Genomic DNA, 113894 nt, shown 5'->3' with positions numbered 1-113894 from the left:
GTCGGTGAACTAGGAGTTCAGTGAGGTCACATGAGTAAACGCGCGATCCGCAAACTGGCCGTTGGCGTAGCGGCAATGCTCGCCGTTGTCGTCCTCGGTCTAGCGCCGACGCCGTCGGCGCGTGCGGAAGACTTCTTCTCGGCCCTGTTCGGCGGCTTCCGGATGCGGTCGCCGCCGGAGATCCGGATGCCTTTCCCCAACGATGACATGCCGCGTTACGACGCGCCGCGGCAGCGAGCCGCCTATGGTGGCGGCGCGGCCTATTGCGTGCGCAGCTGCGATGGCCGCTACTTCCCGGCGCAAGGCAATGATGCCGAGAGCAAGGCGCAATCTTGCAAGAGCTTCTGTCCGGCGTCCGAGACGTCGCTGGTCTATGGCAGCAATATCGATGATTCCACGACAGAGAATGGAAAGTCCTATTCCGACCTGCCGAATGCGTTCCGCTATCGCAACGAGATCGTCGCGGGCTGCACCTGCAACGGCAAGGACCCGGTCGGGCTGGCGCAGGTCAAGGTCGAGGACGATCCTACCTTACGGAAGGGTGACATCGTCGCCGGCGCCGACGGGCTCGTGGTCGCCAGCCGCAACGCCAGCGATCGCCGCGGCGTCGCGATGAACTTTTCGCCGTTGCCGGAGTCGGTGCGCGCCAAATTCCGCCAGGTGCCCGTGGTGGCGAAGGAGTAGGGGTGGCGCCGGCTCCGCGAAAGCCGAGGCGACATCTTGTGTGGTGCGATGCTTGCGCCTCACTCTCACTGTCGTCCCGGACAAGAGAGCGGAGCGAGCGCTGATCCGGGACCCATAGCCACAGGGAGATATTTGGCGAAGATTCGGATTGACCAACTCGCGCCAAACCACTCCCTGGGGTTATGGATCTCCTGAGTTCGCGGGAATGAGACGGGAGATTGTGGCACGCGCCGAAACCTGACTCCCGGTCTTACGCCGCGCGGATCTTGCCCAGGAAGTCGCTGACCTCTTGGCCGAGCTGCCGGCTCTGGGTTTCCAGCGTCTCGGAGGCCTGCTTGACGTTGTCCGCGGCGCCGGCGGCGGTATCGGCGTCGGCCTTCACGCCGGCGATGTTGTCCGAGACGTTCTTGGTGCCCTGCGCCGCATATTGCGTGCTGCGGGTGATCTCCTGGGTTGCCGCGCCCTGCTCCTGCACGGCGGCGGCAATCGCGGTGGCGACTTCGTTGACCTCGCCGATGATGCCACCGATCGCCTGGATCGCATTGATGGCGTCGCCTGCGACCTTCTGGATGTCGGCGATCTGCCCGGAGATCTCCTCGGTTGCCTTGGCGGTCTGGCTCGCCAACGACTTCACCTCGGAGGCGACGACCGCAAACCCGCGTCCGGCTTCACCGGCGCGTGCAGCCTCGATCGTGGCATTCAGGGCCAGCAAATTGGTCTGTGCCGCGATGGTGTTGATCAGACCGACGACCTCGCCGATGCGTCCCGCCGACTGCGCCAGCCCTTGCACGGTGCTGTCGGTTTCGCGCGCCTGATTGACGGCCCGGCTGGCGATGCCTGCCGCATGGGCGGCCTGCTGGCTGATGTCGTTGATCGAGGCCGAGAGCTCCTCGGCGGCCGCCGCAACGCTCTCGACGCTGCTCGAGGCCTCGTGCGAGGCCTTGCCTGCGATCTCGACGCGTTCATTGGTCTGGCGTGATACCGCGGACAGGTCGCCCGAGGTCTTGCGCATTTCGCCGGAAGCCTCGCTCAACTCGCCTAGCGACTTGCGCACCACGCCCTCGAACTCGCCGACATAGGCCTCCATCGCGCGCTGGCGCGCGGCGGCACCGGCGTTGCGCTCGCGCTCCTGTTCTTCGATCTTGAGCTTGTCGATGGCCTGCTGCTTGAAGGTCTCCAGCGCCCCGGCGAGCGAGCCGATCTCGTCACGGCGTTCGAGATAGCCGCTGTCGACGGCAAGATTGCCGCCGGCGACTTCGAGCATGGCGTCGCGGATCCGGTGCAGCGGCGTGATCACGCGGCGGCTGACCGCCAGCATGGCAGCGCCGGTCAGGACGATCGCGGCGACGAGGAGGGCGGTATTGACGATCAGCGACTGCACCGCGGTCGCCCGCTGCGACGCGGAGTGGTCTTTGGCGGCCTGCAGGGCCGCGTCGGCGAGCCTCACCGCGGTCATCATGCGGGGCACCGAATAGGGGCTCCACTGGTTGGCGGTCATCGACGGCTTCTCGCCCTTGGCGACCGTCGTGATGACGCCGTCGCGCGTGGCGGCGTATTGCGGATCGAAATAGGTCGACTTGGTTTCGGTCATCGCAGCCGCCAGCGCCGGCGGCAATGGCATGCCGGAGGCGGCCAGCTCGATCGCGGTCCAGGCGGTGTCGGTCCCGCCGACCAGCTTGGTGTAGGTGAGCTGCACCTCGGGAGCGATCTTGCCGGCGTTGAGGGCATTGCCGACGATCTGCGAGGATTCGCCGGCGGTGTTACGCAGCAGCCAAGCCATCTGCTTGATGGTCAGGAGCTGATCGATGGTCGCGTCCTGGTGATTGACGCTGGCGGCGAGCGCGCCCGACAGCTTTTCGAGCTGCGTCATCAGCGCATCTTCCGTCGCGACATATTCCTTGGCGAGGCCTGCGCGGCGCTCCGCCTTGGGCTTGACGACCTCGGTCCAGAACTCGGCCTGTGCCGCCAGCAGCGTCTTGTTCAGCGTGCCCAAGTCGGCGAGGAACGCCTCGCGCTGCGCGAGGTCGGTCGTGGGCAGGATCTCGAGCGTGCGGGCCAGCGCCGGCATCAGGGCGCCACGAAGCTCGCGGATGTACTTCTCGATGTCCTTGTCCAACGCGACATCGGAGGTGAGCTGGCGGTTGCTGGTCGAGCGGTCGGCCCGAATGTTGGCCATCGCTTTGAACACTTCGGTCGAGGCGGCAGAAACCGCGACGATCCGGTTGGCCTGCGCAAGCCGGCCCCATGAGCTCCAGGCGCTGATCGAGAAGCCGATGACGACGATCAGTGCGGTGGAGAGGATCACCGCCTTCAGCAGCGTGGATACGGTCAAGCGATTGAGCATCGGATACCTTGGGGTGAGCATTTCGAGTTCGTGGTCCTGAACGGCAGTCCCACGAAGTTCGAAAGACCAAGGGATGCACGCAGCAGACGCGCCCGCCGGTGGCGAGCGCGTGAAGCGCATTTGGCCCGAAAAGAGTAAAAACTTAGGCAGTGTTCCTGCCGTAAAATTACCGGCCGGCTGCGCACGGTATCCTCGGTCGCGCGCGCCTGACTGGCGGCGCGGCCGGCGATGCCTGCGCCGCATGGGAGGCCTGCTGGCTGATGTCCTTGATCGAGGCCGAAAGTCATTTCGGCGCCCGCGGGCAGGTCGGCCGATCGCATTATATTAGTAGTTGCAATGGGTTGCCAGAATGGAACCGGCGCGAGAGACAGGCGTTAGGACAATAATCGCAATTTGCCTGAAGGGGGTCTCGCGATGTTGGTGGGCGTGCTCGTCACTTTTCTCGTCGTCATTCTCGTACTTTATCTCATCAACATGCTGCCGATGGACGGTCGCGCCAAGCAGATCGCACGCGTGATCGTCATCATCATCGGCATCGTGTCGTTGTTGAAATATCTCGCGGTGTTCTAGCGAAGGTATCGTAGCCCGGATAAGCGAAGCGATATCCGGGATGCCGCAAAGAGGTCCCGGATGTCGCTGCGCTCATCCGGGGGGCTGCAACAAAAAGCCCCGGCCTTCGCCGGGGCTTCGTTCGCGCGCTTCAGTGCAGCGATTTCAGCCAGTCGTCGACGTCCTGACGAACCTGGTCCTTGGCCTTGCCGTAGCGTTCCTGGAGCCGGCCCTCGAGCTGCTCGCGGCGCCCCTCGATCAATTTGAGGTCGTCGTCAGTGAGCTTGCCCCATTTTTCCTTGGCCGAGCCCTTGAACTGTTTCCAGTTTCCTTCGATCCGATTCCAGTCCATGACCATCTCCCGTGGGTTGATGGCCCGACAACGCGAGCGCCGCGCAGCCTGTTCCGCGGCGCGCCGCGGCGTTTCGCCCAACGAAAAAGCCCCGGCGTGGCCGGGGCTTTTGACGTTTCTGTGCCTTGGCTCAGCCGAGCGCCTTTTTATCCCAGAGCCCTTTTATCCCAGAGTCTTGGCTTCGCGGCGGCGCGCGGTGAGGATGTATTCGGTGTAGCCGTTTGGCTGCTCGCGCCCCCTAAAGATGAGGTCGCATGCGGCCTTGAAAGCGACGCCGTCGAAGGCGGGTGCCATGGGCCTGTAGATCGGATCGCCCGCATTTTGCTTGTCGACGACAACCGCCATGCGCTTCAGCGATTCCATCACCTGCGCCTCGGTGATGACGCCCTGGTGCAGCCAGTTGGCGAGGTGCTGGCTGGAGATGCGCAAGGTCGCGCGATCCTCCATCAGGCCGACATCGTGGATGTCGGGGACCTTGGAGCAGCCGACGCCCTGATCGATCCAGCGCACGACATAGCCGAGGATGCCTTGGCAGTTGTTGTCGATCTCCTGCTTGACGTCGTCAGGTGCCCAGTTCGACTTCGACACCGGAATGGTGAGGATGTCCGAGAGCTTTGCGCGCGGCCCGCCCTTGGTGAGCTCCTCTTGCCGCGCGATCACGTTGACCTGGTGGTAGTGCAGCGCATGCAGCGTCGCGGCGGTCGGCGAGGGCACCCAGGCGGTGGTGGCACCGGCCTGCGGATGACCAAGCTTCTGCGCCAGCATGTCCGCCATCTTGTCGGGCGCGGCCCACATGCCCTTGCCGATCTGGGCATGGCCGGGCAGGCCACAGGTCAGGCCCATGTCGACGTTCCAGTCCTCGTAGGCCTTGATCCAGGCCTGCGCCTTCATCTCGTTCTTGCGGATCATCGGGCCCGCTTCCATCGAGGTGTGGATCTCGTCGCCGGTGCGGTCGAGGAAGCCGGTGTTGATGAACATGATGCGCTTGGAGGCGCGCTGGATGCAGGCCTTGAGGTTGACGGTGGTGCGCCGCTCCTCATCCATGATGCCGACCTTGAGCGTGTTCTCCGGCAGGCCCAGCATCTTCTCGACGCGGTCGAAGATCTCGCAAGTGAGCGACACCTCGTCCGGGCCGTGCATCTTCGGCTTGACGATATAGGCCGAGCCGGTGCGGCTGTTCTTGACCTTGGAATTGCCCTTGAGGTCGTGGATGGCGAGCAGTCCGGAGACGGCGGCATCCAGCAGGCCTTCCGGAATCTCCTCGCCCTTCTCGTCCAGCACCGCGTCGGTGAACATGTGGTGACCGCAATTGCGCATCAACAGCAGGCTGCGGCCGTGCAGCTTGAGCTCGCCCTTGCCGTCGGGCGTCTTGTAGCTGCGGTCAGCGTTGAGCGAGCGCGTCAGCGTCTTGCCGCCCTTCTCGAAATCGGCGGACAGCGTGCCGTTCATCAGGCCCAGCGTGTTGCGGTAGACCAGCACCTTGTCCTCGGCATCGACTGCGGCGACCGAGTCCTCCATGTCGAGGATGGTGGAGACCGCGGACTCCATGATCATGTCGGCGACACCGGCCGGATCGTCCTTGCCGATCGCACTGCTGCGGTCGATCTTGACCTCGACATGCAGGCCGTTGTTGACGAGCAACACCGCGCTCGGAGAAGCCGCATCGCCCTGGAAACCGGCGAACTGCGCCGCGTTCTTCAGTGCGGTGGCGTTGCCGCTCTTGAGCTTCACTGCAAGCTGCCCCGCGACGACGCTGTAGGCGGTGACGTCGGTGTGGCTGCCGGTGGCGAGCGGCACGGCGGTATCGAGGAACGCCTTGGCCTTGGCGATCACCTTGTCGCCGCGCGCCTTGTTGTAGCCCTTGCCGCTCTCGGCAGCGTCGTGCGGGATTGCGTCGGTGCCGTAGAAGGCATCATAGAGCGAGCCCCAGCGCGCGTTCGCGGCGTTGAGCGCATAGCGCGCATTGGTAAGGGGGACCACGAGCTGCGGGCCGCAGATCTTGCCGATCTCCTCGTCCACATTGGCGGTCTCGACCTTCTGCGTCGCCGGCTCCGGGACGAGGTAGCCGATCTCCTTCAGGAAGGCGGTATAGGCATTGAGGTCGAACGCCTTGCCCTTGTTGGCACGGTGCCAGTCGTCGATCTTGGCCTGCAGGGTGTCGCGCACCGCCAGCAATGCGCGGTTCTTCGGCCCCAGATCCTGGATGATGGCGGCAAGCCCGGCCCAGAACGCATCCGGCGCAATCCCTGTTTTCGGGGTCGCTTCCTTGGCGATGAAATCAAACAGGACAGGGGCGATCTTCAATCCGTGGGCGTCGACGCGTTTCATGATGGGCTTTCTTGTTGGAAATGGCTGTTTTTGGCTGCTTTTGACCCGACAGCAGCAAAATGCGCCCACAGGGGGCAGCTTTCGGGCCCTATTAGCCCCAAAACCGGGGCGGTGAGAAGACCCCCGGGGGCTTGTCAAAATGTCAAGATTGGGTGGGGCGGGCGGTATTCGGAACGCGCCCTTGGCGTCCTCTGCCAATGCAATAAGCGCGATCTCAATCCCGGGTCGTCCTGGCGAAAGCCAGGACCCATTACCCCAGGGAGGAGTTTGGCGGAGGACCGACGTCCGGTACTTCGACCGCTCGTAGTCGATAGATCACGCGGTATGGTCCCGGCTTTCGCCAGGACGACACCATTGATGTGGCGCGAAGTGTGCTCCCAAAGCGGAGCGCGCCCCTCAAATATTCGCGGCGAGGTCCACGGCCTCGTCGAACAGCACGCCCGTTGTCTTCAGCATCTGCTCGATCTCATCGGCGGCCTCGGTAACAGTTCGTGTCGAGGTGTCGATCACGAGCTCGGCCGCTTGCGGCGCCTCGTAGTCGTTGCCGATCCCCGTGAACGAGGCCAGCGCGCCGGCGCGCGCTTTCTTGTAATGGCCCTTGGGATCGCGCTCCTCGCACACTTCGGCAGGCGTCGCGACGTGGATCTCGCGGAAGACGGTGTCGGCGATGCGGCGCGCGGTCGCGCGATCCTCGCGGGCCGGGGAGACGGCGGCGACGATGGCGATGTGGCCGTTACGCGCCAGATGCGTCGCGACTTCCGCGAGGCGGCGGATGTTCTCGCTGCGGTCCGCGGCAGAGAACCCGAGATCGCTGTTGAGACCTGCGCGCAGCGTGTCGCCGTCGAGCAGGATCGGCGAGCCGCCATTGCTGAACAGCCGCCGTTCCAATGCCTTGGCGAGCGTCGATTTGCCGGACGCCGGCAGGCCGGTGAGCCAGACCACGGCACCATTGTGCTGATAGCGCGCGGAGCGTTCGTCGGGACGCAGGGCCGATTCCACCGGTACGATATCGACGGGCACGGCGCGCTGGCCGGCATCGACCGACAGCACCAGGCCGCCGCCGGCAATGCGTCCGGAGATCTCGATCACGAGACGGCCGGTCCGCGGGTTCTCGGTGTAGGGATCGGTAGCAATCGAATTTGAAAGAGAAATATCGATCTCGCCGACATGGTTGCGGCCGATCGCCTTGTTCTCGCTGCTCGAGAGCTCGCCCGGATCGACCGCCTTCTCGATGGCGACCACGGTGGCGCGGCTTTCCTTCGGCCCGCAACGCACCAGCAGCTGGTCGCCCCTGGCGAGCGGCTTGTCGTGCAGCCAGAAAATCCGCGCGCGCAGCCGGCGCGTTTCGCGTGGAGCTGTGCTCGCATGCGCGACGATGTCGCCGCGCTCGATGAACAATTCGCGGTCGAGCGTGATGCCGACCGAACGGCCGGCGCCTTGCCGGCCGGTGACCGGCGTCACCGGCCAGCTCTCGACCGTCTTGATCCTGGCGATCTTGCCGGCCGGCATGATCACGATCTCGTCGCCGGCCTTGAGGCTGCCGGATTCGATGCGGCCCGCCACGATGCGGCGGTCGTCGAACTTGTAGATCGCCTGCACCGGCAGGCGCAGCGCCAGCGCCTCCAGCGGCCGCGCCGGCTCGAGCCTGTCCAGCGCTTCGACCACGGTCGGTCCCTTGTACCAGCCGATCCGATCGGTGTGCTCGGCGACGCCGTCGCCGTCGCGGGCGGAAATCGGGATCACGGCCGTGGGCTTCACGCCGAGGCCATTCAGATGCGCGGAAATCTCGTCGCTGATCGCCTTGAAACGATCGGCGGAAAAGTCGACGCGGTCCATCTTGTTGACGACGACCGCGACCTGCTTCACGCCGAGCAGATGCAAGAGATAGCCGTGCCGCCGGGTCTGGTCGCGCACGCCTTCGAGCGCGTCGATGATCAGCACCGCGCCGTCGGCCTGCGAGGCGCCAGTGATCATGTTGCGCAGGAATTCGGCGTGGCCGGGCGCGTCGATCAGGACGATATCGCGCGAATTGGTGCGGAAGCGGATCTGCGTGGTGTCGATGGTGATGCCCTGGTCGCGCTCGGTCTGCAGCGCGTCGAGCAGGAACGACCATTCGAACGGCATGCCGCGCCGTGCGCTGACGGCTTTCAGCATGTCGAGCTTGCCGTCGGGCAGGCTGCCGGTCTCGTGCAAGAGGCGGCCGACCAGCGTCGACTTGCCGTGGTCGACGTGGCCGACGATGACGATGCGCACTTGCGGACGGGTGGTGCCGTTCGGCGTGGCGGGCGAGGTTGGGGTGACGATCATGTTCATATCGCGCTCGCGTCCTTGAGATCAGAGATAGCCGGCGACGCGCAGGCGCTCGAAGGCGTCCTCGGTCTCGTGGTCGAGCGCGCGCCCCGCGCGCTCCGGTATCTTGGTTTGCTCGAGCTCGATCAGGATCTCGTCGATATTGGACGCCGCCGAATTCACGGGATTGGTAATGTCCTGATCGCCCAGCGAGCGGTAGCGCTTGCCGTTTTGCGACAGATAGAGCGGGATGATCGGGATGTTCTCGCGCTTGGTGTAGGCCCAGATATCGGCCTCGGTCCAGTGCAGGATCGGGTGGATGCGCAAATGCGCGCCTTGCGGCGGCGAGGCGTTGAAATGGTCCCAGAACTCCGGCGGCTGGTCGCGCACGTCCCAATTGCCCTCGAGGCCACGCGGCGAGAACACGCGCTCCTTGGCGCGGGTCGCTTCCTCGTCGCGGCGGATGCCGGCGATCAGGCCGTCGAAGCCATATTTGCCGAGCGCCATCTTGAGGCCTTCGGTCTTGCGCGCTGCGGAGCGAGCGGCCGGCGGCAGCGTCGGATCGACGGCATCGATGGGCGGGCAGGGCTCGACGCGCAGATCGAGATCCCACTCTTTTCCGTAGTGATCGCGGAAGCGGTACATCTCGGGAAACTTCTTGCCGGTGTCGACATGAAGGGCCGGGAACGGCATCTTGCCGAAGAAGGCTTTTCGCGCCAGCCAGATCATGACGTTGGAGTCCTTGCCGAGCGACCACAGCAGCGCGATCTTCTTCAGCCGCGCGAAGGCCTCACGGAAGATGTAGATGCTCTGCGCCTCGAGCTGGTCGAGATGGTCCATGCTCGGCGCAACATCGACAGAAAATTCTTGCGAGCCCGCGCGTGCGACGGGGGCTTTGCTGCTCATTCCGACAGAAGCGGAATCGTCCTTGAGAAGATGCATCTCTGCCACTTTGCGTTTGGAGGCGAAAATTCTATAGTCGCGATGCCAAGGAGAAGAAAAAATTTTCTCTTTGCGCGCTTGAAACGACACATATATAGAAAATAATTCCAGTCAACCCCGATGTGGGGGAAGCGAGTATCGTATGCGGTTCTTGCCGATGTTCCTCGATCTCAAGGCCGGGCCGGTGGTTCTCATCGGCATGGGCGAGTTCTTGCGCGCTAAGCTGCGCGTGCTCGCCTCCGCCGGCGCGCGCATCCGCGTGCATGCGATCGACGGCAATCATCATCTCGGCCTTAGCGCGGAAGACGCGGCGCGCATCGAAATCCTAACGGGCGATCCGCTCGCCGCCGATCTCTCGGGCGTCATCGCCGTCGTCTGCGCAGGCGCAGGCGATATCGGCGTGGCGATGTCGGTTCGCGCCAAGGCGCTCGGCCTGCCCGTCAACGTCATGGACGATCTCGATCATTCGAGCTTCATCTTTCCGGCGATCGTCGACCGCGGCGATGTCGTGGTCGCGATCGGCACTGGCGGGACATCGCCGGTGGTGGCGCGCCGCGTGCGTGAGAAGATCGAGGCGCTGCTTCCGGCGCGCATCGGCGAACTCGCCGAGTTCATCGGCGGCTTCCGCAAATCCATCAACGAGCGCATCGCCGAGTTTCCGCTGCGCCGCCGCTTCTGGGAGCGGGTGATCGACGGTCCGATCGGTGCCGCCGTGCTCGCCGGTCGCAAGAGCGAGGCGGACGTCGCGCTGAAGGCGATTGCCGATCCCTCCGAATTTGCGCGTGCCGACAAGCCAGAAGGTTCGGTGGCGCTGGTTGGCGCCGGCCCCGGCGATCCAGACTTGCTCACCATCAAGGCACTGCGCGCATTGCAGGACGCCGACATCGTCTTCCATGACGAGCTGGTCTCGGGCGAAATTCTCGACCGCATCCGCCGCGACACCACGCGCGTTGCCGTCGGCCGCCGCGTCGGCAGGCCCGGCATCGGCCAGGACGCCATCAACCAGCGCATGATCGAGGCCGCGCAAGCCGGCCAGCGGGTGGTGCGGCTGAAGGGCGGCGATCCCTTCGTGTTCGGGCGTGGCGGCGAAGAGATTGAAGCGCTGCGCGCCGCCGGTGTCGCCTATTCGATCATTCCCGGCATCACCGCAGGCCTCGGCGGTGCCGCCGATTTCGAGGTGCCGCTCACCTACCGTCACGAGGCGACCCGCATCACCTTCCTCACCGCACACAAGGCGCGCGACGCGGAAGCCGCGGACTGGTCGACGTTGACCGACACCAAGATGACCATCGTCGTCTACATGGGCGTGTCCGCTGCACCTGCCGTGCGCACGGGCCTGCTCGCCGCCGGCCGTTCGCCGGAGACGCCGGTCGGTGTGTTCGCCCGCGTCACGCGTCCCGATGCACAGGGCGCGATCGGCACGCTTCGAGACCTCCCCGAGCTCGCACGGCGGGCTGATGGCGGTCCCGCCATTCTCATCATCGGCGACGTGGTCCGTCATACCGGTTCGCTTCGCCGCCAGACACCCAACCAAATCATCTCTGACCTATTGGATGCAGCCGAATGACCTCCCCGCTCGAACAGAAGAAGATCAAGATCGCCGGCCCCTCGGTCGTGACCGCCAACCGCACCTGGGACGGCATCGTGGTTTACCGCACCGCCGCCAAGAGCTGGTCCGCGGACCTCTCGGAAGCCGCGATCGTGCGCAACTCCGACGAGGCCAAGGCGTTGCTTGCGGAGTCCGTCGCCGATGACGTCGGCGCGATCGGACCCTATATCGCCCCGGTGCAGGTCGGATCGGACGGCGGGATCGAACCCGGCAATCTGCGCGAACAGATCCGCCGCACCGGTGTGACCATCGGACAGTCGGCTCAGGCTTAAGGCATCTTCTTATGTATGCTTACGACGAAATCGACCGCACGCTCGTCAACGAGCGCGTCTCGGAGTTCCGCGACCAGGTGAAGCGGCGCCTCTCCGGCGAACTCACCGAGGACGAGTTCAAGATGCTGCGCCTGCAGAACGGCGTCTATCTGCAATTGCACGCCTACATGTTCCGCGTCGCGATCCCCTACGGCACGCTGGCGACGAACCAGCTGCGGGCGCTCGCCCATGTCGCGCGCAAATACGACCGCGGCTACGGCCACTTCACCACGCGGCAGAACATCCAGTTCAACTGGATCAAGCTCGCCGAACTGCCGGACGCGCTGGAAGATCTTGCCAAGGTCGGCATCCATGCGATGCAGACCTCCGGCAACAACATGCGTAACGTCACCTCGGACCAGTGGGCCGGCGTCGCGCCCGGCGAGATCGAGGATCCGCGAATCTGGTCGGAGCTGATCCGCCAGCACACCACGCTGCATCCGGAATTCTCGTTCCTGCCACGTAAGTTCAAGATCGCGATCACCGCGTCGGACCATGACCGCGCCGCGATCAAGATCCACGACATCGGCCTCCGCCTGATCCAGAACGAGAAGGGCGAGACCGGCTTCGAGGTGCTGGTTGGCGGCGGTCTCGGCCGCACGCCGTTCATCGCCAAGACCATCAAGCACTTCGTGCATGGCCGCGACATCCTCAGCTACATCGAGGCGATCCTGCGCGTCTACAACCAGTACGGCCGCCGCGACAACATCTACAAGGCGCGCATCAAGATCCTGGTGCACGAGCTCGGCATCGAGAAATTCTCGCGCGAGGTCGAGGACGAGTGGCAGCATATCCGCAATTCCTCGCTTCAGATCGACGACGAGGTGATCGAGGACATCCGCTCGCGTTTCACCTATCCTCCTTACGAGAAGCTGCCGCACATGCCGGACGAGTTGCGCCAGGCCGCGGCCGATCCGGATTTCGAGGCGTGGCGCAAGAACTCGGTGGCCCCGCACAAGGTGCAGGGCTATTCGATCGTCACGATCTCGCTGAAGCCCACCGGCGGGCCTCCGGGCGATGCCACCGCAGAGCAGATGGATGCGCTGGCCGATCTCGCCGACAAATATTCCTTCGGCGAGATTCGCGTCGGCCACGAGCAGAACCTGGCGCTGCCGCATGTCGCCAAGCGCGACCTGCCGGCGCTTTGGAAGGCGCTCGACAAGCTCGGCCTCGCAACCCCGAACGTCAATCTGATCAGCGACATCATCGCCTGCCCCGGGCTCGATTATTGCTCGCTGGCGAATGCGCGCTCGATCCCGATCGCGCAGGAATTGACGCGGCGCTTCGCCAATCACGAGCTCGCCAATTTGATCGGCCGGCTCCACATCAACATCTCCGGCTGCATCAACGCCTGCGGCCATCACCATGTCGGCCATATCGGCATTCTCGGCGTCGAGAAGAACGGCGAGGAGGTCTACCAGATCACCATCGGCGGCCGAGCCGACGAGAACGCCGCGCTCGGCACCCTGATCGGGCCGGGCGTGAAGTTCGACGAGGTTGCCGACGTCATCGAGGACATCGTGGAAGCCTATCTGGCGCTGCGCGAGCGGCCCGAAGAGCTGTTCATGGACACCGTGAAGCGCCTCGGCGTCGAACCCTTCAAGGAGCGCGTCTATGCCACTCGTTAACGGCGGAAAGATCACGGGCGACAGCTTCGTCAAGCTCGCCGTCGACACGCCGCTGCCCGAGGGCGGCGACGTCCTGGTGCCGGCCGAACGCTTCCTGGGCGAGGCGGACACGCTGCTCAACCGTTCGGGCAAGGTCGGCGTGATCTGGCCCAACAACCGCGACATCGCCGAGCTCGTGCCGTATCTCGGCAAGATTGCGACGGTCGCGCTGGTATTCCCGACCTTCCGCGACGGCCGTGCCTACAGCCAGGCTCGCCTGCTGCGCGAGCGCTACAATTATCGCGGCGAATTGCGCGCCACCGGCCAGGTGTTGCGTGACCAGTTCGTGTTCATGCTGCGCGCCGGCTTCGATTCGTTCGACGTCAAGAAGCAGGCCGACGCGGAAGCCTTCATGCAGACTGCAAAGCGCTATTCGGTGTTCTACCAGCCGACCGGCGACGGCCGCATCACGGCTTTGCACCGGCGCATGCAGTTGCGTCACTCCGAGGGTGTCGGCACGTGAACGTCGTTCCGTCTCAGCTCGCTCCGGTCTCCGTCTCTGCGCCGCCTTCCGCGGAGGAGCTCGATCGCGCCTTGCGCGATGCCTCGCCTGCGGAGATCATCACTGCGGCGCTGAAGACGGTCGGGCGCGAGAAGCTGGCGCTGGTGTCGTCCTTCGGTACGGAATCGGCGACGCTGCTGAAGGTGATGGCGGATGTCGATCCGGCCATCCCCGTGATCTTCCTCGATACCGGCTGGCTGTTCGAGGAGACGCTCGCCTATCGCGACACGCTGATCGCGACGCTGGGTCTGAAGGATGTCCGCTCGATCAAGCCGGCCGAGGAGAGCCTGTCGCGCGAGGATCCCGAGCGCGAGCTCTGGTTCTCCGATCCCGACGCCTGTTGCCGCATCCGTAAGGTGGAGCCGCTGGCGCGCGCGCTGAAGCCCTTTGATGCCTGGCTCAACGGCCGCAAGCGCTTCCAGGGCAATGCGCGCACCGATATTCCGGTCGTCGAGGACGATGGTGCGCGGTTGAAGTTCAATCCCTTCGCCAACGTCTCGCGCGAGGAACTCGAGGCAATTTTCGTCCGCGCCAAATTGCCGCGTCACCCCTTGGTCGCCTCCGGTTTCCGGTCAGTTGGGTGTATGCCTTGCACGAGCAGGACGGCCGAAGGCGAGGATGAACGCGCCGGTCGCTGGCGCGGCCGAGCCAAGACAGAATGCGGCATCCATACGATGAAGACCTCGTAGCACAGCTACGTTGCCACGCTGCGAACAAGAAAATCCGGTTTCGTTGACTTAAGCGCGTTTCGCCGCGAGTTTCGCCTGCCTTCGCTGACACCGGCGTCAGTGAAGTGAATGGAGATGGACATGATGCGCCGTATCGTTCCGCTCGCTGCAGGCCTCGTCTTGACGGTTTTCTTGGCAAGCTCGGCTCTCGCCGCTGACATCAACCTCTTGAACGTGTCGTACGACCCGACGCGCGAGCTCTATGCCGAGTTCAATAAGGCATTTGCGAATGCCTATCAGAAGGAGACCGGCAGGAGCGTCGAGATCAAGCAGTCGCATGGCGGCAGCGGCTCGCAGGCGCGTAGCGTGATCGACGGATTGCAGGCCGACGTGGTGACGCTCGCGCTCGCCTACGACATCGACGCGATCGCGGCCAAGGGCCTCACGGCGGCGGACTGGCAGAAGCGATTGCCGCAGAACTCGTCACCCTATACCTCCACCATCGTGTTCCTGGTGCGCAAGGGCAATCCCAAGGCCGTCAAGGACTGGGACGACCTGCTCAAGCCCGGCGTTGCCGTGATCACGCCCAACCCGAAGACGTCGGGCGGCGCGCGCTGGAATTATCTTGCGGCCTGGGGTTTCGCACAGAAGAAATACGGCTCAGCCGACAAGGCCAAGGATTTCATCGGAAAGCTCTACCAGCAGGTGCCGGTTCTGGATACCGGCGCGCGCGGCGCTACCGTGACCTTCGTCGAGCGCGGCGTCGGCGACGTCCTGCTCGCCTGGGAGAACGAGGCGTTCCTCGCGCTGAAGGAGTTCGGCGCCAGCAAGTTCGAGATCGTGGCGCCGCCGCAATCGATCCTCGCCGAGCCGCCGGTCGCGATCGTCGACAAGGTGGCCGACAGGAAGGGCACGCGCAACGCGGCCGACGCCTACCTGCAATATTGGTACACGAAGGAAGGTCAGGAGATCGCCGCGCGTAATTTCTACCGTCCGCGCGATGCCGAGATCGCCAAGAAGTACGAAAACGCCTTCGCCAAGGTCGAACTATTTACGATCGACGACGTTTTCGGTGGTTGGACCAAGGCGCAGAAGGAGCACTTCGCCGACGGCGGTATCTTTGACCTGATCTACAAGAACTGATCGGGAGCTGTCTTAGGACGCTTTAGCAGGGGGCCTGGTGAGCGCAATCGCAGCACGACGCCGGACGTTGCCGGGCTTCGGTCTCACGATGGGGCTGACGCTGTCCTGGCTGTCCGTCATGATCCTCATTCCACTCGCCGGGCTGTTCCTGAAGTCGCTCGAGCTCAGTCCCGAACAGTTCTGGAATATCCTCTCCAGCCGCCGCACCTTGAATGCCCTGCGCGTCTCCTTCGGCCTCGCCTTCGCGGCGGCCTGCGTCAATCTCGTCATGGGCAGCATCATCGTCTGGGCCTTGGTGCGCTACCGCTTTCCCGGTCGCCGGCTGTTCGACGCCATCGTCGACGTGCCCTTCGCGCTGCCGACGGCGGTCGCGGGCGTCGCGTTGACCGCGCTGTTCGCCGAAAAGGGCTGGCTGGGCGCGCCGCTCGCGGCGCTCGGCATCAAGGTGGCGTTCACGCCGGTCGGCATCTTCGTCGCCATGATCTTCATCGGCATTCCTTTCGTGGTGCGCACGGTGCAGCCGGTGTTGCAGGATCTCGATCCCGAGATCGAGGAGGCCGCGGGCAGCCTGGGCGCCAACCGCTGGCAGACCATCACCCGTGTGATCCTGCCCTCGCTGGCGCCGGCTCTGCTCACCGGGCTCGCGCTCGCTTTCGCCCGCGCGGTCGGCGAATACGGCTCGGTGATCTTCATCGCCGGCAATCTGCCCAACGTGTCCGAGATCGCGCCGCTGCTCATCGTGATCCGCCTGTCGGAGTTCCGCTATGCCGACGCGACCGCCATCGCGGTGGTCATGCTCGTCGTGTCCTTTGTCGTCATCTTAGCCGTCAACCGACTCCAGCGCTGGGCGCAGAGCCGGGTACCGGCGCGTTGAGGGCGGACCATGGCGATGCAGATTGCCGACTCCATTTCGCTCTCGGTCTCCGACGCCAAGGCGCGTGCGGCGGCAGCGCGCGACAATCTCCGCACCGAGCCGCGCGCGGTGCGCACCGTTATCATTGCGCTGGCGGTGAGCTTTCTCACCGTCTTCGTCGTGCTGCCACTGGTGGTCGTGTTCGCGCACGCCTTCTCCAAGGGCATCCTCGCCTATTTGGCCGCACTCGCCGAGCCGGAAGCGCTGGCTGCGATCAGGCTGACGCTGCTGGTCGCGGCGATCTCGGTCGGCCTCAACCTCGTCTTCGGCCTCGTCGCGGCCTGGGCGATCGCAAAATTCGATTTCCCCGGCAAGACTTTCCTGATCACGCTGATCGACCTGCCGTTCTCTGTGAGCCCGGTGATCTCCGGCCTCGTCTTCGTGCTGCTGTTCGGCGCGCAGGGCTATTTCGGCGGCTGGCTTCGGGATCACGACATCCAGATCCTGTTCGCGGTGCCCGGCATCGCGCTCGCCACTACCTTCGTGACCTTCCCGTTCGTGGCGCGTGCGCTGATCCCTCTGATGCAGGAGCAGGGCACCCAGGAGGAGGAAGCCGCGATCTCGCTGGGCGCCTCAGGTCTTCAAACCTTCTTCCGCGTCACGCTGCCCAACATCAAATGGGGCGTGCTCTACGGCGTCCTGCTCTGCAACGCGCGCGCGATGGGCGAATTCGGCGCAGTCTCCGTCGTCTCCGGCCATATCCGCGGCGAGACCAACACCATGCCGCTGCTGGTCGAGATCCTCTACAACGAATACCATTTCGTCGCCGCCTTCGCGATTGCCTCGCTGCTGGCGATGCTGGCGCTGATCACGCTGATCGCCAAGACGGTTCTGGAACGCCATCTGGACGAGGGATACGCAGGTGACCATTGAAGTCAGAAATCTCGTCAAGACGTTCGGCAGCTTCAAAGCCCTCGACGGCGTCGACCTCAAGGTCGACAGCGGCGAGCTGGTGGCGCTGCTCGGGCCATCCGGATCGGGAAAGACCACGTTGCTCAGGATCGTCGCTGGCCTCGATTGGCCCGACGCCGGTGAAGTCCTCATCAACGGCGAGGACGCGCTGGCGCAGGGCGCGCGCGAGCGGCATGTCGGCTTCGTGTTCCAGCATTACGCGCTGTTCCGCCACATGACCGTGTTCGAGAACGTCGCCTTCGGCCTGCGGGTGCAGCCGCGCGTGGTCCGGAAAGACGAGGCTGCGATCCGGGCGCGGGTCAAGGAGCTGCTCGACCTCGTGCAGCTCGACTGGCTTTCCGACCGCTATCCGAGCCAGCTCTCTGGCGGCCAGCGCCAGCGCATCGCGCTCGCCCGCGCGCTCGCGATCGAGCCGCGCATCCTGCTGCTCGACGAGCCGTTCGGTGCGCTCGATGCCAAGGTGCGCAAGGAGCTGCGAAAGTGGCTGCGCTCGCTGCACCACGAGATCAACGTCACCTCCATCTTCGTCACCCACGACCAGGAGGAGGCGCTGGAAGTCGCCAACCGCGTGGTGGTGATGGACAAGGGCAGGATCGAGCAGATCGGCTCGCCGGACGACGTCTATGAAAGCCCGGCAAGCGCGTTCGTCCACGGTTTCATCGGCGAATCCATCGAGCTGCCGGTTCGGGTCGAAGGCGGCGTCATCAGGCTCGGCGGCCGGCCGCTCGCCCTTGCGGCGGATGGGCTTGCGCCTGGCGCGTCAAGACTGTTCGTGCGGCGACATGACATGTTGGTCGGCCCGCCCGGCAGCGGCGCCTTCGAGGGCATCGTGCATCACGTCCGCAATTTCGGTCCCGTGCAGAGGGCCGAGGTTGCACTGTCAGACGGCAAGACCATCGAGATCGACGCACCCCGCGACAAGGAACTGCGCGCCGGTGATACGATCGGCCTCGAACCGCGCCGTTACCGGATCTTTGCGGGGTAAGGCCCCGTCATTCCGGGGCGATGCGGAGCATCGAACCCGGAATCCCAAGATTGTAGCGCGAGATTCCGGGGTCAGTGCTGCGCACTGCCCGGAATGACACGAGCAGATTTTCTTCAAAATTCACCTTTCAGCCATTGTTGGTATGCAACAACGGCCCCCTCATTCGGGGGCCCCTACATGCGCGCTGCGGCCGCAATTCTCATCACTTTGCTGCTCGCCGGCTGTGCCGGCAACGAGGCACCGGTCCAGCAGCCGTCGATGTATACCGACATGGCGGCCCCTGGCGCCCAGCTCGACGCGCAGGCCGCCGCCGTGATGATCTCGCAATACCGCCAGAACAACATCCTCGGCACGGTCGTGGTCGACCCCGATCTGATGCGGCTCGCCGAATCCCAGTCCAACGCCATGGCCGCGGCCAACAAGATGGACCATGACGTCCGTGCGCCCTTGGCCAAGCGCCTCGCCGCGGGCGGCTATCCTGCGACCGTGGCGGTCGAGAACATCTCGGCCGGTTATCATACGCTGGCGGAAGCGTTTTCCGGCTGGCGCGACTCGCCTCCGCACCGCGCCAACATGCTCAAGAGCGGTGTCACAAAATTGGGCATCGCGGCGAGCTATGCTCCCGGCACCAAATACAAGGTGTTCTGGACCATGATCTTGGCCTCGACCGAGCGATAAGCCAGACTTGATCCCGGCATGCATTGACGCCGCGGTGGAGTGTCGCCACGGTGGCGCGCCATTGCTATTGTTCTCCCATGATTGATCGTAGCCCGGAATCCGCCAGCATCCCCGCCAATGCGCAACGCGTCCTGGTCCTGCAGGGCGGCGGCGCGCTCGGCTCCTACCAGGCCGGCGCCTTTCAGGCGCTGTGCGGCTTCGGCTTCGAGCCGGAATGGGTCGCCGGCATCTCGATCGGCGCGGTCAACGCCGCCATCATCGCCGGCAACGAGGGGCAGACCCGCGTCAAACGGCTCAAGGAATTCTGGGAGATGGTCTCCGCGCCGGTGCCGTGGAAGCCGATCGGCAAGAGCGACCACAGCCGCGAGTTGTTCAACTCGACCAGTGCCGCGCTGATCGCCACCTTCGGCGTGCCCGGCTTCTTCGTCCCACGCGTCCCGCCGGCGCCGCTCTGGCCGCTCGGCAGCCCGCAGGCCGAAAGCTATTACGACACCGCACCGCTGAAGAAGACGCTGGAGCGTCTGGTCGATTTCGATCGCATCAACGACCTGAAGACCCGCCTATCGGTCGGCGCGGTCGGCGTCACCTCCGGCAACTTCAAATATTTCGACAATTACGAGTTCAAGAAGCTCGGCAAGAAGATCGGCCCCGAGCACATCATGGCCTCCGGCGCGCTGCCGCCCGGCTTTCCTTCCGTCGTGATCGAGGGCGAGCATTATTGGGACGGCGGCATCGCCTCCAACACCCCGCTCGACTATGTGCTCGATGCCGAGGTCGACCGCGACATGCTGATCTTCCAGGTCGACCTGTTTTCCGCGCGCGGCGATCTGCCGACCTCGCTGCTGGAGGCCACCGAGCGCGAGAAGGACATCCGCTATTCCAGCCGCACGCGGATGAACACCGACAAGAACAAGCAGCTGCACAACGCCCGCAGGGCCGTGCGCGATCTGATCGGCAAATTGCCGGACTATCTGAAGAACGATCCTTCCGTTGAATTCCTGGCGAAGGTGTCGCGCGAAAGCACCGTCACCGTCGTGCATCTGATCTACCGCAGCAAGAACTACGAATCCTCGTCCAAGGACTATGATTTCTCGCACGTCGCCATGGTCGAGCATTGGGAGGCCGGCGTGAACGACGTGCATCTGTCGATGCGCCACAAGGATTGGCTCGAGAGACCACAGTCCGGCGAGACCATGGTGACTTACGATCTCACGGGGGACGTGTCCGCGCCCCCGGCAAAAAGGAGCGAATAGAATGGGTAGTCTGTCAGGCAAGAACGCCGTCGTGACCGGGTCCACCAGCGGCATCGGGCTTGCCTATGCGCGTGCGTTCGCCGGCGCCGGTGCCAACGTCGTCATCAACGGTTTCGGCACGCCGGAGGATATCGAGAAGGAGCGCGCCAAGATCGAACAGGACTTCAAGGTGAAGGCGATCTACTCGTCCGCCGACATGACCAAGCCCGCCGAGATCGCCGCGATGATCGCGCTCGGCGAGCAGACGTTCGGCTCGGTCGACATCCTCGTCAACAATGCCGGCATCCAGTTCGTTTCGCCGGTCGAGGAGTTTCCGATCGAGAAGTGGGATCAGATCATCGCAATCAACCTGTCCTCCGCCTTCCACGGCATCCGCGCCGCGGTGCCCGGCATGAAAAAGAGGGGCTGGGGCCGCATCATCAACACGGCGTCCGCGCACTCGCTGGTGGCCTCGCCCTTCAAGTCGGCTTACGTGTCGGCCAAGCACGGCATTGCCGGCCTCACCAAGACCGTGGCGCTGGAGGTCGCGACCCACAAGATCACCTGCAACTGCATCAGCCCCGGCTATGTCTGGACGCCGCTGGTCGAGAAGCAGATCCCCGACACGATGAAGGCGCGCAATCTGACGCGCGAGCAGGTCATCAACGACGTGCTGCTCGCCGCGCAGCCGACCAAGGAGTTCGTCACCTCCGAGCAGGTCGCCGCGCTGGCGCTGTTCCTGTGCAGCGACGACGCCGCCCAGATCACCGGCACCAATCTTTCCATCGACGGCGGCTGGACCGCGGCGTAAAGCGCTCAGTGTCGTAGGGTGGGCAAAGGCGCGTCAGCGCCGTGCCCACCACCTTTCTGTGATTGAGACGAGTGGTGGGCACGCTTACGCTTTGCCCACCCTACGATTCTGTCGCCCGGGCGGGCCTAATGCGTCCACGCCAACGCCGTCACGAAGGCCGACGACAGGTTCAATTCCACAAACATGATCTTGCCGGCGACGAGGAACAGCACGCTGGCAAGCGTCAGGCGCAGCACTGTCTCGGGCACACGCGTGGCGCTGTAGCTGCCGACGATGATGCCGGGCACCGAGCCCATCAGCAATATGCTCATTAGCGCCCAATCCACGTCGCCGAGCGCCCAGTGCCCGATGCCGGCGACCAGCGTCAGCGGCACCGCATGGGCGATATCGGAGCCGACGATGGCCACCATCGGCAGGCGCGGATAGAGCAGCAGCAGCACGGTGACGCCGACCGCGCCGGCGCCGACCGACGAGATCGACACCAGCACGCCGAGCACGATCCCGGTGACCACGGTCGCGATTGCGGTGGTGCGATCGTCGACACGCTCCAGCCTGCCGCGGTAGCGCTCCATGATCGACTTGCGGAAGATCAGCGACGTCGCAGTCAGCAGAAGCGCAAAACACAGCACCAGGTTGATCAGGCTACGCTCGGAATCGCTTTTGAGGTCGAGTTTCCACAGCACCAGCAGCGTCAGCGCACTGGCTGGAATGCTGCCGCAGGCGAGCCGCAGCACCGCCGGCCAGTGCACGCTGCGCGACCAGCCATGCATGAGGCTGCCGCCGGTCTTGGTAGCGGCGGCATAGAGCAGGTCGGTTCCGACCGCTGTGGAGGGATGAACACCGAACAGCAGGATCAAGAGCGGCGTCATCAACGAGCCGCCGCCCACGCCGGTCATCCCGACAAGCAGGCCGACGCCGAATCCAGAGGCGACATAGAGCGGATCGAACATGTCAGGTGAATCTTAGGTTGATCTCGTCGGTTGAGCAATACGAAGTAGAATAAAGTTCCAACGAGAGGCAACCTCCTGGATAAAATAAGAAAAATTGTGCTACCAGGCAAGGATAAGGGGGCGTTTCGCCTCTTTCGCGAGCTTGCCGCGAAACAGCCGTCCCTCGGAGCCGCGATCAAGCATACTGCTTTCCGGGCTCGTTCAGCCCCCCGAGCGGCCGTCGTGACGTATGGCGGACGTGGACAATATGGATGACGTCACCATTGACACGACGAAATATCCCGAATGGATAGCGCACGACTGTTGCTACGCGGACCTGGGAACGGTGCGCGACGCGTGGCGCGGAGAAAGGTGCGCGTCGAATGCGCCCGATGACGTCGATGAATTTTTGTCCGACAGCTCCGGCGATCACAGGGCTGGCGTTGGTGGCATAATACGTCGCGATGCCTGCGAGATCAGCAAGCGCTTCTCGCGTTCAGACGACCTTCATCCGCGCTGAAACTTCGCGAAGGCCTCCGCAACCTCGGCATCCGTAGCGACCTCGCCACGATCGATCGAGGCCAAAGCCGCGTCGATGCTCCGCAATTCCTCTTGCGTTGCCAAGTACTCGCCGCCGAGCAGCTCGTTCTCAATTTCGCTAGCAATTGCAACCAGCTCGTTCTGGGCCTCTTCAGACCAGGTCTGAGCACGTTCCAGAAGGTTTCGCAGATCGCTTGCAGCCATAACCCGACGATATCAGGTGCCACACTGCTTTCCAATTGCCTCAGGCCCTTCGATAACGCCCGAACGCCAGCACGTGCAGGCCAAGGCGTTGCCGCACGATCCAGAACAACAGCACCGTCTCGAAGGTGAGGGAGATCGAGGTCGCGGCTGCGGCGCCGTGGCCGCCGTAGTGCGGTACCAGCGCGATGCAGAGCACGACGTTCATCATGAACGCCAGCGCATAAGCGAGCGCGCAGATCTTCTGCTGACCGAGCATGTTGAGCAGCCGCTCGACCGGCCCGATCGCGGCGCGCACCACGAGCCCGATCGCGGCGACGAACATGATGTCGTAGCCGACCACAAATTGCGGTCCGAACAGCCAGAGCAGCGGCTTGCCGAGCGCGAGCAGCACGATGGTCGCCGCCAGCGACGGCCAGAACGTCCAGTTGATCGCATGCGCCACATAGGCCGACAGCCGTGCCTTGTCGCCGCTTGCATTGTATGCGGCGAAGCGATGCGCCGTCGTCGCCGACATCGCGTAGTGGATGAACGAAACCAGCGCCAGCGTCTTCACCACCGCAAAGTAGACGCCGACCTCGTCGGAGGGGCGGAACTGCTGCAGCACCAGCACGTCGGTGTAGGACAGCAGCAGGTAGAAGCTCTCGACCAAGAGGATCGGCAGCGAGACGGCGAGCCAGCCGCGGATGTCATACGTCCTGGGGCCGGACGGAATATGATCGGCGAGCTTGCGGTTCAGCACCACCATCTGCCCCGTCATCGCGATCCACACGGCACCCAGGCTCGCGACCATCGCGGCGACCGCACCGAGATGATAGCCGAGCAGGAAGGCCGCGCCCGTGATGCCGATGATCAGCGCCTGGCGAATGATGAATTGCGGCATCAAGCCGAGCTGCATCCAGTCATGCGAGCGCGCGATGCCGTCCTGGGTGTTGGCGACGACGAAGGCGGGTAGCGTCATGCAGCCGATATAGAGCGGCAGCACCTCGGCGGGATCGAGCCAGGGCGACAGCAGCCTGACGATGCCGGCAAGGACCAGCGACACCAGCGTGGACACCGCGAAGGTGAGCCAGCGGCTGCCTCCGAGGAAGCCGCGCAAGAGCGCGTGGTCGCCACTGGCCCGATATTCGGGAATGATCTTTTGCGCGGAGGCCGAGATGCCGAAGTCCATCATGCTGCCGAGCAGCAGCACCCAGGTCCAGACATAGACATAGATGCCGTAGTCGGACGTGCCCATCCAGCGCGCCAGCAGCACCTGCGAGAGATAAGCGAGCCCGGCGCTGATGACGCGGATGACGAAGATGGTGCCGGCCAGCCGCCGCGTCAGCGAGGCCTCACTCGATCCGCCCGAGAGCTTGGCCCGCAGTCGCGCGATCAGCCCGGCCGGTCCGGTCGTTGCGGGTTCTGCATCCATCACGGCCAATTCGAAGATCCCTCAGGTCGCCCGGCATGCTGGCAGGTGAGGAATTAGCAACCATTCGTTAAGATTGGGTTGGGTGGGGCGCGGCGTCGCGCCACCGCACCTGTCGGCCCTGCGGACGCGGGGACCCATAACCACAGGCAGAAGTCGCTACGCAACCTGGCAACGACGAGCCTTCGCCAAACCACTCCCTGGGCTATGGGTGGCGGATCTGCGCTTCGCTTGTCCGGGACGACAGCTGAATGCGGAGCGTCGGCAGCGCAACTCACTCCAAATTCGTATTGAACTCGTACGACTTCTCCGGCCCGACCAACGTGAATTTCAGCGCTGCGCCGTCGGGCTTGGCGCCCGGCGGCAGGCCGTCGAGTTCGAAGGAAAACCGCATCACCCCAGGCGGGCTGGGCTGCACCGGAGCCGGAATCGGCAGGGCCCAATCGGGCGTCGGCCCTTCCACGTACAGATTGACGCTGCCGCTTTCGGGCGCGACCACGTCGACCACCACATTCTTGGGACCGTCGCGCTTGACGTCGCGGATGGTGAGCGGATTGGGATCGCCGATATTGGCCGGCTTCGGCACGGTGTCGAGCGCGGCACGCAAATTGGCATCCTCGGTCGAGGCGACGCTGTTGAAGCCGAGCTCGGCGTGGACCTCGACCGGAATGCAGAGCTTCTCGCACACCGCGTAATTGATCTCCGCACGCAAGGTCACGGGTTTGTCCGCAGCCTTCGCGACGATGCGCAACGGCAGCACGATCTGGTCATGATAGCCGATCGAATGGCCGCCGGCGCCATCATCGAATTTCAGCGGCGCCGGCCACATCACCGTCACCGCCTCGACATTGTCCGACTTCGAGAAGTCGAACCGCGGCGGAACGCCGGAATCGCCGGGGGTGCGCCAGTAGGTTTTCCACCCGTGCTGAAGCTGGAACGCGATACCGCCGAGCAGGACGGCGCCGCTGCGCGATCCCGCCAATAGCCGCACCGCGGAATGTCCGTCGCGCTGCCACGGCGAAGCGTCATCGGCGCGGGCTGCGACGGCCAACGACGACGCAAGCAGGGTTGTCGCGACGCCAATCGCCGCACGCAGGGGAACTCTTGTGAGCATAGCACGTCTTTACAGGGTCAGCCCCGGGCAAACCATTGAATTGCTTGTGATGGATGCACTTGTATCGACTCTCTGCAAGCCTTGATTTGACAGCCGCCCGGCCCAACATCAGGATAGGAATTGAAACCGGAGTGCTTTACCGATGGCTCCCACAGGTAAGAGGACGGGCGAAAGCACCCGCCGCGCGGGTCCGGCGCTTCCCAATTCGGCCGGTTATCTCGACGGCCGGCTGCTGATCGCGATGCCCGTCATGGGCGATTCCCGCTTCGAGCGCTCGGTGATCTATCTCTGCGCCCATTCGGCGGAGGGCGCGATGGGCATTATCGTGAACCATCCGGCCGGCAGCATCGACTTCCCCGAGCTGTTGGAGCAGCTCGGCATCATCAAGAAGGGCGAGCACATCAAGCTGCCGGAGAATGCCGAAAGCATGAAGGTGCTGCGCGGCGGCCCGGTCGATACCGGCCGCGGCTTCGTGCTGCATTCGAGCGACTTCTACATCGAAAACGCGACGCTGCGGATCGACGACGGCGTCTGCCTCACGGCGACCGTCGACATCCTGCGCGCCATCGCCAGCGGCTCCGGCCCCAAGCACGCCATTCTCGCGCTCGGCTACGCCGGCTGGGCGCCGGGCCAGCTCGAGACAGAGATCCAGAGCAACGGCTGGTTGCATTGCGACGCCGATGCGGATCTGATCTTCGGCGACGACGTCGACGACAAATACAACCGCGCCCTGCAGAAGATCGGCATCGATCCCGGGATGTTGTCGAACGAGGCGGGGCACGCGTAGCTGCTCGGGGACGCTTTGCCATAGTCAACCGCGACATCCTCGGCTGTCGTGCGTCACCCTCCGCTGTCGTCCCGGACAAGCGCGCCTCAAGCGCGCGCAGATCCGGGCCCCATACTTCGAGGGAGGAGTGTGGCGCGAGCTCTCAACCACTAGCCTTTGTCAAACTCCGCCCTGTGGTCATGGGTCCCCGATTTTCGCTGCGCTCGTCCGGGACGACAGCGGAATATGTCGCTACTCCGCCGCCTGCTGCTGCACCGTGGGCTCCGTTCCCGCCACCGTGGCACGGCGCATGTCGCGGGGCTGCGACTGGTCGTAGCGGCGGACGCGGTGCATGGTCTGGCGGTTGTCCCACATCACGAGGTCATGCAGCTTCCATTTGTGGACGTAGACGAACTCGGGCTGCGTCGCGTGCTCGTTGAGATCGCGCAGCAACAGCCGTCCCTCCGGCACGCTCATGCCGACGATCTTGCCGGCGTGCGATGACAGATACAGCGATTTGCGGCGATGCACGGAATGTGTCCGCACCAGCCGCTGCAGCACCGGCTTGAACATCACCTTCTCCGCGTCGGTGTATTCGGTGAAGCCGAGCGATCCGCGCGAATACATCAGCGAGTGTTCACAGACGAGATCCTCGATCTCCGCCTTGGTCTCGTCGTCGAGCGCGTCATAGGCGGCGCGCATGTCGGCGAACTCGGTGTTGCCGCCCTTCGGGTTCACCACGCGCGCCGACAGCAGCGAGAACTTCGCAGGGATCGGCCGGAACGAGCTGTCGGAGTGCCACAGGCAATTGCCGAGGTTGAACAGATTGGCGCGGCTGTCCTTCGGGAGCGGCTTGCCGTCCTTGCCGAGGTTGGAGACGTCGTTCAGGCCCGAGGTGAGGCGGTATTCGTCGGCCTTGGTGATGTTGCCGCCCCGCGCATCCTCGCGCTGGCCGAAGTTGAGCGCAAAGGCCATCTGCTGCTCGTCGGTGATGTCCTGATCGTGGAAGACCAGCACCGCGTATTTGTCCATGGCGGCCTCGACCTCGCGCGCCTCATCCGGTGTGAGCGGCTTGCGCAGATCGAGGCCGGATACCTCGCCGACAAAATGCTTCTGAAGCTGCCGGATGGCGATCGTCATGGCGTTTCTCCCGCGGGTCGCGAGCGGTTGGTCCCGCTCTGTCGGTCTAAAAAGCTACTCCCGCGCTCGCGGTTGTCAACGCGCGGCGCGCATGGCTGCCCGTAGCCGGGGTGAGCGCAGCGATACCCGGGAACGGTGAGGCAAAGTCCCCGATGTCGCCTTGCTCATCCGGGCCACGCACCTTTGTAACCTCCTACGCGTTCCGCGCCATCAGCCCGCCGTCGACCGGAATCACCGCGCCGGTGAGGAAGGACGCCGCCGGGAGGCACAGGCTCAGCGTCATATGCGCGACCTCCTCGGGATCGCCGTAACGCAGAAGCGCGGTGCGGCGCTTGGCGTAGATCGTCTTGTGCTCTTCCGAGATGCGATCGGTGATCGCCGTGCGGATCGGGCCCGGGCAGATGCAGTTGACGGTGATGCCCTCGCGGCCAAGCTCGACCGCCAGTGAGCGGGTGAGGCTCGCAACGCCGCCCTTTGCCGCCGAATAGGGGCTGTGCAATGCGGTGGCGCCGAGCGCCTCGGTCGAGGCGATGTTGACGATGCGCGGGCACTTCGACTTGCGCAAATGCGGCAGCGCGGCGCGGATGATGCGCGGATGCGCCGTCAGCATCACCGCGATGCCCCTGGCCCAGGCGTCCTCGTAGGTCTCGTCGTCGATCGCGACCCGCACGGAGATGCCGGCATTGTTGACGACGATGTCGATTGCGCCGAAATGCGCGGCGACCTCGCCAACCACGCGCTTGATCTCGCCGCCGTCGGCAACGTCGAGCTTCCATGCCTTCGCCGATCCGCCGTTCGCGGCAATCTCCTCGGTCACCGCGTGCGCGCCTTGCGCGTCGAAATCGGTGACGGCGACATTCGCGCCTTCAGCGGCGAACACGCGCGCGGTCGCGCGCCCCATGCCGCTCGCCGCACCGGTGACGAGAACGGTCAGGCCCTTGACGGACCGGCTGAGCTCTTTGAACTCGGACATGTTGTTTCCTTGGGAAGCTGCTTGTTCTTGTTATGATTGACAAGGCTGGCATCGATCCGCAGACAGGTCAAACAAGCAAGATAAAAGGGAGGCCGCGATGGCGAACGAGCTCGATTTCTCAGGCAAGCAGGTGCTGGTCGTCGGCGGTTCGAGCGGGATCGGCAATGGCATCGCGCAGGCTTTTCGCACCAGAGGCGCGGAGGTCGCGGTGTGTGGCACGCGTGCTCACGCAACGGAATATTCAGCCGAACAAGGTTCCGATCTCACCGGTCTTTCCTACGTGCAGCTCGACGTCAGTAACCCCGGTGCGATCGAGGCTTTCAAACCGGCCTTTGACAGGCTCGACATCCTCGTGCTGGCGCAAGGCGCGGTGCTCTATCGCCGCGGCGAGTTCGAGATGGCCGGCTTCCGCAAGGTGGTCGAGGTCAATCTGATGAGCCTGATGGCCTGCGCGACGCGGTTTCATTCCATGTTGCGGGATGCGAAGGGCGCGCTGATCATGGTGTCCTCGACCGCGGCCTATCATTCCACCATGGGCAATCCCGCCTACAACGCCTCGAAGACCGGTGCGGTCGGATTGACGCGGACCCTGGGCGAGGCTTGGGCCGAGGACGGCATCCGCGTCAACGGCATCGCGCCGGGGCTCGTCGACACCAAGATGACGAAGGTGACGACCGACAATCCCAAGCGGCTCGAAGGCGCGCTCGCGCGCATCCCGCTGCGGCGATTGGGCACGCCGGCCGACATGGCGGGCGCGGCGCTGTTCCTGGCCTCGCCGCTGTCGTCCTACATCATCGGCCAGACGCTGGTCGTGGATGGCGGCCTTATCTTGTAGCCGGGGTGAGCGCAGCGATACCCGGGAACGGTGCACGCAAAGTCCCGGATGTCGCTTCGCTCATCCGGGCTACGCCCTGTAATGATCCGCCTACACTTTCATCGTGGCTTGGAACTGCGCTGCTCTTGATCGGTTACTTGGGCTGACCCCCGAGGAGGAGCATCATGGACACGGATCGGATTGTTGGATCGGCCAAGGAATATGCCGGACGCGCGGAAGGCGCGATCGGAGACATGGCAGGCGATGCCAAGACGCAGGCGTCGGGCAAGGTGCGGGAGGCTGCAGGCACGGTGCAGAATCTCTATGGCCAGGCCAAGGATGCCGTGCGTGATGCCGCGGACACCGCGACCAGCTACGCCAAGGACGCCTATGAGAACAGCGGCGATACCTTCCGCGATGGGACACAGGCGCTGTCGAAGAAGGTGCAGGACAACCCGCTCGGCGCGCTGATGGTTGCCGGCGGCATCGGCTTTGCGCTCGCGCTGCTGATGTCGCGCCCCGCACGCCGTCCGCCGCCGCGCTGGCGTTATTACAGCTGAGGGACAAGCAGGGACTTGTGCCCCGGACGCGCAGCGGCGCCAGAGCGCTGCTGCGCAGAGCCGGGGCGCATTCTTTTGTAAGAGGGTTGGGGTGAGAGAGCTGGGTCCCCGCTCTGCGTCGCATCACCATGAGGTGCTGCGCCGCGTCCGGGACACGTCAGCAATTACCGGAACATCTCCGCCGAGCGTCCGACGTTGCCCGGCGGACGCGGGATCGCGGGATTCTGTGCCGGATTGCGCGGCCCGGGCGCCGGCGCCAGTTGACGCGGCGGCGCTGGCTGCGGAGAGCCGAAGCCGAAGAAATCGCGGAATGAGGGCGTCGCTTGTGCCGGCTGTTGCGGCGGGACCGGCGGCTTCTTCGGCGTAAGTTTCGGCGGCGCGATCGCGGCGGCAGCTCCCGGCGCGGCGGGATTGGTGACGTTGCCCTCAGGCGTCGTCGCGGCCATCGGCGTATCGCCCTTGGCCTGCTCGCGGCCGACTTCGCGGCGCGGCCAGGCGTAATCGTCGGCGCGGCCGGCCGGAGCGGCTAGCGGCTCGCCCTTCACCATCGTCTTTGCGGCGAGCGCATCGACGGCGGCGGGACGCGAGCCCGGGCCGCCCAGCAATTGATCGGTCGAGATCGAGGCCGCAACCAGCGGCACGATCGGCCCCGCCAGCGGCCGCGGTGCGGGCTTGCCCGGCTCGGCGCTGGTGTCGGGCGTCGCAGGCTCGCTCGGCAGCGCGATCGGGCCGGAGCGTCCGGCCAGGAGACGCGTGATCTCGCGCTCGACATAATGCGCGAGCTTGCGCGCGCCGGCCTTGGTGAAATAGACGCCGTCAGAGCTGCGCAGCTGGCGGATCTGGCCTTCGAAGTCCGGGCCCTTTTGCAGGAAGCGGCCGGCCTCGTCGACAAAACCGTCCCAGACATCGACATAGGTGATGCCGGCCTTGGCCGCGCCCTCGCGATAGAGCGAATCCAGGAACAGCGTGTCCGCGGTGCCCTTGGGTCCGCGAACCGCGGGCAGGCCGACCCAGAGCACCGGCACGCCCTTGGATTTGAGGATATTTGCGAGCTCCTCGATCTTCTTGCCGTAGAGCTCCACCCAGCGCTCGTCGCGGAATTCGTAGAGGCCGTTCGGATTACGGGCCGCCTTTTCCGGCGCGGCCGCAGGCGTATCGGCATTGTCGGCGTCGTCCTGCGGCAGGTCGGCATCGGCATGCTTGTCGTCGGGCTTGGCGACGCTGTCAGTGCTGGGCTTCGTCTCGCCAGGCTTTGCCGGCGGCTTGCCGCGCGCGCCTTTGTCGTTCTTCTTGTCCTTGTCCTTATCCGTCGCCTTCTCCGCCGCAGGCTCGCGGATCGCGGCGCGGTCGTTGAGGCCGAGCATGACGACGATCACGTCGGGCTTTTCGGCCTCGATGATGCCTTTTGCCGCCGCCGCCCAGTCCGACGGCTCACCCTTCGGCTGGTACTTAATCAGACCTGAAAAGGTCTTGTGCTTGCGGATCACGCCCATGTCGGGCTGCTCGGCGTAAGCGTCTTCCAGGCCATAAGCCAGCCAGTCGGCCATGGCATCGCCGAGCACCAGCACGTTCTTCTCAGGAATGGTGTCGCGCTTGGCTGGCGCCGGGGCGCGCGAAAAATCCTGGCGCGGCGCCTGCGGCTGTTGCTGCTGGAACGGTGCAAAGAAGTCACCGCCGAACCATCCACCACCCCGTTGCGGCGGCGGTGCCGAGCGCTGCGGCGGGCCGCCGAAGCCGGGGAAGTTGAAGAACTGCGCCGAAGCAGGCCCCGCAACCGACACCAGGATCGCAAGCGCCGTCCCTAGCGCGATCAACGGGCCGGTCTCGGTCAGCGCCTTGAACAGGGACTTCTGCTTCGACATGCGATCTCTGGGCGCGAGGGGCCTGGAACAAGCCCGATATAATACCGGAATCAGGCCGCAAACAGGCAAATTGTAGCGTCATAAACTGCGCGATTTGGCCGGCGGTCAAGGCGATCGGCACGGACTCGGCGGAAAAGGTTACTGGCGACCGGCAATGCCGGGGCAGCGCCACGATCCGTCGTCAATTGTGATCCATCCGACAACCCGAATGATAATGAGGGTATAAAATCTCCTTGTAATTGCAATCTGTCCATACGCAGCAAAGTCAATTTCAGGAGCCCAGCCATGCAGGACATGACCAATTCGCGTGCGCAAGCGATTCAGTTGCTCGACCAGCAGGCCGAGAAGGCCAAGGCGAAACGGCCGCAAGGCCACGGACGTGCCGAACGCGGTCTTGATGCCGTGGCCTACCATCCGGAAGGTTTTGGCCGGTTCGGCCGCATGTTCCCTGAGCTCGCCCGCGCCCGCTTCGGCGATACGCTGCCCCAGGAGCAGGAGGTCATGAAGGCGATCGCTGCGACCATGATCAAGACCGGCGACCTCGGCGCTCCGATCGACCAGAACGAGCCGGTCGACGAGAATCCGGCTATCAAAGCCGGCTATACCTATTTCGGCCAGTTCATCGATCACGACATTACGTTCGATCCCGCCTCCGATCTCGACCGCGACAATGATCCCAATGCGACCGAGGATTTCCGCACGGCGCGGCTCGACCTTGATTGCATTTACGGTCGTGGTCCGGCGGATCAGCCCTATCTCTACAATCCCGATCTCACCATCAAGCTCGGCTTCGATAAGACTCCGTCTTACCTGAAAGGAAAGAAGCGCTTTGACGTGCAGCGCGCGCCGCGCGACGAGAGTGGGGAGATCGACGATTCGAGCCAGGATTGTCCGCGCGCCATCATCGGCGACAAGCGCAACGACGAGAACAACATCGTTGTGCAGATCCATGCTCTGTGGCAGCGATTCCACAACAAGGTCATGCTCGATCTGGCCAGGCCATCGACTGCGAAGGGAAACGAGCGCCCGGGGATCACGGGCCTGGCTGCCTTCAACACCGCGCAGCGCATCGTGCGCTGGCACTATCAATGGGTAGCGCTGCATGACTTCGTGCGGCGCGTTGTCGGCGACAAGATGTTCAACGCCGTCTACAACGGCGGCAAGCCGGATTTGAAGTTCTACAAGCCGGAAGCCGCGCGCTATCCCTTCATGCCCGTGGAATTCTCGGTCGCTGCTTACCGGTTCGGCCACTCGATGGTCCGGCCGAGCTATTCGCTGAGCGCGGCGATCCCGCACCAGACGACGAATTCGCTGGATCGTCTGCCGATCTTCAAAGCGAGCTTCAGCTGCGACGACGTCCAGAGCCTGAATGGCTTCCGTCCGTTGCCGCCGGAATGGGGCATCGACTGGAGCTTCTTCCTGCCCGACGTGAAGAGCGATCTGCCGAAGCCGACGAAGGAGCTTCCGTTCGGGAGTTTTGTTCGACCCCAGCCGGCCTATCGGATCGACACCATGCTGGTCGACCCGCTATCCAGCCTGCCCGATCTGCGCAACGAGAGGCTCGATCGCAGGTCCCTGCCAAGCCTGAACCTGCAGCGCGGCATAGCGCTGGGCTTACCCAGCGGGCAGGCGGTGGCGCGGCGGATGGGGTTGACGCCGTTGACCGACGAGCAACTCTGGATCGAGGACGGGAACCTGACGGATGCGAACGCCGCGAAGGCGCGCCGCGAGATGTTCAAGGCAAACGCCGCGCAGCTCCACGAGAATGCGCCGCTCTGGTACTATATTCTGCGCGAGGCGGAGCTGACCGACCAGGTCAAGACCTCGTTCGAGGACGACGACAAGAAGAAGCGCACGGCCAAGCTCGGTGGCGCCCGCCTGGGTGACGTCGGCGGGCGCATCGTCGCCGAGGTCCTGATCGGCCTCGTCGCCGCAGACAGCCAGTCCTATCTCGTCCAGGTCCCGCATTGGCGGCCTACGGTGAAGGACATGACGACCCCGGGAACCAGGTTCGAACTGTCTGACGTTGTGAACTATGTCGACGCCTGAGCAGGCAAGGCGGCAGCAGAGGAGGCGTCGCGCTTTTTACCGCCCGCGCAGGCGATCCAGCACGTCGGAGGAGGCAAAGCCGTCGGCAGGCACCCCGATGGAGGCCTGGAAATTGCGCAGCGCCTCCCTTGTCTGGCCGCCGAACTGGCCGTCCGGGGTGCCCTTGTAGAAGCCGCGCTGGGCCAGGAGCTGCTGCAGTTCCAGCCGCTCGCTGCGCGACAGCTCGCGCTCCTGGCGCGGCCAGGGCTGCACGAAGGGCTGGCCGCCGCGCAGGCGGTCGGCGAAATGGCCGATCGCCAGCGCATAGGCCTCGGCCGGGTTGTACTTCATGATGACGCGGTAGTTCTGCAGCATCAGGAAGCCGGGGCCTTGCGCGCCCGCCGGGGCCAGCAGATAGGCCTTCTCGCCCGGATGCGGGAACGGCTGGCCCGTCGCCCGCTTGAGCCCGAGCTTCTCCCATTGCGCGATCGTCATGGCCTTGGCGCGGTCGGCCAGCATGTAGTTGAATCCCTGCGGCACGACCACCTCGAAGCCCCAGGTCTGGCCGGCCTGCCAGCCGTCCTTCTTCAGGTTGTTGGCGGTGGAGGCGATCAGATCGGTGGGATTGTCGACGACGTCGCGCCGTCCGTCACCGTCGCCATCGACGGCAAAGCGCTTGAACGCAGTCGGCATGAACTGGGTCGGGCCGAAGGCGCCGGCCCAGGAGCCGCGCATCTGCTCCGGCCTGAGATCGCCGCGGTTGAGGATCTCCAGCGCCGACAGAAACTCGTCCTTGAAATAGGCCTGGCGGCGGCCGATGCAGGCGAGCGTCGCGGTCGATTGCAGCACGCTGCGGTCGCCCATCTGCGTCGAGTAATTGGACTCGATGCCCCAGATCGAGGCGATGATGTAACGGTCGACGCCGGTGGCTTTCTCGGTGGCGTCGAACTGCGCCTTGTATTTGGCGAGGATCTCGCGGCCCTTGGCGAGGCGGTTGTCGTTCACGAGGATGTCGAGATAGTCCCAGATCGATTTGGTGAACTCCGGCTGCGAATCCATGAGGTCCATGATGCGCAGGTCGGGTGTGAGCCCGGCCGTGAAGCGTTGAAAATTCTCCTGCGTGACGCCGCGCCGCGCGGCATCGGGCCACATCCCGGCGACGCAATTGTCGAAATTGCCGGCAGCCTCGCGGATCGCTGCAGCCGTCATCAGTGGATGGCCGGAGGCGCCGTCCTCACCGCTCCAGGGCAATGCTCCCGTTTGAGCGCCGCCGGGGCCCGGCGGGGCCTGCGACGATGCGGCGTTGGGGCCGGAGAAGATGCCGCCGAACAGGTTGGACAGGCCGTTCTGCGCCTGGGCATGCGCGCCGGCAGGCATCAGCAAGGCGGCCGCAACCATCATCGCGCCGGTCACGGATACCGCCCGTCTTGCCTGCCCTGCCACTGATCGCATCATGTCTCACCCGTCGGGCTGTTCAAAAATCCGCCATCAGGAGGCCTGGTTACGGTTGCCAATAGCTTAACAAAGGTGAAATTTTGGTGGCGGCCTTTTTCTTAACTCTGCGCGGGTGAGGCCCCACATCCGCCTTTGTTGGCGGCTGCAAACAGGCTAGCAAGATGCCATTGCTCCGTTCCCATCTGCCCCCAGGTATTCGATCAATCACATGAAAATTCGCAAAGCCGTATTCCCCGTCGCCGGCCTCGGCACCCGTGTCCTGCCCGCCACCAAGGCGATGCCGAAGGAAATGCTGACCATCGTCGACAAGCCGCTGATCCAGTACGTCTATGACGAGGCGAGGGAGGCCGGCATCGAGCACTTCGTCTTCGTCACCGGCCGCAACAAGAACGTCATCGAAGATCATTTCGACCGGATGTTCGAGCTCGACGCGACGCTTGCGGCGCGCGGCAAGAAGGCCGAGCAGGACATCCTGGCGCAGAACCAGCCCGAAGCGGGCGCCGTCAGCTTCACCCGCCAGCAGGCACCGCTCGGCCTGGGTCACGCGGTCTGGTGCGCGCGGGACATCGTCGGCAACGAGCCGTTCGCTGTCGTGCTGCCCGACGAGCTCGTGCTCAACACGCCGGGCTGCCTCAAGCAGATGATCGAGATGGCATCATCGCTCGGCGAGAAATCCAATCTGATCGCCGTCGAGGCGGTGCCCGACCATCTCACCCATCAATACGGCATCTGCGGCGTCGGCAAGCGCAGCGGCAAGATGTTCGAGGTCGACGGCATGGTCGAGAAGCCGGCCAAGGGCACCGCGCCCTCCAACCTCTCGATCACCGGCCGCTACATCCTGCAGCCGGAGATCTTCAAGATTCTTGAGACGCAGGAGCGCGGCGCCGGCGGCGAGATCCAGCTCACCGACGCCATGATCGGCCTTTCCAAATCGCAGAAGTTCTACGGCGTCGAGTTCGAGGGCGAGCGCCACGATTGCGGCTCCAAGCCCGGCTTCCTGCGCGCCAACATCGCCTACGGCCTGAAGCGCCCGGAGCTGCGCGACGGCCTGATCGCGGAGATGAAGAAGTATCTGGGGCACTAGCGCGCCAATATTCGGTGTCGTCCCTGCGCACGCAGGGACCCATACCGCGTGATCTGTCGATTGCGTTCGGTAGCAGTACCGAACGATGAGTCTTCGCCAAACTCTTCCCTGTGGTTATGGGTCCCTGCGTGCGCAGGGACGACACCTGTGGTGTAGCGCGCGTCACCGCCTATTTATGACGATCACCCTGGCTCACGCCACCAGCGACAGCTGCGGCAGGCTCGCAACCACCGACTGGTTGCGGCCGCCGGCCTTGGCGGCATAGAGCGCCTTGTCGGCGGCGGCGACCAGGATCGGCCAGTCCATGCCGGCGGTGGGAACGAGGCTGGCGACGCCGCAGGACACCGTCAAAATCACCTGCTCATCGGACCAGCCCTGCACCTTGTTGCGGATCGCCTCGGCGACCTTGAAGGCGTCGACGGCCGAAGTGTTCGGCAGCAGCACGGCGAATTCCTCGCCGCCATAGCGCGCGGCACAGTCGCCGGCCCGGCTCACCGAATCGGAAATGCAGATGGCGATGCCGACCAGCACCTGGTCGCCCGCCTGATGGCCGAACGTATCGTTGTAGGCCTTGAAGTGATCGGCATCGATCATCACCAGCGCGATCGGCGCCTTCTGCCGCATCGCGCGCCGCCATTCGACGTCGATGACGGTATCGAACTTGCGGCGGTTCTTCAGGCCGGTGAGCGCGTCGGTCGTCGCCATCTCCTCCAGCTTGCGCTCGGCCTCGGCGCGCCGGCCGATTTCGCGCGCCAGCACCAGCGTCGATCCCAGCACGAACAGCGCGAGCGCCAGCACCACGGCGCCGATGCGGAACGCCTCCTTCCGCCAAAGCGCGAATACGGCGGCCAGGGGTTTGCCCGCCACCACGAACAGCGGTCCGCTGTCGCCGCTGCGGACGTAGAGCCGCGGCGTCTGGTCGACCGGGCCCTGTCCCGAATAGGCGGCGCCGATCGGGAGATTGTCGGCCTTCCAGGCCCGGCGGTCGTTCAGGTTGGTGCCGATGATGTCGAGATCGAAGGGCCGCCGCATCATGATGGTGCGGTCGCGTCTGAGGACGGTGATGGTGTCTTCGGGGTCGAGGTTGAGCTGCTCGAACAATTCGTGGAAATAACTGAAGCGGATCGAGCCGGCGACGACGCCCATGAAGCCGCCGTCGGTGTCGCTGATGCGCCGGCTCAGCACGATCGCGTAGGCGCCGCGGAACAGCATCGGGCGGCTGATGAACAGCCCGATGTCGGGATTGTCGCGGTGGACCTTGAAGTAATCCTCCTCGCTGCGGTTCTCGGGGAGCGGATCGAGCGTGGAGGCGTCGATGGTCAGCTGGCCCTCGGCATCGAATACCTGGATGGCGCCGAAATGCCTTGCCGTCGTCGCATGGTCGAACAGGATCAGGTGGCGGATCGGCTTCGACACCGTCGTCAGCTCTGGCAGCAGCATGTTGCTGGCGACCGCCTTCAGCGACAAATCGTAGATTTCGACATTGCGGCTGACGTCGGACTGGATGGTCGTCGCGAGGTTCTCCAGCGTCTGGCGGGCGAGCGCCTCCTCGCCCCGGCGCATGTCGAGCATGACGTTGACGCAAATGGCGGAAAAGCCGATCACCGTCACCACGGACGAGATGATCAGCAGTCTCGCCGAAATCCGCCACGGCCGGGCGGCCGTGAGGTCGCGCCATCCAGATAACATCGCTTGCTCCCGACATAGTGGATGCGCCCGAAAGCTTGAGCGATGTTTAAAGCAGGACGGCGCTGCCGCAGTGAGTTAAGAATCGGTTTACGCAGCTCACGGTTTTGGGCAGACCTCGTGGGAGCAGAGCCGGTTTTGGACAAGAGGACGATTGTGAACGACTACGACGCATTGCGCGACTATCTGCTGCGGCAGAAGCAGGATGAGTTGGTGCTGAGCTTCGAGCAGATCGAGGAGATCATCGGCGCGGCCCTGCCGCGCGCGGCCAATCGTGCCTCGTGGTGGGACAGCCTGCGCAGCCCCGACATCCAGATGCCGCAGCGCGAAGCCTGCCTCGCCGCGGGCTTCGTCGCGACACGAATGCCGGACGGAGCAAGCGTGCGGTTCAGGAAGCAGAAGAGCGAGCGGCGGCGGTAGCGCGTGCGGCACGCGATCAGGCGGGTGCAGGTCGCTCCACATCCAACAGTATCGTAGGGTGGGCAAAGCGAAGCGTGCCCACGACTAGCTGGAGCGGCATGCGAGGAAAAACGGTGGGCACGGCGCAAGCGCGCCTTTGCCCACCCTACGGGTCCGAGCTCGTGATCAGCTCGCCGCTTCGAGCCGCACTTCGGTGAGCAGCCGCATCGCGGCATCGGCGTCCATCGGCTCGCCGAAGGCGAAGCCTTGCGCGTATTCGCAGCCCATCTGGTAGAGCTCGACCGCGTCGGAATCGGTCTCGGCGCCTTCGGCCACCACATCCATGCCGAGATCGTGCGCGAGCGCGATGATCGACTTCAGGATCACCGGCCGGGTGCCGCGGTTGGTGGTGCGCACGAAGGACTGGTCGATCTTGATGGTGTCGAACGGGAAGCGCTGCAGATAGGCCAGCGAGGAATGGCCGGTGCCGAAATCGTCGAGCGAGAGCCCGGTGCCGAGCTCGCGGATCCGCGTCAGCATCTGCGCCGCATGCTCCGGATTCTCCATCACCAGCGATTCCGTCAGTTCGAGCTTGAGCGTGCCGCGCGCCACCGAGGAGCGCGACAGCACGGTGCGGATGTCGTGGATCAGATCGTGGCGCAGCAATTGCCGGGACGAGACGTTGACGGAAGCAAAGATCGGCTCGCGCGAGCGCATCGCGCGCTGCCACACCGAAAGCTGTTTTGCGGTCTGGTCGAGCACGAACATGCCGAGGTCGACGATCAGGCCGGTCTCTTCCGCGATGCTGATGAATTCCGACGGCGCCATGCGTCCGAGCTTCGGATGATCCCAGCGCACCAGCGCTTCGAAGCCGGCGACCGAACGATCCTCCAGCCGCACGATCGGCTGGTACAGGATCGTCAGCTCCTGGCGCTCGATGGCGCGGCGCAGCTCGCTCTCCAGCGTCAGGCGATCGGTCTTCCGTGCCCGCATCGCCGGCTTGTAGACGTCGATGCGGTCGCCGCCGATGCGCTTGGAGTGATACATCGCAAGCTCTGCGTCCTTGATGATCTCGTCCGTCAATTGGGTTTGCGGATCGGAGAGCGCGAGGCCGATCGACGCCGTGAGGAAGATCTCGCGGTCGTTGAAGGCGATCGGCGCGCGGATGGTCTTGCGGATGGTTTCGGCGAAGGCAGTGATGCGGGCGGGGTCCTGCTCCGACAGCAGGATCAGGCCGAACTGATCGCCGGCCATGCGGGCCAGCGTGTCCTGCGGCTTCAGGATGCGGGTGAGGCGGCGGGCCAGCGTCAGCAGGATGGAATCGCCGACCGCAATGCCGACGGAATCGTTGACCTGCTTGAAGCGGTCGAGATCGATCACCATCAGCGTCGGCCGCAGCGTCGGCATGGTCTTGGCGAAATGCGCGACCGCACCGAGCCGGTCCATGAACAGTTTGCGGTTGGGCAGGCCGGTGAGATTGTCGTGCACGGAATCGTGCAGCAGCCGTTCCTCGGCATTGCGCAGCTCGGTGACGTCGGTGAGCGTACCGACGACGCGCGAGACCTCGCCGTCCGAGCCGACCACCGGGCGCGCCTTCAGCGCGAACCACATGAAATGGCCGTCGGGGGTGCGCAGGCGGAAATCCTGCACCAGGCGGCCGCGGCGTTGGTCGAGCACGCTGTCGAGCGCGGCGCGGAATCGGTCCTGGTCGAGCGGATGCAGCACTTCGAGCCAGGAAGCGGCCGGGCCTTCCAGCGTGCCGCGCTTGAGGCCGAGCAGGGCCTCGGTCTCGGGGCTGGTGAAAACCTTGTCGGCGGAGACGTCCCAGTCCCAGATCAGATCGCCCGAACCGGCCAGCGCCAGCGCGCGCCGCTCGATGTCGGAGACGACGCCCGTGCTGGCGCCGCCGCCGGCAAAGGCGTGCTGCATCACCGTGAAGCCGATCAGCATCACGATCAGCACGAGGCCGCCGAGCAGGGCAGGGCCGACGATGTCGTTGGTGACGGAGCCGGCGACCGTCATGCCGGCCGCGACCACCCAGACCACAAGGAGGAACCAGGTCGGGATCAGCAGCACGGCGCGGTCGAAGCCATGGGTGGAGAGATAGACGATCAGCCCAAAGCCGGCGAAGGCGATCAGCACCAGCGAGATGCGCGCGATGCCGGAGGCCACCGCCGGATCGAACAGCGCGAGCGCGACCAAGGACCCCAGGAACGCGAGCCAGCCCACCGTGATGTGCGAATAGCGCACATGCCATCGACTGAGGTTGAGATAGGCGAACAGGAACACCAGCAGCGTGGCCGCCAGGATCGCCTCACCCGCCGCGCGCCAGATGCGCTCGGCGTTGTTCGACATGTCGAGCACCTTGGCCCAGAAGCCGAAATCGACGCCGATATAGACCAGCACCGCCCAGGCCAGCGCCGCGGCGGCCGGGAACATGATGCTGCCCTTGACCACGAACAGAATGGTCAGCACCAACGCGAGCAGGCCTGAGATGCCGATCACGATGCCCTGGTACAGCGTGAACGAGTTGACCTTGTCCTTGTAGGCTTCCGGCTCCCACAGATAGAGCTGCGGCAGCTTGTCGGTGCGCAGCTCCGCCACGAAGGTGATCACGGCGCCGGGGTCGAGCGTGACGCGGAAGACGTCGGCAGTCGGGCTTTCCTGCCGCTCCGGCCGGTCGCCGGTCGAGGGCGTGATGGTCGCGATGCGCGACAGGCCGAGGTCGGGCCACAACAGCCCTGAGGAGACGATGCGGTAATGCGGGGCGACGATCAGGCGGTCGAGCTGGTCGTCGGTGTTGTTGGCGAGCGCGAACACCACCCAGTTCTGGCCGCCCTCGCGGGCGCGCACCTCGATGCGGCGGACGATGCCGTCGGTACCGGGCGCGGTGGAGACCTGGATGCGATCGGCGTCGCTGCGCTGGTGCTCGAGCACGCCGGTGAGGTCGATCGCGGGCGCGTCACTGCGGACGCTGACGGCGTCGAGCGCGCGCGCGGGATACGCGGCGACGAGAATCATGAGGCCCAGCGCGATGGGCGCGAGGCACCTGATCAGACGCAAGGTCAGTTCTCCGCGTTCGACGCAAACTCTGAGTAAAAGACGATTTCAGACCGAACCGATGTGGTTCGGTGCGCCGCGATAGATGCCACGAAAGCGAGGAAAATCAAAGGGTTTCCGCCTTGCCCTGTGGGCCGGCGGCCTACACCTCCAACACAATTTTGCCAATATGTGCGCTCGTCTCCATGCGCCGGTGCGCATCGGCTGCCTTTTCCAGCGGGAAAGTGCTGTCCATCAGCGGTTTGACGCGGCCTTCGCGCAAAAGTGGCATCACTTTCTGCTCGATTGCGGCCACCATCGCCGCCTTGTCCGCATTAGTACGGGGGCGCAGGGTCGAGCCGGTATGGGTGAGGCGCTTGACCATCACCTTGGCGATGTTGACGCTGACCTTGGGCCCGTTGAGCGTTGCGATCTGCACGATCCGGCCGTCGACGGCGGCGGCATCGTAGTTGCGATCGACATACTCGCCGGCGACCATGTCGAGGATCAAATTGACGCCTTCCTTGTTGGTCTCTTCCTTGACCACGGCGACGAAGTCCTCGTTCCGGTAGTTGATGGCGCGGTCGGCGCCTAACTTGAGGCAGGCGTCGATCTTGTCCTGCGATCCCACGGTGACGAACACTTTTGCGCCGACCGCCTTCGCGAGCTGGATCGCCATGGTGCCGATGCCGGAGGAGCCGCCATGGATCAGCAGCGTCTCGCCGGCCTTGAGGCCACCGCGCTCGAACACATTGTGCCACACCGTCATCAGGGTTTCCGGCAACGCGCCGGCTTCCTTGATCGACAGCGCCGGCGGCACGCTCATCGCCTGGGCGTCCTGGGCGATGCAGTACTGCGCATAGCCGCCGCCGGCGACAAGCGACATCACCTTGTCTCCGACCTTGTGCCGCTTGGCGTTGCTGCCGACCGCGACCACCTCACCGGCGATCTCGAGGCCAGGCAGGTCGCTGGCGCCGGGCGGCGGCGGATAGGCGCCGGAGCGCTGCGCGACGTCGGGCCGGTTGACGCCGGCAGCCATCACCTTGACCAGGATCTCGTCGGGGCCGGGCTGCGGAATGCTGCGCTGTTCCGGGACCAGCACCTCCGGTCCGCCGGGCTTGGAGATGGCGACCACGGTCATTTGTGCGGGCAGCTTGTCCATGATGTGTCCTTGGGTGAAGGTGCGGAATGAACGAGCCCCTTGCTTAGCCAGCGCGATCCAGGCTGGCAACCGCCTCGGCATTGTGCCCGCGCGAACTTTGGGAGGAACGAGAATGGCGACGGAAGACGACGACCGCCCGCGCAAGAAGATCAGTCATGAAATCGGACAGGATCTCTCACTGTTGTCGGTGGAGGAACTGACCGAGCGCGTCTTGCTGCTCAAGACCGAGATCGCAAGACTGGAAGAAGCCGCCGCCAAGAAGCGCGCCTCGCGCGACGCGGCGGATCATTTCTTCAAGAAGTAGTAGCCGCCACACAACAGCCGTGGTCCCGGACAAGCGCGCCCCACGCGCGCAGAGCCGGGACCCATACTCTCAGGACGAGGTCGTTGCGCGAGGCCGGCAACTCCGAGTCCCCGTTACCACATCCGCCGGTGGCTATGGGTCCCGGATCTGCGCTTCGCTTGTCCGGGACGACGGCGGAGCGTGTCGCTGCGTTGGGTGACCGCCAACTCTTGTTCCGCACCGCACTCGGCCACTGGCCGATATGGCTAACGAACCCTCAAAAAATTAGCTCGTTTACTCCAGATTAAGCTTTCGGGATTATGACTGGAACCGTCCTCGTTTGGACACCGAGTGGCTCCTGTCCACTCTGTTTGACGCCTCCCTGTTATCAACTTTCAAAGCCGCCGGTCTTCCGGCGGCTCTTTTTTGCGTGTTTGCATCTCGTTGCGGTTGAATTCCTGGGAATGACCCGCGGAAACCATATCCGCGCTTGTCACTGGACTCCGCGTCCCGCCCGCGCAATGATTTGTTCATCATAAGCCGGCGCCAAAGCCGGGCAGTCAAACAGTTGCGTAAGAGGCGTTAACCATGGAACGTTTGCAGGCCGACGGCGCTCTCGTTCAACTCAGCGAGCGGTTCACCAATTCTGCGGCGTTCGGCGTCCTGTTCCGCGAGGGCATGGACCTCGTCGAAGAGACCGCCGCCTATCTCGACGGCGCCGGCCGCACCGAGGCCAAGGCGCTCGACCGTGCCGTCAGCCTCACCTACGCGACCGAGAGCATGCGTCTCACCACCCGCCTGATGCAGCTCGCCTCGTGGCTGCTGCTTCACCGCGCGGTGAAGGAAGGCGAGATGACGCTGAGCCAGGCCAATCGCGAGAAGACCAAGGTCAAGCTCAGCGCCGCCGATCCTGGCCCCACCGACACCATCGAGAAGCTGCCCTCGCAGCTCCAGGACCTGATCCATCGCTCGATGAGCCTGCAGACCCGCGTGCGCCGCCTCGACACCACCATCCACACTCCGCCGGCCGAGCACGTCGCGATCGGCAATCCGCTGGTGCCGCACCTCAACGCGCTGAAGGCCGCGTTCGAACGGTAATTTCCATCGTCTTGCTATTGAACCGTCACCCTGAGGCGGCCGCTTCTTCAGCGGCCCTCGAAGGGCGACGGCCCGGCTGCATCTCGGCCGTTCATCCTTCGAGGCTCCCGGCGCGATGTTTTGCATCGCGCCGCTCGCGCTCCAGGATGACGGATATGGTCGACGACAGCTCCCCAAAACAAAAACGCCCCCGGCTCTCCCGGGGGCGTTTTTCGTGTCCAGCCTCGCGGGCCGGATCAATCCTTTTTGAGGAAGCCCGAAAACTTCTTCTGGAAGCGCGAGACGCGGCCGCCGCGGTCCATCAGCTGCTGGGAGCCGCCGGTCCAGGCCGGGTGCGATTTCGGGTCGATGTCGAGGTTCAGCGTGTCGCCTTCCTTGCCCCAGGTCGAGCGGGTCAGGTACTCGGTTCCGTCGGTCATCACGACCTTAATCGTATGATAATCCGGATGAATTTCGGCTTTCATGGCAAATTCCTCGGCGCCCGGCGCCTGTTCTGGTGGCTCGCGAATGACGGATTTGGCCGGCTCTATACCGCACGATATCAGGCAAAACAAGCGGGCTTGCGGGCCTGAACCGGGTTTGCCCCTAAGGGACATCCCGGATTTGCCACTACTCTTGCACCGGCCTATTGGGAGCAAACGAATGCAATGGGCCAGATCTCATGAGCGCAGTGGAACGGCTTGATGACCAATATGTCGATCAGCCCGGAATGAACGTCGTGGACACCCCCTCGATCGAAGCGGAGCTAATGGAAGAGCCGGCCAAGGGTCGCGCCAAGCTGCGGCCGCTGCTCGCGCTGGCGCCCTATGTCAGCCGCTACCGGGGCCGGGCGGCGCTGGCCTTCGTCGCACTCACGGTCGCGGCACTGACCACGCTATTGGTGCCCGTCGCGGTGCGCCGGATGATCGATTTCGGCCTGACGCCCGAAGGCATCGAGCTGATCAACAGCTACTTCTCGGTCATGCTCGCGGTGGTCGGCGTGCTCGCGCTCGCCAGCGCAGCGCGCTACTACCTCGTGATGACGATCGGCGAGCGCATCGTTGCCGACCTCAGGCGCGACGTCTTCGCTCATCTGCTCTCGCTGTCCCCCGCCTTCTTCGATTCCGCACGCAGCGGCGAACTGATCTCGCGGCTCACCGCCGACACCACCCAGCTCAAATCGGCCGTCGGCGCCTCCGTGTCGATCGCGCTGCGCAATCTGATGATGTTCCTGGGCGCCACGGCGATGATGGTGATCACGAGCCCGAAGCTGTCGGGCTTCGTGCTGCTGGCGATCCCCTTGATCGTGCTGCCGCTGGTCGCCTTCGGGCGCTGGGTACGGCGTCTGTCGCGCAATGCGCAGGACACGCTCGCCGAGGCCTCGGCCTATGCGGGCGAGCTGGTCGGCGCGATTCGTACCGTGCAGGCCTATACCAGCGAAGGGTTCGCCGAGAAGCGTTTCGGCGGCGAGGTCGAGCAGGCCTACGAGGCCGCACGCACTTCGACCCAGGCGCGCGCCGTGCTCACGGCCATCATCATCTTCATCGTGTTCGCCAGCGTGGTCGCGATCCTCTGGATCGGCTCGCATGACGTGCTCACCGGCGCGATTTCGCCGGGCCGGCTCGGTCAGTTCGTGCTGTATGCGGTGTTCGCCGCAGCGGGCCTCGGCCAGCTCAGCGAGGTCTGGGGCGAGGTCTCGGCGGCATCAGGCGCGGCCGAGCGCCTGTTCGAGATCCTGCATGTGAAGCCCGACATCCAGGCGCCTGTGTCGGCGCGCGCGCTGCCGGTGCCGGCACGCGGCGAGGTCGGCTTCGATCAGGTCAGCTTTGCCTATCCGGCGCGGCGCGACGTCAACGTGCTCGATGCCGTGTCGTTCACCGTGCGCCCCGGCGAGAAGGTCGCGATCGTCGGTCCGTCCGGCGCCGGCAAGAGCACGATCTTTCACCTGTTGCTGCGCTTCTACGACCCGCGCAGCGGCGCGATCTCGCTCGACGGCGTGCCGGTCAAATCCGCCGATCCCAGGGACTTCCGCGCCCGCATCGCGCTGGTGCCGCAGGAATCCAACGTGTTCGCCGCGAGTGCCCGCGAGAATATCCGCTTCGGCCGGCCCGACGCGACCGACGCCGAGGTCGAACGTGCCGCCGAGCTCGCGCATGCCGCCGAATTCATCCGCCGCCTGCCCGAAGGTTTCGACACCCCGCTCGGCGAGCGCGGCGTGACGCTATCAGGCGGCCAGCGCCAGCGTATCGCGATCGCGCGCGCCATCCTGCGCGATGCGCCGCTCCTGCTGCTCGATGAAGCCACCTCCGCGCTCGATGCGGAGAGCGAGACCCTGGTGCAGACCGCGCTGGAAGAGCTGATGCGCCACCGCACCACGCTCGTGATCGCGCATCGCCTCGCCACCGTGCTGTCCTGCGACCGCATCCTGGTGATGGACCAGGGCAAGATCGTCGAGCAGGGCACGCATGCCGAGCTCGTCGCCGCGAACGGACTTTATGCGCGGCTGGCGAGGCTGCAGTTCGAGGGGGCGTGAGACGTTCGGAACGTTGCCAAAGTCGCGACAATGAGAGTGTCGCGAGCACGTCCCACTGTCTCGTCATTGCGAGCGTAGCGAAGCAATCCAGAGTCTTTCCGCTGAGGCAGTCTGGATTGCTTCGTCGCAAGAGCTCCTCGCAATGACGTGTGGAGGGAGCTTCGCACCTTACCGGCACTTCGGCGAGAGCGCCGGCACGTTCGGCCACGGCCAGTTCTTCCAGCTGCCGTCCTCGCCGACGCAGGCCGACGGGGCAGGGCCACTCGTATCGAGCTGCGAGGCAAAGCGCTGGTCGACATAGCTCGTTGACACATAGCCGGCGACGATGACGCCCAGGAAGACCGAGGAGCCCTTCGCGAAATCGCGCAGATTCATCGACCGTCTCCGTCCCATTTGTCTTCGCTGCTGTCGCTGCAACGATTAACGCACGTCCCTGGATCCCGGCGTGATGGGCCTCACGCCCGCCAGAATTACGGCCGCCAAGATCAGACCTTCCATGCCATCTTCAGCACCGGCCGGCCCGAGGTCGGGTTCACGTCGTCGCCGGCATGGGCAAAGCCGTTGCGCTCGTAGAATCGGATGGCGCGGGCATTGTCCTTGTTGACCAGCAGCGTCACGCCTGAGGGTGACAAGCGCTTGGCTTCATCGACGAGCAACCGCGCGGCCTCCGAGCCCCAATGCGCGGGATCGACCACGAGCTGGTCGAGATAGCCTTCGCCGTCGATGGTGACGAAGCCGGTCAGCGCGCCGTCCTGTTCCGCCACCACGATCGAGGCTTTGGGCACCAGGTCCTTGCGCCAGCGCTCGCGCCACCATTCCAGACGGGCCGCGAAGTCGATCTGCGGATAGGCCTGCTGCCAGCTGCGATGCCAGAGGTCGATCGCGGCGGCGTCGTCCTCGGGCCGATAGGGGCGGAGGTGGATCGCGCTCACTACCGCTCCGTCAGCTTCAGCTCGATGCGGCGGTTGCGTTTGAAGGCCTCTTCCGTGTTGCCGGGATCGAGCGGCTGGAATTCGCCGAAGCCGGCCGCGACGAGGCGCTGCGCGGGCACGCCGAGCGAGATCAGATATTGCACCACCGAGATCGAGCGTGCCGCGGACAAGTCCCAGTTCGACTTGAAGTTCGGGCCGTTGACCGGGCGTATGTCGGTATGGCCGTCGACACGCAGCACCCAGGGAATCTCGCTCGGGATCTTCTTGTCGAGCTCGATCAGCGCGGTCGCGAGCGTGTCGAGCTCGGCACGGCCCTCGGGCAGCAGCGTCGCCTGTCCGGTGTCGAAGAACACTTCGGACTGGAACACGAAGCGGTCGCCGACGATGCGAATGTCCGGCCGGTTGCCGAGGATGGCGCGCAGGCGGCCGAAGAATTCGGAGCGATAGCGCGACAATTCCTGCACGCGCTGCGCCAAGGCGACATTCAAGCGAGACCCCAGATCCGCAATGCGGTTCTGCGATTCCTTGTCGCGCTTCTCGGAGGCGTCGAGCGCCTCTTCCAGCGCGGCCAACTGCCGGCGCAAAGCGCTGATCTGCTGGTTCAGAACCTCGATCTGCGCAAGTGCCCGCGCCGAGACCGCCTTCTCCGAATCCAGCGCCTTGCCGAGCTCGGAGGTCTTGCCTTGCGCGTCATTGCCGGCGGCAGCTAAGCCCTCATAGAGGCCCTTGATGCGGTCGCGCTCGCTCTCGGCCGAGGCGAGGCCGGCCCTCAGCTGCGAGACCTGGTCGTCGAGCGTGAGCTTGCCGAGCTTCTCCAGCGACAACAGCTCGTTGAGCTGGGCGATCTTGGCGTTGAGCTGCTCCAGCGCCTTGTCCTTGCCGGTGACCTCCTGCGACAGGAAGAACTGCACCACCAGGAACACCGACAGCAGGAACACGATCGAGAGCACCAGCGTCGACAACGCGTCGACGAAGCCGGGCCAGTAGTTGAAGGCGCCTTCGCTGCGGCGGCCGCGCGCTAAAGCCATGTTGTCCGTCTCCACTTTCGTGTCCCGGACGCGCTGCAGCGTGCAACGCTGCTGCGCAGAGCCGGGACCCATATCGTCCCTGACACTGGGCCCCGGCTCGGCGACGCATCACTTCGTGCTGCATCGCGTCCGGGGCACAAGACCTCCGTTTCTATCTTCAGCTCTTCTCCGGCTGGCGGGCGAGGCGCTCCAAGAGGCGCCGGATCTCCCGGTTCTGTTCGCCCTGGCCGTCGGCCCATTCGCGGATCATCTGCTGCTCGGTGCGCATGTGCGAGACCAGCGCCTGGATCGCTTCGGCAAGGCTCGCCATCGCCGCCGTGGTGCCGCGGCTGGTGCCGCCTTCCTCGAGCACCGAGCGCAGCCGTTCGACCGCGGCCTGGAGCTCGCCGCTGGCGACCCCGCCGCCCGCCGCAACGGCCACGTCGCCGCTGCCATATTCGCGCACCGTGGTGGCCAGCCAGTCTTCAAGGTCGGTGTAGAAGCGGTTCTGCGCCTGGCTCGATTGCAGGTCGAGGAAGCCGAGGATCAGCGAGCCGGCGAGGCCGAACAGCGAGCTCGAGAACGAGATGCCCATGCCGCCGAGCGGGGCGGCGAGGCCCTCCTTCAGGGTGTCGAACAGGGAGCCGGCATCGCCGCCGACCTTGAGCCCGTCGATCACCTTGCCGACCGAGCCGACCGTCTCGATCAGGCCCCAGAAGGTGCCGAGCAGGCCGAGGAAGACCAACAGGCCGGTCATGTAGCGCGAGATGTCGCGGGCTTCATCCAGGCGGGTCGCGATCGAATCGAGCAGATGCCGCATGGTGGTCTGGGTGATGGTCATCCGCCCGGACCGCTCGCCGCCGAGGATCGCCGCCATCGGTGCCAGCAGTTTCGGGTGCCGGGCCGGCGCCAGGCCGGGATCGGCGATGCGGAAATTGTTGACCCAGGAGACCTCGGGGTAGAGCCGGATGACCTGGCGGAAGGCCAGCACGATGCCGATGAACAGCACCCCTCCGATCAGGGCATTGAGCCCGGGATTGGCGAAGAAGGCCTGGATGATCTGTTTGTAGAGCACCACGCCCACCAGTGTGCACAACACCAGGAAGACCAGCATCCGCACCAGGAAGACGCTGGGCGAGGACAGTTTGGTGTACTCGATATCCATGGTGGAGCGGGGCGATTTGCCTGACGGCATGGCCGGTATCATCCATTACGAAGCTTGATTGCGGTGCGCACTATGGCACAGCGCCAGCCCAAAAAAAGCGCCGGATGCGCCGATTTCGGGGATGGCTCGGGGAACCCCGGCCCGAAGCGGCGCTTTGATAAGCCGGTATCTGCAGAAGTTCGCCATTCGGGGGGCGCATGAGCGTCGTTTCCGCGATCATCGGGACTGCCGAACGCGTGCCGCTGCCGGACGTCGTGATCCGCGCCGCGATCCAGCGCCTGTGCTCCCGCACCGCAACGCGTCTCGCCAGCCATGACGCGGCCACTGACGCCGCCTTCGCCGGCCGGATGATGCTGCGGCCGATCGCCGAGGACGCCGAGGCCGGGCGTGACGAGGTGCCCGCAGCGTTCTTCGCCGAAGTGCTCGGCCCCTGCCGCAAATACTCCTGCTGTTTCTACAAGACCGATGCGACCACCTTGCAGGAGGCGGAGGAGGAGGCGCTGCGCCAGACCGTCGAGCATGCCGGTCTCGCCGATGGCCAGACCATCCTCGAACTCGGCTGCGGCTGGGGCTCGCTGTCACTGTGGATGGCGCGGCAGTTTCCGCACGCCAAGGTGACGGCGGTGTCGACCGCGCAGGCGCAGCGCGCTTATGTCGAGGACGAGGCGCAGCGGCGCGGCTTGCCGAACCTGCGCGTGGTCACCGCGGACATGAATGTGTTCGCGCCCGACGGCCGGTTCGACCGCATCGTCTCGGTCGAGATGTTCGAGCAGATGATGAACTGGCGCAAGCTGATGACGCGTCTGCGGTCATGGCTCGCGCCCGACGGGCGGTTCTTCATGCAAATCGTCACCCATCGCTCCGGCTCGCAGCTGTTCGACCGGCTCGATCGTGACGACTGGATTGCGCAGCACATCTTCGCGGGCGGGCTGATGCCGAGCCATCACCTCGTCAGGCAATTCGACGACATCTTCACGGTCGAGAAGGAATGGTGCTGGAGCGGCACGCATTATCAGCGCACCGCGAACGACTGGCTCGCCAATTTCGATAAGCATCGCGACGCGATCGAGACGTCGTTGCGCCAGGTCTATGGCGAGGAGACCGCACTTTGGCTGCGGCGCTGGCGCTGGTTCTTGCTCGCGACATCGGGCCTGTTCGGCTATGCCGGTGGAACCGAATGGGGCGTCAGCCACTATCGGATGAAAGCCGCCGAGTGATTGCGCTGTTCGGTCGCAGCACGCGGCCATGGAACCCCGACTCACAATCAAGTGACGCGGCAAAAGCCGCCTGAACTCAGTGCCCTACGCTGTGTGACAATGAGCCGCCTGTGCCATGCGTTGCATCGCAGCAGGTGCATTCTATTTTGTCGGCATCAGCCGCGTGCGAACGGGCTCAGAACGGGCCTCGCGCGGAGCGTGATCGGTTTCAACAATATCGGGGCATCCCATTTCATGTCAGGACTTCGTGCGCGATCGGCATGCGTTGCAATGATGCTCGCGGCCTTAGCGCCGCTGTTGGGCGCTTGCGAGGAATCCAGCTCCGCGGTGTCTGCCGCTCCGCCGGCCCACCCTGACGTCAGCATCGTCATCGTCAAGCCGCAGCCGCGCGCCGTGGTGCGCGAGCTGCCGGGCCGCATCGCGCCGACGCGTGTCTCCGACGTGCGGCCGCGCGTGTCCGGCATCGTGGTCGAGCGCCTGTTCCGCCAGGGCAGCGAGGTCAAAGCCGGCGATCCGCTCTACCGTATCGATCCGCGCCCGTTCGAGGTCGAGGTGATGGCCAACGAAGCTGCGCTCGCCAAGGCCGCGGCCGCGCTGATGCAGGCCAGGCAGCAGGCGCACCGTGTCGCCACCCTCACCAAGGATCGCGCCGCCCCGGAAGCCGAGAACGAGAAGGCGATTGCGGCCGAACGCCAGGCCCATGCCGAGGTCGAAGGCCGTAAAGCCGACCTCGCGCGGGCCAAACTCAATCTCGACTACGCCACCGTGCGCGCGCCGATCGACGGCGTGGTCGGTGCCGCCCTCGTCAGCGAAGGCGCCCTCGCGGTGCAGAACGAGACCAACCTCGCCACCATCCAGCAGCTCGATCCGATCTATGCCGACTTCACCCAGTCGGTGACCGAGCTCAACCAGCTCCGCCGCGCTTTCGAGACCGGCGACCTCGAGCGCATCGCCTCCGATGCCGCCAAGGTCCGCCTGGTGCTCGACGACAACACCATCTATTCGCTCGACGGCAAGCTGCTGTTCTCCGATGCCAAGGTCGACGCCCACACCGGGCAGGTGACGCTGCGCGGCGAGTTCCCCAATCCCAAGCGCGAATTGCTGCCGGGCATGTATGTTCGCGTCCGCATCGACCAGGGTCTCGATTCCGACGCGATCGCGGTGCCGCAGCAGGCGATCCAGCGCAATGGCGGCGGCGGCAGCGAGGTGTTCGTCGTCAAGGACGACAACCACATCGCGGTGCAGGCGGTGCGCACAGGATCGGTGCAGGACGGACTCTGGTTCGTCACCGAAGGCCTGAAGGCCGGCGACAAGGTCGTGGTCGAAGGGTTCCAGAAGTTCGCGGCCGGCGACAAGGTCGAGCCGCAAACCTGGTCGGAAGCTGACGCGACCGCCGACAACCGGCACGCCCAGCAAGTCGCGCGGTAACGCGCCATGGCAAGTTTCTTCATCGACAGGCCAATCTTCGCCTGGGTGGTCGCGCTGTTCATCTGCTTGATCGGCGCGATCGCCGTGCCGCTGTTGCCGATCGCGCAATATCCGATCATCGCGCCGCCCTCGATCTCGATCTCGACCAGCTATCCCGGTGCCTCGCCGGAAAACCTCTACAACAGCGTCACGCGGCTGATCGAGGAGGAGCTCAACGGCGCCGCCAACATCCTCAACTTCGAATCGACCAGCGACTCGCTCGGCCAGGTCGAGATCATCGCCAACTTTCAGCCGGGCACCGATACCAGCGCCGCCTCGGTCGAGGTGCAGAATCGCATCAAGCGCGTCGAGGCGCGCCTGCCGCGCGCGGTGATGCAGCAGGGCATCCTGATCGAGGAAGCCTCCAGCGCGGTGCTGCAGATCATCACGCTGAACTCGACGGACGGCAGCCTGGATGAGGTCGGGCTTGGCGATTTCATGATCCGCAACGTGCTGGGCGAGATTCGGCGCATTCCCGGCGTCGGCCGCGCCACGCTGTACTCGACCGAGCGCAGTCTGCGCGTCTGGGTCGATCCGGCCAAGCTGGTCGGCTATGGGCTCACCGCCGACGACGTCAACAAGGCCATTGCCGCGCAGAACGCGCAGGTCGCCTCGGGCAGCATCGGTGCCGAGCCCTCGACGTCGAACCAGCGCACCTCCGCGCTGGTGCTGGTCAAGGGCCAGCTCTCCTCGCCGGACGAGTTCGGCGCCATCATCCTGCGCGCCAATGCCGACGGCTCGACCGTGCGCCTGCGCGACGTCGCGCGCATCGAGATCGGCGGTCTCAGCTACCAGTTCAACACGCGGCTCGACGGCAAGCCGACCGCGGGTCTCTCCGTCCTGATGTCGCCGACCGGCAACGCGCTGGCGACCGCGAGCGCGGTCGAAGAGAAGATGAAGGAGCTGTCGCGCTTCTTCCCGGCCAACATCACCTACGAGATTCCCTACAACATCACGCCCGTGGTCGAGGCTTCGATCAAGAAGGTGCTGACGACGCTGGTCGAAGCCGTGGTGCTGGTGTTCGTGGTGATGTTCCTGTTTCTCCAGAACATCCGCTATACCATCATCCCGACCATCGTGGTGCCCGTGGCGCTTCTGGGCGCCTGCACCACGCTGCTGCTCGCCGGCTATTCCATCAACATGCTCTCGATGTTCGGCATGGTGCTCGCGGTCGGCATCCTCGTCGACGATGCCATCGTCGTGGTCGAGAACGTCGAGCGCATCATGAGCGAGGAAGGCTTGCCGCCGAAGGAAGCGACGCGCAAGGCGATGTCGCAGATTTCGGGTGCCATCATCGGCATCACGCTGGTGCTGATGGCGGTGTTCGTGCCGATGGCGTTCTTCCCGGGCTCGGTCGGCATCATCTATCGGCAGTTCTCGGTGACCATGGTGGCCGCGATCGGCTTCTCCGCCTTCCTGGCGCTGTCGCTGACGCCGGCGCTGTGCGCGACCTTGCTCAAGCCCGTGGCCGCCGGCCACGGTCATGCCAGACGCGGCGTGTTCGGCTGGTTCAACCGCGTGCTCGACGGCGGCAAGGAAGGCTATTCCTGCACCGTCGGCTTCTCGCTGAAGCGCACCGGTCGCCTGATGCTGGTCTATGCCGCGCTGCTGGTTGGTCTGTCCTGGGCCTTCGTCAGTCTGCCCGGCGGCTTCCTGCCCGTCGACGACCAGGGCTTCGTCACCACCGACGCGCAGACGCCGTCGGACTCGTCCTATGCCCGTACCGAGGCCGTGATCGAGAAGGTCGAAAAATATCTTGCGCAACGTCCCGGCGTTGACAACGTCACCTTCCTCACCGGCTTCAGCTTCTCCGGCCAGGGCATGAACACCGCGCAGGCCTTTATCACCTTGAAGGACTGGTCGGAGCGCGGGCCGAAGGATTCCGCCGCGGCGATCGTCAACGACATCAACCGCGATCTGTCATCGATCCGCGACGCCAAGATCTCCGCGCTGCAGCCGCCGCCGATCGACAATCTCGGCAACTCCTCGGGCTTCTCGTTCCGCCTCCAGGACCGCGGCCAGAAGGGGTATCAGCAATTGATGCGCGCCGCCGACCAACTGATCGCGGAGGCCAATGCGAGCCCGGTGCTGCAGAAGGTCTATATCGAGGGCCTGCCCGAGGCGGGCGTGGTCAATCTCGTGATCGACCGCGAGAAGGCCGGCGCCTTCGGCGTCACCTTCGAGGACATCAACAACACGATCTCGACCAATCTCGGCTCGAACTACATCAACGACTTCCCGAACCGCGGCCGCATGCAGCGCGTCGTGGTGCAGGCGGGCGCCCGCGATCGCATGCGGACCGAGGACATCCTCAACTACAACGTCAAGAACAGCCGCGGCCAGCTGGTGCCGTTCTCGTCCTTCGCCACGGTCGAATGGGCCCGCGGGCCGACGCAGATCGCCGGCTTCAACTATTACCCGGCGGTGCGCATCTCCGGCGAAGCCAGGCCCGGCTTCACCTCCGGGGATGCCATCGCCGAGATGGAGCGGCTTGCCGGCCGCTTGCCGCGCGGCTTCGGCTATGAATGGACCGGGCAGTCGCTGCAGGAAAAGCTGTCCGGCTCGCAGGCGCCGTTCCTGCTCGCGCTGTCGGTGTTCGTGGTGTTCCTGTGTTTGGCCGCACTCTACGAGAGCTGGACCATTCCGCTCGCGGTGCTGCTCACCGTGCCGCTTGGTATCGTCGGCGCCGTGACCGCGGCGATGCTGCGCGGCCTGCCCAACGACGTCTATTTCACCGTCGGCCTGATCACCATCATCGGCCTCGCTGCCAAGGACGCGATCCTCATCATCGAGTTCGCCAAGGACCTGCGCAAAGAGGGCAAGCCGCTGGTGGAAGCCACCATCGAGGCCTGCCGCCTGCGCTTCCGTCCGATCCTGATGACCGGCCTCGCCTTCATCTGCGGCGTGCTGCCGATGGCCATCGCCCACGGCGCCGGCGGCGCCAGCCAGCAGGCGCTCGGCAGCGTCGTGATGGGCGGCATGATCGCCGTGGTGATCCTGGCGCTGTTGATGGTGCCGGTGTTCTTCGTCTCGGTGCAGCGCGTGCTGGGCGGGGATCGGGAGAAGGCGGCGGCGAAGGACGGTGAGGCGTACGGGCCGCCGGCGCGGGTGAAGTCTTAGGCCGACATCGACGAGCCTATCCACACGTCATTGCGAGCGAAGCGAAGCAATCCAGACTGCCTCTGCGGAAACATTCTGGATTGTTTCGCTACGCTCGCAATGACGAGGAGGAGATGTCGCGGCTCAGACTCTCAACCAGTCTTACGCCGCCTTCCGCAAAATCTTCACCAGCTCCCCGTGCACGAACTCGTTGCCGCACACGACGTCGCCTGTGACGAGCGCATCGCCGGGGGTGTTGATGTCGCTCACTGTTCCGCCGGCCTCGCGCACCATCAGCATGCCGGCGGCGATGTCCCAGGATTGCAGATTGCGCTCCCAATAGCCGTCGAGGCGGCCGGCGGCGACGAAGGCGAGGTCGAGCGAGGCGGCGCCGAAGCGGCGCAGGCCCGCGACGCGATCCTGGATCGCGGTCATCTCGCGGCGGAATTCCTCGTGGTCGCCGCGGCCGATGTGGGGCAGGCCGCAGGCCACCACGCATTCGTTGAGCTGGCGGCGTCCGGCGACGCGCAGGCGCTGGTCGTTGAGGAAGGCGCCCTTGCCGCGCTCGGCGATGTAGAGCTCGTCATTGGCGGGGTTGTAGATCACGCCGGCGATGATCGTGCCCTCGCGCGACAAGCCGATCGAGATCGCAAATTGCGGGATGCCGTGCAGGAAGTTGGTGGTGCCGTCGAGCGGATCGACGATCCAGGTATGGCTCTTGTCGGTGCCTTCGCGCGTGCCGCCTTCCTCGCCGATGAAGCCGTAGCCGGGGCGGGCCTTGGCGAGGTCCTGATAGAGGATCTCCTCGGCGCGCTTGTCGGCGAGCGAGACGAAATTCGCCGGCCCCTTCAGCGAGACCTGGAGATGCTCGATCTCGCCGAGATCGCGCTTGAGGCTGCGGCCGGCGCGGCGCGCGGCCTTGACCATGACGTTGATAGTGGCGGAATACAGCATGAGCTTTCGGTCTTGATCGGGAGAAAAGAGCGGGACATCGCGCCTGTTTGACGCCTTGGGTGCCCTGCAGGGGCGCTGGCGTCAAGTCATTGGGTCAGTCATTTGGGGTCAAGTCATTTGCTGCCGAGCCATTTCTTGGCGGCGGCCTCCGCCTTGGCCCGGTCCTCGGCCGGCAGGTCGGACAATTGCTTGTCGAGTTCCGGATCGCCCTTGCCGGCGGTCTTGGCCACCAGGTGCCATTTGAAGCCTTCGACCTTGTCCATGGGCGTGCCGACGCCGTTGATCAGCACCCAGGCCAGCCGGTTCTGCGCGATCGCGCTGCCCTGGCGGGATGCCTTGCGGAGCAGGGCGACGGCAGCCGGCTGGTTCTTCGGCGTGCCGGTGCCGTTGAACATGGCAATGGCATATTCGACCTCGGCGTCGACATTGTCGGCGAGCGAGGCGGCCTGCAGCAGCCGCACCGCGCGTTCCGGGTCCTTCGCGACGCCAGTGCCTTCCTTGTAGAAAGTCGCGAGCGCGTATTGCGCCTCGGGCAGGCCGGCATCGGCGGCCAAGCGCAGCAGCTCGGCTGAGCGCTTGAGGTCCTGCGGCAGGGTTTGGCCGTCCAGATAGAGCAGAGCCAGGTTATAGGCCGCCTTGGGCTCGCCGAGTTTGGCGGCGGACGCCATCAGCTTGACCGCCTCGCCCTTGTCGACCGAGCCGCCGCGGCCCGAAATGCGCAGCATGGCGAGCGCGAACATCGCCTCGCGGTCGCCGGCGTCCGCAGCGCGCTTGTACCATTCGGCCGCCTTGGCGTAGTCGCGGCGAATGCCCATGGCGTTGGAATAGAGTTCGCCGAGCATGGTCATCGCCTTGGGATCGCCGGCTTGCGCGCGGGCGTTGGCGAGGTCGAGCGCCGTCTTGTACTGGCCGCGCTGATAGGCCCCGTACACCAGATCGGCGCTGGAATTGTCGGTCGGCGGCGCAGGGATCACGGTCGGTGTTGGCGTCGGCTTGGAGGAGGGGGCCGGCTTGGGCGATGGCGAAGGTTTTGGTGGCGGCGCAGCCTCCTTCTTCTTGGCGGGCGCGGGCGGCTTGGGCTTCTGCTTCTCAGGCGTCGCGCTCGGTATGGTGGCCGGCGGGGTGATCTGGAGCTGCGCGGCCGCGGGCACCGTGAGCAGCAGCGTGGCCAGCATGGTGATGCAGGAAAGCTTCATGTCGGGCGCTAGCCGTGCTCGCTGCCGGCAGGATTCTGGCTGGCCGTCGCCGTCGCGTGCGCCTTTTTGATCGCGGCGTCCGCCTCGATCAGCGCGGCCTTGGGCCCGCGCGGATCGGACCAGATGAAGTCGCCGACCAGCACGAAATCGGCGCCGCTGAGGGCGAAGTCGTGGGCCTCTTCCAGGGACGTCGCAAAGCCGACGCAGGGCGGCTCGAACAGCTCGGCCCACCAGTCCAGCCGCTCGGCGATCGCTTGCGCCGAGGGACGCTGGCTTTTCGCATCAGGCTCGCCGAACAACACGTAATCCGCGCCCATCTCGCCCGCATCCATGGAATGGTGCCGCGTCGTCAGCCCGCCAACACCGGCGATGCGATCGGGCTTGAGCGATGGCAGCGCCTCTTTCAGTGCGGCGATGCCGGGCAGGTGCGCGCCGTCCGCGCCGCCGCGCGCCACCAGCTCGGCATGGCCGTCGACCAGCAGCGCGGCGCCGGCCTTCTGCACCAGTGGCGCCAAGGCCTTGATGCGCGAGATCATGGTGCGGTGGTCGGTCTCCTTCAGCCGCAGCAGCACGGCCGCGACGTCGGCAGAGGCCAGCAGGGCCGGCAGCTCGGCGAGAAGCGCCGCGGGATCATCGACGACAGGCGTCGCAAGATAAAGGCGCGGCGCCGGGCGCGGCGGAGGCGGTTTGTTCGACAAGATCTAGGCTGCCTTCTGTTCCAGGCTACTTTGCCACTCGCCCTTGGAGGCGAGGCCGTTCATCCGTGCACGATGGCTGAAGGCGCGCTGGCCGGCCGCGACATTCTCGGCCTTGCCGGACCAGGCCTTCTGCGGCGCGGCCTGCAGCGCGCGGCCGTAGGAGAAGGTCAGGCCCCAGGGCAGCGGGCCGAGCTTGTGCATGGCGTTGAGATGCGCGGTCGCCTCTTCGTCCGACTGGCCGCCGGAGAGGAAGGCGATGCCGGGGACTGCCGCGGGCACGCAGGCCCTCAGCAACCGGATCGTCTTCTCCGCGACTTCCTCGACGGAGGCCTGCTTTGCGCATTTCTTGCCTGATATCGCCATGTTGGGCTTCAGCACCATGCCTTCGAGCGCGACGCGCTGGACGCGCAATTCCTGGAACGTCTTGTTGAGCACGCGGCTCGTGACCTCATAGCAGCGGTCGATGTCGTGGTCGCCGTCCATCAGCACCTCCGGCTCCACGATCGGCACGATCTGTGCGGCCTGGCACAGCGCGGCATAGCGCGCCAGCGCATGGGCGTTGACGCTGATCGCGGTCATCGAGGGCATGCCGCTGCCGATGTCGATCACCCCTCGCCATTTGGCGAAGCGCGCGCCGCGCTCATAGTATTTCTTCAGCCGTTCGGCGAGCTTGTCGAGCCCGACGGTGACGAGCTCTCCCGGGCACATCGGCAAGGCTTGCGTGCCCTCGTCGACCTTGATGCCGGGAATGGCGCCGCTCTGTTCGATCAGCTTGATCAGCGGCGTGCCGTCCGCAGCATTCTGCCAGATCGTCTCGTCATAGAGGATCACGCCGGAGATGTACTGGCTCATGGCGTCCTTGCAGCGGAATAGCATCTCGCGATAGTCGCGGCGGTTCGTTTCCGTGGACTCCACGCCGATTGCGTCAAAGCGTTTCTTGATGGTGCCGGAGGATTCGTCGGCGGCGAGGATACCCTTGCCTGATACGACCATGGCGGTCGCGATCCCATTGAGCTCAGTCAGATTCATCGAGAGGCCCTCCCAAAACGATTCTGCCCTTGCCTATGAAAATAGACCGTTCTCGGGCAATTGCCGAGTTAACGTTCGTCGCAGGGTAAAGGGGCTTTCTGTCATTCCGGGATGCGCCGAAAGGCGCAGGCCCGGAATCCATAACCCCAGGCTGTGGTTATGGATTCCGGGCCCACGCTTCGCATGTCCCGGAATGACGGGAGGATGTGACGGAGGCCCCAGGCCCTTTCGCGATCGCTTACGCGACGCGGGGGTCGAGCTCGCCCTTGGCGTAGCGCTTGGCCATCTCGGCGGTGGTCAGGACGCGCTTGACCTTGGAGGCCTGGCCCGCGGTGTTGAACTCCTGCAGGCGCTGCTTGCACAGCTTGGTCATGGCTTCCATCGCCGGCTTCAGGTACTTGCGCGGATCGAACTCTTCCGGGCTGTCCTTCAGCACCTTGCGAATCTGGCCGGTCATCGCCATGCGGTTGTCGGTGTCGATGTTGATCTTGCGCACGCCGTTCTTGATGCCGCGCTGGATCTCGGCCACCGGCACGCCCCAGGTCGGCTTCATCTTGCCGCCATAGGCGTTGATGATGTCCTGCAGGTCCTGCGGCACCGAGGACGATCCATGCATCACGAGATGCGTGTTCGGCAGCTTGCGATGGATTTCCTCGATCACGTTCATGGCGAGGATGTCGCCATCGGGCTTGCGGGTAAATTTGTAAGCACCGTGAGAAGTCCCCATCGCGATCGCGAGCGCGTCGACCTTGGTCTCCTGGACGAACTTCACGGCCTCGTCCGGATTGGTCAGCAGCTGGTCGTGGCTGAGCTTGCCTTCGGCGCCGTGGCCGTCTTCCTTGTCGCCCATGCCGGTTTCGAGCGAGCCGAGCACGCCGAGCTCACCTTCCACCGAGATGCCGCCGAGATGGGCCATGTCGGTCACGGTCTTGGTGACGCCGACATTGTAGGCCCAGTCGCCGGGCGTCTTGCCGTCGGCCTTGAGCGAGCCGTCCATCATCACCGAGGTGAAGCCGGCCTGGATCGCGGTCATGCAGGTCGCGGCCTCGTTGCCGTGGTCGAGATGCACGCAGACCGGGATGTGCGGGTAGATTTCGGTGACCGCGTCCATCATGTGCTTGAGCATGATGTCGTTGGCGTAGGAGCGCGCGCCGCGCGAGGCCTGGATGATGACGGGCGCGTCGACCTGGTTGGCCGCGTCCATGATCGCCAGCGCCTGCTCCATATTGTTGATGTTGAAGGCCGGTACGCCGTAATCGTTCTCCGCCGCGTGGTCGAGCAGTTGACGTAACGTGATCCGAGCCATCTGTGTCTTTCTCCCGTTGGGGCCTGCAAGGCCGCTTGATTACCTGATACGCAGAACTTCAACGCCGGGCAGTGGCTTGCCTTCCATCCATTCGAGGAATGCGCCACCGGCGGTCGAGACATAGGTGAAGTCACCGGCCACATGGGCCTGGTTGAGCGCCGCCACGGTGTCGCCGCCGCCCGCGATCGAGATCAGCTTCTTGGCCTTGGTGCGCTCGGCAGCGTGCTTGGCCGCCGCGACCGTGCCGCGGTCGAAGGGCTGCATCTCGAACGCGCCGAGCGGCCCGTTCCAGACCAGCGTCGCCGCGTCGTCGATCGCGGCGTGGACGCGCGCGACCGATTGCGGGCCGACGTCGAGGATCATGCCGTCGGCCGGGATCGCGTCGAGCCCATAGGCATGCGACGGCGCGTTGGCGGCGAAGTGATAGGCAACGGTGGCGTCGACGGGGAGGATGATGGCGCAGTTGGCGGCTTCCGCCTTCTCCATGATGCGCACCGCGGTGGCGCTAAGATCCTTCTCGGCCAGCGACTTGCCGACTGCGACGCCCTGGGCGTGCAGGAAGGTGTTGGCCATGCCGCCACCGATCACCAGCGCATCGACCTTGCTCACGAGATTTTCGAGCAGGTCGATCTTGGTCGAGACCTTGGCGCCGCCGATGATGGCGATGACCGGCTTGGTCGGGGAGCCCAGCGCCTTCTCCAGCGCATCGAGTTCGGCCTGCATGGTGCGGCCGGCATAGGCCGGCAGCTTGTGGCCGAGGCCTTCGGTCGAAGCGTGGGCCCGGTGCGCCGCCGAGAACGCGTCGTTGACCCAGATGTCGCCGAGCTTTGCCAATTCCGCGACGAAGGCGGGATCGTTCTTTTCTTCCTCTTTGTGGAAGCGGGTGTTTTCGAGACAGAGAATATCGCCGTCGTTCAGAGCCGCGACCGCCTTGGCCGCGGGCTCGCCGATGCAATCCTCGGCGAAGGCGACGGGCTTCTTCACCACCTTCGCCAGCGCCTCTGCGACGGGCTTGAGCGAGTCCTTGGCGTCGCGCCCCTTCGGCCGGCCGAAATGCGCGAGCAGGATGACCTTGCCGCCCTTGTCCGAGATTTCGGTGATGGTCGGCGCGACGCGATCCAGCCGGGTCGTGTCGCTGACGCGGCCATTGTCCATGGGCACGTTGAGATCGACGCGCAGCAGCACGCGCTTGCCCTTCACGTCGACGTCGTCGAGGGTGCGGAATTTGGTCATCTCTGGATCTCTTGTCCCGGGCGCTGCGCAGCGCGGAGCGGTGCGCTGCAGAACCGGGACCCACATGACAGCGAGTCCCGCGGTTGAATGGGTCCCGGTTCTGCGAAGCAGCGCTTAGGCGCCGCTCCGCGCCCGGGACACAAGACCTTGGCTCAGATCACCTTCGCCATCGCGGCGGCGGTGTCCGCCATGCGGTTCGAGAAGCCCCACTCGTTGTCGTACCAGGACATCACGCGCACCAGCGTGCCGTTCTGCACCTTGGTCTGGTCCTCGTGGAAGGTCGAGGAGTGCGGGTCGTGGTTGAAGTCGATCGAGACGTTCGGCGCATTGGTGTAGCCGAGGATGCCCTTGAGCTGCTGCTCGCTGGCGCGCTTCATCGCCGCGTTGATCTCCTTGGCGTCGGTGGCGCGCTTGGCAACGATCTTGAGGTCGACCACCGAGACGTTCGGGGTCGGCACGCGGATCGCGACGCCGTCGAGCTTGCCCTTCAGCTCGGGCAGCACGAGGCCGATCGCCTTCGCCGCACCGGTCGAGGTCGGGATCATCGACATCGCAGCCGCGCGGCCACGATAGAGATCCTTGTGCATCGTATCGAGCGTCGGCTGGTCGCCGGTATAGGCGTGGATCGTGGTCATGAAGCCGGTCTCGATGCCGACGAGATCGTTCAGCACCTTGGCAACCGGCGCCAGGCAGTTGGTGGTGCAGCTTCCGTTGGAGACGACGAGATGGTCCCTGGTCAGCGTCTCGTGGTTGACGCCGTAGACGATGGTGGCGTCGGCGCCGTCGGCGGGCGCGGAGACCAGCACGCGCTTGGCGCCGGCGGTCAGATGCGCGGATGCTTTATCCTTCGAGGTGAAGATGCCGGTGCATTCCATCGCGATGTCGACGCCGAGATCCTTCCAGGGCAGCTTGGAGGGATCGCGCTCGGCGGTCACCTTGATCTTGCCATTGCCGAGATTGATCGAGTCGCCGTCGATGGTGACGGTGCCGGGGAAGCGGCCATGGACCGAGTCGAAACGGAGCAGATGGGCGTTGGTCTCGACCGGACCGAGGTCGTTGATGCCGACGACCTCGATGTCCTTGCGGCCGGACTCGGCGATAGCCCGCAGGATGTTGCGGCCGATGCGGCCAAAACCGTTAATTCCGACGCGGACTGCCATGTTTCGTCTCCTTCAATGACCGTTGTCATCCCGCACAACGCGCTTTGCGCGCCTGCGAGGGTTTTTTAGGGGCGGGCGCCCGGTTCGGCCGGGCGGTGCTTGATCATATGGGAGATTAGGTAGTCCTTTTTTGCGGCAAGCTCAACTCTCAGGAAACGCGCTTCAGCACAGCGTTAACCGCAGCCTCGGCGGTAATACCGAAGTGCTTGTAAAGCTCCTTGGCAGGGCCGCTCTCGCCGAAGGAATGCATGCCGATGAAGTCGCCATCCTGGCCGATCACGGCATCCCAGCCCCAGCGCACGGCGGCCTCGATCGCAATCTTGACCGGCGCGTTGCCGATGATCGCGGCGCGCTTGGCCTCTGGTTGCGCTAACAACAGCTCGAGCGAGGGAACAGAGACCACCCGTGACGCGATGCCGCGTTCGGCGAGCTGCTTCTGGGCGGCGACCGCGATCTCGACCTCGGAGCCGGAGGCGAACAGCGTCGCCTTGGCTTCGCCCTGAGCTGCGACCAGCTCGTAGGCGCCGGCCGCGCAGGGATTGTCGTTCGGTGCGGTGGTCCGCAACTGCGGCAGATTCTGGCGGGTCAGCGCCAGCACGGTCGGTCCGTCGACGCGATTGAGCGCGAGCTCCCAGCACTCGGCGACCTCGATGGAATCGCAGGGACGGAACACGCGCATGTTGGGAATGGCGCGAAGTGCGGCGAGATGCTCGACCGGCTGATGGGTCGGACCGTCTTCGCCGAGCCCGATCGAGTCGTGGGTCATGACGTAAACGACGCCGGCGCCCATCAGCGCGGCAAGGCGCATCGCGGGACGTGCGTAGTCGGTGAACACCAGGAAGGTTGCGCCGTTCGGCGCGAAGCCGCCGTGCAGGAAAATGCCGTTCATCGCGGCGGCCATGCCGTGCTCGCGGATGCCGTAATGGATGAAGCGGCCCTTCGGCGTCTTGGCCGAGAAGGCGGTCGCCGACTTCGCCTTGTTGTTGTTGGAGCCGGTGAGGTCGGCCGAGCCGGCCAGGAATTCCATCGGCATCGCGGCGGCAATGACTTCGATCGCCGCCTCCGACGATTTGCGCGTCGCCGCCGCCAGCGGCTTCTCGAGCAGCTCCTTCTTGTGTGCGCGCAGCGCCTTTGCCAGCGAGGCCGGACGCTCATGGCGCAGGCGGCGCTCGAACTCGGCGCGCTTGCGGCTGCCGAGTTCGCCGAGCCGTGCTTCCCATTCCTGGCGCGCTGCGGCGCCGCGGCTGCCGGCCGCACGCCAGGCGTTCAGCACGTCGTCGGCGACAGCGAACGGCTCGAGCGATATGCCGAGATTTTCCTTGGCGGCCTTGAGCTCGTCGGCCCCCAGCGCCTCGCCATGCACCTTCGAGGTGCCGGCCTTGTGCGGCGCGCCGAAGCCGATGGTGGTGCGGCAGGCGATCAGCGTCGGCTTGTTGGATTTTTTCGCGCGCGTAATCGCAGCGGCGATCGCGGCCTGATCCTGGCCGTCGATCTTCTCGGCGGCCCAGCCGGCGGACTTGAAGCGCTTCACCTGGTCGACGGAATCGGCGAGCGAGGTCGGGCCGTCGATCGAGATGCCGTTGTCGTCGTAAAGCACGATCAGCTTGTTGAGCTTCCAGTGCCCGGCCATCGCAATCGCTTCCTGCGAGACGCCTTCCATCAGGTCGCCGTCGGAGGCGAGCACATAGGTGTGGTGATCGACGATCTTCTTGCCGAACTCGGCAGCGAGCATCTTCTCGGCGAGCGCCATGCCGACCGCGGTCGAGATGCCTTGGCCGAGCGGACCGGTCGTGGTCTCGATGCCCTTGGTGCGGAAATTTTCCGGGTGCCCCGGGGTGAGCGAATCGACCTGGCGGAATTGCTTGATCTGGTCCAGCGTCATCTCGGAATTGCCGGTCAAATACAGCAGCGAGTAGAGCAGCATCGAGCCGTGGCCGGCCGAGAGCACGAAGCGGTCGCGGTCCGGCCAGGCGGGCGCGGCGGCGTCGAATTTCAGGAACTGGGTGAACAGCACCGTGGCGATGTCGGCGGCACCCATCGGCAGGCCGGGATGACCCGACTTCGCCTTCTCGACAGCGTCCATCGAAAGGCCGCGGATCGCGTTGGCCATACGGGTGTGATCGATCTGCGTATGGGCCATACGGGTGGCATCGAGCTGCATCATGATGAAAATCCGTCTGGAATGAGGTGCTTGATGGCCGTGTGCGCCGCGCTGGATCGAGCCTGGCGGTCACCGGAGGTTGGGGGCTGGATAGCATCTCGGTTCCGGGAGTCCAAGGCAATCAAACGCCGGTTTGGCCGCAAAAGTTGCTTACGGCATGATCCGGAAAAAGCCGCAGCCGCGGATCATGCAGATCCGGAACCAGCCGGCCGGCATGCCGAGGGCCGATCTATCGGTGCATAGTTTCGCGGCGGCGTTGCGCTTGGCTAGCTTGCCACGTAAATTTCTGCTTCTAACCGCTTGCCGAACCGAGTCTTTTGCCGGGCGGCAAGCCCCAGGAAAAGGCCACTGGGCAAAGGCCGCCAGGTTCCACCGCTGACTACATGAACGATCGCGTGTCCAACAGTGCTGCCATGACGGAGTCCTCCGCGGTCGAGATCGAGATCGCGACCCGCAGGCTGATGGCGGCGCTCGACGCGCTCGAAAGCGCGGTGGAGCGGCGGCGCGATGCCGATCGCGACGAGAACGAGCTCGCGGCGCGGATTCAGGCGCTGGGTGCGGACCGTTCGCGGCTTGCCGACGAGCTCGATGGCGCGCTGGTGAAGGCGCGCAAGCTCGAGCGCACCAATCGTGAGATTTCCGACCGGCTGGATTCCGCGATCGTCACGATACGCTCTGTGCTCGATACCGGAGAGGATGGATGAGCCACATCAACGTCACCATCAATGGCCGGCAATACCGCATGGCCTGCGAGGAGGGCCAGGAGGTGCGGCTGCTCAAGCTCGCCGAGAGCCTGGAGACGCGGATCCAGTCTCTGCGCGGAAAATTCGGCGAGATCGGCGACGCGCGCCTCACCGTCATGGCGGCGCTGACCGTCTGCGACGAACTGGTCGACACCACCAACCGCGTCCGAAGTCTGGAGCAGGAGCTGACCGAGCTCAGGGATTTCCGCAACGCCGCCGTCGAGCGCGCGCGGCTGACGCAGACCGCAGTGGTGAACGCGCTGAACGCCGCGGCCGAACGCATCGAGAAGTCGACCCAGGTGCTGAACCGCACCGTCGGCAACGGGATTGCGATCGGGTAGAGGTTGCGGAAGACGCGATCGATTGATGTGCTCGATGGTGCGGCGGACTTCACCTCTCCCGCTTGCTTTGCGGGAGAGGTCGGCGCGGAGCGCCGGGTGAGGGCTCTTTCCTCTGGGGGATTGTCCCGTTGCGGAGACACCCTCTCCCCAACCCTCCCCCGCAAGCGGGGGAGGGAGCGGATCTCCGCCCCGGCTCGCAGCTCGCTTCATTACGCCGAAGCTCGGCGCTCTCGCCGGGCTGGCGATTCGTCAGTATCGTTGTTAGATTGGCTGCGCGAGGCTGCGACGCACGTCAGGAGCCATATATCCCCGGGGCCTTATCGATCCTTTAGGGAACTGTCCCTGGCCGGGCCCGTGGGCCCGGACATATGGTGCCCACCTACTTTCGTAGGGAACTCCGGGATCGAGTGCTTCAACGGCGTACGCGGCTTCGCACTGTTTCTTCTGGTTCGTGCCTGTCGAATTGCGTCCCCGACACGCTTGCGGTTCAGCCTAAGGCTCGGTGTCATGCCCGCGAAAGCGGGGCATCCAGTACGCCGCGGCGTTGAGGTTCTTGCACTGGCGTCTCTGGAATACTGGATCGTCCGCATTCGCGGACGATGGCAGGGAGCAAGGCTCTGCCTTCGGGGGAAAACGCACATGCCCAATTCGAAAGCCGAACTCCGCGCCAAAGCCCTGGCGGCGCGCGACGCGCTGAGCGAGAAGAAGCGCGCTGCTGCCGCCGCCAAGCTCGCCAAGCGCGGGCTGCCGTTCAAGCTTTTGCCCGGCAGCATCGTCTCCGGCTATTCGCCGATCCGCAGCGAGATCGATCCGATACCGCTGATGAGGAAGCTCGCGGAGGAGGGGGCAAAGCTGGCGCTGCCCTGCGTCACCGCGCGCGGCCAATCGCTGATCTTCCGCATATTCCATCCGAACGATCGTCTGATGCTCGGTCCGCTCGGCATTCCCGAGCCGTCGCCGGCGGCCGCTGAAGTCATTCCGGACATCATGCTGACGCCGCTCGCGGCATTCGACCGTCTCGGCCATCGCATCGGCTATGGCGCCGGGCATTACGATTTCACCTTCGCGCATTTGCGCAAAGCCAAGCAGATCGTCGGTATCGGGCTTGCTTTCGCAGCGCAGGAGATCAAGGCGGTTCCGGCACTATCGCACGACGTCGCGCTGGATTATGTGCTAACGGAATCGGACGTGTTCGATTTCCGGAGTTCTGAAGTTGCGCATTCTCTTCGTGGGTGATGTCGTCGGCCGTAGTGGGCGCAGCGCCATCGCCGAATACCTGCCCGGCATGGTCAGGGACTGGTCGCTCGATTTCGTCGTCGTCAACGGCGAGAATTCCGCCGGCGGCTTCGGCATCACCGAAGCGATCTATCAGGAGTTTCTCGATGCCGGCGCCGATGCGGTGACGCTCGGCAACCATTCCTGGGACCAGCGCGAAGCTTTGGTGTTCATCGAGCGCGCCGAGCGCCTGGTGCGTCCCGCAAACTATCCGCGCGGCACGCCCGGCCGCGGCGCCGCACTGGTCGAGACCAAGAACGGCAAGCATGCGCTCGTCGTCAACGCGTTGGGGCGCGTCTTCATGACCCCGTTCGACGATCCCTTCGCAGCGCTGGAGCGCGAGCTCGGCGTCTGCCCGCTCGGCGTTGCCGCCGATGCGATCGTCGTCGATTTCCACTGCGAGGCGTCGAGCGAGAAGCAAGGCATCGGCTTCTTCTGCGACGGCCGCGCCAGCCTCGTCGTCGGCACGCACACGCACGTTCCGACCGCCGACCACCAGATCCTGTCAGGCGGCACCGCCTACATGACCGATGCCGGCATGACCGGCGACTACGATTCCATCATCGGCATGCAGAAGGAAGAGCCGCTGCGCCGGTTCACCTCGGGGATTCCGTCCGGCCGCTTCGAGCCGGCGGCGGGCGCTGCAACGCTGAGCGGCGTCGCGGTGGAGACGGATGATGCGACGGGACTCGCGCTGAAGATTGCGCCGGTGCGCGTGGGCGGAAGGCTGGAGCCGGCGACGCCGAAGTTCTGGCTGAGCTAGCGTTCATCTGGCACTAAAGTCGGCGTTGCGCCAGCTTCGAGCCGCGCCGCACCGATGTTCGATCTCAACGACTCTGACGCAGCGCCGGCAGCCCACTCTCACCAGGCCTCAGCGCGTGGATCGTCGAGGAGCGTCTGCCAATATTCCGGCGGCAGATCGGCGTCGGTGAAATGGCGGCTGCGCTTCGCTGTCCCGCCTTACGATTTCGCTCACGGAGCCTGACAGGCGTGCTTCCCTAATGCAAATTTGTCCGCTCCTATTGACTCGCCTCGCGAATGGGCAAATCCTTCCAACAACGCAATTGCCGTCGCCAATTTCAGCACTACGAACTTCTGCGCCTCGGACTTTATCGGCGCTATCCGACTCAATTTTCTGAATAGAAACGGAGGGGCCGATGCGCGCGCTCGCCTTGAGAACCGTCTCTCTTCTTACCCTCATTATCCAGGGCTCGATCTCTGCCACGCCTGCCGCACGCGCGGAGGATGGGACCGACGAGCAGTTTGGCAAGGTTCACTTCCAGACCTCCTGCAATGAATTGGCGCAGCGCCGCTTTGACCGCGGGATGCGCTATCAGCACTCGTTCTGGTACCGGCCCGCGAAAGAGATTTTCGAGGAGACGTTGCAGGCAGATCCGGAATGCGCGATCGCCTATTGGGGCATTGCCCTGAGCCTGCTGTATAATCCGCATTTTCCCGCGCCGAAGGAAAACCTCACCGAGGGCCTCGCCGCGCTGCAGAAGGCCAAGGCACTCGGCGCCAAGAGCGAACGTGAACGCGACTATATCGATGCGCTGCTGGCCTTCTATTCGGGCGACGAAAAGACGACGTTTGGCCAACGCGCGCAGGCCTATCTCAAGGCAACCGAAGCCGTCGCCGCGCGCTATCCTGATGATGACGAGGCGCAGATCGCCTACGCCATTACGCTGAATGTCACGGCCTCACCAAACGACAAGACCTATGCTAACCAGCTCAAGGGCGCTGCCATCCTGGAGCCGATCTTCAAGCGGCAGCCGCGCCACCCCGGCGTCGCGCATTACCTGATCCACCTCTACGACTATCCGGCGATCGCCGAGCGAGGTCTCGACGCTGCCAAGCGCTATTCCGAGATCGCGCCGGCGGCGCCGCACGCTTTGCATATGCCGTCGCACATCTTCACGCGCGTCGGCTACTGGAACGAATCCATCGAGGCCAATAGCCGTTCCGCCAAGGCTGCCAAGGAGGGCAAGGACCCCAGCGAGCAGCTGCATGCCGACGACTATATGGTCTACGCCCTGCTCCAGCTTGCGCAGGACAGCCGAGCTCGCGACGTCATCGCGGACATGGTTGCGACCACGGGTTATGCGCCGGCCGTCCGCGCTGGTCCCTACGCGATAGCGGCCAGCCAGGCGCGCTATATGGTTGAGCGCGGCGATTGGGAGGGCGCCGCCGCGCTGAAGGTTGAGCCGAGCCGGTTTGCCTATGTCGATGCGATCACCTATTTCGCCCGCGCCCTTGGCGCCGCGCGCTCCGGCAATGCAGACGCAGCAACGGCGGACATCGCCAAGCTGGCGGAGCTGCGGGACAAGCTGCAGCAGGACAAGGATGCGTATTGGGCCGAGATCGTCGACATTCAGCGGCAGGTCGCCACAGCCTGGCAGCTCAATGCCCAGGGAAAACAGGCGGACGCGTTGGAAGCGATGCGCCTTGCCGCCGATGCCGAAGACAAGACCGAAAAATCCATCGTGACGCCGGGACCGCTTGCCCCGGCACGCGAGCTTTACGGGACGATGCTGCTCGAACGCGGCATGGCGACGGAGGCATTGGCCGCGTTCGAAAGCACCATGCGCAAGGAGCCGAACCGCTTTGGCGCGACGATCGGCGCCGCTCACGCCGCCGAGAAAGCGGGTGATGCCGTGAAGGCGCGTCAGTACTATGCGAAAGTCGTCGACATGGCGCGCAATGGCGACTCCTCGCGGGAGGACCTCGCGGCCGCACGAAAGTTCATGGCCCAGAATTAGCAAAAGTGCCGTGGCAGCTTCCATGCGCCTGACAAGCAAATTCGTTGCGATCGGCGCAGCCACCGCACTGCTCTGCGCAGTTGCTGCGGTCTGGACATTGCGATCCGGCGAACCAGCACGCGCTACAGCGGCACTCGGCGAGGTCCGCCCGGTGTGGTCAGAAACCGACTGGCCTTTCGGCGCAGATCCTTGGGGGAAAGGAAAGGCATTCCGCTGCAAAGCCGAGGATTGCGGCGGCGAGGTCCAGCTCTACGTTCGCGCCAAGCTCGGGTTTTGCAATTGCGTCACCGGCGTCGCCGACGATGACGACCTCGAGAAAATGGGCGACCTGGCGCTGATTGGCAAGGCAACGCCGATCGGTGCCGGTCGAGAGATCATCGTCGGTCCGATGCGCGGCCGCAGCCGGCCCTATCGCGTCGAGGGAAATCGCAACGCGCTCTCACTCGCCTTCAATCAGCGCTGCGACATGGTGGCCGCCACGGCTTTGGTTGGATCGGGCGCGCCCGCGTCACTGGAACCGGCGGTGCTGGCATTCCTCAATAGCGACCGCATGTTGAAATGGGCCGAGATCGCGCTTGGCTTGTAACTCAGGGCGGTTCGGCTTCCGTCTGACTGCAGGACCTTCTCCGCTTGGCCTGAGCAACGTTAGCATTAAGGTCATGTGCGAGCGTGTGAGGGCTCTCCGCGCGAGATGAATCGAGTCGCAGCCGGCTACGCGGCCTTCTCCCACGAGGCAGCAAAAGGCCCAAATGCGCGATTTCGGAATATTCGTATTGTGTCCTGTTTTGCCCGGACGCGTCAACCGCGTCGCCGCTTCTTCGGGCCTGCTCGCGTAAGCCTTTGATTTCGCTGGTCCCGGCTACTGTGCATGGGGTTGTTTTTCAGCTTTTGATTTGAGGGCGCCGTCGCGCAAGGCGCCTCGCGGGCCGTCAGCCCTGCCGAAAACCCATCCGGAATGCGCCCCAGTGCTTGCCGCGGACTATGATCGGTGAGGACAGATCCTTCATCAGCACGAACTGCCCGCCGCCCATGTCGCGGCGGTAGGTCTGGAGCAGGAACGGCTTGGTGTTGCCTGCGACCTTCTTCACGGTGCGATCGTTGAACAGGCGGCGGTTGCGGCAATTGGCGTTATTCCAGACCGGGTCCTTGCCCTGCGGCAGGCGGTAGTTCGGATTGTGGGTCGGCAGGTAGCCGCTCCGCGCCCAGGCCACGCAGTAGACGATGCGCGGATCCGATTTCTGGATCGGGTCCTGGATCGCGGGCAGCACGCGGTCGGTGAACTCGACGTAGTTGGTGAGGTATTGCTTCGGATCGGTGCCGGGAATTTCGCGATAGGTCTCGTCGAGCAGCTGCTCGAGCGTGATGTCGCCGCGATCGATGGCGGCGTCGAACTCGGCCGAGATCCGCTTCGCGGTCTCGACCACGATTCGGATCAGCGGCGTGTCCGACGTTTCCACGCCGCTGTCGGCGATCAGTGCGATCAGGCCTTCGGATGTGTCGAGCAGTTTCGCCACCCGCTCGTCGGCATTCTTGAGGTCACGCGAGGAGAGGTCGACGCCCTTGGCGAGCTCGTTGAGCTCGCTGATGACGGTGTCGCAATGGCCGAGATTGGAGGTCGCCGCGCGCGTGACGCTGCCGATCTCCGCTTCCACCGATGCAAATCCCTGCTGGACGCGCGAGATGATGCCGGAAATCTGCTGGGCGCCTTCGCCCGCGGTCTTGGCGCGCTGCGAGGCGTCGCTGCTCTCGCCGATCAGGCCTTCGATCTGGCCGTCGAGATCGCGCACGGTGTCGGAGATCTGGTGCGTGGCCTGGCGGGTGGCTTCCGCGAGGTTCTTCACTTCGCTTGCGACCACCGCGAAGCCGCGGCCGGCATTGCCGGCGCGGGCGGCTTCGATGGTCGCGTTCAGGGCGAGCAGATTGGTCTGCTTGGCGATCGCCTCGATCGAGCCGGACACTTTCGCGACCTGCGCCAGCGCCGAGCCGACCGCGCTGAGGCGCGCCTCGATCCGCTCCACGGCTGCGACCAGCTCGGAGATATGGCTGACTGCGGTGTCGACGGCGCTGCGTGACTGCGCGATCTCGCCGACCGCCGCTGACGTGGTGGTTTGCACGGCCTGCGATGCATTGGCGATGTCGTGGTTGGCCGAGACCATCGTCTCGGCCGTCTTCTGCAGGTGATGGAAGCGTTCCGACTGGTTTGCGACGCGGGTTGCGACTTCCTGGACGTTGCCGGCAATATCGGCGAGTTCCACGCCGAGGCCGCCGATGCGGTCGGCGAGCTGATCAATCAGCCGTTCGGCCAGCGTCCGGTTGGATGCGGTGTCCAATACTGCAAGTTGTGCGGCGGACATGTCTTGGGCTTCCTCCAGTCAGAGCCGTTCGCCGGCCCTCCGCGGCATTCCCATTCCAGCTGCGACTTAGAGGATGATTCGGGGACGGCGTCTTGCCTGAGCGTGCACTACAGTTTGTAGGCGGTGCGGAATCCGCCCCAGTGCCGGCCCTGCACGCGGATCGGGACGTCGATCTCGCGCATCATGACCGTGTTGCCGTTGCCCATGTCGCGCGCATAGCTCTGGACCATGTACGATCGCAGGTTGCGCGCGGCAGCTAACCCCGCCGGATCGTTGAATATCCGCCGGTTGCGGCTGTTGGCCGTATTCCAGGCGACGTCGCCCGGCCGCTGCGGATGCGAATAGATCTTGTTGTGCACCGGCAGGAAGCCGTTGCGGTCGACCATGGCGCAGAACGCCATGCGCGGGTCCTTTGCCAGAAAGGCTTCCTGGAACGGCGGCAGGGCGCGGTCGGCCCAGTCGAGATATTTCGTGCGGTATTGCTGCGGATTGGTGCCGGCGATCTCGGCATAGTCGGTGTCGAAAAGGTCGTCGATCCTGACCTCGCCGCGGGCAACGGCCTGCTCGAAGATCTTCGTCAACGCGTTGCCCGCCTCCATGGCGCGGGTGACGAACTCCGTGTTCTCTTCGTGGATCGACCAGAGCTTGTCCTCGATCTTTTCGCGGAGCTCGGCATTGGGGCCGGCGAACTGCGCGCGGGCGCCGGCCTTGGACTGCTCGATCACGCGCAGGCGACAGGCGCCGACGTCTTCGAGAGTGCCTTCGATCGTCGCTTGCGGTGCAAGCCGGCTTGCGTCCGCGCCGCCGATCAGCACGCTGTCCATCGAGATTTCATAGACCGGCATCACGCCGCGCGTCGTCTCGAATTTGAGATGGCAGGGCAGCTGCTCGGTCTTGCGGCGATCGTCGTGCTCGCTCTGGCGCAGCAGCACGGCGCAGCGCGACTTCAGCTTTTGCGCGAAGGTGGTGACGGCCTTGCCGGCACTGGCGACGTTCTCGCCATGGCTCTCGGCTGCCTTCGTCGCGGCGTCGATCTCGGCCGCGCTCTCCCCGACCGAGACGATGAACTCCGAGGCGCTCGCGGCGTTACCGGAGACTTCGCTGGTGGTGGCGTTCTGTTCGGCGACCGCCCCGTTGACGGTCTCGAACACCGGGCGGATCGCCTCGATCGCCTGCGAAATGCGGTGCACGGCATCCGCAGAGCCGGCGGCGTCGCGCTGAAGTGCGTCGATCTTCTTTGTGATCTCTTCCGTCGCGCCTTGCGTCTGCACCGCGAGGGCCTTGACCTCGGTTGCGACGACCGCGAAGCCTTTTCCCGCAGCGCCCGCGCGTGCAGCCTCGATCGTCGAATTGAGTGCGAGCAGCGTCGTCTGCCGCGCGATCTGCGCGATCAGATTGACGACGTTGCCGATGGCGGCAGAGGATTCGCGCAAGCGATCGACATTGGCGCGGGCTTCCTGCGCCGCGGCGCTGGCCTCGTCGGCGAGCTTGCCGGCCTCGCGAACCTGCGCCCCGATTCCCAGCGCGGATTGGGTGAACTTGTCGGCGGCATGGGCGAAGGTGGATGCGGTCGATTGCGCGGCGTTGGTGCGGCCGGTCAGGGCATCTGTGCGGTCACGAATGGCGGCCAGCGTTGTCGCGGTCGCTTCGGCGCCGCCGGCCACCGAATTGGCGGCGCGTTCGAGCTGGCGGATCATGGCGCCGAGCTCGAGTTCCAGCAGCTCCAGGATTTCCCGCGCCGAATCAGTTTCGGCCGCGGCAGCGGGCTCGGAAGGGGTCGCCGGCTGCGGAGCCGCGGGGGCGGCCGCAGGCGCAGCCTGGTCCGATAGCCGCTTCCGAAATAGTCCGAACGCCATCAGCTCTCTCTTGTCGGGGAACGGTCGGACGCTATTTTCGCAGGTCGGAATGAAATCAGGGTTAACAATGCCCGATCTCTAGGCATCGGCCATTATGGCGGCTACCTTTACAGTGCTACCTTAGGGCAGCAGATCCCTTTGATTCCGGTGGGGTGGCGGCCTATAAGGCCGCGCTTCCCACGCTCATCTTTGGCTGACGATTCCTCAAGAGACCACGCATGGCCGGACATTCCCAATTCAAGAACATCATGCACCGCAAGGGGCGGCAGGATGCCCAGAAGTCGAAGCTGTTCGGCAAGCTGGCGCGGGAAATCACGGTCGCCGCCAAGCTCGGCACGCCCGACCCTGGCATGAACCCCCGTCTGCGCGCCGCCGTGATCGCCGCGCGCCAGGAGAACATGCCGAAGGACAATATCGAGCGCGCCATCAAGAAGGCGCTCGGCAGCGATGGCGAGAACTATGACGAGATCCGCTACGAGGGTTATGGCCCCGGCGGCGTCGCCGTCATCGTCGAGGCGCTGACCGACAACCGCAACCGCGCCGCCTCCGACATCCGCTCCTTCTTCACCAAGTCCGGCGGCAATCTCGGCGAAACCGGCTCGGTCTCCTTCATGTTCGATCGCACCGGCGTCATCGAATACGACCGCGCCGTTGCTTCCGACGACGCCGTGCTCGATGCCGCGATCGAAGCCGGCGCCGACGACGTCGTCTCCGGCGAAGGCGGCCACGAGATCTACGCCTCGACCGAAGGTTATCGCGACGTCGCCAAGGCGCTGGAGGCCAAGTTCGGCGAACCGCGCAAAGCCGCGCTGATCTGGAAGCCGCAGAACACTGTTACGGTCGACGACGAGACCGGCGAGAAGCTGCTCAAGCTGATGGATTTGCTCAACGAGCACGACGACGTCCAGAACGTCTACGCCAATTTCGAGGTGTCGGACGCGCTGATGGCGAAGATGGGTGGCTGAAGTCGTTCTCGTGTCCCGGACGCGCTGCAGCGTGAAACGCTGCTGCGCAGAGCCGGGACCCACTGTTCGCTAGGGATCGGTGGCAAAATGGGCCCCGGTTCAGCGCCGCACCGCTTCGCGCTGCGTCGCGCCCGGGGCACGAGACCGCCTTTCCCCTGTTACTTCCGTTCTGTTTCTGTTTCCCTGCGCCCGGCCAGCCGCTATCACTGGCCCATGACTGCGCTCCCGATTCGTGGCCCCGTTCGCATCATCGGCATCGACCCCGGCCTGCGCCGCACCGGTTGGGGCGTGATCGAGGCTGACGGCAACCGCCTGATCTATGTGGCCTGCGGCTCGGTGGAACCCCCGAGCGACCTGCCGCTGTCGAGCCGGCTGCTCGCGATCCATGCAGGGCTCGCGGCCGTGCTCTCGAACCATCAGCCAACGGAAGCCGCGGTCGAGCAGACCTTCGTCAACAAGGACGGCGTCGCCACACTCAAACTCGGTCAGGCCCGCGGCGTCGCCATGCTGGCGCCCGCAATGTTCGGCATCTCGGTCGCCGAATACGCGCCCAATCAGGTCAAGAAGACCGTCGTCGGCGCCGGTCACGCCGAGAAAGCCCAGATCGCGATGATGTTGAAGATCCTGCTGCCGAAGGCCGAGCCGCCGTCAGCCGACGCCGCCGACGCGCTCGCCATCGCCATCACCCACGCCCATCACCGCCAGAGCACGGCACTCAGGTTGAGGGTGGCGAGCCTATGATCGGCAAGCTCAAGGGCCTGATCGATTCCTACGGCGAGGATTTCGTCATCCTCGACGTCGGCGGCGTCGGCTATCAGGTGCACTGCTCCTCGCGCACGCTGCAGCATCTGCCCTCGCCCGGCGAGGCCGCCGTGCTCTCGATCGAGACCTACGTCCGCGAAGATCAAATCAAACTGTTCGGCTTCCGCACCGATCAGGAGCGCGAATGGTTTCGCCTGCTCCAGACCGTGCAGGGCGTCGGCGCCAAGGTTGCGCTCGCCGTGCTCGGCACGCTGGCGCCGGCCGATCTCGCCAATGCGATTGCGCTGCGCGACAAGGCAGCGGTGTCGCGCACGCCCGGCGTCGGCCCCAAGGTCGCCGAGCGCATCGTCACCGAACTGAAGGACAAGGCGCCGGCCTTCGCCAATGTCGATCCCGCCGTCGTGCACCTCGCCGGTGCCGTCGACGACCATCGCGCACCGCGTCCGGTAGCGGACGCGATCTCCGCGCTGGTCAATCTCGGCTACGGCCAGCCGCAGGCCGCCGCGGCCATCGCGTCGGCCTCGCGTAGCGCGGGCGAAGGTGCCGAGACGGCGCAGCTCATTCGCCTCGGCCTGAAGGAATTGGCTAAGTGAGCGATCCCAAAGCCAGCCGCATGGTCTCGCCCGAGCGCCGCAGCGACGATGTCGGCGACACCGCGCTGCGGCCGCAATCGCTGTCCGATTTCGTCGGCCAGCAGCAGGCGCGCAAGAACCTCTCCATCTTCATCGAGGCGGCGCGCAAGCGTGGCGAGGCGCTGGATCACGTGCTGTTCGTGGGTCCGCCGGGACTCGGCAAGACCACGCTGGCGCAGATCGTGGCGAAAGAGCTCGGCGTCGGCTTTCGCGCCACCTCAGGGCCAGTGATCGCCAAGGCCGGCGATCTCGCCGCGCTGCTGACCAATCTCGAAGAGCGCGACGTGCTCTTCATCGACGAGATTCATCGCCTGAGCCCGGCGGTGGAAGAGGTGCTCTATCCTGCGATGGAGGACTTTCAGCTCGACCTCATCATCGGCGAGGGCCCGGCGGCGCGCTCGGTCAAGATCGAGCTGTCGAAATTCACGCTCGTCGGCGCCACCACGCGCGCCGGCCTGCTCACCAATCCCTTGCGCGATCGCTTCGGCATTCCGGTGCGGCTGAATTTCTACACCATCGAGGAATTGGAAAGCATCGTCAGCCGCGGCGCGCGCGTGCTCAATGTCGGCATGAGCGCGGACGGCGCCAACGAGATCGCGCGCCGCGCCCGCGGCACGCCGCGCATCGCCGGGCGCCTGCTCCGTCGCGTGCGCGACTTCGCCTCGGCGGCCGATGCGGACAAGATCGATCGCAAGATCGCAGACCACGCGTTGAGCGCGCTCGAGGTCGACGCCGCGGGCCTCGACGCCATGGATCGCCGCTATCTCACGACCATCGCGATGAACTATGGCGGCGGCCCGGTCGGCGTCGAGACCATGGCCGCGGCACTGTCCGAGCCGCGCGACGCGATCGAGGACATCATCGAGCCGTATCTGATCCAGTGCGGCTACCTCCAGCGTACTCCGCGCGGCCGCTTGCTCACCTCGCATGCCTTCCGCCATCTCGGCATCGCCGAGCCGTCGCGCGATGCGGCGGCACAGTTCGGCCTGTTCGGGACGGATGAGAGCGACGACTGATCTGCGCAAACGCCGCGCGCTCCTTTTGTCATGAATTTCCGGTCATCTCGTGCAGACGATCTGCACGAGCGCACCCCAATTCCGCTCCAATCGGACCGCATCAAGAGGGCGCATCTCGATCGGGTTTCCATGATCACGCGGCGTCATTTCATTCGTTCCATCGGCGGCCTGTCCGCCCTCGGCGTTTCGACCGCTGCCTACGGCGTCGGCGTCGAGCCGGTGCTGCGGCTCCGCGTCACCCGCTATCATCCGACGCCGCGGCAATGGCCTGCGGATCTTCCGCTGAAGATCGCCGCCATCGCCGACATCCATGCCTGCGATCCCTGGATGTCGCTGGAGCGGATCGAGGGCATCGTCGAGCGCACCAATGCGCTGAAGGCCGACCTCGTCGTGCTGCTCGGCGATTACGTCGCCGGTCTTCACCAGGTCACGCGCCTCATTCCGTCGCGCGAATGGGCGAGGGTGCTGGCCGGCCTCAAGGCGCCGCTCGGCGTCCATGCGGTGATGGGCAATCACGATTATTGGGACGACAAGACCGTGCAGCGCGCGGGGCACGGGCCAACCATCGCGCATCGGGCGCTGGAGGCAGCCGGCATTCCCGTCTACGAGAACGACGTCGTGCGCCTTTCCAAGGACGGTCGCCCGTTCTGGCTTGCCGGGCTCGGCGATCAGCTGGCCTACTATCCCGCAAAGCGCTTTGGCCGCGCCCACAGGCTTGGTGCCGACGATCTCGCAGGCACGCTGGCGAAGGTCACCGACGATGCGCCGGTCATCCTGCTCGCACATGAACCCAACATCGCGCCACTGGTACCTGCGCGCGTCGCGCTGCAATTGTCCCGCCACACCCATGGCGGCCAGGTTCGCTTGCTCGGCTGGTCGCCGGCCGTCTCGCCGAAACACGGCGTCCGCCTCGCCTATGGTCACTTCCGGCTGAAATGCGACCTCATCGTTTCCGGCGGCCTCGGTTGCAGCATCATGCCGGTCCGCGTCGGCGTGCCGCCTGAGATCGTCGAGGTGACGCTGGGAAGGTCAGGGCTGGTTGTGTCCTGACAGGCTTGCGCGGTCGGCCGTTTTTGCGCAGAACGGGGTCGGTTACCGACAAGCGAAGAGGCTCGCGACGTGACAGCTCATCTCGACGGCGAGATCCGCGACGGCCGGCACCACATGCAGGTCCGCGTCTATTACGAGGACACGGATTTTTCCGGCATCGTCTATCACGCCAATTATCTGCGCTACATGGAGCGTGGACGCACCAATCATCTGCGCTTGATGGGCGCCGAGCAGCAGGCGCTGTTCGAGCAGGCCGAGACGGAAGGCACGGGCTTCGCCTTCGTGGTGCGCTCGATGCATCTGGATTTCCTCAAGCCCGCGCGGATGGACGACGTGCTCGACGTCGTGACCTGGCCGGTCGCGGTGAAGGGCGCCTCGATCATGCTGGCGCAGGAGGTGCGGCGCGGTGAAGACGTGCTGGTGAAAGCCGAGGTCCGCGTCGCCTTCATCAGCGGCGGCCGCGCCCAGCCGATCCCGAAATCGATCCGCACGCTGATGAAGGCCGATTTGGTTTCGTGATCGCCCGATAAGTGATCGCCTGATTTGTGATAGCCTATCGACTCCGTCAAACGGGGCGATAGATTGCGGCCTCAATCAACCGATGAGGCCACCATGTCGCGCCCGCCGCTTCCGCCGTTCACCCGTGAGACCGCAGCGCAAAAGGCGCGCATGGCAGAGGACGCCTGGAATTCACGCGACCCGGTGCGCGTCTCGCTCGCCTACACCGAGGACAGCCGCTGGCGCAATCGCTCCGAGGTGTTTCAGGGCCGCGAAGCGATCGTCGCCTTCCTCACCCGCAAATGGGAGAAGGAGCAGGACTATCGCCTGATCAAGGACCTCTGGGCCTTCGACGAGAACCGCATTGCGGTGCGTTTCCAGTACGAGTGGCACGATGGAAACGGCCAGTGGTATCGCTCCTACGGCAACGAGCAGTGGGAGTTCGACGAGCACGGCCTGATGAAACGGCGCGAGGCGTCGATCAACGACATCGCGATTGCGGAAAAGGATCGCCGGTTTCACTGGCCGGCGCCGGGGCCACGGCCGGCCGATGTCGCGGGACTGGGAAGCGATCCGTTTTGAAGAACTCTCACTCCTCATGGTGAGGAGCCGCGAAGCGGCGTCTCGAACCATGCAGGCCCCGCTGCCGCAGTGGGGCCTCGATCCTTCGAGACGCGCGCGAAGAGCGCGCTCCTCAGGATGAGGGGATGGATTTGCGTGCCAGAAACCGCGTAATTGCCCCACCGAGCTTCGCGTTGTCCATCGGCTCCGCCAGCGATGCTCGCGCTGTTGCGACGACATCGTCCGGCGCCTTGCCGTCGCGCAACTCGCAGCATATTTGCGCGAACTCGACGTCGAACTCCGGGTGCGGCTGCACGGTCAGCGTCGTGCCGTTAGCGTAGAGCAGACCGGCATGCGGGGCGAACTCCGACGACAGGATCGTCAGCGCATCGTTCGGGGGTTCAATCACCTGGTCCTGATGCGAGGCGGCGATCGCAATGGCTTCGCCGTCGACGACGCCGTTCTCCGGCAGCACTTGATAGACGTGCCGGCCGATGCCCCAGCCCTTCTCCGACTTGCGCACGGTGCCGCCGAGCGCCTGGGCGATCAGCTGATGACCGAAGCAGACGCCGACCATCGGTGTCTTGCTGGCGTAGGCGGCCCGCACGAAATCTTCCAGCGGCGCGATCCAGTCGAGGCCGTCATAGACTCCGGCAGCGGCGCCGGTGATCAGGACGGCCTCGAGCTTGCTCGGATCGGGAAGCGTATCGCCATTCGGGATGCTGATGACCTCGATTGTGGCGGCCGGGTCCTCGGTGCGGACCATGCGGGCGAACATATCGGGAAAGGAACCGTGGCGCCCGCGGTATTTTTCCGGGACCTCTCCGGTCTCGATGATGGTGATGCGTGCCATGTGCCTCCCAAAGTCAAAGGTTGCGAAGCTCAGTCGCTTTCTGCCCCATGTTGCTGGTGTGGCGCTGTGCGCGCCAGCAGCGTGCTCTCATTGCGGACCTCGTTAAGAAAAGCCTTGGCGAGGCGCGACAGCGGCTCGGCTTCCGACCATAGCATATAGGCGACCGCGTGCGTCGTCGGCGCGAACGGCCGCACCACGAGGCCGCTGCCGCCGTTCTGCCGCGGCGAGAACGGGTCGACCACCGCGGCGCCGACGCCGGCGGCAGCCAGCACGCAGGCCGTGTTGCAATAGCGCACCTCGACGGTCGGCTGGAACGGCGCACCGGCCCGGGCAAAGCTGTCGCGCACGGCTTCGCCGAGCCGTGTGCCGCGCTCCAGCCCGATGAAGGGCAGGCCGGAAAGGTCGGAAGCGGAGATCACCGGCCTGTCAACGAGGGGATGCTGCTGCGGCAGCACGCAGACCATCTCACCCGTGTGTACCACCTCATGCGCGATGCCGGGATGATGCGTCAGGCCGAGCGCGAAGCCGAGCTCGGCGACGCGGCTGAGCACGCCCTCGATGATGCCCTCATAGCGGCGCACGTCGAAGAACACGCGGGTCCCCGGGCGGCGGCGCAGGAAGCCTGACAGCGCGGACGGAATGATGCTGTAGGCGAGCGGCGGCGTCGCCACGATGGCAAGATGGCCGGAGCGGTTCTCGCGCAGATCGCGCACACGGTTCTCCAGCTTGGCGTGCAGCGCGAAGATGGCTTCGCTCTCCTTGTAGAGCGCCATCGCTTCCGCGGTCGGAAACAGCCGGTTGTTGACCCGCTCGAACAATGCAAAGCCCGCCTGCGCCTCCATCGTCTTCAGCGCATTGCTGACCGCGGGCTGCGACAGTGCCAGCTCGTCCGCTGCCGCCACCGTGGTGCGGTGGCGGATGACGGCACGCAGGATCTCGAGCTGACGCAGGTTCATATCACTGCCGGTTATACTCAGGGCCAAAACATCATAGCAGAACGAATTGATTTTGCAGCCCCGCTCGCCCGTAATGGCAGCGGATTTGCGCGTCGCATCAATGGGTTCGTTCGCCCATTGAGGCAGCACTGCGCACAGATTGGAGGCAATCTTGGTTCGCGTCCTTCGCGCCGCCGCTGCCCAGATGGGGCCGACGCAAAAAGCCGATACGCGCGAGCATACGTTGTGGCGGATGCTGGCATTGCTGGAGGAGGCGGCCGGCCGCGGCGCCAGCCTCGTGGTGTTTCCCGAGCTTGCCTTCACCACCTTCTTTCCGCGCTGGCTGCTGGAGGGCGAAGCGCTCGACCGTTATTTCGAGCGCGGCATGCCGAACCCGGCGGTGGCCAAGCTGTTCGATCGCGCGCGAGCGCTGCGCGTCGGCTTCTATGTCGGCTATGCCGAGCTGACGCCGGAAGGCCGGCGCTACAATTGCTCCATCCTGGTCGATCGCGACGGCGAGATTTTGGGCCGCTATCGCAAGGTGCATCTGCCGGGTTCGGTCGAGCCTCGCGAGGGCGCACGCTATCAGCAGCTCGAGAAGCGCTATTTTGAGTATGGCGACCTCGGCTTTCCCGCTTTCCGCGCGGGATCGGCCTGGGCTCATGCCATCATGGGCATGATGATCTGCAACGATCGGCGCTGGCCGGAATCCTGGCGCGTGCTCGGTCTGCAAGGCGTCGAGCTCGTCTGCATCGGCTACAATTCGGCCGCCTACGATCCCAATGGCGGCACGACCGAAGACGGCGCCTTGCGTACCTTCCACTCGACCTTGGTGACGCAGGCCAATGCCTACATGAACGCGACCTGGGCGATCTCGGTGGCGAAGGCGGGTGAGGAGGACGGCTCCGGGCTGATCGGCGGCTCCTGCATCGTCGATCCAAATGGCCGCATCGTCGCGCAGGCGCAGACGCTCGCCGATGAGGTAATCGTTGCCGACATCGATCTCGATCTGTGCCGCCAGGGCAAGGACAAGATGTTCAATTTCGCCGCCCATCGGCGGCCCGAGCAATACAGGGTGATCACCGAACGCGCCGGCGTCATCGAGCCGGCCGTTCTCGACGCGGACTGACCAAATGGCACGGCGTTGGCAATAGGACCGGCCAACCGTTGGCAAAGGAGCTGACATGACACGCCTCTCGCATTTCCTTGGGCTGGCAGCCCTGGCCGCCGTGACGTCGGCGCAAGCGGCCGAGCTTCCGGCGGAAATCAGGCAGGCGGGCACGCTGAAGCTCACGGTCAACTCCACCTACGCGCCGATGGAATATCGCGATCCCGCGACGGGCGAGCTGGTCGGGCTCGACATCGATCTTGCGAGCGAGCTCGCCAAGCGGCTCGGCAGCCTGAAGATCGTCTGGAGCGAGACGCCGTTCGCCGAGCTGATCCCCTCGCTCCAGACCAAGCGTGCCGATTTCATCATCTCCGGCATTTCCGACCGCGCCTCGCGGCGCGAGACCGCCGATTTCGTCGACTATCTTGCGACCGGCCCGCAGTTCTTCGTGATGGCGGACAATGCGGCCAAGGACGCAACCGATCTCTGCGGCAGGAAGGTCGGCACCACCCGCAGCACCAGCTTTCCGGTTGAGATCGAGAAGTGGAGCAAGCAAAATTGCGAGCCGACCGGCAAACCGGCGATCCAGTACGTGCCCGGTGAGAACTCGATCGACGTCCGCAACCAGCTCAAGCAGGGGCGCATCGATGCCGCCGTGCAGGGCAGCGAGACGCTGCCATATGCCCAGACGCAGGAGCCCGGCAAATACCGCGTCGTCGGCGAGCCCTTCGCCAAAGGTTATCAAGGCATCATGTTCCGCAAGGACGATGCAGCCTTGCGCGAGGCGGTCACGGAAAAACTCGCGGCGATGATCGCTGACGGCTCCTACAAGGCGATTCTCGACAAATGGGGGCTGGGCGCCAACGCTATCGCAAAACCCATGCTGAACGCGGCGCCGCAATGAAGCCGGCGCCGGCACTCGCGGAGGGGTTTCCCGATCTGTCGGGGATGCGGATCGCGCGCGAGCCGCACTGGTTTCGCTGGCTCAGCGCGGCCCTGATCGTGCTCGTGCTGGCCGCGATCGTGCGCGCCTTCGCGGGCGGCCAGATCGAATGGTCCTATGTCAGCCGTTTCCTGACCGCAAAGGTCATCCTCGAAGGCATCGTCAACACCATGGTGATGGCGGTGCTGGCAATGGCGCTCGGGATCTTCCTCGGCATCGTCGTGGCGATCATGCGGCTGTCGTCCAATCCGGTGCTGAAGACGGTCGCGGCCGGTTACACCTGGCTGTTCCGCGGCACCCCGCTGATCCTGCAATTGCTGCTGTGGTTCAATCTCGCGCTGGTGTTTCCGACCATCGGCATTCCCGGCCTGTGGAGTGCGCGCGCCGTCGACGTCATGACGCCGTTCCTCGCCGCGCTGCTCGGGCTCGGCATCAACCAGGGCGCCTACACCTCCGAGGTGATGCGCGCCGGCATGCTGTCGGTCGATATCGGGCAATATGAAGCGGCGCAGGCGATCGGCATGGGGCGGCTGCGCGCGCTGCGGCGGATCGTGCTGCCGCAGGCGATGCGGGTGGTGATTCCGCCGCTCGGCAACGAGTTCATCGGCATGGTGAAGGCGACCTCGCTCGCCAGCGTCATTCAATATCCCGAGCTGCTGCACAACGCCGAAAACATCTATTACGCCAATTCCCGCGTCATCGAGCTCTTGATCGTCGCCGGGCTCTGGTACCTGCTCGTGGTCTCGATCCTGACCCCGCTCCAGATGCTGCTCGAACGCCGCTTTGCCCGCGGCACATTGCGGCTGGCGCGATGACAAAGCCCCTGGTCGCGATCCGCTCCGTAGCCAAGAATTTTGGAGAGTTCCAGGCTCTCAGAAGCGTCTCGCTCGACGTCTGGCCCGGCGAGGTGATGTGCCTGATCGGCGCCTCCGGCTCCGGCAAGACCACGCTGCTCCGCTGCATCAACCAGCTCGCCACGATCGATGCCGGCGGCATCTGGCTCGATGGCGAGCTGCTCGGGGTGCGCGAGCAGGGCGGGAAGCTCCATCGCCTCAGCGAGCGCGAGATGGGGCGGCAGCGGCTCAAGACCGGCATGGTGTTCCAGCGCTTCAATCTGTTCCCGCACAAGACCGCGCTGGAGAACATCATCGAAGGTCCGGTCCAGGTTCAGGGACGCAAGGTCGAGGAAGTGCGCGCCGAAGCACTCGAGTTGCTCCGCCGCGTTGGATTGTCCGCGAAGGCGGACTGGTATCCGGCCCAGCTCTCCGGCGGCCAGCAGCAGCGCGTCGCGATCGCGCGAGCGCTCGCCATGAAGCCGATGCTGATGCTGTTCGACGAGCCGACCAGCGCGCTCGATCCCGAACTCGTCGGCGAGGTGCTCGCCGTCATGAAGGAATTGGCGAAGAGCGGCATGACCATGATGGTGGTGACGCACGAGCTCGGCTTTGCGCGCGAGGTCGCGGACCGCGTCGTCTACATGGACCAGGGCGCGATCGTGGAGCAGGGGCGCGCCTGCGACGTGTTGGGCGCGCCGCGCGAGGCGCGAACCAAGGCATTTCTTGCGGCTGTGATCTGAATGGGGGCGTGTTGATGAAGAGGTTTTTGGTTGCGGCGGCGTTCCTGGGTGCCATGAGCTTGCCGGTGATGGCGATCGAGCTGCCCGCGGAGATCGCCAAGCGCGGCAGCATCAAGGTGGCGCTGGTGCCGAACTATCCGCCGATGGAGTTCCGCGATCCCGCCACCAACGCGCTCTCCGGCTTCGATGTCGAGTTCGGTGAGGCGATCGGCCGCAAGCTCGGCCTCAAGATCGAATGGCAGGAGACCAGCTTTGCCGAGTTCATGCCGTCGATCGCGACGGGGCGGGCGGATGCGATCCTGTCGGGCTTCACCGACTATGCGAGCCGGCATGAGACCGCGACCTTCGTCGACTATCTTCGCAGCGGCCCGCGCTTCTTCGTGCAGCAATCGCGTGCGGCGGAGTTCAAGGATGCCGCCGCGCTCTGCGGCAAGAAGGTCGGTGCCAGCCGCCGCACCATGTTCCCGGCCCAGATCGCGGCGTGGAGCGAGAAGAGCTGCGGCAGCAATCCGATCGTGTTCGTCGGCACCGACGGCTCGGCGGATGCCCGCACCCAGCTCAGGCAGGGGCGTATCGACGCCGCCGTGCAAGGCGATGAGACGCTGCCCTACATCATGGATCAGGAGCCCGGCGCCTATGCGCCGGTGGGCCAGACCCTTGCGCAGCAATTCACCGGCATTGCCCTGCCGGTGAAGGAGAAGGCGCTTCATCAGGCGATGCTGGAGGCGGTCGATGCGCTGATCGCGGACGGCACTTACAAGACCCTGCTGGCGAAGTGGAAACTGAGCGATAACGCAATCGAGAAGGCGACCATCAATGCTGGACAGTAAGGCACTCCAGAGCATCCCGCTCGTCCCCGCCAATACCGCCGATCCGGCGCCGGACTATCCCTGGCCGAAGCCGTATAATTCGGCGATGTTCCTGTCGTTCGACGTGGACGCGGAGAGCGCGTGGACCAGCAAGGACGCAGTGCATGCGCAGAGGCTGATCACCATGAGCTATGGCGGTTATGAGGCGCGCGTCGGCACGCCGAAGCTGCTGGAGCTGCTGGATCAGCTCGATCTCAAGGCGACGTTCTTCGTGACGGGGTGGTCGGTCGATGCGCATCCGGCGATGGCCGAGTCGATCCTCAAGGCCGGCCACGAGATCGGCCATCACGGCTATCATCATCTGCTGCCTGATCCGGGCGATCCCTGGATCGAGGAGGAGCTGGAACGTGGCTTCGAGGCGCTGAAGCGCCGGCTCGGCGTCAAGCCGACCGGTTACCGCGCGCCTTACGGCGAGTTCACCGAGGAGCTGCGCGTCGCGCTGGTGCGTCACGGCATCGTCTATACGTCGTCGTTCCGCGATGACGTCAGGCCCTATCGCCATCGTCTCGCCGACGGCAAGCCTGGCACGATCGAGCTGCCAGTCACGGCGAGCTACGATGACTGGATGCACGGCCTGTCCGGACGCTTCAGCCCGCGCTCGATCTTTCCCAAGGAGCATGTGCTCTCAATGTGGAAGGACGAGCTGGACGAGGTCCGCGACTGGGGCGCGATGGTCACGACCGTGCTGCATCCGCAGTGCAGCGGCCGGCCGATGCGGCTGCGCCTGCTGCGCGAGTTCCTCACTTACGCAATGTCGTGCCCCGACGTCTGGATTACCACGGGTGAGAAGATCGCGGAAAACTTCCTGCGCCACGAGGCGGCGAGCCGTTGAGTCCCGTCATGAGCCGTCGCCGCATCCTCGTCATCAACCCCAACTCCTCGGCGTCGGTGACGGCGGCGATCGACGACGCGGTTGCGCCGCTGCGGATCGCCGGCGGGCCTGACATCGAGGTGACCGGGCTTCCCGAGGGCCCGCCGGGCATCAGCTCGCAGCGCGATGCCGACAGCGTGGTGATGCCGCTGGTCAATCGCGTCACGCGCGACGATGCAGATGCTTTCGTGCTCGCCTGCTTCAGCGATCCCGGCCTGCATGCGGTGCGTGAAGCCGCCGGCGGCCGCCCCGTCATGGGCATCGCCGAGTGCGGCATTTTTCGCGCGCTGATGCTGGGCGAGCGCTTTGGCGTGATCGCGCTGTCGCCGTCGAGCATCCGCCGCCAGCAACGGATGGCGCGGGTGATGGGCGTCGATAGCCGCTATGCCGGAAGCTGGTCGGTCGGCGCGAGCGCAGCGGAAACCGCGGGCGCGGACATTCGTGGACGGTTGATCGATGCCGCCCGCGCCCTGGTCACGCAATGCCGTGCCGATGTCGTGGTGATGGGCTGCGCCGGCATGGTCTCGCATCGTGCGGCGATCGCGGAGGCGATCGGCGTGCCGGTGGTTGAGCCGACGCAACAGGCGGTGGCCGCTGCGATCGGTGCGGTGTTGCTCAATGCGTAACATGCGAATGATGAAGCCGCGTTCTCTTGACACCCGCTCTGGCCGCGCACTCGCTGCGACCTCTCCCGCTTGCGGGAGAGGTCGCGCCGAAGGCGCGGGTGAGGGCTCTCTCCTCTTGGGGGCCCTCGCCTGCGGAGGCACCCTCTCCCCAGCCCTCCCCCGCAAGCGGGGGAGGGAGCGCGCTGCCGTTGCGGCTGCACATCGCGACACTTAGGAGCCTCCTGCAATGCCTATCTCCCGCCGTTCGCTCCTCAAGGCCGCCGCAGCCATGCCGGCGTTATCGCTGCCCGGCATCGTGCGCGCCGAATCCCAGACCACCCTGCGCTTCATCCCGGTGATCGATCTCGCTTTCGTCGATCCCATCTACTCGACCGCGCAGGTGTCGCGAAACCATGGCTTCATGGTCTACGACACACTCTACGGCATGAGCTCCTCGCTCCAGGTTTCGCCGCAGATGCTGTCGGGCCACGTCATCTCCGGCGACGAGCTTCAGTGGGACCTCACGCTTCGTGACGGCCTGTTCTGGCACGATGGCGAGCGCGTGCTCGCGCGCGACTGCGTCGCCAGCATCCGTCGCTGGGCCGCGCGCGACGGCTTTGGCGGCGAGCTGATGGAGGCGACCGCCGAGCTTTCGGCCGCGGGCGACCGCACCATCCGTTTCCGTCTCAAGCGTCCGTTCCCGCTGCTGCCGCAGGCGCTCGGCAAGGCCGCGATCAACGCCTGCTTCATGATGCCGGAGCGATTGGCGAGCCAGGATCCCTTCAAGCCGCTGACCGAAGTGATCGGCAGCGGCCCGTTCCGCTATCTCGCTGATGAACGCGTGCAGGGCGCGCGCAACGCCTACGCCAAGTTCGAGCGCTATCAGCCGCGCACTGACGGCAAGCCGGATTGGACCGCCGGGCCGAAGATCGCGCATTACGATCGCGTGGTCTGGACCACCACGCCCGACGCCGGCACTGGCGTTGCTGCGCTCCAGACCGGCGAGCAGGACTGGCAGGAGACCACGCCGCATGACCTCTTGCCGGTCATCAAGGCCGCCGGCGACATCGAGACGCGCATCCTCGATCCCCGCGGCTATGCCTGCATGCTGCGGCTCAATCATCTGCAGCCGCCGTTCGACAATCCCGCGATCCGCCGCGCGTTGCTGGGCGCGATCGATCAGTCGGCATTCATGACTGCCGTTGCGGGCACCGATCCTGCCTTCCAGGTCTCGCCGATCGGCTACTTCGCGCCCGGCACACCGATGGCGAGCGAGGTCGGCCTCGACGTGTTCCGCGGCCCGCGCGACTACGCCAAGGTCAGGGCCGACCTGAAAGCCGCCGGCTACAATGGCGAGAAGATCGTGGTGCTCGTGCCCACCAACTCGCTGGCGCAGAAACCGCTTGGCGAGATCGCCGTGGACTCGCTTCGCAAGGCCGGCATGAACGTGGAATATGCCGGGCTCGATTTCGCCGTCGTGTTGCAGCGTCAACTCAAGAAGGACCCGATCGGGCAGGGCGGCTGGAGCGCTGCGGTCGGCAACTGGCAGGGCATCGACTGGCTCAATCCGGCCGGCAACACCAATATCCGCGGCGAAGGCAAGGTTGCCGGCTGGTATGCGAGCGAGAAGATGGGGTCCTTGCGCAGCCAGTGGCTGGCGGCGTCCGAGCTCGCCGAGCAGCAGCGCGTCTGCCGCGAGATCCAGGCGGTGGCGTTCGAGGAAATCCCCTATATTCCGATCGGCCTGTACAAGCAGCCGACCGCTTATCGCAAAGCCATCACCGGTATTCTCGACGGCACGGCCGTCTTCTGGAACGTACGCCCCGCATGAGCACGATCGCAATTTTCGGCAGCTATGTGCTGTCGCGGAAAGATGGCGCGCAGGACGTGCTGCGCGACCACTGGGTTCTGATCGAAGGCAAGACAATCGCCGCGGTCACGCCGGACAAGCCGCGCGCGGATCGGGTCTACGACCGTCCCGGCCGCTTCGTGCTGCCGGGCCTGCTCAACCTGCACAATCACTGCTTCTCCGAGGCCGTGGCGCGCAGCCATACCGAGGACGGCAACGGCCGCAAGAACAACCAGAGCATCGTCTACACCGTGCTGCTGCCGCTGACCAAGCGCGGCGCCGAGATCCTGTCGGCCGAAGAACGCATGGCGGTGGCGCGGCTCGGCATCCTGCAGCTGCTCAAGGGCGGCGCCACCACAGTGATGGAGCCGTTCCGCAATTCGATCCCGGAAATGTTCGACGCGGCGGAAGAGATGGGCATCCGCTTCTACGGCGCGCCCTATCTGTTCTCGACGTCGGACGCCAAGGCCGGCCCCGACGGTGTGGTGCGCTATTCCGGCGATGACGGCGCCGCCGACTTGGCGACATGGGATGCGCTCTACCAGCGCTGGAACGATCGCGGCGACGGCCGCATCGGCCTCGCCATGAGCCCGCATGCCACCGACACCTGCGGCCCGGATCTGCTGAAGGCCTGCGCGACGCGGGCGCGCGAGCTCGGCGTTCCCATCACCACGCACATGGCGCAGAGCCGCGCCGAGGTCGAGACCATCGGCAAGCGCTACGGCGGCCGCACGCCGGCGCAGTACCTGGACTGGCTCGGCCTGCTGGCGCCTGACCTGATGGCGGCGCACTGCATGTTCAGCAGCGACGACGATCTCAAGCTGATGGCCGCGCGCGGCATGACCGTTCTGAATTGCCCGCGCGTGTTCGCGCGCGCCGGCGTCACCGCGGCGTTCAGCCGGTTCGCGGAGCACGGCGTGCGCACGGTGGTCGGCACCGACGGCTACAATATGGACCTGCTCGGCGAGCTCAACGCGGCGTCGTTGATCTCCAAGATCACCTCGGCGCGCCCTGACGTCGCGAACTCGCCCGAGTTGATCGAGGCGAACACGGCGGTGGCCGCCGACGTCATCAAGCGGCCGGATCTCGGCCGGATCGAGCCGGGTGCAACCGCCGACCTCACCGTGGTCGATCTCACCCATCCGCATCTTCAGCCGCTGTTCGATCCGCGCCGCGCGCTGATCGCGCTCGCCAACCGCGCCAATGTCGATCAGGTGATCGTCGATGGCCGCGTGCTCATCGATGCCGGCCGCTATCTCGGCGCTGACGAAGCGGCGATCACGGTCGCGGGCACCGCCGCGATCGGCAAGATCTGGGATCTGCCGGAGGCGCAGGCGGCGTTCAACGGCTGATTGTTCTGGCGAAGGAAGTGCGCTCCCTCTCCCGCAAGCGGGAGAGGTTGCAGCGACCCTGCGGCCGGATCGTCCGACCCAAGAGCATTCGGCCTAATCGTCGAATTCGGCGAGCGCCTTGCGCATGGTCTCGACCAGATCCAGTGCCACCGGTGAGGGACTGCGCTGCGCCGGGAAGACGGCGGAGAATTCGAAGTCGATGCGTGGCAGGAAGCGACGCGCGACCACGCCGCGGGTGGAGAATTCCCTCGCGGTGAAAGGGTCGCAGATCGCGACGCCAAGCCCTGACGACACCATGCCACACATGATCTCCGACAACGTGGTCTCGACCCTGAGCACGCGGCGGACCTCGTGACGATTGAACACCTGGTCGACGAGATGCCGGCTCGATGACCCCGCCGACAATGAGATGAACGTCTCGCCTTCGAAATCGCGCGGCTCCAGGACGTCCTTCTCCGTGAGGCGATGACCTGTCGGCAGCACCGCGACGCGCGCGGGCGCCGGCAGTCGCAGGCTCGGCAGCCCGGAATGGGCGATCGGCACCTCGGCAAAGCCGATGTCGCATTGATTGTTCAGAACCCAGTCGACCACGATCGGAGAGATCACGCCGAAGAAAGCAAGGTTGAGGTTCGGCCGCTCCTGCAGGAAGTGTCCGGCCAGGCGCGGCAGATAGCCGTTCGCAAGCGCCGGCAGCGCGGCGATGCGCAGCGAGCCGGTGCGGCGGCCGCGGATTTCCTCGGCCGCCGCACTGATGCGTTCGAGGCCGACGAACGAGCGCTCGACCTCGGTATAGAGCGCCATCGCCGCCGCGGTCGGCACGAGGCCGGTGCCGCGCCGCTCGAACAGCTCCATTTTCAACAGGGCCTGGAGGTCGCGCAGCAACCGGCTGACCGCGGGCTGCGTCACCACCATCAGCTTCGCAGCCTCCGTGACGCTGCCGGTCAGCATCATCGCGCGGAAGGCCTCCACCTGCCGCGAATTGATCCGCGCCATCCCGCAATCCAATCATAACATTTCGGCATGCAGAGGGTGCCATTATTCATTGGACGATGGAAGTATACGTCTGCGATCTTTTTCAGCAGAGCTGGAGCCAGCTCGCATTTTCGGCAGATTGGAGGGGTTCAAACCTCCAAATCGCGCCAAAACCCGCCGAACAGGGGCCGGAGCCCTGGCCTGAGAGGGATTTGCGCGGAAGGAAATGCGGAAGGCGCCCCAGCCGGAGACTTGTCGGCACGTCACCTCATTCCGGTATGGAGATCGGTCCACATGAAGACTTTTCGCCTTCTGACCGCGGTCAGCATCGCAGCGCTCATTGCCGCCCCGTCAGCCGCCTCGGCCCAGCAAAAGACTCTCTACGTCGCCGGCTATGGCGGCTCGTTCGAGAAGACCATCCGCGACGAAGTGGTCCCAGCCTTCGAGAAGGAGAACGGCGTCAAGGTCGAATACGTCGCCGGCAACTCCACCGACACGCTGGCCAAGCTGCAGGCGCAGAAGGGCAACCAGCAGATCGACGTCGCCATCGTCGATGACGGCCCGATGTACCAGGCGATCCAGCTCGGCTTCTGCGGCAAGCTCGATGGCCTGCCCGCCGATCTCTACGACGCCGCGCGCTTCAAGGACGATCGTGCCGTCGCCATCGGTATCGTCGCGACCGGCCTGATGTACAACACCAAGGTGTTCAAGGAGAAAGGCTGGGCGCCGCCGACCTCCTGGAACGACCTGAAGGACACGAAATACGCCAAGCAGCTCGTGATCCCGCCGATCAACAACACTTACGGTCTCGAAGCGCTGGTGATGTTGTCGAAGATGAACGGCGGCGGCGAGACCAACGTCGATTCCGGCTTCAAGATCTTCAAGGAACAGATCAATCCGAACGTGCTCGCCTATGAGCCGTCGCCCGGCAAGATGACCGAGCTGTTCCAGTCCGGTCAGGCCGTGATCGCGGTGTGGGGGACCGGCCGCGTGCAGAGCTTTGCCAATACCGGCTTCCCCGTCGACTTCGTCTATCCCAAGGAAGGCGCCGCGACGCTGCTGACGACGGCGTGTCCGATCGCCAAGCCCAATGCCTCGCCGCTGGCGGAAAGCTTCGTCAAGATGCTGCTCGATCCAAAAATCCAGCTCGTGATGCTGAAGGATTACGGCTACGGCCCGGTGCTGAAATCGCTGGTGATCCCGCCCGAGCTCGGCAAGATGGCGCCGATCGGCGAGCGCGCGGCAAAGCTCTACAATCCGGACTGGACCGTCATCAACGAGAAGCGCGAGGAGTGGACCAAGCGCTGGAATCGCGAGGTCGAGCGCTGATCGGATCGTTTGCGGAGACAGCGCATGGCCTATCTCGAGCTCGACCGGGTCGCAAAACAGTTCGGCGCGCAGACTGTGGTCGACGACTTCAGTCTGTCGGTGGGGAAGGGGGAGTTCATCTCCTTCCTCGGCCCCTCCGGCTGCGGCAAGACCACGACGTTGCAGATGATCGCGGGCTTCCTTGATCCCTCACGCGGCGCCATCCGCCTGGAGGGCAAGGACCTGACCGCGATCCATCCGGCCAAGCGCGGCCTCGGTATCGTGTTCCAGAGCTACGCGCTGTTTCCGCACATGACGGCGGCGGAGAACGTCGCCTTTGGCCTCGAGATGCGCAATGTGCCGCGTGGCGAACGGACCGAGCGCGTTCGTTCCGCACTCGCGATGGTCGGCCTCGCCGGCTTTGAGGACCGTCATCCCCGCCGCATGTCGGGCGGCCAGCAGCAGCGCGTGGCGCTGGCGCGCGCGCTGGTGATCAAGCCGAGCGTGCTGCTGCTCGACGAGCCGCTGTCGAACCTCGACGCCAAGCTGCGCGAGGAAATGCAGATCGAGCTGCGCCAGATCCAGCGCACTATCGGCACCACGACGATCCTGGTCACGCATGACCAGAACGAGGCGATGTCGCTGTCCGACCGCATCGTGGTGATGAGCCAAGGCAAGATCGAGCAGATCGGCACGCCGCAGGAGACTTATGAGAAGCCGGCCTCGGCCTTCGTCTCGCAATTCCTCGGCAAGACCAATGATTTTGCCGGGACGATCGACCGGACCGCCTCGCCGGCACAGCTGGTGGCGGGCTCATGGAGCGCGCCGGCGCCGGCCGGGCTGAGCGGTCCCGTCACCCTCAGCATTCGCCCCGAAAGGATCGGGTTTGGCGATGCCGGTCTTGGTGCGAAGATCATCACGCGCATTTTCCAGGGCAACCACTGGCTATTCCAGTGCGAGAGCGAGTGCGGCCCGGCGATCGTGATCCGCCAGAATGACGGCAAGGCCCAGCCGGCCGAAGGCGAGGCCGTTCGCCTCACCTGGCGGGCCGAGGACATGAGCATGCGTGCGAGGGCCGGCGCATGAGCATGGCCGCCGAGGAGCGCAGCGTACGTGCACCGTGGGCACTGACGGCGCCCGCCCTGATACTGTTCGTCGGCGTGCTGCTGATTCCGCTGGCGATGACGGTGATGCTGTCGTTCCACGATTGGGGCCAGTACAAGGGCATCGAGCCGGTCTTCATCCTCAAGAACTGGCACGAGATCGCGACCGATCCCTATTACGCCGAAATGTTCTGGCGGACGTTTCGCATTGCGATCCTGACCACGCTGCTCACGGCGCTGCTCGGGGCACCCGAAGCCTATATCCTCAACCGCATGAGTGGCCGCTGGAAGAGTTTTTTCCTGCTGGTCATTCTCGGCCCGCTGCTGATCTCCGTGGTGGCGCGTACGCTCGGCTGGGCGCTTCTGTTCGGCGGCAACAACGGCCTCGTCAACAAGCTCTTGATGTCGCTGGGCGCGATCCGCTCGCCGATCCCCTTCATGTTCACCGAAACCGGCATGGTGGTCGCGCTCGCGCATGTGATGATGCCGTTCATGGTGCTGTCGGTGTGGGCGGCGCTGCAGCGGCTTGATCCGCAGATCGAGAATGCCGCGATGTCGCTCGGTGCCGGTCCCGTCACCATCATTCGCCGCATCATCATGCCGCAGATCATGCCGGGCGTGCTGTCGGGCGCCATCATCGTGTTCTCGCTCTCGGCCAGCGCCTTCGCGACACCGGCGATCATCGGCGGCCGTCGGCTCAAGGTCGCCGCGACGCTTGCCTATGACGAGTTCCTCAACACCCTGAACTGGCCGCTCGGGGCCGCGGTCGCGACGCTCCTGCTGGTCGCACTGGTCTTGATCGTTGTCGGCAGCAACGCGCTGATCGAGCGGCGCTATGCGGAGGTGTTCCGATGAGACGGAACGGCCCGCTCGCGCTGATCTTCCACACCATCTTCGTGGTCGTGATGGTGGCGCCGATCCTGGTGGTCTGCCTGGTCGCGTTCACGCCCGAAGGCTTCCTGTCGCTGCCGACCAACGGTTTCTCCTTGCGCTGGTTCAGGACCATCGCGAACTATCCCGAATTCATTCACGCCTTTTGGGTCAGCCTTGGGTTAGGGGCGCTCTCGTCGTTCGTCGCGCTGCTGTTCGCGGTGCCGGCGGCGCTCGCGATCGCGCGCTATCGCTTCCGCGGACGCGATGCGCTGGCGGCGCTGTTCCTGTCGCCCTTGATGATCCCGCATGTCGTGCTCGGCATTGCCTTCCTGCGCTTCTTCACCTCGGCAGGACTCGGTGGCAGTTTTGCCGCGCTGATCATCGCCCATGTCATCATCGTGTTTCCGTTCGCGCTGCGGCTGACCTTGGCGGCGGCGACAGGCATGGACCGCACGGTCGAGATGGCAGCGGTCTCGCTCGGCGCTGGCGGCTGGACGCTGTTTCGCCGCGTGTCGCTGCCGCTGATCCTGCCCGGCGTCATCAGTGGCTGGGCGCTGGCCTTCATCCAGTCCTTTGACGATCTTACCATGACCGTCTTCCTCGCCGCGCCCGGCACCGAGACGTTGCCGGTGCGCATGTTCCTTTATATCCAGGACAACATCGATCCGCTGGTGACGTCGGTCTCGGCCTGCGTGATCGCTGTGACCATGACCGCCCTCATTCTGCTCGACCGCTTCTACGGGCTCGACCGCGTGCTCGCCGGCAAGGGCGATACGGGGCGATAGGAGAACTTATGTCCAAAGCGTTTTCGAGCGAAGTGGGCGCCGGTTCGCGTGAAGAAAACGCGTCCAGACAAAAATCAGACTACGACGTCGCCGTCGTCGGCGGCGGGCTGCTCGGCTCCGCGATAGCCTGGGGCCTCGGCCGGCTCGGCAAGAAGGTCGCCGTGCTCGACGAAGGCGATATCACCAAGCGCGCCTCGCGCGCGAACTTCGCGCTGGTGTGGGTGCAGAGCAAGGGGCTCGGCATGCCCGCCTATACGGTGTGGACCGTGCAGGCGTCGCAGGCATGGAGTCGGCTGGCGTCCGAGCTGAAGCAGCAGACCGGTCTCGACGTCTGCCTGCAGCAGAATGGCGGCTTTCACCTCACCCTCGGCGATGACGAATTCGGCCAGCGCACCGACCTCGTCAAGCGGATGCACAACCAGGCCGGCGCGGCCGACTACAAGATGGAGATGCTCTCGGCGTCCGACGTGAAGAAGTCGCTGCCGCTGATCGGCCCCGAGGTCTCCGGCGGCAGCTATTGTCCGCTCGACGGTCACGTCAATTCGCTGCGCACCTTCCGCGCGTTCCACACCGGCTTCAGGGCGTTCGGCATCGACTATTTCCCGGAGCGGCCGGTGTCCGCGATCAGCAAGAGCGGCGGCGAATTCCGCCTGACCACGCCGAAGGGCGAACTGCGCGCCGCAAAAATCGTGCTCGCCGCCGGCAACGCCAACCAGACGCTGGCGCCGATGGTCGGTCTCCTTGCTCCGATGGGCCCGACCCGCGGCCAGATCGTGGTGACCGAGCGCACCATGCCGTTCCTGCCACACCCGCTGACCACGATCCGCCAGACCGACGAAGGCACGGTGATGATCGGCGACAGCAAGGAGGACGAGCTGGACGACCGCGCGCTGAAGCATTCGATCAGCGCGGTGATGACAGATCGTGCGCAACGCATGTTCCCGCATCTGTCGCGGCTCAACGTGGTCAGGAGCTGGGCCGGCATCCGCGTGATGCCGCAGGATGGTTTTCCGATCTACGACCAGTCGGAGACGCATCCCGGCGCCTTCGTCGCCTGCTGCCATTCCGGGGTGACGCTCGCCTCCAACCACGCTTTCGAGATCGCGCGCATGGTCGCGCAGGGCGCGCTCGAGCCCGAGCTGGTCGGCGCGTTCTCGGCCAGCCGCTTCGGCGGCGCCGGCGCGGCGAACGACAGCGGCTACTAAAGATATCAAGGAGCCAAGAGGCATCCCATGTTTAAGCGATCCGAACAGGACAAGCGTCCGCAGGTGCAGATCTTCGTCGACGGCGTTGCCGTCGCGGCGCGCCAGGGCGACACCGTCTCAGCCGCGCTGCTGGCCTCCGGCTGCGACGCACGTCGCTCGACGGCGGTGAGCGGTGCGCCGCGCCTGCCTTATTGCATGATGGGCGTGTGCTTCGACTGCCTGGTCACCATCGATGGCGTCGGCAACCGGCAGGGCTGCCTCGTGCCCGTCGCCGAGGGCATGCAGATCGAGATCCAGAAGGGCAAGCGGGAGATCGGAAGATGAATGTGGCTCCCAAGCGCGAAGACTATGATGTCGTGGTGATCGGAGCGGGGCCTGCGGGCCTTGCCGCCGCTGCGACCTCCGCCGAAGCCGGCCTCTCGACGCTGCTGCTCGACGAGAACGTGGGCCCTGGCGGTCAGGTGTTCCGCGCCATCGCCTCGACGCCGGTGACCGACCGCAACCAACTCGGCGCGGATTATTGGGTTGGCGCCGATCTCGTGCAGTCCCTGCGAGCGAGCAGCGCCGAGGTGATTCATCGCGCGACCGTCTGGAGCCTCGACCGCAACCTCGAGATCGCCGTCTCGCTTGGCGGCGCGTCCGCCTTCGTCAAGGCCAAACGCGTGATCCTCGCGACCGGGGCGCTGGAGCGGCCGTTCCCGATTCCCGGCTGGACGTTGCCGGGCGTGATGACCGCCGGCGCGGCACAGACCATGCTGAAATCGTCGGCGCTGGTGCCGGACGGACGCACCATGATCGCAGGGCAGGGGCCGCTGCTCTGGCTGCTCGCCGCGCAGATCCTTCGCCTTGGCGGCCGTATCGACCGCATTCTCGATACCACAGAGCGCGGCAATTATTTCGCGGCACTGCCGCATGCCTTCGCCTTCCTGACCTCGCCCTATTTCGCCAAGGGCCTGTCGATGATGCGCGAGGTCAAGGCGAAGGTGCAGGTTGTCTCCGGCGTCACCGAGCTCTCGGCATCGGGTGACGGTCAGCTCGCCAGCGTGAGCTATGTCGCGGGCGGCAGGCGCGAGACCATTCCCGCAGATCTGCTCTTGCTGCATCAAGGCGTGGTGCCCAACGTCAATCTGGCGATGGCGGCCGGCGTCGAGCATCGCTGGGACGACCTGCAACTCTGCTGGTCTCCGGTGCTCGATGCGAACGGCAACTCGTCGGTCGCGGGGATCGCGATCGCCGGCGATGGCGCCGGCATCGGCGGCGCGAATGCTGCCGTGGTGCGCGGGCGGATCGCGGCGCGCGCGGCGGTGGAAGCGTTAGCACCCGCGGCTGCCGCAAAACTTCCGTCGATGGCAGCGTTGCGTGCCGATCTCGCCAAGGCCGAGCGCGGCCGCGTCTTCCTCGACACGCTGTTCCGGCCGGCACCGCAGTTCCGGATTCCCTCGGGCGATACCATCGTGTGCCGCTGCGAAGAGGTGACGGCCAAGGATGTGCTCGATTCCGTCGCGATCGGCGCGACCGGGCCGAACCAGCTCAAGGCCTATCGCCGCACCGGCATGGGTCCGTGCCAGGGCCGGCTCTGCGGCCTCACCGTCACCGAGTTGATGGCGCAGGCGCGCGGCAAGACGCCGCAGGAGATCGGCTATTACCGGCTGCGCGCGCCGGTGAAGCCGATCACGCTCGCCGAGCTCGCAGCCGTTCCCAAGAGCGAGGCGGACGTCAAGGCGGTGGTGCGCGGATGACCACAAACGTGGATGCGATCGTCGTCGGCGGCGGCATCCACGGATGCTCGACTGCGCTGCATCTGTGCCTCGCCGGCCTGAAGCCGGTGCTGATCGAGAAGGACTATGCCGGCCGCCACGCTTCGGGAGTCAATGCCGGCGGGGTACGCCAGCTTGCGCGGCACATTCCCGAGATTCCGCTGTCGATCCGTTCGATGGGGATCTGGGAGAAGATTTCGGAACTCGTCGACGACGATTGCAGCTTTGAAAGCTACGGCCAGGTGCTGGTCGCGGAGAACGACGATGAGCTTGCGGTCTGCCGCGCGCGCGTCGCGGAGTTGAACGCGCTCGGCTTTACCCATGAAGAGCTGATCGATGCGGCTGAACTGCGGCGTCTCGTGCCGGCGGTCGCCGAGACCTGCCCCGGCGGCGTGGTCTCGCGCCGTGACGGCGCGGCCAATCCGGCGCAGACGACGACGGCGTTCCGGCGCAAGGCGGAGCAGCTCGGCGCGACCGTACGCGAGGGCCTCGCCGCCTCCAACATCCGCCACCGTGATGGCCTCTGGCATGTCGACGTCGGCCCTGAAATCTTTGCTGCGCCGGTACTCGTCAATGCCGCCGGTGCCTGGGCCGGCAAGATCGCGGCTGATCTCGGCGAGCCGGTGCCGGTCGAGACCGTGGCGCCGATGCTGATGATCACCTCGCGCGTGCCGCACTTCATCGACCCCGTCGTGATCCTGCGCGGCCGAAAGCTCTCCTTCAAACAATTCAAGAACGGCACCGTGCTGATCGGCGGCGGCCATCTGGCAACGCCATACCAGGATCGCAACGAGACGGTGCTGGACTGGAAGAGTCTTGCGACCAGTGCGCGCACCGTGTTCGAGCTGTTCCCGGTGATGCGCAGCGCCACCATCGTGCGCGCCTGGGCCGGCATCGAAGCCAAGATGAAGGACGATATTCCCGTGTTCGGGCCCAGCAGCCGTCACAAGGGCCTCTATCATCAGTTCGGCTTCTCGCTGCACGGCTTCCAGCTCGGCCCCGGCGCGGGGGCCGTGATGGCCGAGCTGATCGTCAACGGCGGCAGCCAGACGCGAATCAGCGATCTCGGCATCGACCGCTTCCATCCTTCCACGCTCCAGGGATGAGAAGTTGTCGAATCCGATCGGTTGCTCCGAACTCGCTCAACCTCTCCCGCTTGCGGGAGAGGTCGGCGCGAAGCGCCGGGTGAGGGCTTCCTCCTCTGGGGGAGTGCCCCCTTGTGGCGACACCCTCTCCCCGACCCTCTCCCGCAAGCGGGAGAGGGGGCTCACCGGCTTCGCCAATCCAGACTTACTGAATATCGTCACGCTCTAGCAAAAGAGGACATCATGAGCATCACCCGCAGCATCCGCACGCCCATCATGCATCGCGCCGTCGAAGCCAATGGTTTCGTCTTCCTCGGCGGCACCATCGCCGACGACACCTCGGTCTCGATGGGCGAGCAGACCCGCAACATTCTCAGCAAGATCGCCGGCTATCTCAAGGAAGCGGGAACCGACAAGAGCCGGGTCGTCAGCGCCTCGATCTTCGTCACGGATCTCTCCAAGAAAAAGGAGATGGACGCGGCCTGGACCGAGTTCTTCGGCGACAATCTACCGACCCGCGCCACCGTCGGCGTTGCCGATCTCGGCGGCAGCGCGCTGATCGAGGTCGTGGTCACCGCGCTGAAGGGCTGATCGCATGCCGACGGGGACGTCAGCGCCTCTCGCGCTGTCGTCCCTTCGCCGTGCCTTGATCGCGCCCTTCGAAGAGAATACTTAGAGACTTGCTCAATCAGGAAATTCGCAGCCATGGATTCTACCCCGACCGCAAAGCCCATCCGCCTTGTTCACGGGGAATTCCATGCCTGCTTCAATCATCCTGTCGAACCTGTCGCTGGCCACGCCTGACGGCCGTTCTCTTCTTTCCAACCTCGATCTGACATTCGCGGCCGAGCGGACCGGTCTCGTCGGCCGCAACGGCGTCGGGAAAACGACGCTGCTTGCGTCGATCTCAGGGGAGCACCTCCCTCGTTCCGGACGCGTTCTGGTCAACGGCAGCATTGGCCTGCTGCGCCAGGACGTGCAATTGCCCGCAGGGGCGACCGTGGCCGATCTGTTCGGCGTGCGGCCGGCGCTCGAGCTGCTGCGCCGCGCCGAGCGGGGCGATGCCTCCGCCGACGACATCGCCACGATCGACTGGACGCTCGAAGCGCGGCTGGAGGCGGAGCTGGCATGCCTCGGGTTCGATCCGTCTCCCGATACGGAGCTGTCGTGCCTGTCCGGTGGCCAGATCACGCGGGTTCGCCTCGCCGCGCTGACCTTTGCCGCGCCGGACTTCCTGCTGCTGGACGAGCCCACCAACAATCTCGACCGGGATGGACGCAAGGCCCTGGCCGATTTCCTTGCGTCCTGGCGCGGCGGCGCGATCGTTGTCAGCCACGATCGGGACCTGCTCGAGACCGTGGATGCGATCGTCGAGCTGACGTCGCTCGGAGCCACGCGCTACGGCGGCAATTGGAGCGGGTTTCGCGAACGGAAAGCCGTCGAACTCGCCGCCGTCAGGCACGACCTCGCGCATGCCGAGAGGCGGCTGTCAGAGATCGACGGGAAGGCGCAGCAGGCGGCAGAGAAGAAAGCGCGCAAGGACAGCGGCGGCAGAAAGAAGCGCGCCAAGGGCGACATGCCGCGCATCCTGGCCGGGGCGCGTAAGGATCGCAGCGAGGACAGCGGCGGCAAGACCGCGCAAATCGCCGAGCGGCAGCGCGCAGAAGCGCTCGAGGCCGTCGATGCGGCGCGCCGGCGCATCGAGATTCTTCAGCCGCTCTCCGTCAAGTTGCCCGCGACCGGCCTGCCGGCGGGCAGGGAGGTGGTTTGGCTCGACGGCGTCAGCGCAGGCTACCGACCAGAGCAGCCGGTCCTGCGCGATCTCTCGTTCGCCGTCGTCGGACCGGAGCGTGTCGCGCTGGTCGGGCCCAACGGATCCGGCAAGACGACGCTGCTGAAACTCATCGCGGGCGAGCTGCGTCCGCTCTCAGGCATCGTGCGGGTCAGGCCGGATTTCGCGCTGTTCGATCAGAAGGTCAGTCTGCTCGACCCTGGACTCTCCATCCTGGATAATTTTCGGCGTCTCAATCCGAAGGCGGGTGCGAACGAGTGCCATGCCGCGCTGGCCCGGTTCATGTTCCGCGCCGATGCCGCCTTGCAGGCAGCCGGAAACCTGAGTGGCGGGCAGATGTTTCGCGCCGGCCTTGCCTGTGTGCTCGGCGGGCAGAGGCCGCCGTCGCTGCTGATCCTGGACGAGCCGACCAATCATCTCGACCTCGAATCCATCGAAGCCGTCGAAGCGGGCTTGCGGGCCTATGATGGCGCGCTGCTCGTCGTCAGTCATGACGAAGCGTTCTTGCAGGCGATCGGGATGACACGACGGATCGATGTTGCCGCCAAGGTGCTGCGCATCGATGGCGGGATCGTCTGATCCCGCCTGGCGGTCTGGATTTGGTAGTGATTTTCAAAAACCCGACGCCCTGCCCCCAGCGCGTCGGGTGGAAAGAATGAGTATCAATCCGTGATCCCAACCCGATACTTGTGACGCGTGCCGCCTCAATTTTCTACTCCGGGAAACTACCGCGTCGGAACCGCCCCCGGGGGGCGCAGGCCTATCAGGCCGCGCTTCCACCCGGCTCCAGCGCCTCGCCGATCTCCAGCGGATGGGCCATGGTCTCGTGCAGCGCATCGCGATCGAGCTCGCCTTCGGAAATGCTGATGACGACGCAGGCAACGCCGTTGCCGATCAGATTGGTCAGCGCGCGACATTCGCTCATGAACTTGTCGATGCCGACCAGGATCGCGATCGACTGGATCGGGATGTCAGGCACGATCGAGAGCGTCGCGGCGAGTGTGATGAAGCCGGCACCGGTGACGCCCGAGGCGCCCTTCGAGGTGATCATGGCGATGCCGAGGATGCCGAGCTCCTGCCAGATGGTCAGATGGGTGTTGGTCGCCTGCGCCAGGAACAGCGTCGCCAGCGTCATATAGATGTTGGTGCCATCGAGATTGAAGCTGTAGCCGGTGGGAATGACGAGGCCGACCACGGAACGCGAGGCGCCGAGATGCTCCATCTTCTGGATCATTTGCGGCAGAACCGTCTCCGATGAGGAGGTGCCGAGCACGATCAAGAGCTCGTCCTTGATGTAGGCGATGAAGCGCAGGATCGAGAAGCCGGCGAGGCGCGTGATCGCGCCGAGCACGACCAGCACGAACAGGATGCTGGTGAGGTAGAACGTGCCGATCAGGGCGGCGAGGTTGAGCAGCGAGCCGAGACCGTAGGCGCCGACCGTGAACGCCATCGCGCCGAAGGCGCCGATCGGCGCGACGCGCACGATGATGCGGATGATGCCGAAGAACATCTTGGCGGCCTTGTCGATCGCATCTGCAATGGGTTCGCCGGCCTTGCCGAGGAAGGCGATGGCGAAGCCTGAGAGGATCGAGATCAGCAGCACCTGCAACAGGTCGCCGCGCGCGATCGCGCCCAGATAGCTGTCGGGAATGATCGCCATCAGATGGGCGACGATGCCTTCTTCCTTGGCCTTGGTGACGTAGATGGCCACCGATTTCGGATCGATCGTGGCGGGGTCGATGTTGAAGCCGTGCCCGGGCTGGAGGATCTCGCCGACCAAGAGGCCGACCGCGAGCGCGACGGTCGAGACCGTCTCGAAATAGATCAGCGACTTCAACCCGACCCGGCCGACGCGCTTGAGATCGCCCATCGAGGAGATGCCGTGCACGACGGTGCAGAAGATCACCGGCGCGATCATCATCTTGATCAGCGCGATGAAGCCGTCGCCAAGCGGCTTCAAGGCCTTGCCGAGATCGGGATAGAAATAGCCGATCAGCACGCCGAGCGCGATCGCGATCAGCACCTGAACGTAGAGGATCTTGTACCAGGGCTGGTGCCGGCGATGGATGGCTGGCTGGATCGCGAGTTGTGTCATATTGTGGGACCCGAACGCATCGATTGTGCAAGATTTGAATCTTGCATCACGTGCATCATGTGATGGCCGCGTTGGATGCGACAATCACATTTTTGTCGGATCGCACGAAGATCGATCGTTGCACCGCAACTCGGGGGGATCATGTCGACTGCAACAGGCTCGGACCAGCAAGGACGGGGCTATTTTCCGCGCTGGACGCTCAAGACCTCGGGCGTGATCATGCCCGAGGAACGGATGTCATGGGGCCAGACCGTCGTCTCCGGTCTCCAGCATTGCGTCGCAATGTCGGGTGCGACGATCATCGCCCCGTTGCTGATGGGGTTCGATCCCAACGTTGCGGTGCTGTTCTCGGGCATCGGCACGCTGATCTTCTTCGTCATCGTCGCGGGGCGCGTGCCGAGCTATCTCGGCTCGAGCTTCGCCTTCATCGCCGTCGTCATCGCCGCCACCGGCTATGCCGGGCAGGGGCCGAATCCCAATATTTCGGTCGCGCTCGGCGGCATCGTCGGAGCCGGGGTGCTGTACGGCGTGATCGCGCTGATCGTGATGTGGTCGGGCGTCGGCTGGATCGAGCGCTTGATGCCGCCGGCTGTCACCGGCGCTGTGGTCGCCGCGATCGGCCTCAACCTCGCACCCGTCGCGGTCAAGGCGGTAAGCGCGAACGCGTTCGACACGGGAATCGGGCTCGCCACCGTTCTGATCATCGGCGTGGTGGCCGTTGCCGCTCCAGGCCTTTGGCGAAGGCTCCCGATCATCGTCGGCGCAATCGGCGGCTACCTCTTGTACCTGTTGGGCGCGAACGGGCTCGGTTTCGGCAAGCCGATCGACTTCACCCAGCTCTCGGCCGCGCCGTGGATCGGCCTGCCGAACGTCACCACGCCGACGTTCCAGGCCGACGCGATTTTCCTGATCGCGCCGGTCGCGATCATTCTCGTTGCCGAGAACCTCGGCCACATCAAGGCCGTCGGCGCCATGACGGGCCGCAGTCTTGATGCCTATCTCGGCCGCGCCCTGTTCGCCGACAGCCTCGCGACGATCGTCGCGGCCTGCGGCGGCGGCACCGGCGTCACCACCTATGCCGAGAATATCGGCGTCATGGCGGCGACGAAGGTCTATTCGACATTGCTGTTTGCCTTCGCCGCCATCGTGTCGATCGTGCTCGGGTTCTCGCCGAAATTCGGCGCGCTGATCCTGTCGATCCCTGGCCCCGTCATCGGCGGCCTCTCGATCGTGCTGTTCGGACTGATCGCGGCGATGGCGGGCCGGATCTGGGTCGAGAATAAGGTCGACTTTGCAAATCCTGCAAACCTGATCACCGTCGCCGTGGCGTTGACGGCGGGCGCGGGAGATCTCACGCTCAAATTCGGCGCATTCACGATCGGTGGGATTGGCACCGCAACTTTTGGCGCCATCATCCTCTATCAGATTCTGACCTCGCCACTTGCGCGCCGCGCGGAATGAATCCCAGCGATGCACGGAAGAGATGGAACAAAAAGCGCCTTCCGTCGATGATGAGGCATTCCGGAGAGAACACATGCCGCAACCCGATCGCTCGACTTCGTTTCCCTCGCGCCTGATCGGCCAATACGCGCTGGTGACCGGCGCCTCGCAAGGCATCGGCCGCGCCGTCGCCATCAGGCTCGCGCAGGAAGGCGCGACCGTCGCCATCAATTATTTCGAGCACGACGAGCGCGCGGAGGAGACGCTCGCGCTCGCTCGGGCAGCTTCGAGCGATCGCGGCCACGGCAAGGCCGATCATTGCATCGTCAAGGCCAATGTCGGCGATGAGAAGGACATTGCTGCGATGTTCGAGACGATCCTTTCGCGCTGGAAACGTCTCGATTGTCTCGTCAACAACGCCGGCTTCCAGAAGGAATCGCCGAGCGAGGCGCTTGACGTCGACACCTATCGCCGCATCATTGATGTCAACCTGAACGGTGCCGTGCTCTGTGCGCAGAAGGCACTCGCGCATTTCGTCGCGCGCGGTGGAAGCGGCAGCATCATCAACTGCTCCAGCGTCCACCAGATCGTTCCAAAGCCCGGCTATCTCGCTTACTCGATCAGCAAGGGCGGCATGGCCAACTTGACGCGCACGCTGGCGCTCGAATTTGCCGGCCGAGGTATCCGCGTCAACGCCGTGGGGCCGGGCGCGATCGACACGCCGATCAACGCGGCCTGGACCGGCGATCCGGAAAAACGCGGCGTGGTCGCCAGCCACATTCCCATGGGCCGCGTCGGCACGCCGGAGGAGATCGCCGCCGTGTTCGCCTTCCTCGCCTCTGACGATGCGAGCTACATCACCGGGCAGACCCTTTACGCTTGCGGCGGCCTGACGTTGTTTCCGGAGTTTCGCGAGAACTGGGCGAGCTAAGTGGGGATCTGGCAAAACCCGCTGGCGCGGACTACATCTGCCGCATGGCAAATGCTCCGCTGGCAAACTCTCCGCTTCAGGATTTCATCGCTCGGCACGAAAATCTGTTCGTGCTGACCGGTGCCGGCTGCAGCACCAATTCGGGCATTCCCGATTATCGCGACAGAAATGGCAATTGGAAGCGGACCCAGCCCGTCAACTTTCAGTCGTTCATGTCGGACGAGCATACGCGGCGGCGCTATTGGGCTCGCAGCCTGATCGGCTGGCGGCGGTTCGGCCAGGCGCGCCCGAACGATGCGCATCACGCGCTGGCCCGGCTCGAGGCCAACGGGCGGTGCGGGATGCTGCTGACCCAGAATGTCGACAGGCTGCACCAGTCCGCCGGCCACCGCCAGGTGATCGATCTGCACGGACGGCTCGACCTGGTTCGCTGCATGGGCTGCGGCCGCAAGACGCCGCGGAGCGAATTCCAGGATGCGCTCGGCCGTGCCAATGCGGAATGGCTGACGCTCGATGCCGCCGATGCTCCTGATGGTGACGCCGATCTGGAGCATGCGGATTTTTCGTCCTTCCAGGTGCCTCCTTGCGAAGCCTGCGGCAGCATTCTCAAACCTGACGTCGTGTTCTTCGGGGAGAACGTTCCGCGCGACATCGTCGCCACCGCGCAGGATCATCTGGCGCAAGCCGACGCCATGCTGATCGTCGGCTCGTCGCTGATGGTCTATTCCGGATTCCGCTTCGTACAGGCTGCCGTGCAGCGCCATATTCCGATTGCGGCGGTCAACCTTGGCCGCACCCGCGCCGACGATCTCCTGACGCTCAAGGTCGAGGAGCGCTGCGAAGCGGCGCTTGCATTCCTGCTCTGACCGCGCAGGCCGCGAAACACGCCTTGCCTATTGCATAGGTGCCAAGCAGAATGGCCGGGCGCGGCGTTGTCCTCGTCGGCCATGGCATGGAAATTGCTGCGCTTTCGACCTCAGTCTTGACGATCAGCGCGGAGAATTGGAATGCTTGAGGGGGCCGAGGTGCGGCTTGCCGTTGATATCGGTGGCACGTTCACCGACATCGTGCTGGACGTTGGTCTGGATCGCAAGACGCGCAAGCTGCTGACGACGCCGCAGCGGCCTGAGCAGGCGGTGCTGGACGGCATGCGTCTCATCCTCGCCGATGCGCGCGCCCATATCAGCGACATCGACGTCTTCATTCATGGCACCACGCTGGCGACCAACGCGATTATCGAGCGCCGCGGTGCCAAGACGGCCCTGATTGCGTCCGAAGGCTTTCGCGACGTGCTCGATATCGGCACCGAAAGCCGCTACGACCAGTACGATCTCAGCATCGACAAGCCGAGGCCCCTGGCGCCGCGCAGCCTGCGCTTCACCGTCCCCGAGCGCGTCGACGCGCACGGCGCCGTCCGCCTCCCGCTGGACGAGACTGCGGTGCGCGCACTCGCGCCGAAATTGCGCGAGCGAGGCGTCGAGAGCGTCGCGATCGCCTTCCTGCACTCCTACGCCAATCCCGAGCACGAGCGGCGTGCGGCCGCGATTCTGGCCGAGGAGATGCCGGGCATCTCGGTGACCGTGTCCTCCGCCGTCTGTCCCGAGATCCGCGAGTATGAGCGCACATCGACCGCAGTCGCGAATGCCTATGTGCAGCCGCTGATCGACGGCTACCTCGCCCGCATGGCCGACGCCTTGCAGGTCGAGCAGTTCCGCGGCGCGATCTATCTGGTCACCTCCGGCGGCGGCGTCACCTCGATCGAGACGGCGCGCCGTTTTCCGGTGCGCCTCATCGAATCCGGCCCCGCCGGCGGCGCGATCTTCGCGGCGCAGATCGCGGCGCGTCTGGGCGAGAGCAAGGTTCTGTCCTTCGACATGGGCGGCACCACGGCAAAAATCTGCCTGATCGAGAAGTACCAGCCCGAGACCTCGCGCGTGTTCGAGGTCGATCGCGCCGCGCGCTTCCTCAAAGGCTCCGGTCTGCCGGTGCGCATTCCCGTGATCGAGATGGTCGAGATCGGCGCGGGCGGTGGCTCGATCGCCCATGTCGACGCGATGAAGCGCGTCACTGTCGGCCCGGAGAGCGCCTCGTCGGAGCCGGGGCCGGCCTGCTATGCCCGCGGCGGCCTGCGTCCCGCGGTGACGGATGCGGACGTTGCGCTGGGCATGATCGATCCCGATGCGTTTGCGGCCGGCACGATCAAGCTCGACCCGGAGCTGTCGAAACAGGCGCTGCTGCGCGACGTCGGCGCGCCGCTCGGCCTGTCGGCGGAAACCGCGGCCTATGCCGTGCACGAGGTCGTCTGCGAGAACATGGCGAGTGCGGCGCGCGTCCATGCGGTCGAGCGCGGCGAGATCGTCGGCCAGCACACCTTGATCGCGTTTGGCGGTGCTGCGCCGCTGCATGCGGCGCGTGTCGCCGAGAAGATCGGCGTCTCCCGGGTGATCGTGCCGTCGAATGCCGGCGTCGGCTCCGCCGTCGGCTTCCTGGCCGCGCCGATCGCCTATGAGCTGGTGCGCAGCCGTCATGTCCGGCTCGATGAGTTCGACACCGAAGCGGTCTCAGACCTCTTGCAGGACATGGTGACCGAGGCGCGCGCGCTGGTCGAACCGGGCGCCGCCGGTGCGCCGGTGCGCGAACGCCGCGCCGCCTTCATGCGCTATGTCGGCCAGGGCCATGAGATCTCCGTCGAGCTGCCGAACCGGCGGCTGACGGCGGCCGATCTCGCCGGCCTGCGTCAGAAGTTCGAGGCGGATTATTCCGCGATGTTCGAGCGCGCCATTCCAGGCGCGGCGATCGAGGTGTTGAGCTGGTCGGTGCTCGCTACGACGGAGGCACGGAATCCACCTGTTGTCGCCGCCGTCACGCGCAAGCCCGCAGGCAAGGCCTCCGGCAGCCGCAAATTCTTCGACGGCCGCGCCGGTGAGGTGATCGAGATCCCGCTCTATCGCCGCGAGGACATGGCGCCGGGCGCGACCGTTGCCGGGCCCGCCGTGATCGCGGAGGACGAGACCTCCACCTTCGTCTCCACCAGTTTTGACGCTCATATCGACGGTGCCGGCAGCATCGTCATGGAACGAAAGGCGGCCTGATCATGAGCAAGGCAAATGGCGCGAGCCTGATCGACCTTCAGATCATGTGGCACCGGCTGATCGCTGTGGTCGAGGAGCAGGCGCAGGTGCTGCTCCGCACCGCCTTCAGCCCGATCGTGCGCGAATGCGGCGACCTCTCGGCCGGCGTGTTCGACCTCAGGGGGCGCATGCTGGCGCAGGCGGTGACCGGCACGCCCGGTCACGTCAATTCGATGGCGGAATCGGTCAAGCACTTCATCGCCCACTTTCCGATCGAGACGATGAAGGAGGGCGACGCCTATATCACCAATGATCCCTGGATGGGCACCGGCCATCTCAACGACTTCGTCGTCACCACGCCGTGCTTCAAGGACGGCAGGCCGGTGGCGCTGTTCTCCTGCACCAGCCATCTCATGGACATCGGCGGCATCGGCTTCGGGCCTGACGCCACCGACGTATTCATGGAGGGGCTTTACATCCCCATGCTGAAGCTGATCGACCGGGGCGTCGTCAACGAGACGCTGATGGCGATGATCCGCACCAACACGCGGCTTCCAATCGATACCGAGGGCGACACCTATTCGCTCGCCGGATGCAACGACGTCGGCTGCGAGCGCCTGGTCGAGATGATGACCGAGTTCGGCATCGATACGCTCGACGAGCTCGGCGACTACATCTGCGAGCGCTCGCGCGAGGCCGTGCTGGCCGAGATCGCAAAGCTGCCGAAGGGCAGCTGGCGCAACACCATGGTGGTCGACGGCTATGATTCTCCGGTGACGCTGGCGGCAACACTGACGATCTCGGATGCGGGCATCCACGTCGATTTCGATGGCACCTCCACAGCCTCGAAGTTCGGCATCAACGTGCCCTTGTCCTACACCACCGCCTACACCGTGTTCGGCCTAGGCTGCGTGGTCGCCTCGCAGATCCCGAATAATGCCGGCTCGCTCTCGCCGCTGACGGTGTCGGCGCCGGCGGGTGCGATCCTCAAAGCGCCCAAGCCCGCGCCGGTCGCCTCGCGTCACATCATCGGCCAGATGCTGCCCGACGTGGTGTTCGGCTGCCTGCGCCAGATCATTCCGGAGCGCGTGCCGGCGGAAGGCACCTCCTGCCTGTGGAATCTCAACGTCCGCGGACAGACCCGCTCCGGCGTCGGCGGCAATTACGGGTTCTCGATGGCGGTGACGTCCAATGGCGGCACCGGTGCGCGGTTCGGCAAGGACGGTCTGTCGGCCACCGCCTATCCCAGCGGCGTGCGCGGCACGCCAGTCGAGATCGCGGAGACGCAGACGCCTTTGATCTTCTGGCGCAAGGAGCTGCGTCCGGATTCCGGCGGGGCAGGGCGCACCCGCGGCGGTCTCGGCCAGATCATCGAGGTCGGCAGCGGCGTCGATGCGCCGTTCGACATCCTGGCGGCATTCGACCGCATCGATCATCCGCCGCGCGGCCGCGATGGCGGCAAGAACGGCGAGGCCGGTTATGTCGGCCTCAAGTCCGGCAAGAAGCTGCGTGGCAAGGGCTTTCAGCAGGTGCCGCCGGACGACCGGCTGGTGGTGCTGACGCCGGGCGGCGCCGGCATCGGCGATCCCGCGGCGCGCGAGCGTGCGGCGGTCAAGGACGATATCGAAAGCGGCCTCGTGTCCGCCGACAAGGCGGTTGCAGTTTATGGGTACGCGCGCTGACGTATCAGCACGCATGCGTCAACGGAGGGGTGCAATGATCACGCGACGGAACTTCACCGCGGGCGCAGCGACGCTGCTCGCCGCCGGTCACATCTCGACCCGTGCGCGGGCGGCGACGACGAGCTGGGACATGTCGACGGTCTGGCCCGACGGCAATTTCCACACCCAGAACGCGATGGCCTTCGCGGAGGAGGTGAAGAAGCAGACGGGCGGCTCGGTCGCGATCACCGTGAAGGCCGGCGGCCAGCTCGGCTTCAAGGGGCCCGAGCATCTGCGCGCGGTGCGCGACGGCCTGGTGCCGCTCGCCGACGTCCTCAACATCCAGCAGGTCGGCGACGAGCCCTTCATGGGCGTCGAGAGCATCCCGTTCCTCTGCGGCTCGGTGGACGAGCTGAAGGTGCTGCACAAATACGTGCGGCCCGAATACGAGAAAATTGCCGCGCGCAACAACCAGAAGATCCTCTACATCGTGCCGTGGCCGACGCAGTATCTGCACCTCAAGGCGAAGGTCGCCGACGTCGAGGGCCTGAAGAACATCAAGATCCGCGTGCCCGACAAGAATGCGGTCGACATGTTGAATGCGATCGGCATGGCGGCCGTGATGATCCCATGGGGCGAGACGATTCCGGCGCTCGCCTCCGGCGCGGTGGCCGGCGTGTCCACCTCGTCGGTGTCGGGCGTCGACGGCAAGTTCTGGGAATTCCTGAAATACGTCTACCCGACCAACCACGTCTGGTCGTCGCAGATGCTCACCGTCAATCTCGATTCCTGGAAGGCGCTCAGCGCCGATCAGCAGAAGCTCGTGGCCGATATCGCCGCAAAGATGGAGCCGGGCTTCTGGGCGAACTCGCTCAAGGCCGACGTCGACAGCCTCAACCGTCTCAAGGAGGGTGGCATGGAGGTGGTGCCGGTCTCGGACGCGATGATGACGGAAATCCGCAGCAAGACCGCACCGCAATTAGATGCCTTCCTCAAGCGCGTGCCGGCGGCCGACAAGCCGGTGCGGGCCTATCTCGCCGAAATGAAGCGCGGCTGAGGGCGGGGCCGTGGTGAGCATTTCGCCCGAAGCACCGCAGAGCCTCAATGCAGCGGCGCCCCCGCCGCTGCGCATCCTGCTCGACGGCATCGATCGACTCGGCCGGCTCGACGGCTGGATCGGCGGCGGTTGTCTCTTGATGCTGACGCTCTTGATGCTGTGCGAGGTCGCAACCCGCTTCCTGTCGAACCTCCTGCCGTTCTTCCCGCCGACGATCTCGATCGCCTGGGAATATTCGTCTTATCTGATGGCGGCATCGTTCACCTTCGGCGCGGCCATGACGCTGCGGGTGGGCGGCCACATCCGCGTGGTGCTGCTGCTGAAGAACGCGCCGGTGCCGGTGCAGCGTGCGCTTGAGATCCTCTCGGCCGCGGCCGGCTTCGCCTTCATGGCGTTCCTGACCTCGGCCATGGCGAAATTCGCCTTTGGCGCCTATCTGCGCGGCCAGGTCTCGACCTCCAGCGATACGCCGCTGTGGTTTCCGGAAGCCGTCGTCACCTTCGGCATGCTGCTGCTCACTCTCCAGTTCCTGGCGCGCGCCATCCAGGCCGTGCTCGGCCTGCCGCTGGAGGATCATCGCATGAAGGCCTCGCCCGTCGAATGACCGCCTTGCCCACAGCCGGATCTAGGATCGCATGACCATCGAAGTCGCTGCCCTGTTCGCGATCCTGTTTGCGCTGCTGGCCTGCGGTGTGTGGATCGGCCTGACGCTTGCGCTCACTGCGACGCTTTTGCTCGCGATGTTCCGTTCGATCCCGCTCGACAAGCTGCTGCCGCAATATGCCTGGAACATCCTGACCACGCAGGAGCTCCTGGCGCTGCCGCTGTTCATCCTGATGGGTGAGCTGCTGTTTCGCACGCGCTTGTCGCGCTCGTTATTCCAGGGGCTCGCGCCGTGGGCGGGGTTGCTGCCGGGCCGGCTGCTGCATGTCAACGTGATCGGCTGCACCATCTTCGCGGCGATCTCGGGCTCCTCGGCGGCGACCACGCAGGTGATCGGCCGCATGTCGCTCAACGAGCTCTTGCGCCGCGGCTATTCCCGCGACATCGCGATCGGCTCACTCGCCGGCGCCGGCACGCTCGGCTTCCTGATCCCGCCGTCCAACATCATGATCATCTACGGCGTGCTCGGCGACGTCTCGATCCTGAAGCTGTTCACCGCCGGCGTGCTGCCCGGGCTCCTGCTGGCCGCGACGTTCATGACCTGGGTGATGCTGCACACGAGCCTCGACCGCACGATGGTGCCGGAAACTGAAGCCAAGCTTTCGCAGGTGTCGTGGAGCGAGCGCTTCGCCGCGCTGAAGGATCTCGCGCCGGCGTTGTTCCTGATCGCCTGCGTGCTCGGCTCGATGTATGGCGGGCTCGCCACGCCGTCGGAAGCCGCCGCCGTCGGCGTGCTCGGCGCGGGGCTGGTGGCCTGGGCGCAGGGTTCGATGTCGCAGCAGGTGATGCGCGACGTGCTGATCGGCTCGGTCGTCACCTGCTCGATGATCGCACTGATCGTGCTGGGGGCCTCGATCCTCGGCAATGCCGCGGCCTTCCTCGGCATCCCGCAGGCGGTCGCCGCCTTCGTCAAGGGGCTTGGCCTGTCGCCCTTCATGTTGATCGTCGTGCTGGTCATCTTCTATCTCGTCCTCGGCTGCTTCCTCGACGGCTTCTCGATGATCGTGATGACGCTGCCGATCGTGCTGCCGATCGTGAAGGGCGCGGGCTTCGACGAGATCTGGTTCGGCATCTTCCTGGTGCTGGCCGTCGAGATGGCGCAGATCACCCCGCCGGTCGGCTTCAATCTGTTCGTGATCCAGGGCCTGACCGAAGACGGCCTCGGCTACATCGCGCGCGTCACGATGCCCTACCTGATGATCATGATCGGCTTCGTGCTGCTGCTGACGCTATGGCCCGGCATCGTCACGATACTGCCGCGGGTGCTGTACGGGTAGTTGATATCTCGCTCGCGGACATATTCGGCCCGGTCCCACCTACCATCCGTTGTGCTGCCCGACGGGCAAAACACGCCAGCGCTGGGTCGAGAGCGTTCGGCAAAATATTCGAATTTACAGAAGTTCGGTTTTGCCGTACAAGCCTGGACATCCCGCCCGCCACAAGGGGCGTTTCGCGATCGTCACGGGACGCGGGCCGGGATGCGGTGGCCGCGACGGCGTCGGCGCGCGATGTGGATTGCAGGGCGGGCGACCGTGAGCAGCGACAGGCGCGATACGACACGGCGCTGACAGCGTCTTCGAATGGCCTCGACGGTGAGCGCACGCCAGCCGTGGAGAACCCAGCGAGGATGTGCGCGGACGGAGAAGTCGTGTGGTCCTGACGCCCGGGGTCTGTGCGTCAAGTCCTGCGGAGATGGCGGCCAACCGGCGCGGCATCGATCATCC

The 113894-nt window shown here is 65.2% G+C and carries 103 protein-coding genes and 1 other RNA gene (1 of these 104 only partly in view); 68 read left to right on the top strand and 36 right to left on the bottom strand.

The genetic code is table 11. From position 1 onward, the window contains the following. Positions 1-13: the 3' portion of a L,D-transpeptidase gene (locus UNPA324_RS00565; protein ID WP_141932938.1), read on the top strand. It extends 761 nt beyond the left edge of the window; 13 of the gene's 774 nt are visible here — the last part of the coding sequence; its start codon lies beyond the left edge, outside the window; its stop codon occupies positions 11-13. A 17-nt stretch (positions 14-30) separates the two neighbouring features. Continuing rightward, positions 31-684, top strand: a complete 654-nt coding sequence (locus UNPA324_RS00560) for a DUF2865 domain-containing protein (protein ID WP_141932936.1) — start codon at positions 31-33, stop codon at positions 682-684. Positions 685-934: 250 nt separating this feature from the next. Here UNPA324_RS00560 and UNPA324_RS00555 read toward each other — a convergent pair whose 3' ends face one another. Next, positions 935-3028, bottom strand: coding sequence for a methyl-accepting chemotaxis protein (locus UNPA324_RS00555; protein WP_128922337.1), 2094 nt, complete (start codon positions 3026-3028; stop codon positions 935-937). 414 nt (positions 3029-3442) lie between these two features. Here UNPA324_RS00555 and UNPA324_RS00550 point away from each other — a divergent pair, with 414 nt between their 5' ends. Then, complete coding sequence (locus UNPA324_RS00550; RefSeq protein WP_008546817.1) at positions 3443-3598, top strand: Thivi_2564 family membrane protein; 156 nt, start codon at positions 3443-3445, stop codon at positions 3596-3598. Positions 3599-3728: 130 nt separating this feature from the next. Here the strand turns inward: UNPA324_RS00550 and UNPA324_RS00545 are convergent, their stop codons facing one another. The 4 genes from UNPA324_RS00545 to cysD all read right to left on the bottom strand — a co-directional run bounded on the left by UNPA324_RS00545 (position 3729) and on the right by cysD (position 9386). Further along, positions 3729-3929 carry a CsbD family protein gene (locus UNPA324_RS00545; RefSeq protein WP_027553924.1) on the bottom strand — a complete coding sequence of 67 codons (201 nt, stop codon included), beginning with the start codon at positions 3927-3929 and terminating at the stop codon, positions 3729-3731. A 162-nt stretch (positions 3930-4091) separates the two neighbouring features. Next, positions 4092-6257, bottom strand: coding sequence for a malate synthase G (locus UNPA324_RS00540; RefSeq protein WP_128922147.1), 2166 nt, complete (start codon positions 6255-6257; stop codon positions 4092-4094). Between the two features lie 396 nt (positions 6258-6653). Then, positions 6654-8570, bottom strand: coding sequence for an adenylyl-sulfate kinase (gene cysC / locus UNPA324_RS00530; protein ID WP_128922146.1), 1917 nt, complete (start codon positions 8568-8570; stop codon positions 6654-6656). A gap of 21 nt (positions 8571-8591) precedes the next feature. Beyond that, on the bottom strand, positions 8592-9386 hold the full coding sequence (cysD, locus tag UNPA324_RS00525) for a sulfate adenylyltransferase subunit CysD (RefSeq protein ID WP_128922145.1): 795 nt from the start codon (positions 9384-9386) through the stop codon (positions 8592-8594). 244 nt (positions 9387-9630) lie between these two features. On the opposite strand from cysD, the gene cysG reads away from it, so the two are divergent. The 12 genes from cysG (at position 9631) to UNPA324_RS00465 (ending at position 20919) form a co-directional block, all read left to right on the top strand. Continuing rightward, positions 9631-11055 (top strand): siroheme synthase CysG, encoded by a 1425-nt coding sequence (gene cysG, locus UNPA324_RS00520; RefSeq protein ID WP_141932934.1) that lies wholly within the window; start codon positions 9631-9633, stop codon positions 11053-11055. Next, entirely contained in the window at positions 11052-11369 is a 318-nt protein-coding gene (locus UNPA324_RS00515; protein WP_128922143.1) for a DUF2849 domain-containing protein, read from the top strand. The genes cysG and UNPA324_RS00515 overlap by 4 nt, the downstream gene beginning before the upstream one ends. Before the next feature lie 11 nt (positions 11370-11380). Next, a complete protein-coding gene (locus UNPA324_RS00510) occupies positions 11381-13036 on the top strand; it encodes a nitrite/sulfite reductase (protein ID WP_141932932.1) in 1656 nt (551 codons plus the stop codon). Continuing rightward, positions 13023-13538, top strand: coding sequence for a DUF934 domain-containing protein (locus UNPA324_RS00505; RefSeq protein WP_128922141.1), 516 nt, complete (start codon positions 13023-13025; stop codon positions 13536-13538). Before UNPA324_RS00510 ends, UNPA324_RS00505 begins: the two co-directional genes overlap by 14 nt. Beyond that, positions 13535-14266, top strand: a complete 732-nt coding sequence (locus UNPA324_RS00500; protein WP_128922140.1) for a phosphoadenylyl-sulfate reductase — start codon at positions 13535-13537, stop codon at positions 14264-14266. Before UNPA324_RS00505 ends, UNPA324_RS00500 begins: the two co-directional genes overlap by 4 nt. 120 nt (positions 14267-14386) lie before the next feature. Further along, on the top strand, positions 14387-15388 hold the full coding sequence (locus tag UNPA324_RS00495) for a sulfate ABC transporter substrate-binding protein (protein ID WP_164936598.1): 1002 nt from the start codon (positions 14387-14389) through the stop codon (positions 15386-15388). 37 nt (positions 15389-15425) lie between these two features. After that, on the top strand, positions 15426-16262 hold the full coding sequence (cysT, locus tag UNPA324_RS00490; protein WP_181769243.1) for a sulfate ABC transporter permease subunit CysT: 837 nt from the start codon (positions 15426-15428) through the stop codon (positions 16260-16262). A 9-nt stretch (positions 16263-16271) separates the two neighbouring features. Next, the gene (gene cysW, locus UNPA324_RS00485; protein ID WP_141932927.1) at positions 16272-17174 is read left to right on the top strand and encodes a sulfate ABC transporter permease subunit CysW; all 903 of its coding nucleotides are present in this window, start codon (positions 16272-16274) and stop codon (positions 17172-17174) included. Next, positions 17164-18198 (top strand): sulfate/molybdate ABC transporter ATP-binding protein, encoded by a 1035-nt coding sequence (locus UNPA324_RS00480; protein WP_128922136.1) that lies wholly within the window; start codon positions 17164-17166, stop codon positions 18196-18198. The genes cysW and UNPA324_RS00480 overlap by 11 nt, the downstream gene beginning before the upstream one ends. Positions 18199-18375: 177 nt before the next feature. After that, entirely contained in the window at positions 18376-18876 is a 501-nt protein-coding gene (locus UNPA324_RS00475; RefSeq protein WP_128922135.1) for a CAP domain-containing protein, read from the top strand. Between the two features lie 77 nt (positions 18877-18953). Then, complete coding sequence (locus tag UNPA324_RS00470) at positions 18954-20129, top strand: DUF3734 domain-containing protein (protein WP_128922134.1); 1176 nt, start codon at positions 18954-18956, stop codon at positions 20127-20129. A gap of 1 nt (position 20130) precedes the next feature. Beyond that, positions 20131-20919, top strand: coding sequence for a 3-hydroxybutyrate dehydrogenase (locus UNPA324_RS00465; protein ID WP_128922133.1), 789 nt, complete (start codon positions 20131-20133; stop codon positions 20917-20919). A gap of 125 nt (positions 20920-21044) precedes the next feature. On the opposite strand, the gene UNPA324_RS00460 is transcribed toward UNPA324_RS00465, so the two are convergent. From UNPA324_RS00460 to UNPA324_RS00440, 5 genes are all read right to left on the bottom strand, one after another. Next, entirely contained in the window at positions 21045-21869 is an 825-nt protein-coding gene (locus UNPA324_RS00460; protein WP_128922132.1) for a sulfite exporter TauE/SafE family protein, read from the bottom strand. Positions 21870-22044: 175 nt separating this feature from the next. Beyond that, complete coding sequence (locus tag UNPA324_RS00455; RefSeq protein ID WP_349630222.1) at positions 22045-22314, bottom strand: type II toxin-antitoxin system RelE/ParE family toxin; 270 nt, start codon at positions 22312-22314, stop codon at positions 22045-22047. A gap of 41 nt (positions 22315-22355) precedes the next feature. Continuing rightward, complete coding sequence (locus UNPA324_RS00450; RefSeq protein ID WP_141932925.1) at positions 22356-22592, bottom strand: hypothetical protein; 237 nt, start codon at positions 22590-22592, stop codon at positions 22356-22358. A gap of 40 nt (positions 22593-22632) precedes the next feature. Continuing rightward, complete coding sequence (locus tag UNPA324_RS00445; protein ID WP_430641880.1) at positions 22633-24012, bottom strand: flippase; 1380 nt, start codon at positions 24010-24012, stop codon at positions 22633-22635. A gap of 262 nt (positions 24013-24274) precedes the next feature. Then, positions 24275-25114 (bottom strand): protein-disulfide reductase DsbD domain-containing protein, encoded by an 840-nt coding sequence (locus UNPA324_RS00440; protein ID WP_141932923.1) that lies wholly within the window; start codon positions 25112-25114, stop codon positions 24275-24277. A 142-nt stretch (positions 25115-25256) separates the two neighbouring features. Here UNPA324_RS00440 and UNPA324_RS00435 point away from each other — a divergent pair, with 142 nt between their 5' ends. Then, entirely contained in the window at positions 25257-25901 is a 645-nt protein-coding gene (locus tag UNPA324_RS00435; protein WP_128922128.1) for a YqgE/AlgH family protein, read from the top strand. A gap of 231 nt (positions 25902-26132) precedes the next feature. Here the strand turns inward: UNPA324_RS00435 and UNPA324_RS00430 are convergent, their stop codons facing one another. Next, a complete protein-coding gene (locus UNPA324_RS00430) occupies positions 26133-27020 on the bottom strand; it encodes a TauD/TfdA dioxygenase family protein (protein ID WP_141932921.1) in 888 nt (295 codons plus the stop codon). 193 nt (positions 27021-27213) lie between these two features. Continuing rightward, positions 27214-27993 carry an SDR family NAD(P)-dependent oxidoreductase gene (locus UNPA324_RS00425; protein ID WP_128922126.1) on the bottom strand — a complete coding sequence of 260 codons (780 nt, stop codon included), beginning with the start codon at positions 27991-27993 and terminating at the stop codon, positions 27214-27216. A gap of 97 nt (positions 27994-28090) precedes the next feature. Here UNPA324_RS00425 and UNPA324_RS00420 point away from each other — a divergent pair, with 97 nt between their 5' ends. Then, on the top strand, positions 28091-28828 hold the full coding sequence (locus UNPA324_RS00420; protein ID WP_128922125.1) for an SDR family NAD(P)-dependent oxidoreductase: 738 nt from the start codon (positions 28091-28093) through the stop codon (positions 28826-28828). Positions 28829-28992: 164 nt separating this feature from the next. After that, positions 28993-29367 (top strand): CsbD family protein, encoded by a 375-nt coding sequence (locus UNPA324_RS00415; RefSeq protein ID WP_141932919.1) that lies wholly within the window; start codon positions 28993-28995, stop codon positions 29365-29367. A 164-nt stretch (positions 29368-29531) separates the two neighbouring features. Here UNPA324_RS00415 and UNPA324_RS00410 read toward each other — a convergent pair whose 3' ends face one another. Beyond that, positions 29532-31229, bottom strand: a complete 1698-nt coding sequence (locus tag UNPA324_RS00410) for an SGNH/GDSL hydrolase family protein (RefSeq protein WP_141932917.1) — start codon at positions 31227-31229, stop codon at positions 29532-29534. A 285-nt stretch (positions 31230-31514) separates the two neighbouring features. Here UNPA324_RS00410 and UNPA324_RS00405 point away from each other — a divergent pair, with 285 nt between their 5' ends. Further along, complete coding sequence (locus tag UNPA324_RS00405; RefSeq protein ID WP_141932915.1) at positions 31515-33278, top strand: peroxidase family protein; 1764 nt, start codon at positions 31515-31517, stop codon at positions 33276-33278. 36 nt (positions 33279-33314) lie between these two features. Here the strand turns inward: UNPA324_RS00405 and UNPA324_RS00400 are convergent, their stop codons facing one another. Further along, positions 33315-34712, bottom strand: a complete 1398-nt coding sequence (locus UNPA324_RS00400; protein WP_430641881.1) for a lytic murein transglycosylase — start codon at positions 34710-34712, stop codon at positions 33315-33317. Between the two features lie 208 nt (positions 34713-34920). Between UNPA324_RS00400 and UNPA324_RS00395 the strand changes: the two genes are divergently transcribed. After that, on the top strand, positions 34921-35796 hold the full coding sequence (locus tag UNPA324_RS00395; RefSeq protein ID WP_128922120.1) for a UTP--glucose-1-phosphate uridylyltransferase: 876 nt from the start codon (positions 34921-34923) through the stop codon (positions 35794-35796). A gap of 192 nt (positions 35797-35988) precedes the next feature. Here the strand turns inward: UNPA324_RS00395 and UNPA324_RS00385 are convergent, their stop codons facing one another. Then, a complete protein-coding gene (locus UNPA324_RS00385; protein WP_141932913.1) occupies positions 35989-37485 on the bottom strand; it encodes a sensor domain-containing diguanylate cyclase in 1497 nt (498 codons plus the stop codon). 153 nt (positions 37486-37638) lie between these two features. On the opposite strand from UNPA324_RS00385, the gene UNPA324_RS00380 reads away from it, so the two are divergent. Continuing rightward, positions 37639-37902 carry a DUF7662 domain-containing protein gene (locus UNPA324_RS00380; RefSeq protein ID WP_164936596.1) on the top strand — a complete coding sequence of 88 codons (264 nt, stop codon included), beginning with the start codon at positions 37639-37641 and terminating at the stop codon, positions 37900-37902. Between the two features lie 165 nt (positions 37903-38067). Here the strand turns inward: UNPA324_RS00380 and UNPA324_RS00375 are convergent, their stop codons facing one another. Then, the gene (locus tag UNPA324_RS00375; protein WP_181769242.1) at positions 38068-40944 is read right to left on the bottom strand and encodes an EAL domain-containing protein; all 2877 of its coding nucleotides are present in this window, start codon (positions 40942-40944) and stop codon (positions 38068-38070) included. A gap of 139 nt (positions 40945-41083) precedes the next feature. Continuing rightward, positions 41084-42082 carry an NAD(P)H-quinone oxidoreductase gene (locus tag UNPA324_RS00370; protein ID WP_141932910.1) on the bottom strand — a complete coding sequence of 333 codons (999 nt, stop codon included), beginning with the start codon at positions 42080-42082 and terminating at the stop codon, positions 41084-41086. A gap of 112 nt (positions 42083-42194) precedes the next feature. Between UNPA324_RS00370 and UNPA324_RS00365 the strand changes: the two genes are divergently transcribed. Then, positions 42195-42386, top strand: a complete 192-nt coding sequence (locus UNPA324_RS00365) for a DUF1192 domain-containing protein (RefSeq protein WP_128922116.1) — start codon at positions 42195-42197, stop codon at positions 42384-42386. A gap of 567 nt (positions 42387-42953) precedes the next feature. Beyond that, positions 42954-43463 (top strand): protease adaptor protein RcdA, encoded by a 510-nt coding sequence (gene rcdA, locus UNPA324_RS00355; RefSeq protein WP_128922115.1) that lies wholly within the window; start codon positions 42954-42956, stop codon positions 43461-43463. Positions 43464-43699: 236 nt separating this feature from the next. Here the strand turns inward: rcdA and rpmE are convergent, their stop codons facing one another. Beyond that, positions 43700-43927: a 50S ribosomal protein L31 gene (gene rpmE / locus UNPA324_RS00350; RefSeq protein ID WP_097659924.1), complete on the bottom strand. Its 228-nt coding sequence runs from the start codon at positions 43925-43927 to the stop codon at positions 43700-43702. 197 nt (positions 43928-44124) lie between these two features. Between rpmE and UNPA324_RS00345 the strand changes: the two genes are divergently transcribed. Further along, positions 44125-45975: an ABC transporter ATP-binding protein/permease gene (locus UNPA324_RS00345; protein ID WP_128922114.1), complete on the top strand. Its 1851-nt coding sequence runs from the start codon at positions 44125-44127 to the stop codon at positions 45973-45975. A gap of 168 nt (positions 45976-46143) precedes the next feature. Here UNPA324_RS00345 and UNPA324_RS00340 read toward each other — a convergent pair whose 3' ends face one another. The 4 genes from UNPA324_RS00340 to UNPA324_RS00325 form a co-directional block, all read right to left on the bottom strand. Further along, the gene (locus UNPA324_RS00340; protein WP_128922113.1) at positions 46144-46350 is read right to left on the bottom strand and encodes a hypothetical protein; all 207 of its coding nucleotides are present in this window, start codon (positions 46348-46350) and stop codon (positions 46144-46146) included. A gap of 110 nt (positions 46351-46460) precedes the next feature. Next, positions 46461-46907, bottom strand: a complete 447-nt coding sequence (locus tag UNPA324_RS00335) for a GNAT family N-acetyltransferase (RefSeq protein WP_128922112.1) — start codon at positions 46905-46907, stop codon at positions 46461-46463. After that, the gene (locus UNPA324_RS00330; RefSeq protein WP_128922111.1) at positions 46907-47935 is read right to left on the bottom strand and encodes a peptidoglycan -binding protein; all 1029 of its coding nucleotides are present in this window, start codon (positions 47933-47935) and stop codon (positions 46907-46909) included. The genes UNPA324_RS00335 and UNPA324_RS00330 overlap by 1 nt, the downstream gene beginning before the upstream one ends. Before the next feature lie 157 nt (positions 47936-48092). After that, complete coding sequence (locus UNPA324_RS00325; protein ID WP_164936594.1) at positions 48093-49109, bottom strand: flagellar motor protein MotA; 1017 nt, start codon at positions 49107-49109, stop codon at positions 48093-48095. Positions 49110-49276: 167 nt separating this feature from the next. Between UNPA324_RS00325 and UNPA324_RS00320 the strand changes: the two genes are divergently transcribed. The 3 genes from UNPA324_RS00320 (at position 49277) to UNPA324_RS00310 (ending at position 54883) form a co-directional block, all read left to right on the top strand. Then, positions 49277-50296: an SAM-dependent methyltransferase gene (locus UNPA324_RS00320; RefSeq protein ID WP_141932908.1), complete on the top strand. Its 1020-nt coding sequence runs from the start codon at positions 49277-49279 to the stop codon at positions 50294-50296. Between the two features lie 234 nt (positions 50297-50530). Further along, complete coding sequence (locus tag UNPA324_RS00315) at positions 50531-51724, top strand: efflux RND transporter periplasmic adaptor subunit (protein WP_141932906.1); 1194 nt, start codon at positions 50531-50533, stop codon at positions 51722-51724. A 6-nt stretch (positions 51725-51730) separates the two neighbouring features. Continuing rightward, positions 51731-54883 (top strand): multidrug efflux RND transporter permease subunit, encoded by a 3153-nt coding sequence (locus UNPA324_RS00310; RefSeq protein ID WP_141932904.1) that lies wholly within the window; start codon positions 51731-51733, stop codon positions 54881-54883. Positions 54884-55024: 141 nt separating this feature from the next. On the opposite strand, the gene UNPA324_RS00305 is transcribed toward UNPA324_RS00310, so the two are convergent. From UNPA324_RS00305 to tkt, 8 genes are all read right to left on the bottom strand, one after another. Further along, positions 55025-55816 (bottom strand): inositol monophosphatase family protein, encoded by a 792-nt coding sequence (locus UNPA324_RS00305; RefSeq protein ID WP_128922106.1) that lies wholly within the window; start codon positions 55814-55816, stop codon positions 55025-55027. Between the two features lie 113 nt (positions 55817-55929). Next, a complete protein-coding gene (locus tag UNPA324_RS00300) occupies positions 55930-57012 on the bottom strand; it encodes a tetratricopeptide repeat protein (protein ID WP_141932902.1) in 1083 nt (360 codons plus the stop codon). 8 nt (positions 57013-57020) lie between these two features. After that, positions 57021-57710, bottom strand: a complete 690-nt coding sequence (locus UNPA324_RS00295; protein WP_141932900.1) for a thiamine phosphate synthase — start codon at positions 57708-57710, stop codon at positions 57021-57023. A 3-nt stretch (positions 57711-57713) separates the two neighbouring features. Then, positions 57714-58739, bottom strand: coding sequence for a class I fructose-bisphosphate aldolase (locus UNPA324_RS00290; protein WP_141932897.1), 1026 nt, complete (start codon positions 58737-58739; stop codon positions 57714-57716). Between the two features lie 238 nt (positions 58740-58977). After that, complete coding sequence (gene fba, locus UNPA324_RS00285; RefSeq protein ID WP_128922102.1) at positions 58978-60045, bottom strand: class II fructose-bisphosphate aldolase; 1068 nt, start codon at positions 60043-60045, stop codon at positions 58978-58980. Between the two features lie 39 nt (positions 60046-60084). After that, on the bottom strand, positions 60085-61278 hold the full coding sequence (locus tag UNPA324_RS00280; RefSeq protein ID WP_141932895.1) for a phosphoglycerate kinase: 1194 nt from the start codon (positions 61276-61278) through the stop codon (positions 60085-60087). A 152-nt stretch (positions 61279-61430) separates the two neighbouring features. Beyond that, the gene (gene gap / locus UNPA324_RS00275) at positions 61431-62438 is read right to left on the bottom strand and encodes a type I glyceraldehyde-3-phosphate dehydrogenase (RefSeq protein ID WP_128922100.1); all 1008 of its coding nucleotides are present in this window, start codon (positions 62436-62438) and stop codon (positions 61431-61433) included. A 148-nt stretch (positions 62439-62586) separates the two neighbouring features. Continuing rightward, the gene (gene tkt, locus UNPA324_RS00270) at positions 62587-64602 is read right to left on the bottom strand and encodes a transketolase (RefSeq protein WP_141932893.1); all 2016 of its coding nucleotides are present in this window, start codon (positions 64600-64602) and stop codon (positions 62587-62589) included. Between the two features lie 380 nt (positions 64603-64982). Between tkt and UNPA324_RS00265 the strand changes: the two genes are divergently transcribed. From UNPA324_RS00265 to UNPA324_RS00235, 7 genes are all read left to right on the top strand, one after another. Beyond that, entirely contained in the window at positions 64983-65303 is a 321-nt protein-coding gene (locus UNPA324_RS00265) for a DUF4164 domain-containing protein (protein ID WP_018318703.1), read from the top strand. Continuing rightward, positions 65300-65683 (top strand): cell division protein ZapA, encoded by a 384-nt coding sequence (locus UNPA324_RS00260; protein ID WP_128922098.1) that lies wholly within the window; start codon positions 65300-65302, stop codon positions 65681-65683. The genes UNPA324_RS00265 and UNPA324_RS00260 overlap by 4 nt, the downstream gene beginning before the upstream one ends. A 274-nt stretch (positions 65684-65957) precedes the next feature. Further along, a non-coding RNA gene (gene ssrS, locus UNPA324_RS00255) (6S RNA) lies at positions 65958-66118 on the top strand. A gap of 204 nt (positions 66119-66322) precedes the next feature. Further along, a complete protein-coding gene (locus UNPA324_RS00250) occupies positions 66323-66919 on the top strand; it encodes a 5-formyltetrahydrofolate cyclo-ligase (protein WP_128922097.1) in 597 nt (198 codons plus the stop codon). Continuing rightward, positions 66897-67721, top strand: coding sequence for a TIGR00282 family metallophosphoesterase (locus tag UNPA324_RS00245; RefSeq protein ID WP_181769241.1), 825 nt, complete (start codon positions 66897-66899; stop codon positions 67719-67721). Before UNPA324_RS00250 ends, UNPA324_RS00245 begins: the two co-directional genes overlap by 23 nt. Positions 67722-68115: 394 nt before the next feature. Next, a complete protein-coding gene (locus UNPA324_RS00240; protein WP_128922096.1) occupies positions 68116-69717 on the top strand; it encodes a tetratricopeptide repeat protein in 1602 nt (533 codons plus the stop codon). After that, on the top strand, positions 69659-70303 hold the full coding sequence (locus tag UNPA324_RS00235; RefSeq protein ID WP_246667088.1) for a hypothetical protein: 645 nt from the start codon (positions 69659-69661) through the stop codon (positions 70301-70303). The genes UNPA324_RS00240 and UNPA324_RS00235 overlap by 59 nt, the downstream gene beginning before the upstream one ends. A gap of 343 nt (positions 70304-70646) precedes the next feature. Here UNPA324_RS00235 and UNPA324_RS00230 read toward each other — a convergent pair whose 3' ends face one another. Continuing rightward, positions 70647-72071, bottom strand: coding sequence for a methyl-accepting chemotaxis protein (locus tag UNPA324_RS00230; RefSeq protein ID WP_128922094.1), 1425 nt, complete (start codon positions 72069-72071; stop codon positions 70647-70649). Positions 72072-72178: 107 nt separating this feature from the next. Then, positions 72179-73927 (bottom strand): methyl-accepting chemotaxis protein, encoded by a 1749-nt coding sequence (locus UNPA324_RS00225; protein ID WP_141932891.1) that lies wholly within the window; start codon positions 73925-73927, stop codon positions 72179-72181. A 218-nt stretch (positions 73928-74145) separates the two neighbouring features. Here UNPA324_RS00225 and UNPA324_RS00220 point away from each other — a divergent pair, with 218 nt between their 5' ends. The 7 genes from UNPA324_RS00220 to UNPA324_RS00190 all read left to right on the top strand — a co-directional run bounded on the left by UNPA324_RS00220 (position 74146) and on the right by UNPA324_RS00190 (position 79432). Continuing rightward, positions 74146-74892 (top strand): YebC/PmpR family DNA-binding transcriptional regulator, encoded by a 747-nt coding sequence (locus UNPA324_RS00220; protein WP_128922092.1) that lies wholly within the window; start codon positions 74146-74148, stop codon positions 74890-74892. Between the two features lie 213 nt (positions 74893-75105). Next, entirely contained in the window at positions 75106-75633 is a 528-nt protein-coding gene (gene ruvC / locus UNPA324_RS00215) for a crossover junction endodeoxyribonuclease RuvC (RefSeq protein WP_141932889.1), read from the top strand. Further along, a complete protein-coding gene (gene ruvA / locus UNPA324_RS00210) occupies positions 75630-76247 on the top strand; it encodes a Holliday junction branch migration protein RuvA (RefSeq protein ID WP_128922090.1) in 618 nt (205 codons plus the stop codon). The genes ruvC and ruvA overlap by 4 nt, the downstream gene beginning before the upstream one ends. A gap of 20 nt (positions 76248-76267) precedes the next feature. Further along, positions 76268-77302, top strand: a complete 1035-nt coding sequence (gene ruvB, locus UNPA324_RS00205) for a Holliday junction branch migration DNA helicase RuvB (RefSeq protein WP_177237050.1) — start codon at positions 76268-76270, stop codon at positions 77300-77302. 129 nt (positions 77303-77431) lie between these two features. Next, positions 77432-78352 carry a metallophosphoesterase gene (locus UNPA324_RS00200; RefSeq protein WP_141932887.1) on the top strand — a complete coding sequence of 307 codons (921 nt, stop codon included), beginning with the start codon at positions 77432-77434 and terminating at the stop codon, positions 78350-78352. A gap of 69 nt (positions 78353-78421) precedes the next feature. After that, positions 78422-78871, top strand: a complete 450-nt coding sequence (gene ybgC, locus UNPA324_RS00195) for a tol-pal system-associated acyl-CoA thioesterase (RefSeq protein ID WP_128922087.1) — start codon at positions 78422-78424, stop codon at positions 78869-78871. A gap of 93 nt (positions 78872-78964) precedes the next feature. Then, entirely contained in the window at positions 78965-79432 is a 468-nt protein-coding gene (locus tag UNPA324_RS00190; protein WP_128922086.1) for a nuclear transport factor 2 family protein, read from the top strand. 112 nt (positions 79433-79544) lie between these two features. Here the strand turns inward: UNPA324_RS00190 and UNPA324_RS00185 are convergent, their stop codons facing one another. Then, a complete protein-coding gene (locus tag UNPA324_RS00185) occupies positions 79545-80264 on the bottom strand; it encodes a type 1 glutamine amidotransferase (RefSeq protein WP_128922085.1) in 720 nt (239 codons plus the stop codon). Between the two features lie 29 nt (positions 80265-80293). Beyond that, positions 80294-81220: a LysR family transcriptional regulator gene (locus tag UNPA324_RS00180; RefSeq protein WP_141932885.1), complete on the bottom strand. Its 927-nt coding sequence runs from the start codon at positions 81218-81220 to the stop codon at positions 80294-80296. Between the two features lie 151 nt (positions 81221-81371). Here UNPA324_RS00180 and UNPA324_RS00175 point away from each other — a divergent pair, with 151 nt between their 5' ends. From UNPA324_RS00175 to UNPA324_RS00130, 9 genes are all read left to right on the top strand, one after another. Continuing rightward, positions 81372-82328 (top strand): N-carbamoyl-D-amino-acid hydrolase, encoded by a 957-nt coding sequence (locus UNPA324_RS00175; protein WP_141932883.1) that lies wholly within the window; start codon positions 81372-81374, stop codon positions 82326-82328. A 55-nt stretch (positions 82329-82383) separates the two neighbouring features. Then, entirely contained in the window at positions 82384-83211 is an 828-nt protein-coding gene (locus tag UNPA324_RS00170) for an ABC transporter substrate-binding protein (RefSeq protein ID WP_141932881.1), read from the top strand. Continuing rightward, on the top strand, positions 83208-84065 hold the full coding sequence (locus UNPA324_RS00165) for an amino acid ABC transporter permease (RefSeq protein WP_181769240.1): 858 nt from the start codon (positions 83208-83210) through the stop codon (positions 84063-84065). Before UNPA324_RS00170 ends, UNPA324_RS00165 begins: the two co-directional genes overlap by 4 nt. Continuing rightward, entirely contained in the window at positions 84062-84826 is a 765-nt protein-coding gene (locus UNPA324_RS00160) for an amino acid ABC transporter ATP-binding protein (protein WP_141932876.1), read from the top strand. Before UNPA324_RS00165 ends, UNPA324_RS00160 begins: the two co-directional genes overlap by 4 nt. Positions 84827-84840: 14 nt before the next feature. Then, on the top strand, positions 84841-85656 hold the full coding sequence (locus UNPA324_RS00155; protein ID WP_181769239.1) for an ABC transporter substrate-binding protein: 816 nt from the start codon (positions 84841-84843) through the stop codon (positions 85654-85656). Beyond that, positions 85643-86527, top strand: a complete 885-nt coding sequence (locus UNPA324_RS00150) for a polysaccharide deacetylase family protein (RefSeq protein ID WP_141932871.1) — start codon at positions 85643-85645, stop codon at positions 86525-86527. Before UNPA324_RS00155 ends, UNPA324_RS00150 begins: the two co-directional genes overlap by 14 nt. A gap of 8 nt (positions 86528-86535) precedes the next feature. Continuing rightward, positions 86536-87192, top strand: a complete 657-nt coding sequence (locus UNPA324_RS00145; protein ID WP_141932869.1) for an aspartate/glutamate racemase family protein — start codon at positions 86536-86538, stop codon at positions 87190-87192. A gap of 226 nt (positions 87193-87418) precedes the next feature. Beyond that, a complete protein-coding gene (locus UNPA324_RS00135) occupies positions 87419-89002 on the top strand; it encodes an ABC transporter substrate-binding protein (protein ID WP_141932867.1) in 1584 nt (527 codons plus the stop codon). Then, positions 88999-90372, top strand: a complete 1374-nt coding sequence (locus UNPA324_RS00130; protein ID WP_141932865.1) for an amidohydrolase family protein — start codon at positions 88999-89001, stop codon at positions 90370-90372. The genes UNPA324_RS00135 and UNPA324_RS00130 overlap by 4 nt, the downstream gene beginning before the upstream one ends. Positions 90373-90465: 93 nt before the next feature. Here UNPA324_RS00130 and UNPA324_RS00125 read toward each other — a convergent pair whose 3' ends face one another. After that, positions 90466-91365, bottom strand: a complete 900-nt coding sequence (locus UNPA324_RS00125) for a LysR substrate-binding domain-containing protein (protein WP_128922075.1) — start codon at positions 91363-91365, stop codon at positions 90466-90468. 273 nt (positions 91366-91638) lie between these two features. Between UNPA324_RS00125 and UNPA324_RS00120 the strand changes: the two genes are divergently transcribed. The 10 genes from UNPA324_RS00120 (at position 91639) to UNPA324_RS00075 (ending at position 101831) form a co-directional block, all read left to right on the top strand. Beyond that, complete coding sequence (locus UNPA324_RS00120; protein WP_181769238.1) at positions 91639-92673, top strand: ABC transporter substrate-binding protein; 1035 nt, start codon at positions 91639-91641, stop codon at positions 92671-92673. A 24-nt stretch (positions 92674-92697) separates the two neighbouring features. Next, complete coding sequence (locus UNPA324_RS00115; protein ID WP_141932861.1) at positions 92698-93738, top strand: ABC transporter ATP-binding protein; 1041 nt, start codon at positions 92698-92700, stop codon at positions 93736-93738. Then, the gene (locus UNPA324_RS00110) at positions 93735-94610 is read left to right on the top strand and encodes an ABC transporter permease (protein ID WP_128922072.1); all 876 of its coding nucleotides are present in this window, start codon (positions 93735-93737) and stop codon (positions 94608-94610) included. Before UNPA324_RS00115 ends, UNPA324_RS00110 begins: the two co-directional genes overlap by 4 nt. Continuing rightward, a complete protein-coding gene (locus UNPA324_RS00105) occupies positions 94607-95413 on the top strand; it encodes an ABC transporter permease (protein ID WP_128922071.1) in 807 nt (268 codons plus the stop codon). Before UNPA324_RS00110 ends, UNPA324_RS00105 begins: the two co-directional genes overlap by 4 nt. A gap of 8 nt (positions 95414-95421) precedes the next feature. Next, the gene (locus tag UNPA324_RS00100; RefSeq protein ID WP_246667087.1) at positions 95422-96618 is read left to right on the top strand and encodes an NAD(P)/FAD-dependent oxidoreductase; all 1197 of its coding nucleotides are present in this window, start codon (positions 95422-95424) and stop codon (positions 96616-96618) included. Positions 96619-96645: 27 nt separating this feature from the next. Further along, positions 96646-96942: a (2Fe-2S)-binding protein gene (locus tag UNPA324_RS00095; protein WP_141932859.1), complete on the top strand. Its 297-nt coding sequence runs from the start codon at positions 96646-96648 to the stop codon at positions 96940-96942. After that, complete coding sequence (locus tag UNPA324_RS00090) at positions 96939-98357, top strand: FAD/NAD(P)-dependent oxidoreductase (protein WP_141932857.1); 1419 nt, start codon at positions 96939-96941, stop codon at positions 98355-98357. Before UNPA324_RS00095 ends, UNPA324_RS00090 begins: the two co-directional genes overlap by 4 nt. Next, the gene (locus UNPA324_RS00085; RefSeq protein WP_141932855.1) at positions 98354-99481 is read left to right on the top strand and encodes an NAD(P)/FAD-dependent oxidoreductase; all 1128 of its coding nucleotides are present in this window, start codon (positions 98354-98356) and stop codon (positions 99479-99481) included. The genes UNPA324_RS00090 and UNPA324_RS00085 overlap by 4 nt, the downstream gene beginning before the upstream one ends. 222 nt (positions 99482-99703) lie before the next feature. Then, positions 99704-100051: a RidA family protein gene (locus UNPA324_RS00080; RefSeq protein ID WP_141932853.1), complete on the top strand. Its 348-nt coding sequence runs from the start codon at positions 99704-99706 to the stop codon at positions 100049-100051. A gap of 166 nt (positions 100052-100217) precedes the next feature. Further along, positions 100218-101831 carry an ABC-F family ATP-binding cassette domain-containing protein gene (locus UNPA324_RS00075; RefSeq protein WP_141932851.1) on the top strand — a complete coding sequence of 538 codons (1614 nt, stop codon included), beginning with the start codon at positions 100218-100220 and terminating at the stop codon, positions 101829-101831. 184 nt (positions 101832-102015) lie between these two features. Here the strand turns inward: UNPA324_RS00075 and UNPA324_RS00070 are convergent, their stop codons facing one another. Continuing rightward, positions 102016-103347: a dicarboxylate/amino acid:cation symporter gene (locus UNPA324_RS00070; protein WP_141932850.1), complete on the bottom strand. Its 1332-nt coding sequence runs from the start codon at positions 103345-103347 to the stop codon at positions 102016-102018. Positions 103348-103488: 141 nt separating this feature from the next. On the opposite strand from UNPA324_RS00070, the gene UNPA324_RS00065 reads away from it, so the two are divergent. The 8 genes from UNPA324_RS00065 to UNPA324_RS00030 all read left to right on the top strand — a co-directional run bounded on the left by UNPA324_RS00065 (position 103489) and on the right by UNPA324_RS00030 (position 113447). Beyond that, positions 103489-104808 (top strand): solute carrier family 23 protein, encoded by a 1320-nt coding sequence (locus UNPA324_RS00065; RefSeq protein WP_141932848.1) that lies wholly within the window; start codon positions 103489-103491, stop codon positions 104806-104808. Positions 104809-104881: 73 nt separating this feature from the next. Beyond that, positions 104882-105718: an SDR family oxidoreductase gene (locus UNPA324_RS00060; RefSeq protein WP_141932846.1), complete on the top strand. Its 837-nt coding sequence runs from the start codon at positions 104882-104884 to the stop codon at positions 105716-105718. Between the two features lie 44 nt (positions 105719-105762). After that, positions 105763-106584: an NAD-dependent protein deacetylase gene (locus tag UNPA324_RS00055; protein WP_141932844.1), complete on the top strand. Its 822-nt coding sequence runs from the start codon at positions 105763-105765 to the stop codon at positions 106582-106584. Positions 106585-106725: 141 nt separating this feature from the next. After that, a complete protein-coding gene (locus tag UNPA324_RS00050; protein ID WP_141932843.1) occupies positions 106726-108810 on the top strand; it encodes a hydantoinase/oxoprolinase family protein in 2085 nt (694 codons plus the stop codon). Between the two features lie 2 nt (positions 108811-108812). Then, positions 108813-110471 carry a hydantoinase B/oxoprolinase family protein gene (locus UNPA324_RS00045; protein WP_141932841.1) on the top strand — a complete coding sequence of 553 codons (1659 nt, stop codon included), beginning with the start codon at positions 108813-108815 and terminating at the stop codon, positions 110469-110471. Between the two features lie 34 nt (positions 110472-110505). Then, complete coding sequence (locus UNPA324_RS00040; RefSeq protein WP_141932839.1) at positions 110506-111507, top strand: TRAP transporter substrate-binding protein; 1002 nt, start codon at positions 110506-110508, stop codon at positions 111505-111507. A gap of 10 nt (positions 111508-111517) precedes the next feature. Next, a complete protein-coding gene (locus UNPA324_RS00035) occupies positions 111518-112111 on the top strand; it encodes a TRAP transporter small permease subunit (protein ID WP_128922058.1) in 594 nt (197 codons plus the stop codon). 31 nt (positions 112112-112142) lie between these two features. Then, complete coding sequence (locus tag UNPA324_RS00030; protein WP_141932837.1) at positions 112143-113447, top strand: TRAP transporter large permease; 1305 nt, start codon at positions 112143-112145, stop codon at positions 113445-113447. The last annotated feature ends 447 nt before the right edge of the window (positions 113448-113894 follow it).

The organism is Bradyrhizobium sp. UNPA324, from assembly GCF_006658635.1.
GTDB classification, from domain to species: domain Bacteria; phylum Pseudomonadota; class Alphaproteobacteria; order Rhizobiales; family Xanthobacteraceae; genus Bradyrhizobium; species Bradyrhizobium nanningense.
Note: the sequence above shows the minus strand (reverse complement) of the source record. Positions and strands in the feature narration are given on the sequence as shown.

Bases quoted from the DNA above. Each gene is read 5' to 3' on its own strand.
- UNPA324_RS00560 (WP_141932936.1), top strand. From the start codon at position 31: ATGAGTAAACGCGCGATCCGCAAACTGGCCGTTGGCGTAGCGGCAATG.
- UNPA324_RS00555 (WP_128922337.1), bottom strand. From the start codon at position 3,028: ATGCTCAATCGCTTGACCGTATCCACGCTGCTGAAGGCGGTGATCCTC.
- UNPA324_RS00550 (WP_008546817.1), top strand. From the start codon at position 3,443: ATGTTGGTGGGCGTGCTCGTCACTTTTCTCGTCGTCATTCTCGTACTT.
- UNPA324_RS00545 (WP_027553924.1), bottom strand. From the start codon at position 3,929: ATGGACTGGAATCGGATCGAAGGAAACTGGAAACAGTTCAAGGGCTCG.
- UNPA324_RS00540 (WP_128922147.1), bottom strand. From the start codon at position 6,257: ATGAAACGCGTCGACGCCCACGGATTGAAGATCGCCCCTGTCCTGTTT.
- cysC (WP_128922146.1), bottom strand. From the start codon at position 8,570: ATGAACATGATCGTCACCCCAACCTCGCCCGCCACGCCGAACGGCACC.
- cysD (WP_128922145.1), bottom strand. From the start codon at position 9,386: ATGGACCATCTCGACCAGCTCGAGGCGCAGAGCATCTACATCTTCCGT.
- cysG (WP_141932934.1), top strand. From the start codon at position 9,631: ATGCGGTTCTTGCCGATGTTCCTCGATCTCAAGGCCGGGCCGGTGGTT.
- UNPA324_RS00515 (WP_128922143.1), top strand. From the start codon at position 11,052: ATGACCTCCCCGCTCGAACAGAAGAAGATCAAGATCGCCGGCCCCTCG.
- UNPA324_RS00510 (WP_141932932.1), top strand. From the start codon at position 11,381: ATGTATGCTTACGACGAAATCGACCGCACGCTCGTCAACGAGCGCGTC.
- UNPA324_RS00505 (WP_128922141.1), top strand. From the start codon at position 13,023: ATGCCACTCGTTAACGGCGGAAAGATCACGGGCGACAGCTTCGTCAAG.
- UNPA324_RS00495 (WP_164936598.1), top strand. From the start codon at position 14,387: ATGATGCGCCGTATCGTTCCGCTCGCTGCAGGCCTCGTCTTGACGGTT.
- cysW (WP_141932927.1), top strand. From the start codon at position 16,272: ATGGCGATGCAGATTGCCGACTCCATTTCGCTCTCGGTCTCCGACGCC.
- UNPA324_RS00475 (WP_128922135.1), top strand. From the start codon at position 18,376: ATGCGCGCTGCGGCCGCAATTCTCATCACTTTGCTGCTCGCCGGCTGT.
- UNPA324_RS00470 (WP_128922134.1), top strand. From the start codon at position 18,954: ATGATTGATCGTAGCCCGGAATCCGCCAGCATCCCCGCCAATGCGCAA.
- UNPA324_RS00465 (WP_128922133.1), top strand. From the start codon at position 20,131: ATGGGTAGTCTGTCAGGCAAGAACGCCGTCGTGACCGGGTCCACCAGC.
- UNPA324_RS00460 (WP_128922132.1), bottom strand. From the start codon at position 21,869: ATGTTCGATCCGCTCTATGTCGCCTCTGGATTCGGCGTCGGCCTGCTT.
- UNPA324_RS00450 (WP_141932925.1), bottom strand. From the start codon at position 22,592: ATGGCTGCAAGCGATCTGCGAAACCTTCTGGAACGTGCTCAGACCTGG.
- UNPA324_RS00440 (WP_141932923.1), bottom strand. From the start codon at position 25,114: ATGCTCACAAGAGTTCCCCTGCGTGCGGCGATTGGCGTCGCGACAACC.
- UNPA324_RS00435 (WP_128922128.1), top strand. From the start codon at position 25,257: ATGGCTCCCACAGGTAAGAGGACGGGCGAAAGCACCCGCCGCGCGGGT.
- UNPA324_RS00430 (WP_141932921.1), bottom strand. From the start codon at position 27,020: ATGACGATCGCCATCCGGCAGCTTCAGAAGCATTTTGTCGGCGAGGTA.
- UNPA324_RS00425 (WP_128922126.1), bottom strand. From the start codon at position 27,993: ATGTCCGAGTTCAAAGAGCTCAGCCGGTCCGTCAAGGGCCTGACCGTT.
- UNPA324_RS00420 (WP_128922125.1), top strand. From the start codon at position 28,091: ATGGCGAACGAGCTCGATTTCTCAGGCAAGCAGGTGCTGGTCGTCGGC.
- UNPA324_RS00415 (WP_141932919.1), top strand. From the start codon at position 28,993: ATGGACACGGATCGGATTGTTGGATCGGCCAAGGAATATGCCGGACGC.
- UNPA324_RS00410 (WP_141932917.1), bottom strand. From the start codon at position 31,229: ATGTCGAAGCAGAAGTCCCTGTTCAAGGCGCTGACCGAGACCGGCCCG.
- UNPA324_RS00405 (WP_141932915.1), top strand. From the start codon at position 31,515: ATGCAGGACATGACCAATTCGCGTGCGCAAGCGATTCAGTTGCTCGAC.
- UNPA324_RS00400 (WP_430641881.1), bottom strand. From the start codon at position 34,712: ATGATGCGATCAGTGGCAGGGCAGGCAAGACGGGCGGTATCCGTGACC.
- UNPA324_RS00395 (WP_128922120.1), top strand. From the start codon at position 34,921: ATGAAAATTCGCAAAGCCGTATTCCCCGTCGCCGGCCTCGGCACCCGT.
- UNPA324_RS00385 (WP_141932913.1), bottom strand. From the start codon at position 37,485: ATGTTATCTGGATGGCGCGACCTCACGGCCGCCCGGCCGTGGCGGATT.
- UNPA324_RS00370 (WP_141932910.1), bottom strand. From the start codon at position 42,082: ATGGACAAGCTGCCCGCACAAATGACCGTGGTCGCCATCTCCAAGCCC.
- UNPA324_RS00365 (WP_128922116.1), top strand. From the start codon at position 42,195: ATGGCGACGGAAGACGACGACCGCCCGCGCAAGAAGATCAGTCATGAA.
- rcdA (WP_128922115.1), top strand. From the start codon at position 42,954: ATGGAACGTTTGCAGGCCGACGGCGCTCTCGTTCAACTCAGCGAGCGG.
- rpmE (WP_097659924.1), bottom strand. From the start codon at position 43,927: ATGAAAGCCGAAATTCATCCGGATTATCATACGATTAAGGTCGTGATG.
- UNPA324_RS00345 (WP_128922114.1), top strand. From the start codon at position 44,125: ATGAGCGCAGTGGAACGGCTTGATGACCAATATGTCGATCAGCCCGGA.
- UNPA324_RS00340 (WP_128922113.1), bottom strand. From the start codon at position 46,350: ATGAATCTGCGCGATTTCGCGAAGGGCTCCTCGGTCTTCCTGGGCGTC.
- UNPA324_RS00330 (WP_128922111.1), bottom strand. From the start codon at position 47,935: ATGGCTTTAGCGCGCGGCCGCCGCAGCGAAGGCGCCTTCAACTACTGG.
- UNPA324_RS00325 (WP_164936594.1), bottom strand. From the start codon at position 49,109: ATGCCGTCAGGCAAATCGCCCCGCTCCACCATGGATATCGAGTACACC.
- UNPA324_RS00320 (WP_141932908.1), top strand. From the start codon at position 49,277: ATGAGCGTCGTTTCCGCGATCATCGGGACTGCCGAACGCGTGCCGCTG.
- UNPA324_RS00315 (WP_141932906.1), top strand. From the start codon at position 50,531: ATGTCAGGACTTCGTGCGCGATCGGCATGCGTTGCAATGATGCTCGCG.
- UNPA324_RS00310 (WP_141932904.1), top strand. From the start codon at position 51,731: ATGGCAAGTTTCTTCATCGACAGGCCAATCTTCGCCTGGGTGGTCGCG.
- UNPA324_RS00305 (WP_128922106.1), bottom strand. From the start codon at position 55,816: ATGCTGTATTCCGCCACTATCAACGTCATGGTCAAGGCCGCGCGCCGC.
- UNPA324_RS00300 (WP_141932902.1), bottom strand. From the start codon at position 57,012: ATGAAGCTTTCCTGCATCACCATGCTGGCCACGCTGCTGCTCACGGTG.
- UNPA324_RS00290 (WP_141932897.1), bottom strand. From the start codon at position 58,739: ATGAATCTGACTGAGCTCAATGGGATCGCGACCGCCATGGTCGTATCA.
- fba (WP_128922102.1), bottom strand. From the start codon at position 60,045: ATGGCTCGGATCACGTTACGTCAACTGCTCGACCACGCGGCGGAGAAC.
- UNPA324_RS00280 (WP_141932895.1), bottom strand. From the start codon at position 61,278: ATGACCAAATTCCGCACCCTCGACGACGTCGACGTGAAGGGCAAGCGC.
- gap (WP_128922100.1), bottom strand. From the start codon at position 62,438: ATGGCAGTCCGCGTCGGAATTAACGGTTTTGGCCGCATCGGCCGCAAC.
- tkt (WP_141932893.1), bottom strand. From the start codon at position 64,602: ATGATGCAGCTCGATGCCACCCGTATGGCCCATACGCAGATCGATCAC.
- UNPA324_RS00265 (WP_018318703.1), top strand. From the start codon at position 64,983: ATGAACGATCGCGTGTCCAACAGTGCTGCCATGACGGAGTCCTCCGCG.
- UNPA324_RS00260 (WP_128922098.1), top strand. From the start codon at position 65,300: ATGAGCCACATCAACGTCACCATCAATGGCCGGCAATACCGCATGGCC.
- UNPA324_RS00250 (WP_128922097.1), top strand. From the start codon at position 66,323: ATGCCCAATTCGAAAGCCGAACTCCGCGCCAAAGCCCTGGCGGCGCGC.
- UNPA324_RS00240 (WP_128922096.1), top strand. From the start codon at position 68,116: ATGCGCGCGCTCGCCTTGAGAACCGTCTCTCTTCTTACCCTCATTATC.
- UNPA324_RS00235 (WP_246667088.1), top strand. From the start codon at position 69,659: ATGGCGACTCCTCGCGGGAGGACCTCGCGGCCGCACGAAAGTTCATGG.
- UNPA324_RS00230 (WP_128922094.1), bottom strand. From the start codon at position 72,071: ATGTCCGCCGCACAACTTGCAGTATTGGACACCGCATCCAACCGGACG.
- UNPA324_RS00225 (WP_141932891.1), bottom strand. From the start codon at position 73,927: ATGGCGTTCGGACTATTTCGGAAGCGGCTATCGGACCAGGCTGCGCCT.
- UNPA324_RS00220 (WP_128922092.1), top strand. From the start codon at position 74,146: ATGGCCGGACATTCCCAATTCAAGAACATCATGCACCGCAAGGGGCGG.
- ruvC (WP_141932889.1), top strand. From the start codon at position 75,106: ATGACTGCGCTCCCGATTCGTGGCCCCGTTCGCATCATCGGCATCGAC.
- ruvA (WP_128922090.1), top strand. From the start codon at position 75,630: ATGATCGGCAAGCTCAAGGGCCTGATCGATTCCTACGGCGAGGATTTC.
- ruvB (WP_177237050.1), top strand. From the start codon at position 76,268: ATGGTCTCGCCCGAGCGCCGCAGCGACGATGTCGGCGACACCGCGCTG.
- UNPA324_RS00200 (WP_141932887.1), top strand. From the start codon at position 77,432: ATGATCACGCGGCGTCATTTCATTCGTTCCATCGGCGGCCTGTCCGCC.
- UNPA324_RS00190 (WP_128922086.1), top strand. From the start codon at position 78,965: ATGTCGCGCCCGCCGCTTCCGCCGTTCACCCGTGAGACCGCAGCGCAA.
- UNPA324_RS00185 (WP_128922085.1), bottom strand. From the start codon at position 80,264: ATGGCACGCATCACCATCATCGAGACCGGAGAGGTCCCGGAAAAATAC.
- UNPA324_RS00180 (WP_141932885.1), bottom strand. From the start codon at position 81,220: ATGAACCTGCGTCAGCTCGAGATCCTGCGTGCCGTCATCCGCCACCGC.
- UNPA324_RS00170 (WP_141932881.1), top strand. From the start codon at position 82,384: ATGACACGCCTCTCGCATTTCCTTGGGCTGGCAGCCCTGGCCGCCGTG.
- UNPA324_RS00165 (WP_181769240.1), top strand. From the start codon at position 83,208: ATGAAGCCGGCGCCGGCACTCGCGGAGGGGTTTCCCGATCTGTCGGGG.
- UNPA324_RS00160 (WP_141932876.1), top strand. From the start codon at position 84,062: ATGACAAAGCCCCTGGTCGCGATCCGCTCCGTAGCCAAGAATTTTGGA.
- UNPA324_RS00155 (WP_181769239.1), top strand. From the start codon at position 84,841: ATGAAGAGGTTTTTGGTTGCGGCGGCGTTCCTGGGTGCCATGAGCTTG.
- UNPA324_RS00150 (WP_141932871.1), top strand. From the start codon at position 85,643: ATGCTGGACAGTAAGGCACTCCAGAGCATCCCGCTCGTCCCCGCCAAT.
- UNPA324_RS00145 (WP_141932869.1), top strand. From the start codon at position 86,536: ATGAGCCGTCGCCGCATCCTCGTCATCAACCCCAACTCCTCGGCGTCG.
- UNPA324_RS00135 (WP_141932867.1), top strand. From the start codon at position 87,419: ATGCCTATCTCCCGCCGTTCGCTCCTCAAGGCCGCCGCAGCCATGCCG.
- UNPA324_RS00130 (WP_141932865.1), top strand. From the start codon at position 88,999: ATGAGCACGATCGCAATTTTCGGCAGCTATGTGCTGTCGCGGAAAGAT.
- UNPA324_RS00125 (WP_128922075.1), bottom strand. From the start codon at position 91,365: ATGGCGCGGATCAATTCGCGGCAGGTGGAGGCCTTCCGCGCGATGATG.
- UNPA324_RS00120 (WP_181769238.1), top strand. From the start codon at position 91,639: ATGAAGACTTTTCGCCTTCTGACCGCGGTCAGCATCGCAGCGCTCATT.
- UNPA324_RS00115 (WP_141932861.1), top strand. From the start codon at position 92,698: ATGGCCTATCTCGAGCTCGACCGGGTCGCAAAACAGTTCGGCGCGCAG.
- UNPA324_RS00110 (WP_128922072.1), top strand. From the start codon at position 93,735: ATGAGCATGGCCGCCGAGGAGCGCAGCGTACGTGCACCGTGGGCACTG.
- UNPA324_RS00105 (WP_128922071.1), top strand. From the start codon at position 94,607: ATGAGACGGAACGGCCCGCTCGCGCTGATCTTCCACACCATCTTCGTG.
- UNPA324_RS00100 (WP_246667087.1), top strand. From the start codon at position 95,422: ATGTCCAAAGCGTTTTCGAGCGAAGTGGGCGCCGGTTCGCGTGAAGAA.
- UNPA324_RS00095 (WP_141932859.1), top strand. From the start codon at position 96,646: ATGTTTAAGCGATCCGAACAGGACAAGCGTCCGCAGGTGCAGATCTTC.
- UNPA324_RS00090 (WP_141932857.1), top strand. From the start codon at position 96,939: ATGAATGTGGCTCCCAAGCGCGAAGACTATGATGTCGTGGTGATCGGA.
- UNPA324_RS00085 (WP_141932855.1), top strand. From the start codon at position 98,354: ATGACCACAAACGTGGATGCGATCGTCGTCGGCGGCGGCATCCACGGA.
- UNPA324_RS00080 (WP_141932853.1), top strand. From the start codon at position 99,704: ATGAGCATCACCCGCAGCATCCGCACGCCCATCATGCATCGCGCCGTC.
- UNPA324_RS00075 (WP_141932851.1), top strand. From the start codon at position 100,218: ATGCCTGCTTCAATCATCCTGTCGAACCTGTCGCTGGCCACGCCTGAC.
- UNPA324_RS00070 (WP_141932850.1), bottom strand. From the start codon at position 103,347: ATGACACAACTCGCGATCCAGCCAGCCATCCATCGCCGGCACCAGCCC.
- UNPA324_RS00065 (WP_141932848.1), top strand. From the start codon at position 103,489: ATGTCGACTGCAACAGGCTCGGACCAGCAAGGACGGGGCTATTTTCCG.
- UNPA324_RS00060 (WP_141932846.1), top strand. From the start codon at position 104,882: ATGCCGCAACCCGATCGCTCGACTTCGTTTCCCTCGCGCCTGATCGGC.
- UNPA324_RS00055 (WP_141932844.1), top strand. From the start codon at position 105,763: ATGGCAAATGCTCCGCTGGCAAACTCTCCGCTTCAGGATTTCATCGCT.
- UNPA324_RS00050 (WP_141932843.1), top strand. From the start codon at position 106,726: ATGCTTGAGGGGGCCGAGGTGCGGCTTGCCGTTGATATCGGTGGCACG.
- UNPA324_RS00045 (WP_141932841.1), top strand. From the start codon at position 108,813: ATGAGCAAGGCAAATGGCGCGAGCCTGATCGACCTTCAGATCATGTGG.
- UNPA324_RS00040 (WP_141932839.1), top strand. From the start codon at position 110,506: ATGATCACGCGACGGAACTTCACCGCGGGCGCAGCGACGCTGCTCGCC.
- UNPA324_RS00030 (WP_141932837.1), top strand. From the start codon at position 112,143: ATGACCATCGAAGTCGCTGCCCTGTTCGCGATCCTGTTTGCGCTGCTG.